Consider the following 115,343-nt stretch of genomic DNA (forward strand, 5'->3'; position numbering starts at 1 on the left):
GACGCAAGCGCCTCGGATCCCGTTCGACTTGCATGTGTTAAGCACGCCGCCAGCATTCATCCTGAGCCAGAATCAAACCCTCCACAAAAAAACATGAAGAATCGAAAACGACTCCTAAAATAATTCATATTGACGGATTCGTCTAAAAGACGAACCACACAAAAAAATGACGATCATTAAGTCCTCCCGGACACCCAGGCACAAACCCAGGCTCACGCCAAACTGGCAATTAATTGACTATAAAAAGTAGTACAAATACACTCTTGAGTTCTCAAACCACCACCACACCAACAAGCTTTGTTCTCTCACTTGGAGAAATCCGCCGTGTTGAGCAGCGAAGTACAAGCCTACACTCTTTTGGGCTGTTTCGCATCTTTGCGGGTGTGATTAAACCGAGAGACGTTGAAAATAAACGCTTCTCTCGGTGTGTCGGATTTATGTGAAACACCAGCCGCGCATCAGAGCGCTCCGATTCACATTGCTTTCAGACAGTCATATTTTTCCCTCACCTGCGTGTCGTCCTTCCTATTATGACCTAGATGTCATTTCCATGTGATTTCGATGAATCGAACTCTCCGTCACAGGCGCATCTGCCAAGACAATGTCTCGATAAAATGCGCTTCTTTCGTGGTAAGACTTGAGTATGGCTAAAAAGATCGCAGTACTGACAGGCGCCGGAATTTCAACTTCAGCGGGCATTCCGGATTTCCGCGGACCCGAAGGCGTCTGGACGAAACATCCCGAGCAGATGAATGTATATGACCTCGACTCATTCCTTTCCGACAAGAAGGCACGTGAATACTCATGGCGGTGGCAAAAGGAGTCGCCGGTATGGGGCGCGCAACCCGGAGTCGCTCACAAGGCCCTGGCAAAGCTTGAGCATGCGGGGCTGCTGACTCTGCTGGCGACGCAGAACTTTGATGCACTTCATGAGAAGGCAGGCAACAGCGATGACGTCATCGTCAACCTCCACGGGACCATCGGCACCTCGCACTGCATGAAATGCGGCGCCGAATATGACACCGCCGAGATCATGGACAATCTTGACGCCGAGCCCGATCCATGCTGCCATCGCAAGCTCCCATTCAGTGGAAACATGCCTTGCAACGGAATCATCAAGACCGACGTGGTGTACTTTGGACAGGCCTTGCCGGACGGCTCCATGGAGAAGAGCATGCGTCTGGCATCTTCGGCCGATGAATTCTGGGTGATCGGTTCAACGCTTGAGGTGTATCCGGCAGCGTCGTTGGTTCCGGTTGCGGCACAGGCGGGGGTGCCTGTGACCATCATGAACATGGGACGCACTCAATATGATTCAATTGCGACCCGGCTGATACATGACCCGATTCAGGACGCACTGCCGAAACTGGTCGATGAAACGATTGCAGCGAACGACTGATGGCACGCAGAGGGACTGATCCTTGTTCTCTCTGCTCCTAAGACAAGAAGGAACGGGCTGCGCGATGTATCCACGGCTGTCGCTCAACGATTTCGCAAATTCCCATACGGACATTGTGACTTCGCCGAATTCTCCTGGCAGAGCAGCGGGATGCCATCACGATCAGATCACATTTCGGGTTTGCCTGCACGCCAATACCCCATGAAGGCAACAGCTGAGCGGTCAACGCCGTATTGCTGCACAATCATGCGCCGAAGGGTGCGAATTACCGAAGCCTCACCAGCCATCCATGCATAGAACGGGCGTCCAATCGCCGATTCGGGAGTCTCCCATAGCAATTCCCTGTCTACATCGACGTCTTCCAGGGCGATGGACTGTCTCGAAGACGGATTCGAAGACGCATCGCCGTGGCTCAGCATCGCAAGGTTCGTGGCAGCATAGGTACGCATGCGAGATATCAGACTGGCTCCTCGTTCAATGTCCGGTTCACCAGGGCGATGTGAATCCGAACGGGCGACCCAATCAATGGTGAAGCCAAGCTCTGCCGCGTCGACGAAGCCCGCTGTCTGATTCAATGCCTCCATATCCCGAGAATCGGGAACCTCAAGCAATGCGACTCCATGCCCGCGCCATGCAGCGTTCTTCAATGACGCGAGGATCCCGCCGATTCCAGGAACGGCAGTCTCATCGCCGACCAGCAGCAGGTTCTTTGCATCCCCGGGGTGAAAATCAATGCCTTCCGCGGAGTGAATGGAGTGCTCGTCCGGCCCTATGACGAAGATTTCATCACCCGGCTGCGCCTTCCACACGAAAGCTCCGGCCGGACCGGGGTTGTCGTGGAGAATGCAATCGACGGTTAGCTGGCGTGACACGGGGTCGATCGCCCGAATCGTATAGGTGCGCATCGGATTGCGGTCTTCTGGAGGCAGCGCGGACCAGCGTTCCCACCATGAACCCTTGTGTATCGACTGAGGCGAGCACATGTCAGGATCGCCCCAACGGCCGCCCTCAAGTGGCAGCAGCAGCTTGATTCTTTGGTCGAAGCCATCGGTGCCGAAATCGACAAGATCGTCACCTTCGAATACGAGTCTCACGAAGCTTGGAGAGAGAGGGATGCGTTTTACGACATGAACGCGATATGGCCTCGCTCCTGGGCGATCATCCTTGATGTGTCGATCATTGGAAAGATTGCTGGGCCTCATAGCTTCTCCTCTTCGAACATTGCACGCTTTGGCGCGAGCGCATGGCGCGAATCTGCGATTATCATTGGCGTTGAGCTTTCTGGATCCTGGATAATGCGAACATCCATTCCGAAGACGCGGCTGATGACCTCTGGGGTGACGACCTCTTCCGCCGTGCCGATTGTGTCGCATTCACCGTCTTTCATGGCCAGAATCCAATCGGCGTACCTTGCGGCCAGATTGATGTCATGAATCACCATGATTATGGTGATTCCATCGATTGCATTCAAATCCGCAAGCAGATCAAGGACTTCAAGCTGATAGGCGACATCGAGATAAGTGGTCGGCTCATCAAGAAGAAGAATGTCAGTATCCTGCGCAAGCGTAAGGGCAATCCAGGCGCGCTGACGTTGGCCTCCGGAAAGCTGGTCCACGCTGCGATCGGCCAGTTCGGCCATGTGCGTGACTGCCAAGGCATGGTCAACGGCATCCTGATCCTGGCGTGACCATGCTGAGCCGAACTTGTGGTATGGGTATCTTCCCCGCGAGACAAGGTCAGACACGGTGATGCCATCGGGAGCGATCGGCGATTGAGGAAGGATGCCAAGCTGCGTCGCGACGCGTTTGGTCGGCAGCTTCGCAATGTCATGCCCGTTAAGTATCACCGTGCCGCCCTGCGGCTTCACCAGTCGCGCCAAGGCTCGAAGAAAGGTCGACTTGCCACAGCCATTTGCGCCGATTATCGCACCTATCTGGCCGCCGTGAACATCGAGGTCCACGCCTTTGACAGCGAGATGCCTGCCATAGGCAACGCTGACCTTCTCTGCTGAAAGGCTGGCAGAGCGGGCACTCGTGGTACCCGCTGCCTGCGTCACGGTCCGTCTCGCAGCCTGTCCTGCGTTTCGAATGACGGGACCGAGGGAATGTTCAGCAGAAGCCATGACATCGGATTCCTGCGGTTTCATAGTTGTGACTCCTTCCTCATGGAAAAGTACATGAGAATGACGAGGACCGGACCACCGACCACACTGGTAACGACTCCGACAGGGAACTGTGTCCCCGTTGCATGCTGGGCGATGATGTCAGATCCAAGGACAAGGCATGAACCGACCAGACCTGAGGTGACGATTGCCGAAGAACCTGAGCGAATCAGTCTCACGGCGATAGGCCCTGCGAGGAACGAGACGAAGGCGATGGGACCGACTGCGCTCGTCGCAATCGAAAGCATCAGGACGGCAACAACGACAATGGCCGCACGTGCCAGACCGACCCTTATACCGAGCCCCGCTGCGATGCCGTCTCCCAGTCGGAGCATATCGAGTTGGCGACTCAACGGCATCACCAAGGCACAGCCAATCGTGAGGGCAATGATCGTGATGATGGCATATGTCCAATCAGCATCCGCAAGACTGCCGGTGAGCCACCGGGAGGCGGATTGAATATCCCATTGATCGGCGCGTACGAGCATCCAGGAGCTGATGGCATTAAGCATGGCGCCGACGGCGATGCCTATCAATACGAGCCGCTGAGGGGCGAATCCATGATGAAATGTGAGCAATGCGACCACTATCGCAGTGGCGAGCCCACCAAGAATGGCGAATGCGCTGAGTTGCAGGCCGGAGATGCCAAGGACAACGATGCCAAAGACGGCAGCCGTGTTCGCTCCCTCGGTGATGCCGATGATATCCGGGCTTGCAAGCGGATTGTGCAACAACCGTTGAAAGCTTGCGCCGGCCATGCCAAAGAGCGCCCCGCAGGCGAATGCGGTCAGCGCCCGGGGAAGTCTGAGCTCTCCGATGACGAAGGTGATGCCGGACGGAGCGTGGCCTGCCATGACATTCACGACATCGGAGAAGGAATACGTCGAGTCGCCGAAAACAATGTCGGAATAGAGCAAGGCGAAGGCCAGAATAAGCAAGGCCGACATGACTGACACCGCTCTCTGCGAAGATCTTCGAGTGCCAAGCGTCTGTCCACCATAGGTGCCGTTCATGATTCCCCTTCCTCAAACCTGACGAAGCATTCGACCGCGGGCAAGGATGATGAAGAATGGCGCACCGATGATTGCGGTTACTATGCCGACCTCGATGTCCGACGGACGAGTGAGGATGCGTCCGACGATGTCTGAAGCCAACAGCAGCATCGGTCCGAGAATCACGGAGATGGCAAGTATGTGACGGTAATCCGAACCTACGATCAGCCGTGCGGCATGAGGAACCACCAGACCCACAAAACCAATCGGACCAGTGAGGGACGTTGTGCCAGCTGAGAGCAGAACAGCGGCTATCCAAGCAATTCCACGAGTCAGCTTCACCCGGCTCCCCAATCCTTCTGCAAGCTCGTCGCCCATGGCAAGAGCATTGATTCCGGGAATCGTGACAAGAGCGAGGACAAGACCTCCGACTATCAAAGGCAGCACAGGAGTCATCAATGCGAAACGCGCGCCTGACAGACCGCCGACCTGCCAGAAACGATAGGTCGAGATCACCTGAATGCGTGGAAGCAATACGGCCGATGTCAGCGAGGACAGCATTGCAGTGATGACGGCTCCGGCCAGGGTCAGCTTGAGGACGGTTGCCCCGCTTGGTCCCATTGAACCGAGAAGCCACACTGCGAGCGCAGCGATGGACGACCCGATCAAGGCCACCCAAACGTATTGCTGAGGCGCATCTAGGCCGAAGAAGGCCATGGAAAGGACAATCGCGAAGGCTGCTCCGCTATTCAAGCCCAGGATCGACGGATCGGCGAGGGGGTTCCTCGTCATTCCCTGCATGAGGGTTCCTGCGACTGCAAGCGATATTCCCGCGAGAATGCCAAGCACCGTTCGCGGCACCCGGAGTCTTACTGCCGCTGCCGAAACGCTTGAATCGGATGGGTCTGAAAACGCATGAAACACCTCGTCGAAAGGCACGGTTCGCGAGCCAATTGCCACGGAAACCAAGCAAAGTGCCACGAGCGCGGCACATCCCAGACAGAGGAATAACGTCAGCCGACCATTCCTTGATTTCGACACAGTGTTCATTCCTCATTCACTTTTCGTTCGAGGGCCTTCGAATTTCTCTGGCGACACATCTTCCATGGCCTAGATGTCTGAGCAGGAATCCATGGTTGAGGCGTGGTGCGCCAGATCGAATCGAAGTGCAATTGTTCAGATGTTATCCGCTGCCTTGGAAAGGAGACCGACGTATTGGCCTACGGTGGCTGGAATCGAAAGCGATGACGGCGCTATCGCCGATTCCAGTGCGGACGAACTGTCGATGACGACCACCGAGCCACGCTTGATGGCCGGGATCTTCCCGATGAGCGGATCTGCCTGCAAGGTCTTGAGGGTCGAACTGTCGCCATAGGTGACGATGATGTCCACATCATCGAGCTGATCGACGTTTTCGCTGGAAATATCCTTGTAGAATGAATCGGTGCTGGCAGAGATTTTCTTCACTGAGGCCGGTGTCTTCAAGCCGAGGTCGTTGAGGAATTCAGGGCGGGTATCAAGCGTCGTATAGACGCTGACCGTCGAGAGCTTCGTGGTGTCGAAATACATGACTGCGGCGGTCTTGCCCTTGATGTTCGGCTTGGCGTCAACGGCCTTCTTGATGGCAGCCTCATCATCTGCGAGGACTTGCTTGCCCTTTGCCTGCATGTTCAAGGCCTTTGCTGCGATGGTGACGACGTCCCGCCATGGTGTCGCCCAGGCCTCCTTCGGATACGCAAGCGTTGGAGCGATCTTGCTCATGGTCTGATATTGCTGCTTGGTGATGCCGGACTGAGTGGCGATTATCAGATCCGGATTGCTCGAAGCGATCGCCTCGGTGTCGATGCTGTCGGACTCGTCATGCAGCTGCGGTGCCTTGCTGCCCGTACCGCCGAGTGCCTTGACCTTTGCAGCGGTCCAGCTGTACATACCGTTCTGTGCATCGCCATCTGACATCTTCGGCATATCCACGGGAAGCACTCCAAGCGAAAGAACGGCATCATAGGTTGTCCATCCAACAGTTGAGATGCGCGTGGGCTTACTTTTCAAGGTGACCGATCCATATGCGTTCTTGATGGTGACCGGATAGCCGCTGGTTGATCCTGATTCGTCTGAAGCCGAAGACGAGCTGCCTGACCCGCATGCGGCCGTCAGTCCTAGGCTGAGAGCCATGATTCCCGCCAAGGTCAATCTCACCGCCTTTCTGGCATGAACCGCCTTTCGCGATTTGACGGTGGAATTAAAGCGGCTCAAGTCTGAAGCCTTGGATGGATTACGCATGCGATCCGCTAGGTCTGCCAACGACATCAACAGCTCCCTCTCTCTATGTTCGTCTTCTCAGTGCGCTCGAGGTCCGCAAGATTCGCGAGATTCGCGCTTGCACATTCTGTGGGATGAATTCCAGATTCCTTCTGCACCTGAAATGTAGCAAATATGTTTTGTATGCAACAGACTTGATTTTTTGGGCTAAGCGGGGTAAGAAGTCCCGATTGATTCATGTGCGGCAATCCGTCATTCATTCTCTGGCAAATGCACCGGTCTTCACTGAAAGGGCCCGTGGATGTCGAGCGTGACAATTCTGGCCGAAATTCTGAGCTCTGCGTCTCATGCCTTGAAACCGTTCGAGTGTCATGCCGCACGCATGGTTCATAATGTGAGACATGCAATCTGATGAAATTGAGGCGTTTCTTTCGCGAAACCATGTTGAAGATTTAAACCAAGCCGCTCAAAGGCTTTCTGGAACGGTTCGCCATACGGATATCATTCCTTCGCAGATCTTGAGCGAAATGACCGGCTTCTCGATCAAATTGAAGCCCGAGAACCTGCAGCGCACCGGATCATTCAAGATTCGTGGGGCCTACAACAAGATCGCATCCTTGCCGCAGGATCAGCTCGACAAGGGCATAATCACCGCCTCTGCCGGCAACCACGCCCAAGGTGTCGCATACGCCGCACGCGAACGCGGCGCGAAGGCGACGATAGTGATGCCACAGATCACACCGCCTCTGAAGGTCGATGCGACTCGTGCATATGGAGCGGATGTGGTGTTGGAAGGCAATGTCTTTGACGAAAGCTTCGCATACGCCGTTCGACAGTCAGATGAAAACGACATCACCTTCGTTCATCCCTTCGATGACTACGACGTGATATGCGGGCAGGGCACCATCGCATTGGAGATACTTCACGACGTGCCCGATGTGACCGACATCGTCGTTCCCATGGGCGGCGGCGGCCTGGCCGCGGGAATTGCCATGGCAGTGAAGAACTTCAAGCCGGACGTTCATGTGATCGGAGCCACTCCGGAAGGCTCTCCCGCTTGGCATGACTCCCTGGCCGCGGGCCATGTGGTTGAGGCGACGAATGTGAATACCTCTGCCGAGGGCGTTGCGGTGAAGCGCCCCGGCGATCTGACATTCAGCCTGCTGAATCAGTATCTTGACGATCTTGTTCTGGTGAGCGAGCGCGATATTTCGGAAATGATTCTGCTCATGCTTGAGAAGCACAAACTGGTCGTTGAAGCAGCCGGTGCCGTTTCTTTGGCAGCGCTGAACCAGCTGTCCAAAAACAGCCAGGTCTTCCAGTCCGCTCCCGGCAAGCATGTGATCGTTCCGATATTGTCTGGCGGCAACATCGACACCGTTACCATTGGTGCGGTCATCCAGCGGGGCATGATCTCACGTGGCAGAATCATGCAGTTCGGGGTGGAATTGCCCGATATCCCAGGCCAGCTGGCAGCGATAGCCAACCTTCTGGCGACTTTGCGAGCCAACGTGATTGAGCTTAACCACGACCAGTTCAAGGCATCTGGTCACTATCGCAATGGGGTGCTGCTCGAGGTGACCGTTGAGACGAATGGGCCTGACCATATCGCCCTTATATTGGACACCTTGCGCACCAAGGGCTTCCGTGTGAGGCAGGAATACTGATTGCTGGAAGTCTTTTCCATTGCTTTCTCTGAAATGCCGCGGTGCAATGGCCAAATGCGCGGCTACACGCGGTAGACGAAGGCCTCCCAGGGTGAAAGTCTGCCGGTAACGAGCGCAGTGGCGGAATGATCGACGGAATAGTTGCTGATAAGCACTCGATCCTGATCGATCATGCCTTCAGCGACAATCGTCCAGGATGGGTCGAGACCGATGATGTTGGCGGTTTGTGGCGGAATCTGCGCCGTGCGACTGGTCAGATTCGCGACGACTACAATGCGGTCCACATCTTCCGAACCATGGGCCACGCCATCCGCATGACCGGGAAGGTCAATAAGAGGAATGGACCTGGTGAATGCATACACGCGCTGGTCATCTGCATCGAGGAGGGTAAAATCGCCTGCCGCCACCACAGGGTCGCTGTGACGCAGGTGAATCAGCTCCTTGTAGAAGGTGAGGACCGAGCTCGGGTTTCGCTGCTCATTGCGCACGTTGATGTATCGCTTGTTGATGTTCACGGGAAGCCATGGATGCCCGTCCATACTGGGCTGCATGAATCCTGCATACCGAGTGCCGTCCCATTGCATGGGGGTTCGCGCATTGTCTCGACTGCGTCGCCCGAGCGCGTCGATCATCTGATCGTGGGTTGACAGATGCATCGACAGCACGCGCACTCGATAGAGGTCCAGAGACTCGATGTCACGGTATTGGTCAAGGGCCGTGAACCCGGCATTCGTCATGCCCAGCTCCTCGCCTTGATAGACATATGGCGTTCCTCGATGCATATGAAGGATCAGACCGAGCGCCTTGGCGGAATAACGGCGCAAATCGTCGGTGGAGGTGTCTCCCCAACGCGACACCACACGGGGCTGGTCATGATTGTTGAAGAACAGGCTGCTCCACCCGGCATCCTGCACGGCACTCTGCTCCTGCGTCATTATTCGCTTGAGAGGAACGATGTCCAACGGCAGAGGATTCCATTTGCTGCCCTTCTCATCGAATTCGACGTGCTTGAAGAGGAAGAGCATGTCAAGCTCGCCATTGGCTGGATCGGTGATGTGACGATCCCTGTCTGGGGTGATGCCTGGAGCCTCGCCGACGGTCAGCGTACCCTCTCGGCCATCGAAGACCTCGCGTCGCATCTCGGAAAGGAACTCATCGAGCCTAGGCCCATCCGCGGCGACCTTCTGGGAATTCGCATAGCCATCTTCGCCAGGCTCGCCATCCGGCAAGGTGCCATCCTCCAAGACAGGCTTCGAAATCAAAGTGATGACATCCATGCGGAATCCATCGATGCCTCGATCCATCCACCAATTCATCATGTCGAAAATGGCCTGTCGCACATTTGGATTTTCCCAGTTCAAGTCTGGTTGCTTGGGAGAGAACGAGTGCAGATAATATTCACCGCGATCGGCATCGAAATCCCATGCGGAACCTCCAAAATCAGAACCCCAGTTGTTGGGTTCTGCGCCTGGAGTGCCAGGAACATGGCCAGGCTTTGGAGGACGCCACCAATACCAGTCGGTATAGCCGTCGACCCGTCCACGCGAAGCCTTGAACCATGCATGTTCGTCGGACGTATGGTTCACTACAAGATCCATGATGAGCTTCATGCCACGCTCATGAACGCCGGCGATCAAGTCATCCATATCATAGAGATTGCCAAAAACAGGGTCGATCGCCTGATAATCCGATATGTCATAGCCATTGTCATCCTGCGGAGACTTATAAACGGGGCTGAGCCAAATAACGTCGATGCCCAGATCTGCAAGATAGTCCAGCCGTGACGTGATGCCGGGGATGTCACCAATGCCATCGCCGTTGGAGTCCTGAAAACTTCTGGGATATATCTGATACACGACTGCATTCGACCACCAGGGATTGGGTGTCGCACCATTCGTACGGATTGAATCCGGAAGATATATGCGCTGCTCGTCGGTCATGTCCCTCATCTCAAAAGGCTTGCAAACTTGTGGCGACACTGCTGAAAGCGAAGCAGTGAACCGCTCAGGAATGTCTTGCTGAGCGGTTCACTGCGTCCTATGTCGGAACAACGACAATAGTAGACGCTACAGACTGTATGAAGCCAAAGATTTGCGAGATTTCGCAGTGCAAGAACTGCACGTTGAAGAAACCAGCCTATCCTCCGATGCTACCGTTCATGCACGGGTCGCTTCCGACTCTGCGGCGAGGTACCCAAGCAGGCGTTGAACGGACGCAGCGTTCAAAAGACGGGACTGTGCGCGGGTGATGCCGGCACCGACCTTGATGCTCCATGAATTCTCAGGCATGACGGCGAACATCGTCTCGTCGGTCGAGTCATCTCCTGCTGCAAGCATGAAGTCATAATCACCGCTCTCAAGAATCGGAGCGACGGCCTGGCCCTTGCTCACGGCGACAGGACACACCTCGACGACCTTGGCATTCTCCATCACCATCAGGCCAAGCTTCCCCGTTATGGCACGAAGCTTCTCAAGAAGCCTCATTCTTTCCACGTTCGCCTTGCGCTGGTCACTGAGACGGTAATGCCATGCCATCGCATCGTCCTTCTGCTCGATGAAGGACTTCTCGAGGGAATCGACGGATTCCCGCATGATTGGCTCAATCCTCTTCTTCCACTCAGCGGCATCAGGAAGACCTTCGAGACGCGTCCATTTTCGGCCTGTGCCACTGTCGGCCTTCGAATCATAGCCGCTTCGCCATACGCCGTGCTCAGCGATGAGACCGACTGGCAGATCGCCGAACCAGGCGCCCATCGTTTCGTGCGAGCGCCCGGAAACGATGTACAGCGTGACCGCAGGGTCCGAAGCGACGCGGCGAATCAGCGATCGCAGTCCCTGTGTGGGTCTTGCGCGATCCGGAGTGCGCACAAGCGGCGTGAGCGTGCCATCATAGTCAAGCAGGAGCAAGCGGCTCCCTGCCTTATCCCACTGCTCCATCATCGTGTTGCGCTGATCCATGCGAAGACGCTTGTCCGCAAGGCTCGTGCTGGCAACCTGAGCCAGCGATGCAAGGAATCCAGTGCACCATGTCGCCGCTGTCCTGAACTTCAACCTTGCCTGCATGGCGATGTTACGGCGTCTGGAATCCTCATTCGAGATCTCAAGCGCATCATGCAGCGCCTCGCACACGGCAGAGGTATCGTATGGGTTGACTATGAACGCCTGGTCAAGCTCACGCGCAGCCCCGCACATATCCGAAAGGACGAGTGCGCCTGCCCGTCCATCATGGCACGCGAGGTATTCCTTGGCGACCAGGTTCATGCCGTCGCGAAGTGGCGTGACCAGCGCGACATCCCCTGCCGCATAGATTCCACACACCGGCTTGATGGGAAGCGACCGGGTGATGTAGTGAATCGGGTTCCACGAGAGCAGCGAGTACTTGCCGTTGATCTGTCCGACCAACTGGTCCACCTGCTCCTTCAGACGCTTGTATGTCGGCACATTCTCGCGTGAAGGCGTGGCGAGCAGGTAATAGGTGACATGGCCGATCCATTCAGGATATTTGCCCAGCATCAGTTCGAACGCGCGGAGACGTTCGGGAATTCCCTTGGTGTAATCGAGTCGATCGATGGAGACGATGACCTTGTTGGGCTTGGGACTGCCGGAAGCTGCGAACCTTGCAAGCGTGAGCTCTGGCAGGTCTTCGCGTGAGTAGTGACTCCACCGTGCGCCCTCCTTGGTGGAAGCCTCGGTCGCGGCATTGCTTTCCGCAGTCAGCGATGTCGCATAGCGTTGACCAGTGCGCTTGCCACAGACCGCTTCGATGCCCCTGCGCATCTCAGTTGCGAGGTTCGACCGAGACGTGCGGCGATACAGGTTGTAGTCGATGCCGATAGGGAATGCGTCAACGGTGCTTCTACGACCGTCTTCCAGCTCAACGTGGCCTTGTTCGTCAACGTCCTTGCCAAGCAGAAGCTTCACGGAAGCCTTGAAGCTATTCGCATAGTCGACGGTATGGAATCCAACCAGATCGGCCCCCAGAATGCCATTGAGTATCTCGCGGCTCCACGGCAGGGAGCGGAAGATCTCAGGGCTTGGGAATGGGACATGCAGGAACCAGCCGATCGAAGCCTTCGGGAAGCGCTCGCGCAACATCTGGGGCAGCAGCATCAAGTGGTAGTCCTGAATCCAGACGGTGTCACCCTTATGAATCAGCGGCGCGACCATGTCAGCGAATTTCTCGTTGACATCGGCATAGATATTGAAGGTTTCCTCGTTGAAATTCGCCTCATGCGGAAAATCGTGCAGCAACGGCCACAAGGTATCATTCGAAAAGCCAGCATAGTAGCCCTTGACCTCTGATTCATCAAGGAAAATCGGGACGCAGCGGCGATCGGAGAACTCCTTCTTGATGCTCTCTACCTCTGACTTCGTATGCTCGGAGGCATCGATGCCACTCCAGCCTACCCAGATGCTGTCGCGGTGAGTCTTATGATATGGTCCGATTGCGGTCGCCAGTCCGCCAACGTTCTGTCGCAGTGCGAATGATTTATCTTCGTTCTCTTCCATCGAAAAAGGCAGTCGATTGGAAACTATTATGAGTCTTGACATGACATCCTCCCCGTTCGCCGGTGGAAACAGCCCCATCCAGCTGCTCGAATGAGCCTTGCTAACTTAAGTCCCTCTCAAGTCAAGCTATAGCACATCGAAAACTTGGGTCGGTCTACATCCGGTAAAGAACACGCCAATTCATCATGGCAGATCATTGCTGCTTATGGCAAGCTCCCAACTCTATGACGGGGCTGCATCATAACGATTACGCGGCCGACAGAGCGTGGTGGAACGCGCTGCCGGACAGGACCCTCATCATCCCATAGCCGATTCTGCCGAGAGACGAGAGAAGAGGTGGGGACCGCGGGGAATGGCAGCCTCAGCTCCGATTGTCTTGAAAGACCTTATAGACAGCAATCGAAGACGCCGCAGACCATGCCTGGGGATGGCATGCAGCAGGATAGGGAACCAGATTCGGTGCGGCATCGCCAGAATAGAGCTCGGGCATCTGATAATCGAACTGCTCTGCAGCCTTGATGAGCTCTTCGCCAATGATGCGAGCCTGCTTCGCTCTACCCTCTTGATACAGTCCGAGCATTGCGATTGCCGTGTCGTGTGCCCACACAGAGCCGCAATGATAGCTCAAAGGCCAATACCCGCCTGATTGCGAGCTGAGTGTGCGGATGCCGTATCCAGAATTGAGTTCAGGAGACATCAACCGACTCGCTATGGCGTCTACGCCGTCGCCATCGATGATGCCAGTCCCCAGAAGATGCCCTATGTTACTGGTCAGTGAGTCAACCGGTCGTTTGTCTCCATCCAAGGCGATCGCCGGATACCGGCCAGATTCATCCGAGATCCAGAATTGTGCATTGAATCGTTCTTTCAGCTTCGATGCCCACGATCTCCACTGATCCCCGCCCTTCCTGCCGAACGCATCGAGCATACGAGCGCCATCCATTGCTGCCTGATACGCGTAACCCTGCACTTCGCAGAGCGCAATCGGCCCCTTGGCAATGCTCCCGTCACGCCACCGGACCGAATCGCCAGAATCCTTCCAACCCTGATTCGCAAGGCCGTGCCCGGAAGTATCGACGTATTCGAGGAAGCCATCACCATCGGCATCACCAAAATCTCTGATCCATTCGAGCGCACGTTCCATATGAGGCAGGAGCGCCTCGACTTCGGACTTCGCAATATGAGAATCCACAAGCTCTGCAAAGAGTATGACCCACAGTGCCGTGGCATCAACCGTTCCGTAATATAGCGGCGGCAGATCGAGATGATGCTCTGCGAAAGCGCCTGCATATTCCATAGCCTGCGCTCGAAGTTCATGCGGTATCTTCCCTGGTTCCGCATTGGTCGAAGAATCGGACGCTTCAGCCTGAAAATGCGCCAGCGTCCGCAAAGTTCCAAGAGCAGGAATGTTGGTGATCGGGAGCATGAACCGCGCGGCCCATAGCGAATCGCGCCCAAAGAGCGTGAAGAACCAAGGCGCGCCGGCAGCCAGGAATTCATCGTCGGGAAGCTCTGGAATCGACATCCTCAATGCTTCCAGATCTTGCAAGGAACGGGAAACCCATGCATCGAGCCTTGAATCCCACGTCGAGATGAGCGCATCATGCCAAGAGGCCTTTCCACGCGCTGGGACCACGACGCGTCTTGGACTGCGAGCATGCGCAGAGCATTGAAGCGTGGTTTGCGAAGACGGTGGAATGTCAATATCCCAGATAAACGAGCATTCAAGCCCTTCACCCCTGACCTCAGCATCGGGGCTAGCACTGATACGCAGCGCACCCGCATCGGAATTCACGTCACATGCGCTGTCGCCCACTGCAATGTGAAGTGTCTGAGAAGTCTCGGACATCCGAGCCACCCCACCTTTGATGCTTTGCATATCGGTGTTGTCGATGCATATGTGCAGCTCAAAGACGAGATGGGTCGAGCGTTGCAGACCATTGCGCAAACGATACTCAAGCGTCAGCAGTCCGTCACCGATTTCGCGGCATTCATCGATGCGAAACATGGGGTCCACCGTGCTTCCCGTTATGTTACGCGCCAAATAGACATTCGACGATGAGTTTGATTGCTGCACCGAATGTCTGACCATCTGGGGTTCCACTCCGTTAACGACCACGCTGACTGCCGAAATCATACGAGTGTCGCCCACATAGAAACCGCTCACTCCTTCGCCATCTATCAGACCGTCGCCGTTGCTCCACAACTGTGCCGGAGCAGAGACAATGACCTCCCTGTCATGCAGCCAAGGCTGTGTGGGTATGTGCTGTGCACTGTGCTGAGCGTTCTTATGCATTGTTGAGCTCGTTTCGTTATGAATCATTCCTTGACCGAACCTTCATTCGTATTCATGATTCGTTTCTGGAATATGAAGAAAAGCACCGCTACGGGGACCGTCATAATTGCCGCGGCGGCTAGCTTTATTGGATACTGGGTGCCTGCGCTGAGCTGTCCGCTTGCCAGTGAGGCCACGCCCTTGGTCAATGTCGTCAGGGATGGAGACTGCGTTGCGACGATGAAATGCGACAATTCGTTCCAAGATCCCTGGAAGGATAGAATCGTTATGGTTATCAGAGCCGGACGTGCCATGGGCAGCACAATCGACCAAAAGATTCTGAATGTCCCTGCCCGGTCTATCTTTGCCTGCTCCTCGACACTCTGCGGTATCGATTCAAAGAAATTCCTCATGATGAACACACCACTTGCATCAATCAGCAGCGGCAGAATCATACCGAAATAGCTGTCATAGATTCCCAGGCTCTTGATAATCAGGAACTTTGGAATGAGCAAAACGACCATGGGCACACTCATCACCGCAACCAGCAGTGCAAATATCGTGTCTCTGCCCCTGAAATGCAATCGGGACAAGGCATAGCCAGCCATCGAATCAAAAAATACCCGACCGGTCGTGACGAACACGGTTACAATCACCGAATTCTTGAACCACAGAGGGAAGTCCGAGTTCAGGAACAGACGCTGGTAGGCTGCCGTCGTCCAGACAGCAGGGATAAGCGATACGGGATTCGCCGCGGCATCGGCATCGGTCTTGAACGAAGTCGCGATCTGGATGATGAATGGCATGATATATATGGCGGCAAGCATTATCAGCACCACATAGATGATCCATGAGCTGGAAAATACCCTATGGAGGGCCTTGCCCATCGTCCGCGATGCACGCTTGCTGCCATCTGCTGAAGCTATGCGGGCGTGCACGGTGTTGCGATCACTCATGATTCTTCCCTTCTCGATTGGCGACGTCAGGATTGCCCTTGCCACGCAATTGCGATGCACTCACATTGCTCAATCCCCGCGTCTCGGACTTCAATGCCTCGTAATAGGCAATCTTTCGACGCGACATCTTTCGATCCTTCATGATCTGGCGCTGAATCCACGTCATGACGACGATGATGACGAAGAGAATGAATGAAATTGCAGCACCCTGGCCCCATTCCTGATTATCGAAAGCAGCGCTATAGGAGAGATACGCCGGAGTGAGCGTCGTCTTCGAAGGCCCTCCCCTGGTACCTGTGTATATCTGGTCGAAAACCTGCCATGTTCCAATGATTCCAAGCGTGACAACCGTGAAAATCGTGGGTTTCAATTGAGGTACCGTTACATGCCATAGCCTCTGCCATGCGTTCGTTCCATCCATGATCGCCGCTTCTTCGGTTCCCTCACCAATGCTTTGCAAGGCAGCGATGAACATGAGCATGAAGGTACCTGACGTCGTGAAGATGACCATGAGCATGATCGCGAACATGGCCACCGATGGGCCAGAGAGCCAATCCCACCAACTGATGCCGAGCAGCCCATGTTGGGTCAGCAACGCTGGCCCTTGGCTGACTCCCAAATGTGAGAACAGTATCTGCAGAAGTCCACGAGGGTCGTTGAACCAATTCGGTCCGTTAATGCCGAACCATGAAAGCACCGCATTTATCGATCCTGTCGAGCCAAAGAGGAAGAGCCAGAGCACCGTTATCGCGACGGAACTCGTGACAGAGGGAAAATAGAACGCCGTTCGGAAGAAGCCTTTCGCCTTGAGAATTCTGCGATTGAGCATTACTGCCAGCAACAGGCTCAGTAGCGTCTGCAATGGCACGACCAGCAAGGTATACCAGGCATTGTTGCGAATCGCCGTTCCGAAGTCACTTTGCGATAGACCCGGTGTCACCAGGACCGAGTCGTAATTGCCCAGTCCGATGAAATGCACGCCACTTGAAAATGGGCTGCCACGCCCCGACCAATCCGAGAAGCTCACCCATAGCGCCATCACGATTGGAATGACCAGGAAGACGCCAAGAATGATCAGCATGGGGGCACAGAACATCCATGCGGAAATCTGTTCTCTGGTGTGATTGATCTTGATTGAGGTATCTGAGGAATGCCCGCGTTTCTTTGATCCGGGATTGGCTGATGAAAACATCATGATCCTCTCTATCGAGCCGCATGCGAGACCTCTACCCGTGAGGCGGGTCTCGCATGGCTGGCATGGCTACTTGTAGATTGCGTCCAAATTCTTCTGCGTCTTGTCGAGGATTGTCTTCGGCTCGGTATTCTTCAGCTGTGCAAGCTGGGAATCGAAGTCCGAGACGACCGTGCTGGCCCCCTTGGCCGTCGGAACGCCGATTGCATATTGCAGACCGTCGATGAATGGGGCCTGATCGGGATATGCCTTCTTCCAATCTGCAGCAAACTTCGAATTGCCGGGCATGATGCCGAAAGCCTTCGCAAACTGCATCATTACGGACTTTGTCGTCAGATACTTCACCAGACTTATCGCTCCCTTCTGATCCGGACTGTCCTGAGCGATGCCCCAGCCGTTCGTGAACTGCATGGTTCCCTTGCCAGCCGGTCCGGAAGGCAATGCAATCACCTTGTATTTCACATTTGGATAATCAGCAGCGAGCGATCCCAGAATCCAATTGCCCTCAATGGTCATCGCCGCCTTTCCCGTGCCAAACGCCTCTCCGCCCCAGCCTGCGCCGAGGTCGGAGGAGAACGCGGTGGAACCGCTAGCGATGAGCTTCTTGACTTCGGTCAACCCTTTCAGACTCTGCGCAGAATTTGCAGTTGCCTTTGTTCCTTTCGCATTCACGAGTCCGCCTCCGGCTTCGGCCATGAAGGTTCCGACCCTCGCATACTGTGGAGAGAAAGTCAGCCCGACATGTTTGGAAGTCGTAAGCTTCTTGGCTACGGATTCGAGCTGTGACCACGTCTTCGGATAATCAGCAGATGTCAATCCGGCAGCAGACCACATATCCGTATTGATGACGAGCTGGAGCGTAGACACATCCTTGGGAATGGCATACAGCTTGCCGTCATACGTCAGGCTTTGCAGAAGGCTGGAATAGTAATCGCTACGATTCGAGATCTGGTCGCCATACGCAAGTAGCGAACCGCTCGAAGCATAGCCAGCAAGCTGATCAGGAGCGAGATAGAACACATCGGTCGGAGAGCCAGATGCAAATCCTTGCGAGAGCTGCTGATTGATGTCACTGGCAACCGAAACGGTTGCCTTCCTCTTGTTCTTCGTTGCCCATTCCTGCACGGCTTTCTTCACCGCATTGGTTTCGGGGTCGCCAGAGGAAGCGATGAGCACCGTGAGCTCCTTGCTCGTATCTGAAGTGAGCTTGTCAGAGCTCGATGCGCTATCACTGCTGAATCCGCTACCTCCACAGCCCGCAAGCAACATTGCAACAACGGAAAAAGTCGATGCTGCGACAGCCAGTTTCTTTTTCATGATCCTTATCCCCCTTAGAACGTCTTATTCTCTACGAATCTAATTTTAACGTTACAAAATTTTTGCTGGAAAATCTCTTGAACGAATTGATATAAAATCCCATTCCCCCGTTTAAGCTCGACACTGAACCGTGATTGAAACAATTTTTACGTTCCAATTACAGATCATATTACGATATACTGAGTATCGATGTCAACCCTTCAGGTGTGGATCTTGAAGATGTGGGATGCAGCTTCGAAAGGCAATCATGGTCAGTATCAAAGACGTTGCACGCGATGCAGGCGTATCGCCCCAGACCGTGTCAAACTATTTCAACAATCCTTCGATTGTCATGCAAAGGACGCGGGCAAAAGTCGAGGAGTCGGTCACCAGACTCCACTACACTCCCAATGCGTCAGCGCGCAGGCTCAGAGCTCAACGCAGCTACACACTTGCCGCCGGCATAGCTCCATCGGGATACTCACAGATATTCGACCCCCTGCTGCATGCGCTGGTCAGCGAAGCCGACAAGCATGGCCTACGAATCATGCTGTACAAAACCGATTCGAAGGCTGATGAGATTCATCAATTCGCGTCATTGGTATCTGGCGGAGATGTCGATTGCTTCATCTTGACCGATACCGTGTATGAGGATCCACGAATATCCTGGCTCGTGAAACATCATCAGGCGTTCGTTCTCTTTGGACGCCCTTGGGGGCAGGAAACGGACGATGATGCAAAGCTTGCATGGGTTGACGTCGATGGCAAACGGGGCATTTCCGAACTGACACAGAAGCTCATCGTCACCGGTCATCGGCGAATAGGCTTTATGGGCTGGCCGGACCCATCAGGAACGGGAGCCGACAGATACTCCGGTTGGGAGCAGGCACTGCTCACTGCCAAACTCTCCACGCAGCGGGAGATTGCAACTCTGCGCATCGATTCCGAAGACAACATTCGGGCAGGTCAGATTGCCTGTGGAAAACTACTCGAGCGGCAACCCGACTTGGATGCAATCGTCTGCGTGAGCGATACCCTGGCAACAGGGGCACACACATTTCTCCCACCCCATTGCCCAATTACCATCACAGGATTCGACAACACCTCGTCCGCCCAGTCACTTGGCTTTACCTCGCTGGAACAGCCAACTCTTGACATAGCCCATGAACTTGTTCGCATCGCTGTCGAAAGGATCAATGGGAGCGAGGACCCCTCACTCGTAAGGGATGTGGCTTCGCAACACGTGCTGCTCGCGCCAAAGATCATCGTGCGATAGCTTACGGCAAGGGGTGTGTGCCGCAGCAACTGCATATGCGTCACACACCCCCTGAATCATTGCACGTCAACGATCAATGCGATAGATGAAGCCTTCCCATGGAGACAACGAACCAGTGAGCAACGAGGCGGCAGTCTGCTCGGGAGAATAAGTGCTGAGCACCACCTGCTCGGAATCGATTCCACCCATGGATGAGATGCTCGATGCGCCATCATCGACTCCGAGCAGATGTGCGGTCTGACCGGGAAGCGCGGCGGATTTCGAAGACAGGTTCACTACGACCAACAGCTCTCCATGAGCATCGGAACCATCTGGCAGTGAACGGGTAAACGCATATACGGTCGGATCGTTCTCGTCAAGCATGTTCCACGCGCCAGCGGAGACAAGACTGTCGGTATGTCGAAGATCAATGAGCTTCCTATAGAAGGCGAGCACCGAGTCATCATCCTTCAGCTCAACCTGAGCGTTGACGACATCGTGGTTGGGATTGACCGAAATCCATGGTTCCTCCGGTGCATACGATGCAGTGAATCCGGCGTATTTCGTGTCATCCCATTGCATCGGAGTCCGGGCATTGTCACGGCTCATGATTGACATTGCATGGAGCATGTCGTCCGACGACTGGATCTTGGTCTCGACCACACGCTGATGATACAGATCGATCGATTCAATGTCACGGTACTGTTCGAGCTTGGTGAATCCGGCGTTGGTCATGCCCAGTTCCTCGCCCTGATAGATATAGGGAGTTCCACGATGCATGTGCAGCAGAAGCCCCAGGGCCTTCGCCGAACGAATGCGAAGCTCCTCGGTGGATGTATCGCCCCACCGGGAAACCACGCGTGGCTGATCATGGTTGTCGAAATACAGGCTTGCCCATCCGGCATCGCGAACGGCATTCTGCTGATTGGACATGACCGTGCGCAGCTTCTTGGGCTCAAATGGCCGGACGTCCCATTTGGATGCGCCATGATCGATCCCCACCTGTTCGAAGAGGAACAGCATATCGAGTTCCTTGTTCTTCGGGTCGGTGATTTCGCCGGTTCTGGCGGCAGGCAATCCGGGGGCCTCACCCACGGTGAGATATCCGTCACGGCGGCTGAACACCTCACGGCGCATCTCTGCAAGGTACTCTTCCAGACGAGGGCCGTCGCAGCAGAACACCGACGGGTCTGAGAATCCTTCGGGACCAACCGGGTTGTCCTCTAGTTGGCTTCCGGCCTCACCTGGCAGGCGACCTTGCGCATCCATGAACTTCGAAATCAGAACGATGACGTCCATGCGGAACCCATCGATGCCACGGTCCATCCACCAATTCATCATCGCATAGACGGCACGGCGAACTTCTGGGTTCTCCCAATTCAGATCGGGTTGTTTGCGAGAGAACTGGTGGAAGAAGTATTGTCCTCTTCCCTCATCGTATTCCCATGCGGAGCCACCGAAATACGAACCCCAATTGTTCGGCTCGGCGCCGGGCTCGCCAGGAGCCATGCCCGGACGCGCATCACGCCACCAGTACCAGTCGGCATGCTCGTCGTTCCTATCCCGTGATGCCTGGAACCATGCATGCTCGTCGGAAGTATGGTTCACCACCAGATCCATGACAATCTTGATGCCGCGATGATGTGCCTGGGCTATCAGCTCATCCATGTCATCCAAGGTGCCAAACATGGGGTCGATATCCTGATAATCGGAAATATCATAGCCATTGTCGTCCTGCGGGGACTTATAGACCGGACTCAGCCAGATAACGTCGACACCAAGCTCCTGCAGATAGTCAAGACGCGATGTGATGCCAGGAAGGTCTCCCAGACCATCGCCGTTCGAATCCTGAAAGCTTCTAGGATAGATCTGATACACCACCGCATTCGTCCACCACGGGTTTGGCGTTTCGCCATTTGTACGAGTCGAATCCGATATAAGAACTCGCTGCTGTGTAGTCATTCCACTCACTTTCATTGTTGTGACTTTGCTCTGTTGGACATAAAAAATGAGAACTATTCGATTTTTGTGGCCTACAGCAATAGTAATGTGACCGCATGAGCTTCGCTGTAATTGCAAACCGCGAAAGCTCTGCATATGGTCGGTCTCATGAAAACCGGCCACAAAAATCGATTGTTCTCTTTGTATTGAGCACCATGCTCGGGTACTGCGTTATGTATTTTTGCGGGTTGGGTAGCCGTTTTGCGGTTACCCTCGCCTAGGAAGACTAATCCGTAAGAAAGTATTTTCCTCGCTGATTGTTGTGCTTTGCACAATCTTCGCAGCCTTAGGGGCTGCTCACTTCGCCTGAGGGATGTCCACCGGACATCCCTTTTAACGGCTCAGCTGCTCACGGCGCCTATGAACAGCCCACCGGGCTGTTCATTTAACGGCTCCAGCAATTTTGGACCCGTCCCACAGGACGGGACTCAATGTTTCCTCACGGCCCAATGGGGGCCGCTCGGCGCGGTCAAGCAAAGAGCCTACCAGGCTCTTTGCTATTTGACCGCGCCTCTCATAACACCGGAGATGACCCAGCGCTGGGCGAAGATGTAGACGATCAGGATTGGGGCCATGGCCATCAGATAACTGGCGAAGGCCATCGGGTAGTTCGTCGCGAACTGCGAGCTGAAGACGTACTGAGCCAGAGGAATCGTCTGATTCGACTGGTCGGTCAGCACGATCAACGGCAGCAGGAAGTCGTTCCAAGCCCACAGTGCGGTCAGAATGGCGATGGTGGCGTTGATTGGTCCCATCAGCGGGAAGATGATCTTCCAGAAGATACGCCATGTGCTTGCACCGTCGATTCGCGCGGCCTCTTCCAAGGAGACAGGAATCGAACGAATGAATCCAGTCGCGATGAAGAGGTTGGTGCCAAGGCCGAGAACCGTGTAGAGCAGGATCAGACCAAGCTGATTGTCCAAGTGCCAGCTGCCAAACTGCTTGGCGATAGGAAGCATGACCACGGGGAACGGGACGAACATGGCGGCGATGAAGAAGTAATACAGGAAGCGGAAGAAACGCTTGTCCATATTTCTTGCAATCGCGTAGGCGACGAAGGTATTGGTAAACAAAGTCAGCACAACTGCGGCAACCGTGATGATCGCAGAATTCAAGGCCGCCTTCGGATAGTTGACCTTTGCAGAGGCGTCAGCGAAATTATGCCATTCCCAGGTCGTCGGCAATCCGAAGCCACCGGCCTCAGCTGGGGTCTTCAACGCCGTGATGATGGTGAAATACAACGGGATCAAAATGGTGAGCGACAGCACGGCCACCGCCGCGGTGAGCCACCAGTTAATCTGACGATGGCTATGCCACTTGGAATCGCCCTTTGTGGTTTGCTTGCCTTCGGAGGCTGAATTCGAAATAGTTACAGAAGTCATATCAGATCTTCTCCTTGTTACCGAAGAACTTCAGCTGAATGAACGCGATCACTGCAAGGACGATGAAGAAGAGCACGGCGTTAGCAGTCTCATACGCGTATTCTCCACCAGTCAGGCCGTTCGTATAGATAAGGTAGGTAACCGTCTCGGTTGACGAATCAGGTCCGCCCTGCGTCAAAGCCATGACCTGATCGAAGGTTCCGAATGCATTCTTCATGCTCAGCACGAGGTTGATGGTGAAGAACGGTCCGATGAGCGGGAAGGTGATCTGCCAGAAGCGCTGCCAGGCGTTGACGCCGTCAATCGAGGCGGCTTCATAGATCTCTCCATCGATCGTCTGCAGACCTGCGAGGTAGATCAGCGTTGAGTATGCGACGCTCTGCCATACGGCGAGGAAGACGATGGGAACCCAGGCATAGTGCTCGCTGGTGAGCAGGGACTGCGAAAGCCAACTGATATGCAATGCCTGTCCCAGTGCGGGAAGCGGAGTCATGAAGATGTACTTGAAGACGTAGCCGATGACCAGCACCGCGAGTGTGTAAGGAATGAAGAAGATTGCCCTGAAGCCGTTCTTGAACAGAATCTTGCCATTCAGCGCGACTGCGAGGAACATCGCAATCAGATTCACCAGAATCGTGATCAGAATCGAGATCAGGAAGGTGAAGAGATATGCATGCCCTACGCGGTCATCGATGAAGAGCGCGAAGTAATTCTTCAGTCCGATGAACTTCGACTCACCATAGCCCTGTGAGTTCGTGAATGAGTAGCCTACACCCTGAATGAACGGCACATAGAGAAACACCGCGAAGATTAAGGCGGCGGGAACTGCCATCCAATAATATGCGTGATCTACCTTGCGCTTCGAGAATGAACTCTTGCGCTTCTTCTGAGGCTTGCCCGAGTGGGAAGCCGAACTTGATGCCGGAACATTTGTCATTGCCGGCGATTGTGCATTTGCCATGATTCTTCCTCCCTTTTATTCGAACGTTCTTGCCTGGACTTTATCCCAGTCCGTCTGCATCTGACTCGTAAATCTGGAGACGTTGCCTGTGGTCGCCAAAGTCTGGAGATAGCCGCCGATGTTGATGGATGCCGGGATGTAATGGTCGCTGAAGTCAGCGAGCTTGCCGGACTTGAAGAACGGGAGCACTCCCTTGAGCGCCTCGTCGCCGATGCCTGTTTCCTTCAGCGGCGTGAACGCCGACTGTGCCTTCGCATATTCCTCGAGCTGCTTCTTGCTCATCAGGAATTTGATGAATTTCATGGCTTCCTTTGGATGCTTTGTATTCGCACCCATCGTGAGCATGACATCATCTCCAGCAGTAAGGATCTGGTCACTCTCGTTATCAGTCGCTGGCAGCTGCGCGAAGCCAAGGTCTGCCTTGGCATTGACCAGACGGACCTGTGGAATGGCATAGGTTCCGAGAGGAAGGATGGCGACCTTGCCAGCAGCGAGGTTCTGCGTCGCCTGCTGATAGGTCACACCCTTGTCACTCGTTGCGTACTTGTAAAGCTCCACTTCCTTCTCGGCAGTCGTTGTCCAGATCTTGGAGAATGTCGTGGTTCCCTTCTTGAGCTTCGTGTATTCGCTTGCCGGGACCAAGGTGCCCGACAGTGATGCGAACGGAGCCTGAGTCGTCCAAGAATCTGCCAAGGATGCCTGAATTGGCGTTATTCCAGCCTTTTCGAACTTCTGCAACAGAGCGATCAGCTCTGACCAGGTCTTCGGCGGATTGTTGGGATCGACACCGGCCTTGCGCCATACCGTCTTGTTATAGATGTAACCACTGGCGTTGCCGGCGAATGGGAGACCATACAGACGCTTCTTCGCAGGATTCGTGGTCTGCACCAAGTCCTTGGCGATCTGGACCATGCCAGGATTGAGAGTCTTTACTATGGGATCGTTGGTGAAATCATGGAAGACGCCTGAGGCGGCGAATTGCCCGAAGTTAATGTCTCCATTGAACGTTATGACATCAGGCACGCGGTTTTTCACCAGACGCGTGCGCAGATCCGTCTGCGCACTTGCGGAGTTATTGATGTTGATCTTGATGTCAGGATTCTGTGCCTCAAAATCCTGAACCATTTTCTTGAATTGGTCCGCGGCCTCGGACTTGAATTGGAAGAAATCCAAGGTGACAACGTTCGCGCTGGTTGAGCCACATCCTGCCATGGAAATTCCGATGGCAGCCGCAACGATAGCTGTGGCAACGCGTCTGAACACCTTCATAAACTTCACTCTGCTTCCAATCACATTCGAATCGCCGCCGAGCTGATTGTTAAAATCATGTCTCATTTCTCGACTCCTTCGTCTTGCGTTTCGGATCCTCGACATCCGAATATCGCGCTCTTCATAATAAATATCCCCCCGCTTTCTTTACCACTGTTGGCGAGTCCATGGACATGGGAAAATAATTAGGAAGTATTTTTGTAATTAAAGCAAGAAATTACTAGGATAGGGAGAGAAACGGCCCCATGGCGGCAGATCTGTGTCACGTGGCAGGGGGAAACGCCTACGATCGACGGATGCAAGCATGAGGGCAACGCAGGCGATCATCCAAGCTCATGTTCTGGGAGGCAGAGTCCATGCACATCACAAGCAATGTTCCCAGAAACGACGCAGCCACCTCGCCGCAAGATGAAGAAACCGCCAGGCAACCGCTCCCTTCCTGGTTTTCTGGATCGGAATACACGCATCGGGTCGCTGCGGACATCCTGCAATACGGTCCGATTGCACGAACCACGCTCGCTCAGCTGCTGGGGCTTTCGCAAGGAGCCTTGTCCAGGATCACCAGCGACCTTCTTCATTACGGCGTCATCGAGGAATTGAACCCGGACGATCCCGACCTATCGGTAAAGAAGCCATTGCCTCTTGGATTCGTGCCTAAGGAAAGTGGAGGCGAGCGGCGGGGCCGTCCACAGACAGCGTTGCAGATTCGCAAGAATGAGCGCACTTTCATCGGTATCAACGTCAGAGGGAACAGCGCACTGGCCACGGCCTTGAACGTCTCCTGCGAGAAGATAGGCGAAAGCCATTCGATTGATTTTGAGGATCAGAATCCGCACCAACTGTGCAAGGCGTTGGCGGAGTTGGTCCATGCATGCGTGGAAGACACCGACCGGGCAAGGCTCAGCAAGCCTGTCGCCGTCGGCGTAAGCATCGGTGGCCACATCATCAATGACTCCACCGTGACCTTTGCCCCATTCCTGCATTGGGACGGCTCCGTCGACCTGGCCAGCATGATGACGCGGGAATGTGGCATACCTACTGGAATCTTCAATGACTTGGATTCCCTGCTGCACTATGAATGCTGGTTCGAGGCGGGCATCGGCATCCCGCGCTTCGCGGTCGTCACTATGGGTGCCGGGCTGGGCTATTCGCTGGCGCAAAACGGTCAGGCAATTGACTATGGTGACAAAAGCTACGGCCTCATTGCACATACGCTGGTTGACCCTGAAGGCCCACGCTGCTATCAGGGCCATAAGGGATGCGCCGAGTGCCTGACCAACGATTCCATTGCCGAGCAATATTCACTGAACCTCGGAAAGACCGCCTCCTTCGAGGATTTTGCACACGATGCCAGGCATGGCGTGCCCCAGGCCACTCAATTGCTGAACCGGACATGCTTCAGGCTGGGTGTTTTCATAGCAACTGTCGCAAATATCGCCATGCCGCAGAAAGTGATCGTGGCAGGAGAATCATCCTTTGTAGCACGCATGAACACAGAATCCATCCGCAAAGGCATCGAATCATACCGTCATAGCCAGGCTGGTCCAGTGTCACTGGAAATACTCGACGACATATGGGACAGATGGGCATGCGCGGCAGCTTCGCGAGCAATCAGCCGTTACATGCTCGGCTGATCGCATTCACGACGCAACCTTCGATCAGACTCGCACAAGTTCAAACAGCACGGCCTGTGCTGGGTTGAGCGATGGCGGGCGGACACCGCATTCTGCAAGGAATTCGCCTGGCAGAACGCTTCCCTGCTCATTCCACCACCCCAACTCTGACTGGCCATTGCCGATGCCATCCAAATCAAGCGATACGGACAGAGGTCGTACCGTGTACGCACCTTCTGCATCGAGACCAGGAATGCGAATGGGAGCGACGGGATAATGCTGGGAGGTGGTCAGCTGGGTGAATCTGAACACTGCATGGCTCTTATCCTCCGAGACGATGCCATCCACACGAATCGCCGGATCCGAACTATCGGCATGAACTACCGTTCCATGCTCGAACATCGTCCTGTTTCTCTTATATGCCTCGACCCATTGCGCAAGATGCTGCAAGGCCTCGTCATCCTGCTTCTGCAAATCCCATTCGATGCCCAGATGGCCAAAGAATGCCATTGCCATGCGCATCTGCTGACTGGTCGCACGCATCGTGGAATGCGCCGGTGAAGCACCCACATGCTCGCCGATCATCTCCGGAGGCACAAGCAAGGAAGTGTAGCGCTGAATGTCGGCGCGCTCGACGGGATCAACGCAGTCAGATGCCCAGATTCGGTCTGCGAACTCAAGGATTCCGAGATCGACACGTCCACCGCCCGAGCTGCAGGTCTCGATCTCAAGACCTGGATGCCTCTGCTTCAAGGTCTTGAAGATGCGGTAAACGGCCTCTGTCTGCGCATGGACGCAGGGCAATCCCGAATATGGCGAGACGGGTTCGGTGACAAGCTTGTTGTGGTCCCATTTTATGTAATCGATGCCCAGGGAATCGACAAGGGTGTCCATGGCATCGAAAACGTATGCGTAGGCTTCCGGATTAGTCAGGTCCATCACCTGCTGGGAACGGCCCTGCATGGGCAGTCTGTCGCGATTGGCATGCATGATCCAGTCAGGATGGGCACGAGCCGTGTCGGAATCAGGGTTGACCATTTCAGGTTCGAACCATAGACCGAATTCCATGCCCAGCGCATGTACGTACTTGGCAAGGGCGCCGAGACTCTTCTCGCCTTCTGGCCAGACAGCGGGGTCGATCTGCCAATCCCCAAGACCTGCGGTGTCATCCCTGCGGTGCATGAACCAGCCGTCATCGACGACGAACCGCTCGACTCCCGAGTCCCTTGCCTTGTCCGCAAGCGCCTTCAGAGTGTCGAATGAATGATCGAAATACACTGCCTCCCAGGTGTTCAGAATCACCGGACGCGGCTTCTTCGCGAAGAGCGGGTGCATGCTGCGTACAAAGCCGTGGAAACGCGAAGCAACCTCGTTCAGTCCTTCGCCATAGGATCCATACACCCAGGGGGTCGTGTAGCTTTCACCTTGTCCGAGCTGCATTTCACCGCCGACCAGCTGTTCCGCGCCACCAATCAGTCCCTGCGTATAGGTTGTCCTTTCAGCCGACAGCACGGAGTTGCCGCTCCAACCGACATGTGCGGAATACGCCTCACCATGTGAGAATCCGAATCCGGGAACTCCTGCCGTCATCAGCAGCGATGCATCGAAATCAGGGCGGCCGACCATGCTGAGACGCTCGACTCTGCCGATGTTGAAGGGTTGGCGCTGAGGAGAGCGTTCACGCAGATGATGGCCCGTCGTCGACAGAATCTCGCTGGCTTCCTCTGGGACCGGATATGCAAGTTCGATCTTGTCGACGCTCAACGTCCCGAGCTCGTTCTCGGCACGAGACCCATCGCTCTCTGAGCCATCTGTCGAACGGCCATTCGAGAGCCTTGCCCTCTGGCGCAGCAGACCCGATTGCGTTATTTCGCATTCCCACAGCAGCGTAAGCCCTTGCACTTCATCGATTGTAGTTATTGCGACCCTTCTGCCATCTATTGCAATTGGGTCATCGGTCGTGCTGAACCTGCAGAACAGCTCGACTCCATCTCTGCGAAGGACCAGACGGTCGGAACCGGTCCACGCTTCTGCCTGAGTTGGGATTATGCTCGGCCAATCGGTGTCGTCCAAGCCGCCGGAAACGCGCTGAGGCCTTACCGCGTCATTGCAGTTCACCAGATATTCGGGGTGCGCCATCGGTCTGCCCCATTGCACGATCCTCGGAAGATCACTGCCCTGCATCAGCAGCGTCACAGCGATGTCCGCATCCCTGTCTTCGCCATAGAGCGTCGTGGACTCCGTTCCATCATTTGCTTTCCCCTTGAAGATGCGCCAAGTTCCCCCTTCATTGGCCGCAGTCGTCCTGTCAGTGCCATTAACCACGTTGTTCATCACACAATTCCTTCGACTTTGAATTCAGCTTCCTCATAAATGTCGGCGTATGCTCCATGCCCATTCCAACATATTGTGGATGGCCGAAAAACATGGCTCTCCACTCATGTTTTTCAGAGTAATCTGGTTTTTCCTTAGTTGTCACCCTCGCGCATGTTATGACCGAAAGTAAAAAAATGAATTCGGCGCCTGACCTAGGTCAGGCGCCGAATTCAGTCAGAAACCCGTACAGGATCTGCCAATCTCCAAGGGACGAACCGTCTGCGTGCGGCTTCCATCACGCGTCAATCTGCATTGCCGCGCCTAGCCGTCTCAGTCCTCTAATCCTCTGAGTCTGCACTCCTGCTCTGTGCCGTCTTGACGAGGTTCTCGGCATCCTGCACAGCCGTCGCATTCGCCGAATTATTTGCATTGTGCGCTGCCTGAGCAATGTCTGGATTGTGGATTCTGAATGCAAGCTCGGCGAGGTGCACGCCATGCGTGAGGAATTCATGCGTCCTGCATACATAATCGTTTTCACGTCCGATCTTCGCGATGCATCCGTTGATGAAGTCGACCTCGGTTTTGCGTCCACGGGACATATCCTGATACATCGAAGGATAATGCAGCGGATTGGCGACACGGCTCACATAATCGATGGACTTGAGCTCTTCCTGACGAGTCTCGATAAGCCTGATTCCTGCACGGTCGCATGCATCATACGCCTCGTCGATCAATTGCTTCGCCATGTCCATCGATCCTGGATATTCAATGAACTCACCCATCGTGATCTGATACATCGTGCACAGCGTGTTGACGACCGAGTTGAAGATGACCTTCGCCATGCACGTGCCAATGAAGTTGGTCGTGATGATCGGATTCATGTTCGAAGCCTTGAAATCCTCGAACATCTCACGCTCGATGTCGGTCGTCTTCTCGTTGAAAGCGCACATATGCATCTCACCGGCACCTGACTTGCCAATGAAGTCGACGTCTCCAGGACCGTTCAGCACTGTTGCGACCATGGCGGTGCCGCCATAGATGCGATCGTCGCTGAAGTACTTCCTGATTTTCTCGAAATGACCCCATCCATTCATCGCCGAGAACACGACCTGGTGATCCTTGAACAAGGGCGCGCAGCGTCTCAGGATATCGTCGAGCTGCATCTGCTTCACGAAGATGATCCAGACATCGGGATCGCCCTTGTAGCTTTCCGGCGTATAGATGTCAATTGGAACCAGATGACGGTTCTTGCGGTCCCGCGATACATAGACTCCGCCCTGCTGGCGAACTGCCGCGATGTTCGGCTCCCATGCATCGATAAAGTCCACCTTGCGCCCGGCATGCTCCTGAATGAGCACACCATAGCGATATCCCATTGCACCTGCGCCAATAACTGCGTATTTCATATTTGTCTTTCCACCATGAGTGCAGCCCGTCGCCATCGCGAGGCATGGCATAGGTGGTCAATCCATGGAATCCGGATCGATTCCGTGCAGAACCCTGCCCATGCTCGCCGTTGCGAGCCCCTTCTTCACCGCGCACTACGAAAGCATGCCACGTCCCATGCACGCATCGCGATCTCATCACATCGTCAATGAAGATGAGGTTGTTAACCTCTGGCAAGACCCCCACTGGCAGTGTCCCAATCCCAGTCTCTTGAACCAAAACCAAGGAACACTATGTTTCGAGTATGTGACGCATCTCAGCTATGGGCGAGTTTTGTCCACATAGTGAACGCGTTTGGCCTGAAAGAATTCAGTGAGCAGAGCAGAGCATTCCCGCTCCCTGACCCCTCCGACGATCTCTGGGCTATGGCCCATATGCGGATCCCGCGGTATGTCCCAGACCGACCCACACGCTCCAAGCTTCGGATCCCAACTCCCGAAGACGATGCGGTCAACGTGCGAGAGAACCGCCGCACCAGCGCACATCGGGCATGGCTCCATGGTCACGACCAGGGTCAGCCCGCTGAGATTCCAACCTGCCGGTCGCACGGATGGAGCTCTCGATTCTTCAGGAGTCGCGGATGAGGGCGGATCAAGCCTTCTCTCATGAACCTGACGGAGCGCGACAATCTCAGCATGGGCAAGCGGATCGCCCGCCACTTCACGACGGTTGCATCCTTCACCGACCACAGCTCCCTGACTGTCGAGAATCACCGCGCCGATGGGAACGTCGCCACCAACCTGCGCCATATGGGCAAGTGCGAGCGCCCTATTCATCGCATCGTTCCAAGGCAGTGTCGTCAATGAATTCATTCATCAAGTCTAGAACACGGCATTCAGCAGAGCCCAGACATGCGAACAGCATCCGAACAGCGTGAGCCATCTAAGGCTGCTGCGAAGTCCGCTGCTTCGATCCAACACCGGCAGCTTCTCGTCCTCGCTGGAGAGAACCGAAGCGTTCCCTGGACCTCACGGACGAATCATGCCAGCTATCTTTCGCCTTGCCTGGTGGACCGCAGCGTACATTCCGGTTCTTGCGCCATATCCACGCGACGCAAGGAGAGAGCGAATGAACTTATCACCCTCGGAGAGAACCAAGACGCTCAGACCGATGAGCATGCACAGTCCCCACTGCCACAGCGCCAGTGGAGCCATTCCCAAGACCGAGGCCACGCCCGGTATGTACATCGCACTGGCATGAATCAGCAGGGCGACGATGGACGCTATGAGCAGGAACTTGTTGCGCAATGGATTGAGCTTGAAAATCATGACCGTTTCGGAACGCGCGGACATCGACATGAAGAAGTTGAAGAGCACGAGCAGAGTCAATGCCATCGTTCTTGCGGAGACAACATCGACGCCTTGATCGATCTCAAGCCTGAACATCACGAGGATGCACATCGCCATCCAGAGTCCGCACAGAGCCGTCCGTGCCCATAGCGCAGACGAAAGAAGGCCTTCGGTGTTCTTCCTCGGCTTGTAGTCAAGCTCATCGCCACTGCCCGGCTCGAATCCGAGCGCGACATCCTGCACGCCGTTGGTGACGAAGTTAATCCACAGCATCTGCAAAGGCAGGAACAGCAGCGGCATTTCCGCAATCACATTCACACCGACGGCAATCATCGCCGCGACCGCAGTCGAAAGCAGGAAGAACGCGGATCCGCGAATTGCCTTGAAAGTCACTCGCCCCTGACGCACAGCATGGGTGAGCGTCACGAAGTTATCGTCGGTGAGCACCACGTCGCTCGCCTCACGGGCCACGTCGGTTCCTGATTTGCCCATCGCGATTCCGACCGAGGCCGATTTCAAGGCAGGGGCATCGTTCACTCCATCGCCGGTGACGGCAACTACTTCACCCTGATCCTGCAGAACCTCGACGATACGGAGCTTGTCCTGCGGCGATACTCGTGCCGCAATTGAGGTTTCCTTCAGCCGGGCCTTCAGCACCTCGTCCCTCATGTCAGCCATCTCACGACCGGTCAGGACGTTGTCGGTCTGTTGAAGTCCCAGACGTTCGCCTATCGCAGCGGCCGTCGTCGGATGGTCTCCGGTTATCATCTTGACCTCGATGCCAGCTCCGATGCACTGCTCGATGGCCTCCCTGACCCCGGAACGAGGAGGGTCGAGCATGCCTTCAAGCCCCAGGAAGTGGAGATCGCGAGGCTTTCGGTATGTGGTCAGGTCCTTGTCCGCATCGATATGCCTGCTTGCGACGCCTATCACGCGCAATCCATCCCTGCCCATCGTCTCATAGACACCATGGATGGCCTCGGCATCAATGGAAATCTCGTTGCCATGTCCGTCATCCATCGTCTGACTCATCATCGCCAGCTTGTCGGGTGCGCCCTTCACATATTGGGTAAAGCCGCCATCCGCATTCTGCCTGATGGTCATGGAATAGGCCAGCTCAGGCTCATATGCGGTTTCAAGCTTGCTTTCGGCCTTGCGATCCTCGTCGCCTAGCGCATGGAAATCATCCGCGACACGCATCATGGCGACATCCACTGCATCGCCGGAATAGTTGTAGGTGCCTTCATCGGTCTTGCTCCGATACGCCTCGTTGGTGAGCGCCGCAGCCTTCAGCATTGCATGAAGACCGTCATTCGTACCATCTTCGAGTGAGCCGGCATGCACCTCGTCAGTGCTGAAGGATTCACCGGAACCAAGGCTCAGGCGTTCGACCGTCATCCGGTTCTGGGTAAGCGTCCCCGTTTTATCTGACCCGATGACCGTCGTTGAGCCGAGCGTCTCAACCGCAGGCAGGGTTCGCACGATCGCATTGCGCTTCGCCATTCGCGATATGCCCAGCGCCATCGCCACGGTGAGGACGATTGGCAGGGCCTCAGGCATGGATGCTACCACGAGCGATACGGCCGAGAGGAAGGAATTCGTCATGTCGTTATTGATGATCGTCCCCGCAATGAAGACGAAAACTGCAACGATGATGACACCTATGGATATGCCTCTTTCCGTGCGCTGCATGATCTGCTGCAAAGGCGTTTTCCCGCTGGCATTGTTGACCAGGCTGCTGATCTCACCGAGCTCCGTGTCAGCTCCTGTGGCGACGACGACCCCGCGGCCACGGCCACTGGTAACCATCGTTCCGGAAAACGTGACGCACTTTCGGTCTCCTAAAGACGCATCGTCCTCCACAGGCTCGGTATGCTTCTGCACATCGTTGCTTTCGCCAGTAAGCATCGACTCATCGACGCGAAGACGGCTGGTATCGAGCAGGCGGATGTCCGCAGGCACCCGGTCGCCGCTCTCGAGCAGGACGATGTCGCCTGGAACCAGATCCGCCGCCTCTATTTCCAGGCGTCTTCCGCCTCGAATCACACGACATGTCGGGCTTGAAAGCGAGGCAAGCGCATCCACCGCCCGATCCGCCTTGGATTCCTGGTAATAGCCAATGATCGCATTGAGCAGCAGAACGAGGAATATGGCCGCTGCATCGATGAGGTGGTCGAGCGCGATGGTGATAATTCCACACACGACAAGCACTGCGATGAGCGGACTTTTGAACTGGACAAGAAAGAGCTTCCACTTTGGCATCTTGGCCACGGAAGAAAGAGCATTCGGCCCGAACACCGAAAGTCTGCGCCCGGCTTCACTTTCAGATATGCCTTTCCGACTGGTTTCGAGGACTTCCAGAGCCTTGTTCGCATCGATGCCATGCCAGACAGTGTCATTTCTTGCATCTGATGTATTTGCCGGGGAAATGCCGTGATTTCTGTCATCCCTGTCCGCGGCATGCTCTGCCGACTCACGGCCAGCGCTGCCGCCGCGGATGTCGTCCGGCACCTTCTTCGATGCACCGTTTGTCTGGTTCCGGGTATTGTTCTCCATTGTCTTCATTGTCGTAGGGCCTTTCTGAGTCGAATCATCGTAAAGGTCGCTGCGGTCCATACAAATCGAAACATGATGCCAACATTTCATGTATCAAACTGACGGTTACACAAACCTTATTCCAAGCTAACATACCGATGCTTCAAGCTCTCGCAGGCTTCGCGCATAGGGCAGAATCCGCATTCGCCACGCGTCGTCTCGCTCTACGCTCAACTTTCGCTGTACACGATGCGTATAGTTGAACTGGATACGTGTTATCGGGAGGAGAGTGGTCTGTGGAATCGTTCACCCTGATACTGTGCATCATTGGCGCAGTGCTCGTGTCTTCCTTCATCAGCCGCTTCATTCCACGCATCTCGACCCCCCTGGTTCAGATTCTGCTGGGAACCGTCATGACGCTGCTGCCGATTGTGCCAAATACGGATTTGGACCCAGAGCTCTTCATGGTGCTCTTCATAGCGCCGCTGCTGTATTACGAGGCGCACAGCATCAACAAGCAGGCGCTGCTGAAGAATCTTCGGCTGTCGCTGTCGCTCGCCATCGGATTGGCCGCGGTCACGATGCTTGCGGTGGGATACAGCCTGCATACGGCATGGCTTTCGATACCGCTCGCCGCAGCCCTGTCTCTAGGTGCCGCACTGGGACCAACGGATGCGGTTGCCGTCTCGTCAATCGGCCGTGTCGCGAATCTCAGCGAACGTCAGCGTTCAATATTGAACGGTGAGTCACTGTTCAACGATGCGACGGGTGTCATCGGCTTCCAGTTTGCCATCTATGCTGCGGTGACCGGCTCATTCTCCGTAGTGGGGGCGGTGACGCAATTCCTTTTCTCGTTCATAGGCGGCATAGCAGTCGGTGCGATGGCAGGGCTGATGCTCAACTGGATGTTTGAGGCAAGCAGGCATCTGGGATGGGAAACGACGACGACGCGAATCCTGCTAGAAATTTTCTTCCCATTCCTGCTCTATCTGATCGCAGAGCATCTACTGCATATCTCCGGAGTGCTTGCCGTAGTGACGGGCGGACTGCTCGCACGATTCGACACCAGCGGCATCGGACCGAACGTGTCACGGACGAACATCGTCTCTTCAAGCGTCTGGACGGTGCTCTCATTCAGCCTCAACGGGGCTGTCTTTGTTCTGCTCGGCATGCTTCTGCCCAATGCGATGATGTCAAGCTGGTCAGATGAGAGCATAAGCCATGGCATGCTCATCGGCGTCATATTCCTTGTGTCCGCAGTGGTCATCGTCATTCGTTTCATATGGGTTTCGGCGATGCTGGCCGCCACCAAGGACACGGTCACGCACGAACGCCGACCGATGACTCTCGAGCGCTGGCGTTCTGCCGCTGTCATGACCTTTGGAGGGCCAAAGGGGACCATCACGCTTTCGCTTGCGCTCACCATCCCCTACACGGTCAGCTCCGGAGCATGGTTCCCGATGCGTGACGAACTCATCTTCATCGCGGCCGGCGTGATAATCGTCACGCTCCTGCTCGCCAACTTCGCACTTCAAGTTCTGGCTCCTGCAAATGCCCAGGGCGTTTCGACGAAGTTCGTGGAAGCCGTGCTCGAAGTGCTCCGACGAACCATCGAGCAGCTCTCCGAACATGACACCAGAGACAACCATCATGCAATGCGCATGGTGCTTTCCTCCTACAATCAGCGAATAGCGCGTCTTAAATCCCAGATCGGGCAGCATGACTCCAAGGAACTGGAACGTCTGCAGATCACCGTGCTGAATTGGGAACGAGACTATATAGAGAACAGAATCACCATCATCGAGAATGAGATCGCCGAATTCAATGATTCCGATGGGGCCGATGGCAAGGAACTCGATGAATTCAGCAATGATGGCACCGGGGACCTCCCAGTCACCTCTCCTGGCGATGCTGCGGGGAGCGGGATGGATGAAAGCGTCGAACTCCTCGGAGAGCAACAGTCATGGCAACGTTCATGGATCGTGTCACAACTCACGCCCTTGCAGCGCTTTGAGTCGGAACGACAGGCGGCAGAACGCATACTGATCCATATTTCACGTTCGCTCAGCCACATATCCGAATCGAGCGAACTGCGGTGGAGACTTCGCTCCCTGCGCCGTCGCACCCAAAGCCTGGCGAAGGGTCTTGAAAGCCGCGTGCGCCACTCCACCCCTCTTGTGAGCGATGACACGATCTTCGTGGTTTCCCGACAGCTCCATCTCGATCTGAACCGGTACGTCATCGAGAAGCTCTATGCAGAGCTGGCAAAATCCGACTTCAACACCGAAGATGTGCTTTCCGTGATCATCGAGCATCAGCGTGCAGAGACGGCCTTGCGTGCGCGACCTTCGGTCAATGAGTCCGCACACGTGATGAATGGCATTCAGGAAATCAAGCGCGAAGGGTATGCGATTGAGCTGGCGGTGATTCAGAACATGTTCGAATCCGGCGACATCACCCGAACCGAGGCGCGCCAGCTGCGCAGGAACGTCTATGTGATGCAGGTCGATGCAGATTCCAGCATCTAGTCTGTCCGCAATCGTGAGTTTTGCGGCAATCGTCGAATATAAGAGTGCAATATCGTTGAAAAATCCATCGAATTTGGCTGTGTACTAGTGAAGCTACTGGCCAATTGCCGCAAAACTCGATATTTCAATAATCGAACCCGATACGTGCAATGTTCTACATGACTCCGGAAGCTATGTTATTGTCGCTCAGCCACTGGCGGATGTCATTGAATTCGTCAAGGCTCACGGCATGATCCAAGCCGGGATACCCGCAGGATTTCAACCATGTGTGTTCTTCAAGCCATGCGGCCATGCCGTAGATCTCATATTTTGGAATGATGTTGTCCGCCTTTCCGTATCCATAGAACACGGGAACTTCCAGAGCGGCAAGGCGCTCGTCAGCCGGAGCGGCGTCGGCAACGACCTTTGGCGCCAGAAATCCAGATAGGCTTATCGCCGCACGATATCGTTCCGGATGCACGCGAAGCAAATGCACAGCCAGAACCCCGCCTTGCGAAAAACCGAGGGGAACAATCTCGCGATTCGAATCGATGTTCTCGTCGATCCAGCTGTCAATCGCCAGAGATGCTGCATACGCATCACGGTCGAGGCTGGCTCCCGTCGGGACGCAGTCATGAAACCACGTATACCCGCCTTGCCCGAACTGCGAGGGCATGTCGAGCGGTGCACGCAATCCAATGTAGTCGTTGAAGGGGGCGATGTATTGCATCAGATCGGCCAGGTCACGCTCATTCGAACCCCAGCCATGCAGCAGCAGAAACAAAGGTTTCGCCGGATTTGCCTGTGCATTCCGATTCGAACGCAAGGCATGCGAGATTCGCACTGGATCGCCGAAATGACCGGGAATCACCGTCGATGCCTCTCCTATGAGAGAAACCGCATCGGGGGATGATTCGCCCGCGCCATGGATATCGCCATGAATATCGTCATTGTATGTATTTTCGCTCATATTGCAAACCTTAGCGCCTTTGATCAACGGATGGTCTCAGATCCTTCGACCCCGATTGGAACGCATGGGCATTCCACGCAACCGCAGTCATCGATCCGTGAGAATCCTCATTCACTCGACGGTTTCTATCGTGCCACCCCAGGATTTCTGGAGTTTCTCGATGTTGGTCTTTTCACCGAATACAAGCCATGTCTTGCCATTCAACGTGCGCCAATCGCCCTGGGCCTTGCTGCTATCCGAGTATTCTTCCAGCAAGTCAGCGATCTTGGAATTGACTGCCCCACGTTCCAGACTTGCCATCGTCTGATTCTCAAAGGTGACATATGCCATGCGCGGATTGCTGCACAGTTCGGCAAGAGTCAGGCCCGGATATGAGCTCGTGGCCAGGGACCGCCAGCCTCCAGTACACGTTCCGACCGAAGTCTCGATGCCCTTGCGCATGGTCTTGCTGCTGGCTGCAGGTGCACTTTCAGCAACGGAGGGCTGAACCACGCCTTCTGGAAAAAGATTGCCAATGAGCAAGCCACAGATCGTGATCAGCAAGGCGAGAATGATGCCGATGATCCCCCATGTGCCCTTTCTCCCCTTTGCCGACGCCCGCCTTTGCCCAACCTTGGCCACGATAACGAATATCAGTGCCAACGCGCAGAAGACACATGCAGCCCATTCGAATGCCGTGAGAGCAATGCCATGGCTGAATCCGAGAGCTGCCGGAGCAATTGTCCGAGTGATGAATATGACTGAGCATATGACAGCAACGAGGCCAGACACCGCTCCCAGTGCAGCTGACACCGACGCCGCCTTGGAACGCGGCGATTTCATCGCATACCGTGGCCGATTCCCTGATTCATGCGAGCGCGGACCATTGTTATGGTACGAAGCATAATCGTTGACCGGATGTCCGGCATTTGAGGAGTCGGGATACCCGGTCTCATCGAACTGTTCGAACTCGTTGAACTCTGCAGATCCGGCATTTGGTCGATTCGAGGCCTTTCTGCCCTCGGCCGCCGCCTCGGACCGCCGCCTGTTCAAGGAATCAGGCTGATATTCTGGCAAATCATTTTCTTTTTCCCCATCAGATGCCATTGCTTCTCCCACCGTATTCTTGAATCTCGCCAAGCAACAACCGCCTTTGGCAGTTGAATCTGTCCTGAGACAATCCTAATGCGAAAAACGAAAACCCGGCGGTGCACCCGCCGGGTGAAGATAAGGAGAGAGAAGAAGATTCAGTTATCAGGAGAGGGGATCTCTTGCCGATGGAGAGGAATCCTTTCCATCGATAGAAGTAACTTAACCATCGAGTCCTTGGCGAAAGCCCAGCGATGGCTGAAAGTTTTCTGAGACTACGGGATTCAGACTACGGAATTCAGACCATAGAATTCAGACCATGGAACCCATCTTCCCGGTTTGGGGCGATTTTCTTCGAAATGGCGATATCCTGTGTCCCAAGCTGCGGGAACCTTGAAACAATCTCGGGAAATTCGGTGGAACTGCGTCACTTCAATGCAGCGGGTCCCCTTTTCGCTGCGGCTGGCAAGGAAGGTTCAGTATCCGGTTTATTCTAGTTACGGAATAGTTGAAGATCTCGCTTGGCTTCGCATTGTCAGGACGTTGCCATAATAGAGAAGGACAGATATGGCAGACAGCATGCACACGGTGAACTCGATCATTCTTGTTCGCCACGGACGCACGGATTTCAATGCGCAGCACAGACTCCAAGGCCAGATAGAGCAGCCACTTGACAAGGATGGTCTCTGGCAGGTCGCACAGACTGCACGCGCCTTGAGCACTCTGTATGTCGAACACGCACAGGAAGTCCCGAAGCAATTGGTCGTCAGCTCCAACCTCAGTCGAGCGATGGACACCGCACACCAGTTTGCCGACCCACTCAATCTCGAGGTCCATGCCGATCCCGCTTTCCGTGAGCGCAGCTATGGCGACTGGGAAGGCATGTCCCGTGACGAGATTCAGGCCCAGTGGCCTGAGGATTTCAAACTCTGGCAGAGCTTGGATGGCGGCGAACTCAGACACAATGCAGAAGCCTTGGAGGATGTCGGCGCAAGAGGCGCCGCCGCCTTGCAGAGGTGGGCGACATCGGCGGGATCGGATACGAATCTCTTCATATTCGCGCACGGCACTTTGATCGAAACCGTATTGCACACGGTTCTGGGGATTCACAGCGTTCCCCCATGCACGTCGTTGGTGGGAATGAGAAACGCGCATTGGGCCCGTCTGGTTCCCCTGCATTATGGCAGCGACGATGAGCGGCATCTAAAGTGGCGTCTTTCGGAATACAATCGTGGGCCTGCCATTGCCTCGACTGGTGATTGGCATGACATTCCACCGCTGAAAGCCACAATCTGACTTCGATGGACTGTTCCATGAACTCGGAAGCAGCCGGGACCACTTACGATTCATCTGCCCGCACGCGCAAGGTCGCAGGCTCCGAAACGGTCTCTTCAGGCACGCCCCCGATATCATCACGAAGGCGCGCACTGATTCTGATCGTCTCGACTGTCGTTCTTGGCATCGTGGCAGGCATCTCATCTGGACTTCTGTCACTGCTGCTCTCGTCCGTCGAGCATGCGTTCCTTGGGTTCGTGGAGAGCTCGTCGATGCCTGGCGCGTTCGAAGTCAATCACTGGCGTCGCCTTGCTTCCTTGATTGTCGGAGGCACCGTCGCCGCTGTCATATGGTGGCTTCTACGCAACAGAGCCAGGCACGTCCCTTCTGTGAAGAAGGCTGTCGACGGCGCTGACATGCCAGTCTGGCAAACCATCGTGCATGTGATGACACAGATTTTCCTCGTAGGCACGGGCGGATCGGTCGGTCGTGAGGTCGCTCCACGCGAGGCAGGGGCAATGCTTGGCGGTCTTTGGTTTCGTTTCATGCATCGCTGGGGACTGCAGCAGGAGGATCGGGAGCTGCTGGTCGCCGCCGCAGCCGGCGCCGGTTTTGCTGGCGTATACATCTCGCCCCTCACCGGCGCTCTTTTCTGCGTCGAGATTCTGCTCAGGCGCGTGAATGCCGAAACGGTGGCCGTGAGTCTGGCAATGTCTTCTCTCGCATCGTTCATAGGCGGCTCGATTCATGGCACGGAACCCTACTATGCCGTTCCGGATACGCCCTTCTCGTGGCAAATTCTCGCATTCGCGGCAGTCGCATCGCCTCTGATCGGCATTGCCGGTGGCTTCTTCTCTCGTGCATCGCAATGGGCTGAGACTCGCAAGACAACCGGTGTCCATATGCTCTGGCTGCTTCCGCTCATCGCTGCGCTGACCGGCATTGTGGCAATATGGGCGCCGGAAGTCATGGGCAATGGACGCGCGCTCGCGCAGACCGCCCTTAACTACTCTGCTGGGACTGCCACCAACGTCACCGTGCTCGTCACGCTTGCCGCGTTGGCCTGCGCGAAGGCTTTATTGACGACGCTCACGCTCAAGGCCGGGGCATCTGGAGGTACCCTCACCCCTTCCATAGCAATCGGCGCAGCCCTTGGCGCGTTGCTTGGCATCCTCTGGAACAATCTGGTTCCCGGCACGCCAATATGGCAATGTGCGATCGTCGGTGCAGTCGCCCTCCTCTCGTCATCACAGCACGCACCGCTCATGGCGATGACGATGCTGGCAGAAGTGAGCCATGTGTCCATCACTGCCCTGGGACCATTGGGACTTGCCACCAGCCTTGGCGTGGCGGCTTCGAATCTTACGAAATTCACCCCGCATCTTGACAATCCAAGACGATCGCTCTGATCACGATGCCCTTGCCACACCTGCTGTCTGCCTTTGAGCGGCGACGGCAAAGGCCTGCTCCAAATCACCCAGCAGATCCCGTACATCTTCTATGCCGATGGCCAGTCGAATGAGTTCGTCGCTTATCCCCAGCTTGAGTCGCTCTTCGCGAGGAATTTCGAAATGAGTCATCCTGCACGGCAGCTCGGCCAGGCTCTCAACCGCTCCAAGACTCACCGCCAGACGAAACACATGTAGATTGTCGACCACGACGCTCGGATCAATGCCCTGTTCCACCTCAAATGACAGAACGCCTCCGGCACCGCTCAAGCCCTTTGACTTGAGATTGGCCAGACCCTGTCCTGTAGATCCCGGATAGTGCACGGCGCTCACGAGCGGATGGGCGAGAAGATATTGAGCAATCGTCTGAGCATTTGCCTGCTGACGATCCATACGCAATGCAAGGGTTTGCATTCCACGGCGCACGGCATCGCATTCGTTTGGGGCAAGAACCCCACCCAGGCGATTCTGGGCAAAGAAGAGACGGTGTGCCAGCGATTCGTTCCTCGCAACTGCAAGGCCTGCAATCACATCGGAATGCCCTGCCAGGTACTTGGTTGCGGAATGGAGCACGATATCGGCTCCCAGATCAAGCGGCTGCTGAAGATATGGGGTGACGAACGTGTTGTCAACGATAAGAATCGCACCATAGCGGTGCGCCAGGCCTGCGAGCGCGGCTATGTCATTCACCTGCAGCAAAGGGTTGGTCAGCGTCTCGACATAGACCGCCTTCGTCCCTGAAAGCTGCAGGGTGCGCGCGACAGCGCTCAGATCCTGGGTGTCTACCGGATTGACGATCAATCCCCACCTGTCAAAATACTCGTGCAGCTGTGAATAGGTTCCGCCATAGATGTTCGCGCCCACCGCGATGCGATCGCCTGGAGAGAATATGGACAGCGCGGCATGAATCGCCGCCAACCCAGAGGAGAATGCAAACCCCTGAAAGCCATGTTCCAGTTGCGCAATCTGACGTTCGAGAAATTCTCGGGTCGGATTGCCGGAACGCGCATAGTCCCATCGCGGAGCCTCGTCGACGGAGCGAAAGGCGTAGGTCGATGAATTATAGATCGGAGGGTTCACTGCGCCCGTCCCATTGTCCTGAACACCCACTCCATGCACCAGTTGCGTTGTGAATTGAACCATCGTCGCCATCCCTCGATTCTCTTCCTGTCCGATTGCCGGGCGACCATGTCACGCCCTTGCCGATGCACTTGAACCTATCAGGGTTGCAGGGCGGAAACCAAGCCCCGCAATATACGAAAAATCTATGCGCCGTTACTCGTCACCGACTTATCAAGGCTTATCGACCATGACTGCTGCCGAGGTTCTCACATCGCTCGCATCGCGACACTCCACAGTGCCATGCAACAGCCGCCCCCCCCCCAACTTGTGCCGGCACAATCCTGGTTCCTCGAATTCGGCATATGGCGTCGATTCATCCAGGTCATACTATGAATGCCGCCGACACCTCCTGACGAGGCCGTAAGTCGACATTGGTGATCTGCACGTCTTCGCCGGCCCGTGCAATCCAGAGCACCGCATCGGCAACGGTCTGCGGGTCGATATAAGCCTGCGGAACGAATTCAATTCCCAGACGATCATTGATGGCATGCAGCATCTTCGTGTTGATCTGGCCAGGATAGATGGTGCTGACTCGAACACCGTTCGATGCCTCCTCAAGACGAAGCGTATCCGCGTATCCGCGAAGCGCATGCTTTGAGGCAGCATATATGGAATGATTCTCCACGGCTCTCTCACCAGCTCCGGAGTTGATGAACACAACCGTTCCCTTCACCGATCTGATGGCTGGCAGCAGACCTGTCGTGAGCAGCGACGGAGCGACCACATTCGTTTTCAGAACGGTCCCCCAATCCTCCGCCGTCGCATGGTCGGCTCTCCCGACAACCGCGACCGCCGCCGCATGAACGACCAGATCGATTCCAGCGTGCTCCCTGTCATTCAGCTCTCGAGACCAGGCAAGAAGGTCCTCGCTGCTCGAAAGATCGAGAGTGAACGCTTCCACATCGTGAATGGAGTTCAATTCCTTGGCGTCCGTATAGGACCTCACGATGGCAAGCACCCGCCAACCCTGTCGAATCAAACCGCGCACCACGCTGCCACCCACTGCGCCACCCGCCCCCGTGACAAGCGCCGTTCCCTGACGAGACGCCTTCCCGGAAGGTGTTCTCCTCTCTTGGGATTTCTGCCCATATGTCACCATGTCATGCACCTTCCCTGGCTCCACCGAGATATGCTTCCTGAACCTGCGGATTGTCCAACAACGATGATGCTGGGCCCTGCAGCCTGATGCTGCCGTTCTGCAGCACATAGCCATAGTCGGCGATGGAAAGGGCCAGTTCGGCCTGCTGCTCGACCATCAGCACGGATATGCCCAGATCATCACGCAACTTGACGATCTGTTCGAGCACGTCTTCGACAAGCTTGGGAGACAACCCCATCGTGGGCTCATCCATGCAAATCAGCCGAGGATGGCTCATCAGAGCCCTGGCAAACGCCAGCATCTGCTGCTCTCCGCCCGAAAGCGTTCCGGCCTGCTGATTCCTGCGTTCCTTCAGACGCGGAAATCGCATATACATGTCGTCCAGATCATCGCGAATCTCGCCTTTGCCTTTTCTGGTGTATGCGCCGGCAAGCAGATTCTCCTGCACACTCATCTGGGGAAATACACGTCTCGCTTCGGGAACTGCACCAATGCCAGACATGACCCTGCGACGCGTGCTTGCCGAGGTGATGTCGACGCCGTCATAGAGAATCTGCCCACGCCTCGTTCTTTCAAGTCCCAGTATGGATTTCATCGTGGTGGACTTTCCTGAGGCATTGCCCCCAAGCAGCGAGACTATGGCACGATGCGGGACGTCCACTGAGATGCTCTGCAAGGCATGAACCTGACCATAGAAGACGTCTATCGCACGAATGCTGAGCAGAGCTTCCTCAGCATTCCCGGCATGGGAAGGAGCCTCGGCTCCATCAATGACCGGATTGCCATTCTGCCGATCCGCCTCACCGCCCGGCATGCCCGCTGCCGCATTCAGGGCATCTTCGGGCTGCCGCTCCAGAGCGTTCTGCATGCTCAGGACCGCGCGAGAATCATCGATCTTCCTCTTTGCGCTCGGCCTTCGCTTTCCAAGATAGGCCTCGACTACCTGAGGATTGCTTCTCACCTCGTCAGGATCGCCCTGAGCGATGATTCTGCCGCCGTCCATCGCAAGCACCCGGTCGGAAAGCGCAGTGACCAGTTCGATCTTGTGCTCGACCAGCAGAATGGTGTGGCCCTGGTCCTTCAGAAATTGCAGCTGACGCAAGACCTCTGCCGTCTCAGACTGGTTCATGCCAGCAGTCGGCTCGTCCAGAAGCAGCAACGTGGGCTCGCTGATATGCGCCCGGGCGATTTCCGTCCTCCGCCTGTTCGCATATGACAGGGTGTAGGCATAATCGCTGCGTCGTGATTCCAACCGCTCACGGAAACGGTCGATCTCACGACCTATGCGCTGTTCCACTTCGCGCCGTTCTCTGCGAACATGTGGGCCAGGAATGAGGGCCACTCCCGTTTCTGCCAATAAAGGCAGCCATTTCAAGATGGGAAAGCGCTGCAACCCTGAGAAGGGGCGCTGTGCCCGAAGCTTCTTGTGATACCCCAGCCCTATGTTTTCGTCAACTGTCAGACCGGCGAATACCCGCCCATTCTGAAAGGTTCGCGCCAAGCCTCGATCGGAAACCTCAGCTGCGCTCAGACCCGCAACCGGATTGTTTTCTATGTCGATCAGCCCGGCATCAGGCGCGATGAACCCGGAAATCAGATTGATGGTGGTGGATTTACCCGAACCATTCGGCCCTATGATCGAAATGACCTCTCCCTTGTGCAGGTCGAACGATAGCTTATCGACCGCCCGCAATCCCTGGAAGGATTTTTCGATGTCTCGCACCCTCAGCACGATGGGATTCTCGAGCACCGCCCTGCGGTGTTCGGCATTCGACGACATCGAGTTCAATGGCACCGACGGATCGCTGCCTTCATGAAGATGATCAGCCATTGGAATCAGACCTTTCTTGCAAAAAGACCTTGCGGCCTGAACAGAATTATGAGGATCAGGAGCAGACCATAGATGATGATTCGCGCATCGGGAACTATGCGCAGCAGCTCTGGCCCTCCGATCAGGATGACTGAGCCAAGAACCGCGCCAAGAGGCGAGTTCATGCCCCCGAGCACGATGATGGTGAGGATCAGGACCGACACGTTCGAGGTGAAGACGGTTGGATCGATGTATGTGTATTGATGCGCAAGCAAAGCCCCTGCAAGACCGGTGAAGAATGTTGCAATCGCATAGGCCAGGGATTTGTATGCACCAGTCCTGATGCTCAATGCCTGTGACGCCTCCTGATCGGAACCGATCGCTTCGAATACCCTGCCCAGGTGAGAGGAACGAATGCGTGTGACCACCACAAGCGCGAAGAGCATGACCACGATGTCCAACAGATATTGCATCTGCTGAGTGAACAGCACCTGCCCGAAAACCGTTGGAAATGGTATGCCCTGTATTCCCAGCGAACCTTTCGTCAGCGGCTCCCACAGACGAATGATGGCAACCATCACGGCACCCACACCGATTGTCGCGATTGCAACGTAATGGCCGGAAAGCTTCCACACGGGGAAGGTGAGCAGGCTCGATGCGATCGCCGCAATGATGCCTGCCGCGAGCAACGACAGCAGAAAAGGCCAGTGCAGCTGGGTCGTCAACAATGCCGAGGCATAGGCCCCCACGGCCAGGGGACCGGCCATTCCCAGAATCGTCTGACCTGCGGAACCCGAGATCAAGGTAAGCCCCACTGCGGCTATTGCATAGATCGCTATCTGCGTGCCGACTCCGGCAAGATAGTCGGAGAGGAAGAAGGGCGAAGCCAGCAAAATTCCTGCAAGCGCCAGATTCCCCCACCAAGGCAGGGCTATCGGTCTGCCGCCGCCAAGGAACGTGCCTGTCAGTGGCTCTGACTTCACATCGTTCTTCGGTCCCAACAGACCCTGCGGTCTCAGAATCAGAATGATGAGCAGGGCTCCGAATGTGATGAGGTCATGCGCTCCGTCGCCAAGCCACGAGATGCCGACAGCTTCGACAACGCCCAGCACAAGGCCTCCAACCACGGCACCAGGTATGGACCCCAGACCCCCGATCGTTGCGGCCACGAAGGCAGTCATGCCTATGGTGCCCCCATTCATGGGATTGATGTTCGAGTTGAAAAGTCCGACGAAGATCCCCGATACGCCCGCCAGAACCGAACCGATGACGAATGAGACGTTGCGAATCGACTTGACCGGAATGCCCATCTGACGTGCAGCCTGAGAGTCCTGCGATGTGGCTCGAATCGCCTGACCCGTCTTGCCGTATTTCAGGAACGCCCACAGTGAAATCATGATCAGCACGGTAAGCAGCACCATCACCACATCGGACGTTCCAAAACGAACGTCGAACAATTGCAGGTTGTAGGTGGGCAGCAGCTTCGGGAAGGGTCTCGTCTGCGGGCCGAAGACGACCTGGAGACCGTTGTCCAGTATCTGACCGACGCCAATCGTCGCGAGCAATGCTGCAATGGGCTTGCGACCCTCCAGCGGAGCGATCACCGCGGTGTTCATCAGCAATCCCAAAAGACCGGTGACGACGATCACGGCGACAGCGATTGGGACGATTCCCCAGCCAAGGGATGCACCCAACCACCAGGCGACCATGATTCCAACCGCGACGACCGACCCTTGCGCAAAGTTGGCGACGTTGGTGACGCCAAAAATCAAGGACATGCCGACGGCCACGAGGGCATATGCGCTGCCGTGAATAAGGCCGGAAAAAAGTGTATCAATCATATGATGTGCTTCCTAGCTGCATGGTGCGGCAGGCGCTAGATCGCCTGCCGCGGTGGGTGAATGCCCCGACTACGCCTCGTATTGCACGAATTTGCCATCCTTGACAATCAGCAGGATGGGTTTGATGCTGTCTGCACGGCGCGTCTTCTGATTGAAGGTGAAGGTGCCTCCGTTACCCTGATACAGCGGGAAGTCAGTCACGGTCTGCAAGGCTTTCTGAATGCCGTCGCGGGTGGGCTCGGTCTTGTTGGCGGCGTGCGCCAGATCGATGATCGCCTGATATGCCGTCACCTCGAAGTTACCAGGATTATTGCCGTACTTCGCCTTGAAATCCTTGACGAACTGCTGTGCCTTGGCATCCTTGGTACCCGTAGCCGAGAAGCTTCCGGTTATGATGGTCCCATCCGCATTGTCGCCGGCCAGATCAAGGAACTCCTTGGTCTCCTGCCCACCGAAGAACGATCCCGTATATCCCAGTTTGTCCCGCAGGGTGTTGAGTACCAAGGCGCCGTCCGGACCGTAGCCGATATCGACTACCGCATCGGGCTTCGCGTCTCGCGCGGGAATCAGAATGGGGGAGAGATCCGTCGAATCTGCGAGGTATGAGGATTCATATACGATTTGGGTGCCGTTCTTCTTGGCTTCCTCCTTGAAATACTCATATGCCTGCTTGCCCCAGTCGTTCTCGAGATATACCACTGAGATTTTCTTGGCCTTTGTCGCAACGACATCGGCGTTCGCCTTCTGATAGGCATCCTGGCCAATCTGAGGCGTCCATACATGATCGCCTGTGTCAGTGAATGTCGGGGCGGAATTGTTGAAACCATAGTGCACCAGGCCAGCCTGCTGGAAGATCGGCGAAGCAGCAGAGGAAGCCGGGGATGCATAATCACCGACCACCGCGATTATTGACTTATCGGCAACCAGCTTTGGCGCCACCGCCGCATCCTGCTTGGGGTCGGACTGAGTGTCGAAGTACTTGAGACCAAGCTTCTTGCCACCCACTCCTCCGTCTGCATTCACCTTTTCGATTGCAAGGTTGAACCCTTCTTCGAAGAGCTTGCCGTACTCTGCATATTGCCCTGTCTTGGGATAGATGACGCCGATGTTCACCGTATCCGATGTGCCGCTGCCCGACGATGCCGATGAACTGTCTCCGCCTAGACCGCACGCCGATGCTGCAAACGCTGTGCCCAGGGCAATCGTCGATGCCACGCCTATTCGTATGTATCTGTTGAAAATGCTCATTGCCGTTCTCTCTCTTCTGTCTTCGCTCTGATTGTTGGTAAAGATGGTTGGTGTAGCTTATGTGGGTGTTCCCGGCCGCACAATCCGCGATTCCGGACTGGGTGCTAGACGCGAAGGTCTCTCAGCGTCTCAAGAGCGCGATCGCTTGCAGGGGTCGGCACGGTGCAGCTTGGCGCCAGCAGAAATGGCGTGCCTTTCAAGGCAGCTATGCTCTCGGCAGCGTTCGCAGCGATGCGGTCTATGCCTCCCTCATCTGCAAAGTCCTGCGAACGTGCGCCAACGACGGGAACCGAAGTCAACGAATCCGCGACCTTCGGGTTTCCCTGAAGGAACGGATCCCATTGCAGAAACTCGAAAGCACCATCATCGAACCAAGCGGCGTGAGAGTCCGCCTGACATGTATGGAACAGCACGACGGCATCAGGGTTAGCCTCACGGATCGCATCGATAACGATTCGGTCATATGGTTCTGAAAACTCCAGATACTGCTCACGATTGAAATAGCCGCCGCTCACTGTGCCGGTTATGGCATAGAAGATGCCGTCCAGGCCGGCTCCGCCATCCTCGATCGATCTGACCAGGGATGCGCCATAGCCTGCCAGGGTTCGCGCGATATGTTCCAATGCGGACTTTGCCGCCTGAGGCTGATTGAAGATGAAATCCTCCACAGTGGTATTCGAATTCGCATAGCCATCGTCTGGATACAGCGGCAGATCGGCGATCTGCAGCAACACCGACAAGGGCGAGAACACCGTCTGCAGCACGGCGCGGTCTTCCAGCCTCTGCCTGATCAGTCGCGCCGCTTCCAGAGCTTCGGCGAACTCCGGGGTTTTCAAGGGATCGAGCTCCCGTATGCCTTCAATATCCACAGGCGTGGTAATGGGAGAGCTGATCTTCTTGGGAATCACGTATCCCTGATAGTCATCAGGGTCATACACTCCACCCCAGGCCTCTGCATAATAGACTGCCCTTGGATTGATTTTGACCCAGTCCCAATCCCACCGCTTAACAAAATCGACGTATGTGTCAGCGAATTCGCGAGCACCGTATTCGTGCCCGACGAGATGCTGCCACGCGCTGACCAGATAGGGCGTGCTGCCATCGGAGCTGTGATGGGCAATGTCGTGGAATGACTGACGGCGGTCTGCTGTCATGATCATCCTTTCTTTTCAGACACATTGATGCGTCTGACGTCTTAGAATTGAGGTTTTTGTTTTGAACCACAGTCACGAGGAAAATCGCTGCATCACCGGGTAATGAATAGAAAACCGCATGACCGTGCCCTTCGTCAACCTCGAAACACTGTTTTAGTTACAGACGTTCGTTATAACGGCTAATCAATCCCTGAAAGCCCCGCAATCTTGTACGCATTATCCAAAATTTCTATGACCAGGCGCTGTGTCGTTCCTTGAGATTGCTGAATAATGGGAAATCGATGGATAATCGTGAACAATCGAAACCGTGTCCCCGTGCGCCAAATCCGCTGCGGGAGACGCTGACTGATCCTCACATAAGCACCAGCCGAAGGAGCAACCCAGGTGAATCGCAAGAACAGCTTTGACACAGTGCGGATTCAAGGTGGATACACCCCCGAGGAGCACAATCACGCTTCAAACGTTCCGATTTATCTGAGCGCGGCTTTCACCATGGGCAGCGCCCAAAGAGGAAGGGACATGGCAGAGGGCCGTGAGCCCGGATTCACCTATTCTCGGGTGGGAAATCCGACCGTCGACATTCTGGAGCGCAGGATCGCCGCCCTTGATGGCGGGGTTTCAGCAGTTGCCGTGTCATCAGGAATGGCCGCGATCTCCAACACGATTCTCGCCGTCGCCGAAGGCGGCGGTCGAATCGTGGCCCATCACGACATCTATGGAGCCAGCCTGGATGAATTCGTGAGCCTTGCTCCAAAATTAGGCATTGAATTTGATTTTGTCGATGATATCAATAATCCCGATGAAGTCAGCAAGGCCATTGGCCCGAATACGAAAGCCATCTATGCGGAAAGCGTGACCAACCCCATCACCAGGGTCACCGACGTCGATCGACTCGCGTCGGTCGCGCACCAGGCGGGCATCCCTCTGATAGTCGACAACACCTTCCCCACTCCATACCTATTCCGTCCGATAGAGCACGGTGCGGATATCGTTGTCTATTCGTCGACGAAGGGAATCAATGGCCACGGAAATGTGGTGAGCGGTCTTATAGTCGACGCGGGACGCTTCGATTGGTCAAGCGATCGATTCCCACAGTTTTCCGAACCGGAATTCACCCTGTATACCGAATCCAATGGGCGTTCACGAAGCTTTGTCGAGGCATTTGGCAATGAGGCATTCCATCAGCGTCTTCGATGTAAGTTCGTGCGTCTTCTCGGTGCCGTCCTGGGCCCGCAGGAGGCCTATCTTGAGCTCCTCGGATTGGAGACCATCAGCGAGCGCATCAGCAAGGAAGTGTCTTCGGCGCTTCGCATCGCAAACTTCCTCAATCACCATGAGCATGTCACCAAGGTAAACTATGCCGGACTTCCCGACAGCAAGCAGTCGCAGCTGGTCAGTTCCTTGTTCCCAAAGGGCATCGGCGCAATTCTCTCCTTCGAACTTGAAGGGTCGGAGGATCGGATCGACAGATTCATAGATGCCACCGAGGTGTTCCACTATGTCCCCAACGTCGGCGACGTGCGTTCACTCATCGTCAATCCGGCACGCATCACTCACCGCGAAGTTCCCTTTGAATTTTGGGAGAGGAACGGCCTGAATGTCAATTTGATCAGACTCTCCATCGGATTGGAGGATGCCGACGATCTCATTGCCGATTTGGAACAGGCGTTCGAGACCGCCTATCGCGATTGATCCCTATCCCGATTAATCATCGATGGGATCAGGCAGGCCGGGCTCGAGATCGTAAGTCCTCAGATCACCAATTCATCGCCTGTCCAAACGAATCTCATCAAAAACAACCGGCAAAGACATTGTTGACCGCCATTGCGTCATATGCGAAAGCCTCCCCTGCCTCCATTGTGTGACGGTACTATGAGCTCAGCTAACAAGGGGGCGGTTGTGGTCGATACGAATGGCAGCAGACAGGGCACTGATTCGCAGGATGCCGAGCAGCAAAAGGAAAGTACGGCGACGGTGACATGGAGCCGAATGCTCGCTGGCAACAGACGCTTTTCGCAAGGAGAGGCCGAACATCCTTGGCAGGACAGGGAAACGCGAGAGGGACTTATCGACGGTCAGAGCCCAGACGCGGCGGTGCTCTCATGCTCGGATTCCCGCGTGCCTCCAGAGATCATATTCGACGAAGGCCTGGGCGACCTGTTCACCATCCGCACCGCGGGGGAGATCGTCGACGATGCGGTAAAGGCATCGCTTGAATTCGCGATTGAATCGTTGCATGTAAGCCTTTTGGTCGTCATGGGACATGAACACTGCGGTGCAGTCCAGTCTGCCCTATCTGCATTGAATGCCGACGAATCATTGCGCGAGAGATTCTCGGACGCTGATGAAAGTGCCGAAATCGAATCCGACTCAATCGTCGTACGGCAGGTCGGCGCTTCGATCCTTACAGCACAGAGCTCGGAATTGAACACGACTGACGATTATGAACGCGTTCATGTCGCCAGGACCATCGAGCATCTGGTTGCCGACTCGAGCATCATCCAGAGTGCCATCGCTGACGGCAGGGTCACCATTGTCGGAGCCCGCTACCTACTCACGACCGGGAAGGTGGAGGTGCTTTCGTTCTGAACGATTCGTACCCTCCTGGGGTCTGTGGAAAAACAGCACGAGGCGACGGCTGCTCGGCGCAGGCCACGAAGGATTGCCGCTGACACTTCGCTCATAGATGTGCGTGCTGGGCAATGACCGCTGCTCACAGTAAATTGGAAATATGTCGTTGTGGCTTAATATCGTACTGATTTTTGTATTTCTTCTTATCGGCTCCGTGTTCTCAGGCACGGAGCTTGCATTGGTGTCGCTTCGTGGGTCGCAGATCGAACAAATGGAGCAGGAGGACGCCAACGGGGCACGCGTGGGCAAAATTGCCAGAGACCCGAACACCTTCCTTTCAACCGTGCAGATTGGAGTCACGCTTTCAGGATTCCTGTCAGCATCGTTCGGAGCCTCGTCTCTTGCACCGGAGATAGTGCCGGTGATCGCTTCGTGGGGTGTGCCAGACAACGTGGCATCACCGCTTACGACCGTCGTATTGACGTTGATCATCTCTTATTTCTCGATCGTCATATCCGAGATGGTTCCGAAGCGAATCGCCATGCAACGCACGGAGCAGATCGCACGTGCGACCGTTCCGGCAATCCATGTCTTCTCCGCTGTCTGCAGACCCCTGATATGGCTCATCGGGAAGAATACGAACGGGCTCGTGCGTCTGCTCGGATTCGACCCTCAGCAGACCAACACGCAGGCGAGCGACGACGAGCTGAGAGTCCTGGTGTCAAGCAACACGCATCTGAGCAAGGACGAGCGCACGATACTGGACGATGTATTCGACGCTTCCGAGACGATCGTCGCCGAAGTCATGCGCCCCCGAGCCGATGTCACCTTCCTGGACGGCGACATGCCCCTGCACGATGCGGCTGTGTTCGTCCGGAATGAGCCATATTCGCGTTACCCCGTCAAAGGCAAGGATTTTGACGATGTGCTCGGCTTCGTGCATGTGCGAGACCTGCTTGACGTGCGCGACCCAGAAGCGAAGACCGTCGCAGATGTGACGCGCGACGGGATCTCCCTGCCCGGCACGTCAAAGCTTCTTCCAAGCCTTGAGCTGCTGCGCAAGCGTGGCATCCATCTTGCGGTGGTCATCGACGAATACGGTGGAACGGACGGCATCGTAACCCTTGAGGACATGACCGAGGAACTCGTTGGCGACATACGCGACGAATATGACCTGCCGGAAACTCCCGGCGGCCCCCGTCAGAAGCAGACCGCATTCGTGAACGGCGTCGCCACGATCGATGGCGGCATGACCATCGAAGACTTTGCCGATGTGACCGGCATAGAACTTGAAGACGGACCATATGAAACTGTGGCGGGCTACTTCCTCGCCCATACGGGGAAGATGGGTCAGGTCGGCGAGATTCTGCATTCCGACGACGGATACGACATGGTCGTCACACAGGTCGAGGGCAGACGAATAGAGACCGTGCAGGTACGCCGCAGGCAGAACATCGACGCCTCAGATCCGGCGACTGATGCCGAAAGAAATGTGCAGCCCGCCAGATAAGGGGTTTGAGCAGGTACGGTCTTCAAAGGCCCATGGACCTTCACATTTCACTGATTTGACTTCTTGCACCTGACCTTTACCCTAGTGATTAGGGTGCAATGATTAACGATTCCATCTGTTGAGCCGCACCAACGAAATCACAGTGGAATGCGTAAAGAAGAATACGAAGGAGTTCTTATGGCATTGACTTTCACAGTTCCCGGACTCGATGAAGCAGCTTCCGAGAAGATCATCTCCATTTTGCAGAACAGGCTGAGCCAGGAGCAGGAAGCGTCGCTCGTGCTCAAGCACGCTCATTGGAACGTTACTGGGCCGAACTTCATAGCAGTCCATGAAATGCTTGATCCGCAGGTCGACGAAGTCAGGGACATGGCCGACGAAACCGCCGAGCGCATTGCAACGCTTGGAGGATCGCCAGATGGCCGTCCTGAGGCCATTATCCGCAACCGCACCTGGAATGGGATCGATCTGAGCGGACGCAAGTCAACGTTGGATTATCTGAAGGCACTGTGCGGATTCTACGACTCATTCATCGCCGACGACCGCGAGGCCATCAAGGAACTCGATGAGCTCGATGTCGTCAGTTCGAACATCCTTCAGGACCACGTGCAGAAGCTCGAGGCCTTCCAGTGGTTCATGAGGAGCCACCTCATCTGAGCCCGGCAGCCTGGCAGCGCTTCGGCGCTGCCGCTCATGGATAGCTCACGTTTTCGCATAATGTGCCTTCACAGCCATCATTCCGTCGAACTACTTGAATTCAATGGAAGGCGACTGTGGAGGCACATTGCTGTCTCGCCGTCTATATGTTGATCGCAGACTCTGTGAGTTTCCGGACACCTGCATGGCTGCATGGCTGCATCGGCACCGACTTTGGAAATCCGACCTAGGCACAGGCCTTCAACCGATGATGTGATGGTTGAGTGTGTTGCGACGGCGCTTCCAATCAGGCATGAATGCAGTCATGTACCGTTGGAATTCCGCACCGTGCCCCGATGCCAGAAGGTGAGTGAGTTCATGGACCAGCACATATTCGAGCAATTCGGGTTTCAGCCAGGCCAGTTCAAGATTCAGGCGTATACGTCTCGTTGCCGGCGTGCATGATCCCCAGCGGCTTGTCATGAGTCTGAATGAGATGTTGCTTGGCTCACGGCCAACGATCGGCACCCAGGTATGCAGGAGGCCAGGGAGAGCGGCATTGAGCCGCTGCTGGGCCTGACGCCTTCGTTCGGCTGTCCATGTTTGCGCGACTCCAGACTCCGGACTCGCCTGCCGTGCCTGAATGAGCTCCTTCTCCGCACGCTCGATCCAGTCCCAACGGGCGATGATAAATTCCTCAATGGTCTGATCGGTTATGCGCCACGGTGCCGTCACGCCGATCCCGCCATCCTTGGTTCGAATTCGCAGATACATGTTCTTCACTGATTTACGAGTAATCGTGATTGATTTTCCGCGTATATCCAGCGTTCGGACGCTGCTTTTCCGTACCGTGCCCTTCGTCGCACCTCTATGGACCACACCCACTCGATTCTTCTACCATCCTTGCACTTGTCTGTCTATTGTCACGCACACCATCCGGCATGAAAAACGACACGGTGGAATTGACTTAATTTGGCTAAGAATGTATTGTATCTCTTTGTGTGTTTTAGACACACAAAGAGCGGGCCCGTAGCTCAGGTGGTTAGAGCGCATCCCTGATAAGGATGAGGTCGGAGGTTCAAGTCCTCCCGGGCCCACGCTAAATTCGATTGTTTGGCACATATGGGGCTATGGCGCAGCTGGTAGCGCATCTGCTTTGCAAGCAGAGGGTCGGGAGTTCGAATCTCCCTAGCTCCACGGACAGGGTTTTCGGGGTTATCTCGGAAGCCCTTTTTTATGAGGTTTTCCAGTGTTTTCAACGGATTCACGACTGTTTTTCTCAATTATTCTGCGTTGCATAATGACTCTTATTAGGCCGGGATACCGTAGACTTAGGTTACATTTTAGGTTATGTATCCGGCCGGAGAGGTCGGCTACCATGCCAAGGAGGAAAACCTTGCGCAGCGCTTTCGGATCAATCATTCAGAGGAAGAATCGGCAGGGATATGTCATATCCCTCGAAGCTCGTTACCCAAATCCGCTTGACCCGAGCAAGCGAGTCATCAAATCCTTCCCTCTGGGTGCTAAAGCAGTGGCGCAACACTGGCTCGACGAAGAGAAGAAACTCGTCGATGCACACATGGCAGGCACGGAAACATGGACACCGCCAAAAGTTCGTGAAGCGAAAAAGACAAAGGCAAAGATACTGTTCCGTGACTACTCAGAACAGTTTCTCGACACTTACCGTACCTCTGACGGTTCTAAGCTCACCGAGGCGTCGGCACGAAAAAAGCGTGAGGCAATTGACCATCTCAACGATTACTTCGGTGACATGATGGTTTCCGAAATCAAGCAGAAGAATGTGGAAGACTGGCTGGACGGCGATTACGTCGACGGGGTTCATGCACTCCGACGTGCCTATCAAGTGCTCAAAGCCATTGCCCAGAAAGCCCTGGCTTCTAACGAAGAAGAACCAGCTTTGCTCGACTCCGATCCATGCCAACGGCCGAACCCGAAACTGCCCAAATCCAGACAATCAATAATTCCGCCAGCCACACAGGAAGAACTGGGACTGATCTACAACGCTATGCCCGATTATTCAAGAATCGCTATCTACCTGGGAGCCGTCTTCGGCCTGCGGATCAGCGAGGTATGCGCATTGCAAGTATGCGATATCGACTTCGCCCATAAACTATTGCACGTACGTCACGCACTGACCAGAGGGGATGGGGACACTGGAACACTCTCCTTTAAAGGCACCAAGACAGAGAGCAGTAACGAGGACCTACCGATTCCCGACAGTTTCACGCCCCTCATCAAGGAGCACATCAAAGCTCATTGCGAATCATCGAAGACTGCGATGCTCATTCCCGCGAAACACTCCAATATCATGAGTCCGAACACGCTGCGCGCACAGTTCGATGAAGCGAAATTAGCAGCAAACCGTCCCGATTTGCACTTCCACACTCTGAGAGCAACCGCGATCACCACCGCCGCACAGGCAGGAGGCACCCCGAAGGAAGTCCAAGAATACGGACGCCATGCATCCGCGAAAATTTCACTGGCTCTCTACCAACGCGCCACTCGACAAGGTGAACGCCAACTTGCCAACAAGGTCTTCGCCACACTGGTCAAACCAGAACGCACCCGAGATCTCATCGAAGCAGAATACAAGGAGACACTTAAACAGATTCAAGAATTACAGGATAAGGTCAAGAACCTTGAAACCGAACTAAAAGCAATGGAATGACACTCATGGGCAAGCTGCAATAACATCACGCAATTCATACCCGTTATTTCACGCGCTGAAGAATTCCAACGCCATTATTCAATTGGGCGTCGTCCTGTAACGGCTCAAAAGGATAGTAGAACGTGCCATCTCCATCTCTGCCACTATTACCGACCAGAACCGTTAACTTCATTTCATTCTTTGTTGCGGTTACACGATAGTGGTCGGAGCTGTTGTCGGATAAGAGGGACAGGAATAAGTCACCTGACGCGTCGTAAATCCACTTCCCGCTATACTGATCAACATCCACTGGGAAATAGTCAGTTATTGCATACCACATGCCGCTGCCATTATTCCCGTCCATTGGCGCACCGTTCTGATACAGCGCATACACTGTCGTTTTGTGTTCTCCCTCTATCACTTTCGGAAAACCGGATGTGAATTGTGCATCTTTGCCATCGTTGATCATTGGACTTGGCTTGGTAGTAAATTCATATTCCGTGCCATCCTTGGCTTTCCACTTCGTTCCGACGATCTCATTAACCTTAAGCTGCTGCGGAGCAGAATCAGACGTCCGCTGCTTGCTCTGCGTCGAATTATTGTTCTCGCGATTATCAGCCGCCCGGTCTGTGGATATGCCACAGCTCGACAGTGGGACCAGCAAAGCAAATACCGCCATCGTTGCCGCAAGTTTGGATTTCATCATCTTCCCACACCCTCTTCCAGTTAGCCTTACCGATAAAGCCTTACCAGTAAGGCTAACATTACTTACGACTTTGAACATGCTGGTTGCATGCCTCACACATCATTACCCACTGATTGGCCAGCTTTCGCAAAACGGCTCGGCATCAATATCCAACGACGTCGTGTGGAACGAGAACTTAGTCAGGAAAGCGTCGCCTTTGGCGCAAATCTTTCGCGTTTCACGTATCAGCAGTTGGAAAAGGGCGAGTCGAGACCAGGGACACCAGCAAATCCAAGTCTTTCAAATATCATGGCCATATCGGAAGTGCTGAATGTGGATCTCGGTGAACTCCTACCTCAGCCTTGGCCTGATCTTCGAGCCAAATAGCGACGCGTCCGGATCCAACAAAAGAAAATCACACTACGCCACGATTGAAGGGCTTAGCAAAGAAATTCTCTACGTCTTCTGCGCTGACGAGGATGTGATGAGAACTTGACTTCCAACACCTGAACCTACCCTGAGCCAGCATACGCTTGACGGTCGCCGGGGAACAATGAAAGATGTCAACCATCTGCTCCACCGTATAAGTACGAGGAACGCGCTCTCGCGTGCTGTTAATCATGCTTCACCATCTTCGACATGAGGATTACGGTCCGCTCGAATCCTAATAGATCGGATATACCTTTCCGCGAATTGCATGTTTCGAAGGTGGATGAACGCAAAACTGGCGAGTTTCCCATCATTTGAATTGAGTAGTTCATAGGTCGAATGTCCTTCCCTCAGAAGTGCCCTAGCTCTTATCCATAAGGGCTGTTCTCGTTCTGACTCCTTGTAGTCAATTTCACCCCATTCCCAAGGACCATCGAGCACCTTCTCATCTACGATCTCACCGGTTTTGACATCTTTCTTAGAAGTCTTCCTCGAATAGTCCATGAGCTGACGAACAGACCCCCAACGTTCCTTCACTCGCACTTGGTCGTAGCCGGCTTTCTTGAATGCCCTGTGGATGGCCGAGAAGCTTTTCGCGTTCGCCAGTTGAAACGAAATGTGACAGTGCCCATCACCATCGTCAGGATGGCTTGGGAAAGCCTCACACTGTGTGATGCCTCCCACGGCGAATGTGCTGAGAAACTGTTTGAGCGTTTCTGTGATACTGGTGACATGTTGTATCACCACGTGGTATTCCATCTTCCTTGCGGACTGGTCCACGGTCTCCACGTCGCTCTCGAATTGCTCATCCGTAGAGACAACTACTTCGTTGTCACTGTCCTCCGCTATCTTATGCCGGCTTTCAGCCGTATCGTTGACCATGTCGATCCTCCATCGGATTGATGGGACTCCGGCACTGATTTTGCGGTCTTGCCGGAGTCCGTTTTACATTTACATTGCCGCTGCATAGTAATAGAAGATATGCAGCGACCTTCCTTACTGGCGGCTTCCGCTGACGCTCACGCCGCCTCGGATTGCTCCGATTATCTGTTCATCGTTGATGTTCGCGACTTGGAACAGTCGAGCGATGACTGCCTGACCAGCGATGATCATTCTGCCCGGCTTACCCGGTGGAACCACATGCTTATCGTCGGGATGAGGCTCATCGTCTCGCAGATTGCCGAGAGCCATCCGAGTCATCTCCGGAGTCGTCGTGTATCCCGATATCTTCGATGGGATCACATCGCGCAACGCGGTTGGGATGGCCTGTGAATCAACCTTCTGCGTGGCTAGAATCGTGAACATACCGGCGCTGCGCTGCAACTTGATTAACCGTGTCAACAAGGCGGTGATCTCCTCAACGACGGGACGCTCGTCACGCGTTACCGCACTCAGATACTCCTGAAACTCATCGACGATCAGCACTTCCAAAGGAGGCTGACTATCGACTGGTTGATCTTGATAGTCTCCGGGGAGGCTACGCATTCGTTCCTGCCGTAATCGTTCACGCTCACGAAGCTGCTCAAGGAAGATTGGTTTATCATCACCGATCACCGAAATTCCGGCATTCTTGAAGACATCGAACTTTGAGTCGTTCTTCCCATTTGCAATGCTCACAGCAACATCAGAAAGTGCCAGCTCAGCCGCGATTCTCTTCACGAGAACCGTCTTCCCGGCATTCGGCGCGCCACTGATCAACGCCCCGCTATAACCCAAAGTATTCAAATATACATCCGAACCTTTGATGTCCCATCCGAGATAGACTTGGCCACCGGCTGTGTCGTAAGGGCGCAACTCGAGCGAATTCTCGTCAGGGGAATTCTCCAACGGATCGCGAAGGTACACGTTGACTATGGCCGTCAATGCACCTTGCTTCTCAATCACGATGTCGTATGCACTGAATTCGAGGATGAGATTCTCGCGTTGCTCCAGTAGCCTATCGACTGTGGCAACCTTCGGTAGGCCATGAAAACGAAAACGGTATCCATATGACATGCGATGCTTAAGACCAGCATGAGGGAAGCACGTCTTGTATCGTATTGAACCATCTGGCTTCTGAACCCGTTTGTCTACGGTTAACCCGCAACCTCCTGATATTCCGCGGAAACGTATGCCTAGCATCATCGAGGGAGCCAATCCCATTACAAACAACAGAACAACAGCAACCCACAGCTGGGGATAGAAGCATTGCCAGGCGATGAGAGTGGCCACCACCATCAAACTGATGATGGTGACCAGATACCAGTGAGACCGAAGGATGTTCCTCATCGGTTTTTCTTATCCTCGCCCATGTCCTGTGCCGACTGCTCAGCAAGCGCAGTCTTGACATCAGTTTTCTCCACGTCGTTCAGCTTCAACCGCGTGCCTACCGCAAGACTGCCCAACATCAATTGCGCGATCTCATAGGTGGAACCGTCCCGACCGGAACGCTGGATGATACCTATTCTTAGCGCAGAGGGATTGGCAGCGATATGCCTCAACTCTCGATCCTTTATGAAGGCTCTATCCAAACGTTCTTTATCTAACATGACATCAATTCCATGCCACGAAGTGCCGTTCTGACGAAGCCCTTGTACCTGTTTGAACTCAATCCTGGCCATTTGATCTCCTTTATTGTTGCCCGTCGCCAGACTTTCCAGTGACACGCCAAACGATATTGAGAACTGAGGCCCTTTGTCCGAATGCTATCTTTTAGGTAATTTCCTCGAAAACAGTTGGAATGAAAGGGATACAAGATGGTTCATACGTTCGACAAGAGGGTTGCCGAGAGAATTAACGTAATTCTGTCAGACAGAAATATGCCCACGAAACAGGAACGATGTGGATACCTGAAAGCAAAAATCACCGACACATACCATTCCGACATGGGCATTAGTACCGCCTCTCTTCACAACATCCTTTCTGGCAGAACACCACTGACATTAGAACGTGCCATAGTAATTGCTAATTCGCTCAACATACCGATCGGCAATCTTTTAGCCGATCCGGAGCGTCCGAACTCCTCATCGATAAAAAGCACGCAGGTTCCGGAAATGCGATATGAGAAAAATTACATGATCCTTCAGCAATGTCGATTTACCGCTGTCGAGTACGAGAATCTGGATGTCGTAGATATCAAGAGGAAAATTCGCACTAACCTCAAGCATCTGTTGCTCAACAACCATGAGGTTTGGGCCAATAACGATTATTCAACCGCGAAATCATCGACATCTGCTGCGGGCACTATGCACGCAGGTTTTAAAGTACAGAAACCAATTAAAAGGAAAACAAAATGTCTAATTACCAGTGAACGTTTCTTCTCATATATCACGACCAGCTACTATCACGATTCAATGAGCTTCCGCCCACAAACTCTGTACAACATTGCCGAAGGAACCCGTTCATTGCAACTACGTGAGGCACTTGTCGTTATACATGTTTTTGACTGCAACATTGATTTCAAACGAGGTGCGATATTCAATAGTCGGACACGATATACAAAACGTGAAATCCAAAGCATCTTGCGAGTACTTTCTGTAGCCTGCGACGAAATCGAAATCATCAATCAAAAAATCAAAGACTTCCAGATAAGTCAAACATTAAAGCGTCGAGAAAAACGCATCAATCTGGACTTTACTTACACCGATGTAATTCACCAAAAATATCCACAATTACGACGCTTCTCATCCAATGAAGCCGCGTCTCTCGCTCTCATTATGCTAGATAAAAAACTTGATGCTCCTGAATGGTCGCCGAACTTATTCGCTGAGATGGACCGATTAATAGATTTACAGAACGATAGAGCCAATGATCATCAACTCCTTTCGCCATTATTCGGATACCATGAGAACTTCCCCGAATGCACCAACTACTCGAGACGAGGAAAGGGTGGATTCTCTCAACAAATGCGATGTCCTCTTTGCACTTTGGTAAATGGGGCAATTCACGAAATAGAACAACTGAGCAAAGACGACGTGCACGCAATCACCAAAATGATCCGAGGACAATTCCAAATCATATACAGCAAACTCTTCTGGGACAATACTCCGGAATATTTGACCCGCAACGACAGCATCGACCACGAAGCGATTCGACAAACCCTTATACAGGATCAAAAGCTATTTTGTAAACTTGCTGACTGTTTTAAAGACACGAAATGTATATTAGGCGAAGCCCTCTCAACCGAATTCCCTCAACTTAATAAACTGTTATACGGTCGTCTTAGTAGATAAACGTCCGCTCATCATATTGGTGGTTGTTGCTTCATCCGTAGAGCGAGTAAGCTTAAAAATCGACTGCCCATGGGTCCGCATCATCGGATACATCGGACGTAGATTCAACAGGTAGTAAACTCTCAAGACCACGGCTCTTGGCTACTTCTTTGGCGAGATCTCGGTTTGTTTCAAACCCAGGTTGTTTGAGTGCGAGCTTAAATGCGAGTTCCTTGTATTCTCCATTTTCTCCTCCGACACCGCCGCTTGCATTGTATACCTGATCATTATCTCTGATTGCAGCAAGTATTGATGCCACTTCATGAGAATCAAGCCCAGTCGCCGAATAAAGCTGTTTCCAAACAAGATCAGTCCGATGATAGTTCTGCGAGAGCTTTAGTGCCTCGACCATTGACGCATAAAAACCGTTTGTTAACTCGGGTTTTGTACTTAGCCACCTGATGATTTCGTCGCCAATTTTCTCGGCAGTCATGTCAGCTCGTACGGGGAAAGCCTGCTTTTTCCCAAATGGACCATAAGGATCTTCATCATGAAACTTGAGCGCATAACAAGGAACCTCGCGGCCCAGCAGCCACCCCACTTCTTGATCACACCACTTACTTTCATTGAAATGTGGAGACAAAAAAGCCACACCAGCATCGCAATCATGGAGAGCTTTCTCAATTTCCTTAAGCCATTCGTGGTCAGGCACAATCGACTCATGCGCAACGAATAACATTATGCCCCAGCTTTTTAAGTAAGAACTTACTTGGCCAACCAATGCCTTCTGCGAAGTGAGATGCGATGCGAACAAAAAAAGCGGTCGAACACCCTGTTGCCGATTCATTTGAATAGTAGTTTCAAACAACTGACTTACTGCCGGAACCAATTCTTCGACAATATCGCGTGGAAGGTCACGAATTATGTTGAGAACTGCGCTGAATCGCTCCTCATTTGACCTCTCATATCCGTCTTCGTCCTCCCATTGCCCCTGCATAACTTCATCTGTATGCAGCTCATGGAAAAGTAGGTTCACCTCATCGAAGTCGCATTCAGCCAATGTCCGTGCGACACTTCGCATTTTCGACAACTTCTCGATATCAATAGACATATCATCCTTTACTGTGGCCAAACCATGAAAATCAAATTTCCTCAATGGGACAATATCTTACATTTCTGTAATCGCTATGTTGGAATTACTCTCTCTTCAACCTATCAAATGAACGACTTTTGTTTTTCTCACTGAATAGCTATTCGATTTACAATTTCATCATTCGTTCAATTCATACGGCTAAAGGTTCTCGAATTTAGGGGTGTACTCCATCTCCAGATGGAGTACACCCCTAAGTCTCAGCACAGTTATTATTCGCAAATAACAAAAGTCAAGCGATAGGCCACTTAGTGACGAACACGTAGAGCAATGAATCCGCACTTTTTACCCTCAAAGAAGGCCGGACTTTCAAGTAGCGGATAACGGAGTACAGACAATTCGCCCAAATAGATGAAAGATGCTTTTCTGCCGATACCGGAAGGACGATTCCTGAATAAAGGAAACCTTCATCATGAATAGTCACATTCTCGGTGCCTTTACAGTCTTTGTACTAAATCATTAACAATATGCCGTGCCAGGGTAGAATAAATGTCGCTCGCTGTTAGTTCTTGACGTAGTTTCGTCGGCGATTTATCAACTAACTTTTTTGCTTCCCCCCCAGGACATCCGAAAACATATACTGGAGCATCTGGCTGTAGCGTGTGAAACAGGTTGTATTCATCGGATATACCGCTCATACCGCCGATAAAAACTGCTGCAACAGGTCTTGATTCTGTTAGCATCTGATGACGCATGTGTTCAAGACTCTTGGGCGCCAATGCTGGGTTTGCAGGTTCGTTTTCAATTCGATCTGTCCAGATAATCGTACCTATCCCATCATCCTCATATCTCTTTGTTGCAACCGGTAAAATTGATTTGAAAGTGGCCGATTGATAAACAACAACCCGTTTGTCATTTTCTTTCAATTGCTCTGCAGCAACGTAAAGAAGAAGAGGCGCAATAGTAGGATGTGTTGCGGTAACTAATTTGCCACCATTCCGCAAAACAGCTCGCGCTATGGCAACTACAGCATCGGTTATTCCGAAAGGATCGAAGCTTCCCTCCCATCGGTGTGGATCGGGAATGCTAGCGGAAATGAAAATGGTCGAACCTAGCATTTGATGATTTTGAATGTCTGCAACTCTGTTCACCATTTGCCTCCAATCGCGTTTTCCGAAACGACTTCAAGTCGACGCTCTCCGGCGACCCATTCAAGATGCTTTCTTTTCAACTCACTTAAATGCCTTGCAGTATGAATGAGTTGAGCTGATGCAGAAGCGTCGATCTGTTCCCGGGTCTCATCTAAATGTTGCAGATCTCCACAAGTCGGCAATCGTGGTGTCACGCAAACAATTGAATGTTTTCCGTTGCTTCCAGTGATGTCAAGCGCCCAATCCTTAAGAGGTACACAACTAGCTCCCTGATCTTTGGCCGAATCTTGGACTCCTCGTAAAAGAATGTTTCGTCGCCGTACAATCGCACGTGCGTGAGCAGCCTCTACCTCATAGGTGATTTTCTCAATTGCAGATCGAGTGAAGACATCGTATCCATGACTGTCCCTTATGATGTCAGTGGGTTCTAATACGAGCCGGGGAAGACCAGCACTTCCAGGAACTTGCTCAGGCTTTCCCGGCCACTGGACAATTAGTATCCCCATTACATGAGCGAGAGCGTAATCAACTTCGTCATAGACCCATTCCGATGCGTGCGCATCAGGCGTCTCAAGCAATAGCAGAAATGCAAAATCTTCAAGCACGTCTGCAATTTTCTCTTGAACCTCTTCTCCGGGTTCTATCGAGAAACGATCAATGAAGGGCTTGAACTTACGATGTGTAAGCTGATCGTGCAGTTGCTCAGCAGCAGCAAGACCATCAGTCCTCCTGTGACTAATAAATACACGCCGATCACGCTCCTCAATATTGAGCTGCTCGAGCACCATACGGGCAAGTTGCCTAGCTGGATTGCTACCAGACCACTCAAACCCATTGAATTCAGAAACCTCCTCGGGAATTTGATTCGTGAACAAAGCAACATTATCAACAACAGGTACAACCAATAATCCGTTGGCCAATGCACTTTGAAGTTCTGCCTTCATCGAAGGATCGTTTTTTGTCGTCGTCCCGCCAAAAACCAATACAAGAGATGGCGCTCCGGTAGTTACGAGACCCTCCCCAACGCTAACAGTTACTGATTTGTGAATACCGAGTTCTGTGAGTTCATCAGCAATTGCCTTTTGAAACTGATCGAGCCAATTCCGACGATCCACCTGTAGGACCTGCACTTGATACACGATAGACACAATAAAACTCCCGTTATTCATACGAATGCATACATCAAGGTCACGAACAGCTAAGATTCCTCTGTTGTAATGCACGACTGTTATCAACAAAACGGGCCCTTGCCGTTCGATCATTGAATGCAGTTTCGATATCAGATCGCACAGCTGAAAGGGAAGAAGGATAGTTGAAGAAGTGAGCATACGAACGAACGTGGTCATTCGTATCCCAATTGTCTTTAATTCGGGCAGGAAGATGTGCCGAGTTATGCAAATATGGAAGAGGATAGACAAGCAGCCCGCTTCTTTTATTGTTAATGTCGTTCCTCAAAGAGGATGATATTTCCCAGTCGACAAACTTCCGAGTCCATGTGCAGCTACCTAAGAGAACGATGGTCACGGTTGAGTCTGTGAGATATTTTTCACGAATTCGACGTTTAATGTAGTCGTCGTCAGTACTGTCGACAAAATCGTCTTCAACCGTCACACCAACTGAACGGGCGATGAATTCCGACCCGAATGACTCAATGAATTGTCCAACTTCGGACATATCACCAACATGATATGAAATGAAACATTTGTGCCGTGTTGGGTCACTGTTTCTGGATGCCGCCCGTTCCGCAATCCGTTGTAACTGGAACATCTCTCCTGTAGCTGACATTTCTCTCCCCTGTTAGATACCTCTGGACAAGAATTCTAGCAGTGGTTACCCTCAGAATGTTTGCTATTACGAGTATTTACTCATATTCAAGTCGGCATAATCACAAAGCAGTGAAGCCTGCTGATACTCCCAATCGTATTGAAACTATCGTCTCTTTCTGTGAACAAACCTGTCGCCGCATATCCCATGAGGGAAAGGCCAAGAAGCGCGCAATTTCATCTTGCTACTATCGTTTGCGTTCTGTGGGTTCACAAGATCACGTACATATATGATTTATTCAAGTACAGAAGTCGACAGACTAATGCTATCATAGGTTATGAAATAGGTTACACAGCAGTCCTTACATAACTCAGACAACTGAAATAAAAGCAAAGCTGAACCACCTACAGGAACCCGGCTAGCTCCACAGTTATTTAAGGGCCGGTTATGAAAGACCGGCCATTCTTATTGCAATTTCAGTGAGGTATCCTAATCTTTGGGTGCTCCTCTTCACTCTATCTGCCGATTATCTGCAGTGCCTGAGAGCCATTCGTAATAGCAACACCTGCACTCGGCTCCGATAACACCTGAGTAATATGTTCATGATTCACCATGACCAATCGGTTGTTCCTTCCCTTTCCACGATAGTTGCATGTTGCAACAAACATAACAAGACAACGATCCGTTCGCTGCATTCTCTCGGCACTTCGCACCTGTTGTGCGTAGGATGCTTTATCTGACACTATATTCTCAACTAGAAGCTCCTATATTTCAGAATTGACGGCAGCCGGCATCCTATTGCATCTGTAACTTTTCACTTAGAGACCAAATTGGCACATGGTATCCTCCATGATTAAACAGCCTTTTCCTACTGAAATGATCGGCTGACATCATGCCACTCAATCCTTAATATATTGCGTAAAGATTCAAAGACCTTTCACGCGCCTGGGCATGGATGTCTGGTCACAGGGCTGAGCTGCCCCGGGATTCGCCCGTCTGCAGGAGCTGGGCATCTCGAGAGGATACATCAGCGGAGTCGGAACCGCACTGCGGAGATTCCCCAGGGACACCTGCTTTATCGTCGCAGCGGCATTCCTTGTAGAGTTCGAACAGATCGGCATCACGGCCCTTGAGCTGATCCTCATACATTGAGATCTTATGTCTGACCAGATCAAGATTGGTCTGATAATGCGCCAGTTTCTCGGTAAGGTGACGCTCATGCTTGCGCATGATCTCAAGCAGTTCACCTTCCGCCCCCTCGACCCCGCGACGTCTGAGGCTCACATATCGCGACAGATCGGCGACCGGCATATCGGTGCTGCGCATATGGTGAATGAATTGCAGCCACAGGAGATCATCGTCACTGTAGTACCGTCTGCCGCTGGGATGCCGCCTTGCCGTCAGCAGCCCCTCATTCTCGTAATATCGCAGTGTCGGCGCGGTCATTCCCGTAGCCTCCGCAGCCTGCCCGATCGAATATTCCACCAGCAAACCTCTCCATCCACTTGACTTAAAGTTCACTTTAAGTTTTAGACTATGTTAGGTCAACGACACGACACATCAGAGAGACTGTGTTCACGGTGCAGATCATGGATTATGAGCCACTGCAAGCAACATTTCCATACTTCGCCGTCCGCACAAACAGTAAGACGCGACGGCGCATGCCAGACAGCTGCACTTGACTCACGGCCACGCACACGGTGAATGCACCGATCCATTCGAAAGGGAAGCATCATGCAGTACGTTTCATTAGGAGTATCAGGAATACAGGTTTCACCCATCTTCCTCGGAGGAATGTCCTTCGGTGAACCTGACCCCAATCAGCATCAGTGGACGGTGGATCCGGACACCACGCGCAGCATCATCGCCAAGGCCATCGATCTGGGTATCAATGCCATAGATACCGCGAACTGCTACGCCAATGGAAGCAGCGAGACGTATATTGGCGAGGCACTCAAGGCACTTGGGGTGAACCGTGAGAACGTGGTGTTGGCAAGCAAAGTCTACTTCAATGAGGGGCACTCCTCGGCGGAGGCGATCAAGCGCGAGATCGAAGGCAGCCTGCGGCGTCTCGGCACCGAGTACCTTGACCTCTACATCCTGCATCGCTTCGACTACGGCACTCCCATCGAGGAAAGCATGCAGGCTCTCGACGATCTGGTGAAGGAGGGCAAGGTCCGTGCGTTGGGAGCGAGCGAAATGTATGGATATCAGTATCACAACCTTCAGAAAGCCGCGCATGCCAACGGATGGACACCGCTGTCAAGCCTGCAGTGCCACTACAACCTGCTCTACCGCGAGGACGAACGTGAGCTTCTGCCCGTAGCCCGGCAGTATGGGGCCTTGCCGACGCCTTACAGCCCGTTGGCCTCCGGTCATCTTGCCCGCAGCACCTGGGATTCAGATTCACTGCGAGGAACGACCGATGCTGTTGTACGCGACAAATACGATGCCGCAAGAAATCAGGATCAACCGATCATCGAACGCGTCGCACATCTCGCTCAGAAGCATGGCGTCAGCATGGCCCAAATTGCGCTGTCGTGGCAGTGGTCACATGGAGCTTCCTCACCCATTGTCGGATGCTCTTCCCCCGAGCGCGTCGAAGAAGCGGTCAAAGCGCTGGACGTGCATCTCGAAGAAGGCGACATCCAGTATCTTGAGTCACCCTATGTAGCGCATGAACTGGTCGGCCCACTGGCGAGGCCCGGCGAGAAACACTTGGCAGGGACCACCAAGCCGGAGCACCGCTAGACCAGAAATCCGTGCAGGCAGGAGCTCCTACCGACACAGGCAGGAATCCACAACCAGGAAGCAAGATGACAAACTATCACGATGCCTTTTTCGAGGGAGAACGCTCGCTGTTCGCCGAACATGATGCGACGATCACCAGTGTCACCTTCGGCGAAGGCGAGTCCCCCCTCAAGGAAAGCCGGAACATCGCTCTGGACTCGACGGTCTTCCAATGGAAGTATCCGTTGTGGTACAGCCGTCACATCACCGTGAGACGCTCGATCTTCGAAAGCATGTCACGTTCCGGAATCTGGTACACCGACGACATCTCATTGGCCGACACCACCTGCCAGGCACCCAAACTCTTCAGACGATGCAACAGGGTGGATCTTGAACGCGTGCACTTCTCCGATGCGGAGGAAACCCTCTGGCACTGCCGGGACATCCACATCCACGACGTGCAGGCTAATGGCGACTATCTGGGAATGGACTGCGATGGCGTATATGCCGAACACCTCGACGTCGTCGGCAACTATGTCTTCGATGGCGCGCGCAATCTGGAAATCCACGATTCGACATTCGTCTCGAAAGATGCCTTCTGGAACTGCGAGAACGTTGCCATCTACGACTCCGTAATCAATGGGGAATACCTTGGCTGGAACACCAAAAACCTCACCTTGGTCAACTGCACCATCCGAAGCAACCAGGGTCTGTGCTACATCGATCATCTCACGATGAGGAATTGCAGGCTGTTGCACACCGATCTCGCATTCGAGTACTGCACAGATATCGATGCAGACATCCGATCTTCAATCATGAGCGTGAAGAACCCAATCAGCGGCATCATCCGAGCCGAGCGCATCGACTCACTGATCATGGATCGTCATGTGGTCGATCCCACCAAGACGAAAATCGAGATCACGCAGATACCCGCCACCGTCGACTCATCGAATATCTGAGCGCGTCAGTTCGGTCCAGCACCGCCATCTGCGACTGCGACGAAGCGATCACATACGATCGGCTATGAACTGCCCTGCCTTGGTGAAGCATCGCGTATAGATCAGCGTCATAATCAGTGCATCCCCCATCATGGTGATGGCGCTCAACGCGGCGAGGACGACGAACTGATATTTTGCAGCCTCCAAGGGATTGCCTCCTGCCATGATCTGACCTGCCATCATTCCCGGGATGAGAACTACGCCACTTGAAGCCAGCTGCGCGATTGTCGGAATGAGCCCGAGTCTGACAGCCGCGACAATGGAGGGCTTGGCCGCCTCGAAAGGACTCGCACCAAGACTGAGATATACTTCGATCTCATATCGTCGTGATGTCATATCCGAAAAGAACCGGCTCATGGCCACTGCAACCGCAGCCACAAGATTTCCCAACATCATTCCGGTAACCGGAATGAGAATCTGCGGCGCGAACCATGGTGCGGGCCTGATAATCAACTCACTGACCACACCATCGACGATGAGCACGCTGGCGATCAAGGTCAGAAGCACCGGAAACACCAGTCCGTGAGGTATGTCATCAGCCCGGCTCAGCGTAATCTGCACCGCGGCGAGCACCATTACCAACAGCAAAGCGGCGACGATCCACGGATTATTCATCCTGATCACGTACTCGATGATGTATCCCATGGCGAGCAACTGGAACAGGGAGCGCAAGGTGGACCAGAGCATCGATTTGGCGATTCCAAGTTTCATGACCACGGTCAGAGCCGCAGCCAAAACAACCAAAATCAGAGTGATCAACAGGCCCCAGATATCAATGTCGTAGACGCCGGTCGCAACATTCGATGCGAGTTTCACAGTGCGCCTCCTTCAGACAAGCTGCCTTGTTCCAATCGAAGCGTTCGCGACGCCAATCCATCTGCATCCCTGTGCCGCACGCGCAGGACGGCCATGCCTGTGCTCTTGGATGTTCTCTCCAAAAGGCAGGCAACCATCGTTGCACTGTCCGAATCAAGACCGGCATCAACCTCGTCGCTGAGCAGGACTTTGGGTTTCAGCAGCAAGCTGCGAAGCAGACAAACCCGCGCCTGCTGCCCCACCGAAAGCGATAAGGGATTTCGGTCAAGCTCTACATCCTGCAATCCGAGGACATCCAGGCCTTTCCTGAGCTCCAACGGGGAGGGACGTTCCCGCGAATTGACGCTACTCCTGCTGAAACGGCCTCTTCCAAAAGAGAAGCCGAGCAGAAGTGACCCAATCACCGTTCGAGAAGTCAGGGTAGGTCGTTGAGGAAGATAGACGACCTGTCTCCTCCACTCCTGCGGATTGAAATCACGGCAGCTGCATCCTTCGAGATCCATCATTGCGCAAGCATCGGGATCCAGCATGGCAAGAGCCGTGAGCAGATGCGACTTTCCGGAACCTGACGGACCGATGAGATCGACGATCTCCCCTCGCCCGAGCTGCAGCGAAAGCCCTGAAAACAGAATTTTTGGTTGTGTATTCGGGCCATCCTGCCCGAATACACACGACAAATCCTCGGCTTTGAAGTATTCCACGCGTCTATTGCCTCGATTTCTTGGACACCGTTGGCAGTGTAATCATGATTGCCGTCCCATCTCCATCAAACTGGACGACGGATATTCTCCCCTTATAACGTGACAGTACGTCACGGGTCAGTGCCAGCCCCAGACCATACCCGCGCTGTCCACTGTCTGTATCCGCCCTTGCGAACCGAGCGAAATAACGCTCAGGATCGCCCGTCATGCCCACACCATGATCACGAATCGTCACGTTGACCATTCCCTTGTCCTCTTTCGCCGTAACCTCGATAACCGAGTGCTCCGGTGAATGAGCCAGCGCATTGTCGAGAATCGCCACAAGGCAGCGTACGATGCCCGTCTCTCCGGCCATCACCGTGATTGCGGATTCTGGCACATCAAGAACAATGGCAATGGCACGTTGATTCGCCAACACCTCCAACGCCCTGACGGCCTCCTGGATGCTCCTGCGCATATCCACCGGACGTGGGCTGTTGGCATCTTGCGCCGCCACTAACAGATCGTTGATAACCCCATCCATTCTGGCAATGTCGTTCCCGAGCTCATCCAATGCCTGACCAACGTCTTTGCCATGCTCGACGCGATGCTTGATCAGCTCACCACGAGCACCGATAATCGCCAAAGGGGTTTTCAATTCATGACTGGCATCAGCAACAAAATTTCGTTGCAATCTCATGGCTTCATCCAGCGGACGGATTTCTTGACGCGCCAAAAACCAAGCGATAATCCCCGTGGTGGCGATAATGCCGACGACAAACAGCACGACGAGAATCAAGGCTTTTTCGGAATCAATGACCAGAGTACCGTTGAACAATATTCCAGAGGTCACATCATCAGGGCTGATGCCCCGTTCGCTGAACTCGTGCCGGGATCCAAGAATGATGCCAACGGTCATCACCAGCGCTCCTATGATCGTCGTCACACTCATAGCGAGCATCATGCGTAGGGTGATGGATCTGATCGCCTTCACTCCCGGCAGTCGCCCTTCGCGTTTCGAATCACCATGAGAAATCATGTCAGCTCACCTTCCCTGGGAGCACCCAGACAATATCCTTTGCTCCTGACCGTTATGATGAGTTTTCTGGTCGTTTTTGCCCTGATGTATGAGACGTAGGCGTCAACCGTGCCTTCCACCGCATCTTGCCTGAACGCGGCACGAAGGAGCTCACTTCTGGTAAAGATTCGATCCGGATCGATGCACATTGTCCTGAGTAGGGATACCTCCGCAGGCGTGAGTTGGATGCTGAGACCTTCAGGTGACTTGACCACACCTTTTTCCGCCTGAAAGTTCCAATCTCCGATGTCATATGACTGCATCTCGGCATGATAGCCGCGAAGCATCGTCCTGAGGCGGGCATTCAACTCCTCGAAACGAAAGGGCTTGGTCAGATAGTCGTTGGCACCTCCGTCCAAGCCAGAAACGATGTCCTCAGTAGAGGCAAGAGCTGTAAGCATCAACATTGGCACGGTGATTCCCCTTCTGCGCGCAGAGCGCACAAAATCCAAGCCATCCATATCCGGCAGACGTCGATCGACTATGGCTGCATCGTATCTGTCCATATCCAGATGCTCGCGCGCCTGCACCGCAGTCGTGACCCAATCGACGCGGTAATCGTCCTCCAGGAGTTCGCTGAGGATGCCCCCCATGCGCAAATCATCCTCAATCAGCAGCACAAGGGGTTGAAACAGCTTCGAAGGATCAGACATGGCATAAGATTGGTGCCGATTATCCTTGTTACTCATTGTTCCTTCCTATGCCAATCTGTTGAATCACTCGTGCAATCATCGCTGGTCAGCGATAAGACAGCCTTGCCGCAACGGCTTTGATGAGCAGCGGGATGATTGAGACGAGCACGATCAACAGACATACCATCTCCACATGATCCGCTATCAATGGTATGCGCCCAAGGAGATACCCCATGACCGGCACGGTGATGCCCCAGATGAGGGCTCCTACGAAGTTTGCAATCGCAAAGCGACGATGGTCATATCCAGCCATGCCAATGGCGAAGGGAACAAAAGTGCGCAGAATGGGTACAAATCGAGCGAAGACTATGGCCTTTCCTCCGTGCTTATCGAAAAATCGCTTCGCCCTGTCAAGCCGGTCGGCATTCCCGCCTTGCATCCATGACTTGATTTTCTGAATATCTCCGCTTCGTTTGCCGATTTCGTAACCAAGCTGGTCACCGACGAATGCGCAGATGACGACGACCATGCAGATCAGCCACAAAGCCGTGCCCGCCATCGAGGAATCGCTCATCGCAGTGGAGGAGGCGATCATACCAAGAAGAAAGACCAGCGAATCTCCCGGAAGGAAGAAACCGATCAACAGCCCGGATTCCGCGAAGATGATTATGCACGACACCAGCAAAGCCCACGGCCCTGCGGCATTGACGATGAATTCGGGACTGAGAAATGACTGCATGCTCTGATCCTTCCAGCGAGGTCTGTTCCTTATGAATCGTGACCATGCTCTCAGGCGCGCACTAAGAGAACACTAAGAATCCCTTGGCCCTGTCCGCGATTGCTCACCGCGCCATCTCACCAGAGTCTTGAGGAATTCTTAGCATTGTCTTGGTTTGCCGCTGCAATACTTACTCGCATGCGCTTTCCACTCTTCAAGCCAATGCGGCAACTGTCACGAGGCCAATGGCTGCTGCTCACCACGACATCCCTGACACTGATTTTGGTCATACCCACCGGTCGAATACTCGCTGACAGCGCATCGATCACCCGTGACGAGTCGAGAATCGTTGCGGTCTGCACATCTGCACCATCGCTGTTCAAATCGCTCTCGATGTTGATCGGGGCAGTGTTCTCGACGAACGTGACCGTCATGCTGCTGACCTTTACCCTGCTGTATCTAGCATGGCGTTACCGAAGCGGATTACAGACCATACGCGCTGCAGTCATATCGCTCACACCTCTTGCCACAGTGCTGGTGGTGAAGATCGCCGTCGGCAGGAATCGGCCAGACACGCCCCTAGGCAGTCTTGCCTCTGACCCCAGCTTCCCCAGCGGACACGTGGCATCATCAATCGCCATCGTCACGTTGCTGCTATTCATCATGCGCATGCACGACAGGCAACGGCCGGACGTCGCCAATATCCGAATTGTCCGCGCACGTTTGGCCTTCAAGATCCTGCTGCTGACACTGCCGGCATTGACTGCGGCGTCCAGGCTGGTGCTTGGCATGCACTATCCCAGTGACGTACTGACATCACTTGTGCTCTGCAGTTTGCTGACGTCGAGTCTCTACGCAATCACACTTCCTGAATGAGCTCAATGCACTACTGATGCCATGCCCATATCCTGCTGATTGGCAAGAAAATTAGGAAGCAAGTTTTCATCATCGAATCCAGCCAAGATTATTCCATATGTGAAATTCGCGAAGTAGTTGGAGACCGTGCTGAGCCCAGGCTCAAACTGATCCAAAGCACAGCAGAAATTCCTGTTTGGAGCGCACCTTCATCGCGTCACATCCAGTTTCTTATTATGCAAGTGAAACACATCAGGCAAGCGCAAGTGGCATTCAAACTATTCCCAAGGACTTGACTTAAAGCTCACTTTAACATTTATAGTGGCGACCGTTGGAAAGCAATAGCTAACACAAGGAGGAGCATCATGCGTGGTGTCATTATGAAATCTGCGAGAGATGTGCGTGTGGAGGATGTCGAAGAGCCTCGTATTATCGAGTCGACCGATGCGGTCATCTCGTTGACTGCAACATGTATATGTGGTTCTGATCTCTGGCCGTACCGAGGCATCGAGCCCGTTGACAATCAACCCATGGGGCATGAATACGTCGGCATTGTCAAAGAGATCGGTGATGCTGTCACAACCGTGGCTCCAGGGGACTTCGTTGTGGGTTCGTTCTGTCTGTCCGATGGCACCTGTGAAATCTGTACGGCGGGATATCCTTCTCGTTGCGCAAATGGTGGTTTCATGTCCGGGTCTCAGGCCCAGAAGGTCCGTGTTCCCCTTGCCGATGGCACCCTCGTGAAAACACCTGGCATGCCGGATCCGGACCTGATTCCTTCACTGCTGGCCGCTTCGGACGTGCTCGGGACAGGATGGTTCGGGGCAGTTGCCGCAGAGTCCGGGCCGGGCAAGACCGTCGCGGTCGTCGGTGATGGCGCGGTTGGTCTGATGGCGATCCTGGCTGCGAAGCAGCTAGGCGCGGAACGCATCATCGCCATGTCGCGGCACGAATCCCGTCAAAAGCTAGCGCGGGAATTCGGTGCAACCGACATCGTTGAGGAACGAGGGGATGCCGGCGTTGCGAAGATCAAGGAACTGACCAACGGATACGGTGCGCACAGCGTCGTTGAGGCCGTAGGAACCCAGGAGTCCATGCTTCAGGCCATTCATTCGACCCGACCTGGCGGCCATGTCGGCTTTGTCGGTGTGTCCCACGATGTCGAGATTCCAGGAGGGGATCTGTTCTTCTCCGAGGTCCATCTTTTCGGTGGCCCGGCTCCTGTGCGTCGTTTCCTGCCTGAGCTGATCAAGCTCATCTGGGAACGCAAGATCAACCCCGGGAAGGTCTTTGACCTGACGCTTCCGCTTGAGGATGCGGCGGAGGGGTACAAGGCAATGGATGAGCGCCGCGCCATCAAGGTGCTGCTGAAACCCTGACCTTGCCTCACCCACAGCATTGAGTCTACTCAATCTTATTCTCATCCATCATTCCAAGCTTGGATGCATTGGACAACATGACCGCTAAGGATACGTAAGGATACATATGAACGACAATTTTCAAGATAACGTGCACCATGGCATATTTCCCTTTGGGACTGAAAACGATTCATTTTCCCAATATTTCATAGGCAAAAGCTTTTTGGCCAGCCTCGTGGACGATCCCAAGATTACTGTCAGCGTCAGTAACGTGTCATTTGAACCAGGATGCCGCAATAACTGGCACACACATAATCAAGGGTTTCAAATACTGCTGGTGACTGGTGGCGAAGGACTCTATCAGGAAGTCGGTAAACCTGCACGACATCTTCGGCCAGGAGATGTCGTCGTCGTGCACGATGGGATTAGACACTGGCACGGTGCGACCTCAGATAGTTGGTTCTCCCACATAGCCATCACGGCAGGGACAGTGCGCTGGTTCGAACCAGTAACCACTCAAGAGTACGAAGATGCCAACAACGAACGGTAAACAGTGGGCAGTGACAATATGCATTCTCAGATTGTCCAAGATTCCAAGCAATGAGCACGCTGCCTGGCCACCTTTCTTCGTTGCTGCGATGCAAGTTCCGATACCCTCGTTGTTGCAAGGTCCAATAATGTTTGCCGGGCAGATACAGCCCTTTGCCTGCATTCCAAATAGCTGCTCTTGTGTGACGGCTCATCGTTTTGAGTGATTGAGCAACCTCGAAAAACAAAACCGTGGTTTGAGATGCAACGCTGCCGCCCAAGTTAATTTTCCGACTCACTAAGGAAAGAAGCATGCATATGAATATCGCAGTTCTCGGAACAGGTATGGTGGGACGAGCGCTAGCCAATAGATTAGCCGAACTTGGCCATCACGTCGCTATCGGTACGCGCAATGTCGATGCAACGTTGTCGCACACCGCAAAAGGCTCCATGGGACTTGAACCGTTCAAAGATTGGATAGAAGCTCAGGACAATGTTCGGCTGGCGACCTACAAGAAAGCGGCGGTTTCCTCCGATCTCATTGTCAATGCCGTGGCTGGAATGCACTCCATATCAGCACTTGAATCCATTGGTGCGAGAGATCTGGCAGGTAAGGTCCTTCTCGATCTAGCGATTCCTCTGGATCTGTCCAATGGGATACCGCCCACATTGGTCATATCGAACGACGACAGCCTGGGCGAACAAATCCAGCGCGCTTTCCCGAAGACACGTGTGGTGAAGGCTCTCCACACTGTCTATTATCAAGTGATGATTCACCCAGAACTGGTCCCCGGTAATCATACGATCTTCATGGGCGGTAACGATGCAGAAGCCAAGCAAGTCGTTCGGTCCGTTATCGCGTCATTTGGATGGCCCGACGAGTCGATAATCGATTTGGGAGACATTACCACCGCCCGAGCAACAGAAATGTACTCACGTCTCTTCTTCGCCTTATACGGCAAATTTGGAACATTTAATTTCAATATCAATGTGACGCGGGCAACAAAGTAAACTAAGGATCATTCAATGCAGTACGCACATCTTGGACGAAGCGGCTTGAAGGTCAGCCGTATCGGCTTGGGCACAATGAACTTTGACATGGTCATAGATGAAAGCCAGAGTGCGACTCTCCTTGACACCGCGGTGGACGCAGGAATCAACTTCATCGATACAGCCGATGTCTATGGCGGCCCGCAGTCCCCAGAAATGGAAAAAGGTTATGGCATCTCAGAGGAATTCATAGGCCGCTGGCTGAAGAATCATGGAAATCGCGAAAAAGTCGTGCTCGCCACGAAAGTCTATCAACCAATGGGTATGGGCCCCAACGACCGCCATCTTTCTGCCTATCACATCAAGCGAGCTTGCGAAGAAAGCTTGCGAAGAAAGCTTGCGAAGAAAGCTTGCGAAGACTGCACACTGATCACATAGACGTGTATCAGATGCATCATGTCGACCGTTTGACTCCCTGGGACGAAATCTGGCAAGCCATGGAGCAACTGGTCCAAGAGGGGAAAATAATCTATGTCGGTTCAAGCAACTTCGCAGGATGGGATATTGCAACCGCACAGGCGAAGGCCGACAATCGGCATTTGTTGGGCCTGATTTCTGAGCAGGCCCACTACAATCTCAGCTCACGTGGAGTTGAGCTCGAGCTGATTTCAGCTCTGGAGTATTACGGTCTCGGTTTGATTCCCTGGAGTCCACTTGGAGGCGGACTGCTCGCTGGAAGCTTACAAAAAAATAAAGGCTCTTCACGCCGTGATGGGGCAGGCATTGGCGGACTTCCACAGGAAGCTGAACAACTGCAATCCTCTTTGACACGTTATGAGAAACTCTGCGCAGACATTGGCGAGAGCGCCGCTAACGTTGCGATTGCTTGGTTACTCAGCAGATCTGTGGTTTCTTCCGTATTGGTCGGTTCCAGAACCAGCAGTCAACTTGTTTCAAGCCTACACGCTCTAGACATAAAGCTGACTGAAGAGACTCTTCAAGAATTGAACTTCATTTGGCCTGGTCCGGGTTCAGCACCTGAAGCATACGCGTGGTAGACGCAAATTCCCCTGTGTGCATTTCGTATCCAAAATGCACAGAATCAAATACGAGAATCGAGGAAACATGAAAGATTGGCGACAGCAGGCTATCGAAAAAATAACAACGACTGATGATTTTCACATCGCACCTTTCCACCCTGATAAAAAGACCACAGGAACCCTTACGTGGATCTGGTCGGTCGTGGTCGAAGGGCGCATATTCGTTCGCGCCTGGAATGGCATAAACGGCAGATGGTATCAAGCCGCAATTGCCCAGCATTCCGGAATTATTACCGCAGCGGGCAAGCGATATCAGGTTGAGTTTAATCCCGTGCATAGCGCTAAGCTGAACAATGATATTGACTCCGCCTATGAGAACAAATATAGGAATAGCGCGTATCTCAAACCAATGATTTCCGATGGTCCAAAGTCATCAACGGTTGAGGTCATTCTTCGCGCGAATATTCCCAATGCGGATTGATCGATCAAGAGACATTGCAATCTCCTTTGAAATGCAACTATTCATCAGACTCTGAAAATATTGGTAAGACCATTCCCTCAGACTGACAGGCATTTCACGCATGTCACGAACATAGAAGCGATGTGTCACCTACCAAGGGATAAGACAACAAGTAAAAAGGAACGTAAAATGAGCAGCAATACACAAAACGATAAGACCGGTTGGACAGGCGGACAAAATGCATTCGGCGATTTCGCACCAGGAATCGCAGACTATACCGATCGTGTGCTCTTTGACGAAGTATGGGAGCGAAAGGGTCTCAGTAAGAGAGACCGCAGCCTGATCACCGTCGCGGCCTTAACCGCCATGGGCAAGATGGATCAATTGCAATTCCACCTTTCCTTTGCAAGACAGAATGGTGTGTCAGATGAAGAGTTGAAGGAAGTCCTTCTTCATTTGGCCTTCTATTCCGGCTGGCCGAACGGCATGGGGGCCACCACAGTGCTAAAAAATATCATTGACGGCAACAAATAGGCTTCCGAACCATCAACATGCATCAGTGCTCTTGCTCGGCATGTCATATTTCATGCAGACCGGGATTCCAAACGAAACCAGCACCTCCAAACGACAGAAGACGAGGGCGGGTGCATATGCCTGCATACCGGCACATGCACCCGCCCATGATCGCGTCCTGTCCGAGACTTCAATCGACACTCGTGAAGTTCACGGCATCGCTTCTATGACTTCTTCGTCCAGAGCCTCATCGCTCCATTGCGCTCAGATAAGGTCGACTCCTGCGGAGGCGCCGATCCTGTTCGCACCGGCCTTGACCATCGCCTGGAAGTCTTCACGGGTGTGAATCCCGCCGGATGCCTTGACTCCAAGGTCTGGGCCGACCGTCTCACGCATCAACGCGACATCGTGCACAGTCGCACCACCGCTTGAGAATCCGGTTGATGTCTTGACAAAGTCTGCACCGGCCGAAACCGCGGCCTTGCACGCATGCACGATCTGATCGTCATCGAGCAGGCATGTCTCCAAGATGACCTTCACCACAATCGGATTGTTCGCTGAATCACTGTGAGCGTGCGCCGCCTCGGCTACCGCCTGGATGTCTTTGGCGACATAGTCCCAGTTCCCATCAAGCGCCTGCCCGATGTTCAGCACCATGTCAACCTCCGTGGCTCCATCCTGGATTGCCTGCTCGGTTTCAAAGGCCTTGACACGCGAAGGAGATGCCCCGAAAGGGAAGCTGATGACGGTGCATACCTTCACATCCGAGTCCGCAAGGCTGGAAGACGCGGCAGACACCCAGCATGGGTTGACGCACACTGAATGGAAATGGTACTGGTCGGCTTCCTTGCACAGTTTCTGAATCTCGCCAAGACGCGCGTCCGGCTTCAACAGTGTGTGATCGATCAACGACGCTGAACTGTTATTAGTCATAGTTTCCTCATCATTCAAAAAATATTGCCATGCGCATGGAACTGACGTAGGTCCGTGGAAAGGCATTGAGATGCGGCCCATTCCGCAAATCGAATGCAATGCATGGCTTTCACATGTCTGGAATAACCAATGTGGCGCCGCGCTTCAAGGAATGATCCCATCTGAAGCGCGACACCACATGAGTGTTTGTCAATCAGACAGCAGCAGAGTCTAGCTGTGTCTTCTGGCTGAGCTCCAATTCAAGCTTCTGCTTTGGAGTGAGCTTGTCGTGCTTCATCTCAGAGATGAAGTACACCGCAACGAGTGCGAATTCAACTGCTGGGAGCAAGAAGGAGAACTGCATCGTTGAGTTGTCCGATACGATGCCCTGAATTGCTGGCAGAACCGCACCGCCCACAATCGCCATGACCACGAATGCTCCTGCGGTCTCTGTGTAACGGCGGTCTTCGACGGTTTCCAAGGTTCTGGAATAGATCGTCGGCCAGGCCGGACCCATGAGCAGGCTCACAACGACAGCAAGCCATATGGCAACGATGCTGTGTATGAACGTCGTTCCGAGAAGGAAGACACAGCCAATCGTCGCATAGATCGCGAGCACCCTCGTCTCTCTGAACTTGGAAAGAAGATAGCTTGCAAGGAATCTTCCAATAAAGAAGCAGATGTAGCTATACAGCATGAAGTTGGCGGCGTAGCGATCGCTGAAGCTTGGGAACATCTCGAGAGCCAGACGGATGGTGAATGACCACACGCCGGTCTGCACGCCCATGTAGACGAACTGGGCCCCAACACCCATCCAGAATCTCTTGTTCTTGAAGAGATAGGCCATCGTCTCCTTGAGCGTGGCCGAGGCAATCTCACCGGTCTTGGTCTTTGGACGTCCGCTAGGGAACTTCGTGAATGCGAACAATACGATCAGGACAATGAGAACGACCAAGACGTACTTGTATGGTTCAAGGGTTCTGGCAAGCTGCTGCTGGCCGAACTGCGCAGCCATCGACTTCGACATCTTCTCCATCTCGGCCTTCAGGTTGGAGTCCTGGAACACCAGGTACTTGCCCAAGAGAATGCCGATGATGTCGCCGAGAGCGTTCATGGTCTGGGAAATGTTGATACGGACGGTACCCAGTCTCTTAGGTCCGAGAAGGGTCGTATACGTATCGGCAGAGGTCTCAAGGAAGCTCAGGCCGATTGCCTCGACGAAAATCGCGAACAGGAAGATCTCATATGTTGCGACTCGCGATGCCGGGAAGAATACGAAGCATCCCAGTGCGAAGAATGCAAGACCTGCGATGATGCCCATCTTGTAGCTTGTCTTCTTGATGAAAAGCGACGCCGGGATTGCGACGATGAAATAGCCGCCGTAGAACGCGCTCTGCACGAATGCCGTGGCAAAATCGCTTAAATCGAAAACTGCCTTGAACTGTGTGATAAGAATATCGTTAAGACTTGCCGCGATCGCCCACATTGCGAAAAGGATTGTAACAAGCACGAATTGCAGGATAGGTGTTTTGTTCAGATATCCATCCGAACTTTCTATCCACTTTACTTTGTTTTTCAAAACTCCTCCATCATAAATGACGTTTTAGATTGTACCAACGGATTTGCCTTCCACAAACACATCATTGATGACGAGGTTCTGGGGAACATCCGCATTCCCGCTAGATTCGTTGATCATCTGAAGAGTCATCTGCGCAGTCAGCTTTCCGATCATTTCAAGATTCTGCCGATAACAGGTGAGTATGGGGGTAATCAGTCTTTGGTTATCAATGGAGCCAAACGAAACAAGTGAGTACTGCTGTGGAATACTGATCTTGCGGTCAAAGGCAGCCTCCAGGAAGCCTTCGCTCATCAGATTGTTCGAGCTTACGACAGCCGTGGCTCGATCGCTTCTGTTATCGAAGAAATCCACTGAGAGGCGGTATGTCTCGTCACGCATGAAATTTCCATGGAGCACGAGGGAATCATCATACTCAATCCGGTTCTTGAGCAATGCCTTCCTATAGCCTTGCAGTCGTTCCTTGCCTGTGGTCGAGTCCAAGGAGCCTGCGAGAAACAGAATTGACCTATGCCCCTTGTCAATGAGGTATTGGGTCAGAATGCAGCACTCGCGCACGTTATCCGACCCAATGAAAGGCATGTGCAATTCCTCGATGTTTCTATCGAGCAACATCACAGGGAATCCCTCTTTATGCAACAGCTCAAGCAAAGAGATATTCTGACCGCTAGAACTAATGACAATGGCATCCACATCCTGGTCGCGAAGACGATTCAGAATTCCCTTTTCCCTGTCAGGTGACTCATCGGTACTGCTGATGATCAGTCCGTATCCTTCATGGAAAAGAAATTCATCCATCGCCCTCGCGATTCCAGCAAAGTATGGATTCGCAATGTCCGCAACGACCAAGGCAATCAGTTTCGATTTATTGGTCCTCAGGTTTCGAGCAACCTGGCTCGGCGAGAAATTCAGCTCCCTGACCGCCCTGCGCACCCTATCCCGTTTCTCTGCAGTAACGGGATAGTCGGAGTTGTTCACAACTCTCGAAACCGTTGAGACAGACACCCCTGCCAATGCCGCAACATCTTGAATTTTAGTTCTTTGCATTCTTTAATTTTGCCACAGACACTTACTTGTCTCGATTAGCCTCATTCGAATGAATAATTGCTTATGCTCTATTCTTCGTAATGAACTCTTCCACCTCGCTTTGGAGAGGAAGGGAAGGCTGTGCTCCGAGCTTGGTCACCGAAAGCGCGGATGCCGCAGAGGCGAATCCAAGCGATTCCTCGATGTCACGGTCGTTGCTCAGACCATAGGCGAATGCTCCAATGAACTCATCGCCTGCGGCAGTGCTGTCAACCGGTTCAACGTGATATGCCTTGACGACACCCTCGTTCTCACGAGTCTTGTAATAGGAACCACGCTCTCCAAGGGTTATGATCACCCGCTGGTAGCCCTCTTCGAGGAGTCTTTCCGCGGCTGCCCTGGCAGAATCCACGGAATCTACCTTCACACCTGTGAGAATCTCGGACTCATGCTCGTTGGGAACGATCCAAGAGACCATAGGTGCATACTTGTAATCCAACTTCTGCGCCGGCGCAGGATTGAGAATCACTGTCTTTTGCAACTCATGGCACAGCTCGATGACTCTGTATACCGCAGGAAGAGGAATCTCCAGCTGCAGGATAATGATGTCGTTCTCCTCGATCACGCTCTTGAGCTCGTCGATCTCATCCGTGGTAATCAACGCATTCGCTCCTGGAACCACCACAATGCGGTTGCGTCCCTTGCCATCTAGCTGTGGATTGCCGACGCCCGAACTTGCCTTGTCAGTGAAGAGCACATGCGAGTAGTCAATGCCGTTCTCCTTCATCGACGCAATCTGATCCTTGCCGAATCCGTCTTCGCCAAGTTTGCCGATCATCGTCACATCGCCACCCAGACGAGCGCATGCAACCGCCTGATTGGCTCCCTTTCCACCAGTGAACTGGTTGAAGGACTCGCCAATGATGGTTTCGCCCTCATCGACGAAGCGCTCGGCCTTGACGACCAGATCAGTCATGAAGCTGCCAATTACCAATACCTTTTTCATTTTTAGAGCTCCTTAAGTATCCCTTGTGCGACAAGTTTCTTTCCCAATGCCCCACCGGGATGGTTCAATCCAAATCCCTCTTCGGTAAAGCCGATGAGACGCGAAAGCGTCAGACCGATCGCGTCACCTGCGACGAGCACGCCCGTCGAACTGCAGGAAGGTGCAAGATTGAACTTGTCTGCCTCACTATCGACATGAATCACCAGTGAAACATCCGCCGCTCGAGCCAAAGACGAGTCATTGTTGCCGGTCATCGAAACGATCTTGACCTTTTTCGCCTTCAATGAAGGAAGAACCCTGAGCACTTCCTGCGTCTCACCGCTGTTGGAAATCGCTATGACGACATCCGATTCCGAGACCATGCCCAGATCGCCATGAACCGCTTCGGTTGAATGCATGAAGAACGAGGGTATGCCTACGCTCGCAAAAGTCGCCGCCAGTTTTTCCCCAATGTGTCCTGACTTGCCGACTCCGGTGAAAACGACCTTCCCCTTGCACGCAAGCAACAGATCGATGGCGTCTTGGTAGGAGGAATTCACATCATGCTGGATGCTTCTGAGCGCATCAATCTCTTTGTCGAAAACATCGTTCACCAACTCAGTGACGTTGGGTTCATTACGATTATCTTCCATAACAGCCTTCTTTGGTCTTAGGTGGATATTTCACAAGGTGATCTATGAAATTAGTGCTCAACCACTCCGACGGTGAGAAGAATGTTCGAGAAAACCCTGGTCTCGCCGGTGTTGATGGCCAACTTGACGTTGTCAGCCTCTTTCGCCGCCTGATAGAACCCAAAGCGGTCGAGAACCGGAAGCTTGTCGACGTGGAGAATGGAGCGGAACTCCTCAAAGATCTCAGGCTCTGGAACGCCCTCGCCTGGGGTCATGACCTCTGCCTTTTCGAAGTTCATTTCCTTGACCAAGGTTTCCAGCACCTGCGTGACCGTGGGAAGATCTGGGCGAAGAGCCAGATACACCTTTTCAGTATTTGGGTTGGTATCTGAATCGACAGGATAGTTACCGTCGACGATGAGAATCTTGTCACCGTGCCCACAATTTGCGATTGCGCGGAAGATGGCTGGGTGAAGCAACTCTGTCTTTAACATTGCATATCTCCTTCGATATAATCCATAGATAACGTTTTCTATGAATACAACGGAATACTATTTCCAGTTTTTTCCTTTGTCAACTCAACGACTCATCAAGATACAGAAAACCTTTTCTGTTTGGCTGTATTAGAGGGGACACGCCCGGAAAAGAATCTACCGGGCGCAGCATCCAGTCACAAGATATCTTACGATTTCCGATGCATGACCATGCGGGTCAAAGCCTCACCTGAGGTCCGCTGACGAGTCAGAGGGGAAGGAAATGCCGGCCGAGCGCCGCATGTCCCACAGCACGGAATTGACATCCTCACTTAGCCGAAGCCAATGCTGATATCTGCTCTCGGCATCAGGCGACCCCAAGTCATCAAGCACCGAAGAGAACTCTCCCACCTCTCCAAGCATGGGATTATCGCTGACCGTTTCCCCCATGGGTTCTTCCTTGCCATCGCGATTCACATAGCAGACGTTTCGAAGTTCGCCACCATCGTCTGCGCTGATGTAGTCCTTCGTTCCATAGATCTCTGACCGCATTGAAGACGAGACGGTTTTTGACGTGATGACGGTCACGAGAAAGTCGTCGTAGCGAAGCACGCCAGTCCCCATTCCATCCACCCCGGTCGAGAGCATGCATGGAATGTATGTCGCCTCTTTCGGCTTCCCGAAAAGTGCTACCGCATCGTATACAAGATACACGCCCAGGTCCTGCAGAGCCCCTCCAGAGAAATCAGGCGAGAATACGTTGGGAACCCCCTGCGCGGGATCGTTGAGCATGGGCATCTTGGAGGAATACTTCATGTAGGAGAGGGTCGCTCCGTTGACTGAATCCATTTCAGACAGCTTTTTGGCAATCGCATGAAAGTTCTTGGTATGAATATTTCGAGCTGCTTCGAACATGCGCACGGAAGGATGCTTCTTCAAGAGCTCCAGTATCTTCCTGAACTCGACAGGGTTTGAAAATGCAGGCTTTTCAACGATTATGTGCTTGTCATGGCGAATGGCCTCTGAGGCTTGAGAGAAATGCGCGGAGTTCGGAGATGCGATGTAGATGACATCGACCTGATCGCTGTCGCACAGCTCGGCAAATGAGGTACGGACCGTCACATGCTCCCCAGGATTGAGGAACTGCTCGCCCTTGCTCGACTTCCTTGAGAACAGTTCCGTCCAGGCGAACGCCCCTGTGGCCTCGACTGCATCGGCGAACTGTCGAGAAATCCAACCGGTGCCGACTATTGCGATATTCAGCATGTTTCCCCCACTCCTTGATTCATGCACAGCGATTGTGCACATAAGAGTTCCTGATCATCTATGAAAAGCTATCAATGGAATTGTAATTGCCGATATCTACTATAAGACTCCCGACCATCGGGCATGCCTGCACTGCAGGGTACGCCAAAGACGGCGGTCTGCACGACTGCAATGACGAGCGTTGCCGGATAGCACCAAATAAGGGCTATCCGGCAACCGGAGCCTTCTCAAGTCTTCAGGCTCCTCATATGCCGACGAACGTGTCAGCTGAGGCTTTCCTCGGTTATGATTGCCTTGAGCACGTCCAAGGCCTCGTTCAGCTCGTCATCGTCGATCACCAGTGGCGGCAGCAGCCTGATGACGTTCCCGTAGATCCCGCAGGTCAATATGATCAGTCCAGCCTGCATTGCCTTGCTGACAATTCGGCTCACCAAGGGTTTATTGGGCTCCATGCTTCCTGGCTTGACGAATTCGATGGCCTGCATGGCTCCCAGGCCACGAACCTCGGCCACCGTGTCCAACTCTTCGATGAGCGGCTTCAGGGAAGTCTCAACAAGGGACGAGATATGACGCGAGCGCGCGTTGAGATCCTTGCTCTCCATCATTGAGATGGCGGCAAGCGCAGCTGCACACGAAACGGGATTCCCGCCATATGTGCCGCCGATGCCACCGGGCTGCACGCTGTCCATGATCTCAGCGCGGCCGGTCACGGCCGATATTGGCATGCCGCCACCCAACGCCTTGGCCGTGGTGATGAGATCGGGAATCACGCCGAAATGATCGGATGCAAACCACTCACCCGTGCGGCAGAAGCCTGACTGAATCTCGTCGGAGACATAGAGCACGCCATGCTCATGCGCCCATTCGGACAGTGTTTTGAGGAATCCTTCGGCAGGCACGATGAAGCCACCCTCACCCTGCAACGGTTCAGCTATGATCGCTGCGACGTTGTCGTGACCCACAAGCAGCTCGATCTTTTCTATGCTCGCCTTGGCAGCGGCCACGCCATCCGTGCCGAAGGCGTCGCGCAGAGGATAGGAGTATGGAACCGGATAGATATCGGGAGCGAATGCGCCGAATCCCTGCTTGTATGGCGAAGATTTGGTGGTCATTGCCATCGTCAGATTCGTTCTGCCGTGGAAGGCGTTCTCCATCACGATCACCGCCGAACGACCGGTGTATTTGCGCGCGATCTTCACGGCGTTCTCGACCGCTTCCGCACCGGAGTTCAGCAGCACGCTTTTCTTGGGAAAATCACCTGGGGTATGTTCCGCAAGCTTCTCGCAAACCTCGATGTAGCTTTCATAGGGAGTGGTTGCAAAGTTGGTGTGCGTCAGCTTTGCGACGGCGCCCTGCACCGCCTTGACCACCTCAGGCGCCGCATTGCCGACACCGGTGACCGCGATGCCTGCTGCAAGATCGATGAACCTGTTCCCATCGACGTCGGTTATGGTCGATCCCGACGCACTCTCTGCGAAGATGGGCATATGCGCACCGACGCCGGCACTTACGAATTGATGATGCCTGGCAGTCAGCGCCTGGGATTTCGGACCTGGAATGGGCGTAAGGAGTTCGCGGGCTTTCTGTGGAACATCTGACACTCTGGACATGACTGTTGTTCTTTCTCTACTTGGTGGTTGCATGATTGGTGACTGGTTATTGGTGACTGGTTATTGAGAATTGCGTGATTGAGAATTGTGGATATCGCTTACCTGGCCGTCGGCGAGGCGCATCGAGAGGTGCGGAATTCTGCCGCGATCATTCGAATGACGTGGCGACTGCACTGATATCGTCATGGGCATGGCCTGTGCCATCGGATTGGGCATACAGATCCATGACCAATGACAGCAGGTCGCTGCGGAATCCGACCGAATCCATGACGGATTTCATCAGACCGAGATCCTTCTCCAAGGCCGATACCTCGAATTGCGGGCTGTAGTCGGCGGCAATGGCCTTGCCACCCTTGATATGCGCGTAGGGAGAATCCGAGGTCCCTCCGGCAATGACATCCAGGAAGAGCTGCGGGTTCACCCCCTGGCGCTCGAGCACCTTCACGGACTGGCACGCTGCTGCGGTGATGCATCCCAGCCACAGGTTGCAGGCGAGCTTGACCGCCGTGCCATCTCCCACTTCAGGCCCGCAATGCACCAGCTTCTTCGAGATGGCGTCCAGGAATGGCGCTGCTCTGTCGAATAACGCCGCATCCCCACCGCCTATCAGAATGAGCTGCGACGAATTCGCCTGGTCCTTGCTTCCCATCATCATCGTCTCGATAAGATGCAGATGGCGTTCAGCCGCGAATTCACGTACCTGGTGCGAAGCCTCGGTGCCTATCGTCGACATCTGCACCCAGACCGCGTCGGAAGGCGCTTGCCGGTACGAGCTTTCCAGCACGTCGAGAACGCTCGCACCATCGAATACCACGATGGCAATGACGTCTGCCTGCGACACGGCCTTGGAAAGATCGGCTTCGGCACGAATCGAATCGCTCTCAAGTGCTTGAGCACGTGCGATGGTGCGATTCCATGCCGTGACACGAAAGCCCTTGGATCCGGCCACCTTCGCGATGCCACTGCCCATGATGCCCGTGCCTAAAACGGTGATGTTCATACTCGTTCCTTTCGAAGAATCATTGATTGTGAAGATCTTTGCTGCGGCCGACACGCACGTTCTCAACGCCGCAGCCGCTCAGTCCTCGCTGTATTCAGGCGGATTGTGTCTGAATCCCTTGGTGAGGAAAGCGAGGATGACGATGCCGATTGCAAGCCATGCCAGTCCAAGAATCAGAGCCTGTCTGTCAAGGTGAATGAGCAGATAGGCGCAGAACGCGGCTCCAAGAACGGGGAATGCTATGTTGCGCAGCCATCCGCCGCTCATCAGGCTCTTTCTGGTGTCCGGCTTGGCCTTGACGTACGAGGTGATGACGCTGACATTGACCAGGGTGAACGCGGTGAATGCGCCGAAGTTGACGAAGGACGTCGAAGTCGCGACATCGAGGAACATCGCGATCAGCCCGACTGCGCCGACCAGCAGAATGCTCAGCAGCGGGGTGTTGAACCTGACGCTGACGCGGCCGAATATCTTCTTGGGAAGGACCCCGTCGCGCCCCATGACATACAGGAGTCGGGAAGCACTCGCCTGGGTGGCGATGCCTGAGGTGAACTGACCGAAGCACAGCCCGGCGATGAAGATGGCCGTGAAGAGATTCCCGCCTATCTGCCCTGCGATTTCGAAGGCGGCCGACGACGTGTTGTCGAAGACGCCACCGGGATGCACAAGCTGCGTCGTGTAGGCGACGATGATGAAGATCAGTCCGCCGATGGCCGCGACAAGCATGATTGCCTTCGGCATCGTCTTGCGAGGCTCCTTGGTTTCCTCGGAGAGAGTCGTGACGGCATCGAACCCAAGGAATGAGTAAGCCGCAATCGCCGCTCCTGCGACCACGCCGGAAACACTAGAGCCTGAACCGATGAATGGCTGGGTGCTTAAGGCCGATGCCGCACCACCACCCATGATCACGGTTCGCAGGGAGAGTATGACGAAGATGGCAATGACGAGCGCCTGGAAGCTCATCAGTGCGAAGTTCACCTTGTCGGCGACATTGAGACCGAAGATGTTCAGCGCCGTCGTGATGATCACGAATCCCAGGATCCACACCCAGGTCGGCACTCCTGGGAATTCGGCATTGAGATATGAAGCCCCTATCAGCCAGACGACCATCGGCAGGAAGAGATAGTCAAGCAGCACGGCCCACCCGACGAGGAATCCAAGCTTGGGATTGATGGATTTGCCGATGTATGTGTATGCGGAACCGGACTGGGGATACAGCACGGACATGCGGCCATAGCTTCCTGCAGTGAACAGCATGGCCACAAGCGCCACGGTGTAGGACATGGCTGTGGCGCCCTTGGAGAGTTCGGCGATGACGCCGAAGGTGCCAAGGACGATGATTGGCGTCATGTATGCCAATCCGAACATGATTACGGAACGAAGACCCATGGTGCGTTTCAGCCTGGGTTCTGAGACTCGCTCTGACGCGAAGGCCTGTGCATCGTTGGTTGCGACTTTTTCAGCGGTCATCCCGATGCCCCTTTCTGTTGCGGTTAGCTTCATATGAAATGGTTGTTTGTTGAGGCTGCCAACGCACGGGCTTGATGTGCCCTTCGTACAGAGGCAGAGGTATTTCGGGATCATCGGGCAGGAACTGTTCCCACAACCTGTTGCTCCCAGCGGTTCCGACCTGTCGGACGCGATCCACTGAGGCCAGATCGATGGTTTCCAGCAGAAGATCTTCGCCGCTGCCTTCGCTTGCCGTCAGGATCTCTCCTTCGGGATCGACGAGCAGGGATTGTCCCACGCCCTCCGGGGCGGCTGCGTTGACACTTGCCACGAACACCTGGTTCGTGATTGCCGTGGCGCGTGCGAGAACGAGTTCCTGGCGACGGTCAGGAGTTGTGGTGCGAACCAGATTGACGATGATGTCGGCGCCCAGCCATGCGACCTGGCGAGAGATTTCAGGGAACCATGCGTCATAGCAGATGGTCAGACCGAGGCGTCCCTTGCCTGGGATATCGATGACGGTGAATGATTTGCCCGGTGCGTAATGCTCATAGGGACGCCAAGGGCATATCTTCCGATAGCTGCCGGCAATCCTCCCTTCAGGCGAGAAGACGACTGCGGTGTTATAGATGTCACCTGCCGAATTGTTCTCGCAGAAGGTGCCTGGAATCAGCCAGACATTGAGTTCCCTGGCAAGATCGGAGCACTTCGCCAGCATCGAATCATCCGCTGGATTCATCGGATCCGCCCGATCCAGTGGAATGTCGACCGCCACATTCCCCTGAAGCTCCCTGGCCTGAAATTCATCGAGCGTTCCGGTTCCAAAGAGATGCATCTCCGGGAAGGCCACAAGTTCCGGCCTGTTCCCTTGCGCATCATGGGCCTTGCAGATTTCCCGGACTGTTGTGGCAAAACGATCGAAAGCATTCGAATCGGAGACCTGCAGTTGGGCATATTGGGCCAACGCAATGGTCAAAGTACGCGTTTCCGTCATATCCAGTCCTTAACAGGTAGGTGTTGCTTATTGATTGCAAGCTTCAATCCGAGGCGTTGCACCAAACATAGAATTGGCGTGATGTCTTTTATATGGCCAAATTGGATAAAATATGGCTAATATATAGCCAGAAAGTACATAAATGCATGCATTCTGCATGCAAGCTCTCATGATTCGGGGTCGGTGCATCTCAATGACAATTTCACTCAGAGGCTTATTGAGCCGTTCAAACCTTCACCTTGAGGTCGTAGTCGCTGGGGACTCCGAATCAGTTGATGCCCCGATCTCCTGGGTGCATTCGACCGAATTGGCCGACCCCACGCCCTATCTTGTCGGAGGGGAGCTGATATTGCTCACAGGGTTGGACATGGCAGACGACAAGGCCAACGAGAAACAGCGCCAATACGCCAGAAGACTAGTGAAGGCCGACGTCAGAGGCATTGGCTTTGGCATTGGCGTCAAGCACCCCAGCATACCGGAATGGCTCGTTGAGCAATGCGGGCACTATGGCCTTCCTCTTTTCAGCGTTCCTGCACCCACACCTTTTATCGCGATAACCAAAGAGGTTTCGAGAGGTCTCACCGACGAGAGGCAGCGTGGCTTCGCACATCTGTATAACGATCAGCGGCAGCTCATGCGTTCCGTGCACAGCCTCTATCCGGTGAGCTCCATCGTTTCCAAACTCGCTGAGATCGTCGGCGGCTGGGCGACTCTGATCAACCCTGCAGGAACCGTGATCGCCTCATCCCATCGCTTTCTTCCGGTGCAGATAGGCTCACTCGGAGATGCGCTGACCTTCAGCGTGCTTGGCGAGGCAAAATTCGTCAATGTCAGAGGCTACGACGTTGCGGTATTCCATGTCGCATCTCCTGGAGGGGACACTCTTGGGTATCTGATCGTGGGGAGGAAGGGGCTGACGGGTTCATTGGACCACACCCCGGTGGCTGCGGCGGCTGCGCTGCTGTCACTCGCCATCAGCCGTTCAAGCGATGCGAACAGGGTTCTGTCGCGCCTGAGGGCACTGATGGTTCGCCGATGCCTGGAAGGACGCGAAAAATCAGTGCGTCCCTATGCGCATGACCTTTGGGACGGGATGCCGGCGGAACCACTGTGCGCGATGAGACTTGTTGGGGACATGAGTGCCTTGGAAGCGGCGCAGCATCTCGTCGAGCCTTTTCGCAAATCAATGGTCAAGAATCTCAATCCAGTGGTCTTCGGCATGGTAGAGGACGATCTGTGGGTGATCGTCTCACAGTCGAACGCCTCGGAATGGATCAATCAGCTCAGCAGGGACGGCAGCGTTGTGCTTGGCATTTCATCAGGCTCCACCTGGCTGGATATGGCCAGGGCAAGGCACGAGGCGTATCAGGCCGCAGCCGAGGCAAAGACCACAGGAGCGGCAACATTGCAGTATGGCCAGGGCAGTGGTGCGGGAGCCCTGGAGAATCTGGTCGAGCCATCTCTTTTGCGGGCCTTCGCGGATCTCAAGCTCGCCCCGCTTCGAAACGTGACTTTCAATCTGTCGACCGGCCCTCATACGGGCCAAGAACGAAACGACGATGCCGGTACCCTGAGCATAGGGGCGATTGACGTGCTGCGAACATGGATAGAAGCGCGCGGAAAGTTGGAGGAAGCCGCGTTCAAGCTCGAAATCCATAGGCATACGATGAGCAAGTACATGGCCCAGATTGCAAAGCTGCTTTCCGTGGACCTGAAGGACCCCGGAACGGTCGCCGAACTCTGGTTCGCATGCAGGTACTCCAGAACAAGGTAGCCTCCCAGACCGCATCATCGATCATGTGCAACGGCCCGCCCGCGCGGATTTGATCGCAACTCTCATTTGACGGCTCCCGCGGTGAGCCCTGCAACTATATGCTTTGAAGCGAAGGCGAATATGATCCTTGGCTGATTCACCGTCGAACCCATCGCTTTGGCAACCGCAGCCGACAGTCGGCTTAGACAGTCACACGATTTTCTTTCTGACAGTATTATCGAGTTCACATAACGTATATCGTTGTGATATATAGTTCGTTTAACTATATTCGTTACGATAATGCTCACTTGCCCAGTGCTAAGGAAAACATCATGGTCAAAACGCAACAACCCTACGCAGTCACGAATCCTGCGACAGGAGAAGTCGAGAGAACGTACCCGAATGCGACCGACGAGCAGATCCATGCCTCGCTTGAGGCAGCCCAGAAGGCATTCCAGACGTGGGGAAAGGTCAGCGCAAGCGAGGAACGCGCCGGGCTGCTATCGCGTTTGGCGGATCTGTATCTTAAGCACGCAGAGAGCCTCGCGGCCATCATCACTCATGAGATGGGCAAAAGTCACGATGAGGCCTTGGGCGAGGTAGAGTTCAGCGCCGACATCTATCGCTACTACGCCGAACATGGCATTGAACTGCTGAAGGACGAGCCAGTCGCCCGAGTCTCCGGCGGCAGCGCGACCATGAGAAAATCACCGATCGGCGTGCTTCTTGGCATCCAGCCATGGAACTATCCGTACTATCAGGTCGCACGATTCGCCGCACCGAATCTCATGCTCGGCAATACGATTATCCTGAAGCATGCCGAGCTCTGTCCGCAATCCGCAGCAATGATGGAGCAGCTATTCCTGGAGGCCGGCTTCCCAGAGGGGGCCTATACCAACGTGTATGCAAGCTTCGAACAGGTCAGTGACATCATCGCCGACAACCGCGTGAGAGGGGTGTCTCTCACGGGTTCGGAACGCGCAGGAAAACGCATAGCCGAACAGGCGGGCGAGAACCTCAAGAAGGTGGTGTGCGAACTCGGCGGCAACGACCCCTTCATCCTGCTCAGCACCGACGATCTGGATGCAGCCGTCGAGGCGGCCGTGGGGGCACGCTTTGAGAACTCCGGCCAGATTTGCAACGGAGCAAAACGGTTCATCGTCATCGATGGTCTGTATGAGGAGTTTCTCGATGCATTCAAGTCATCCGCATCTCGACTCGAGCTCGCTCCCCTGTGCTCGCTGCAGGCGGCGCAACGTCTCAGCCGACAGGTCCATGCCGCATTGGAAGCAGGCGCGACACTTGAGATGGGCTCCCCGGACAACGATGGAGCATACTTCCAAGCCACCGTCCTGACCGACATTCCCGAAGGCGCATCGGCTCGCTACGAGGAGTTCTTCGGTCCGGTCGCGCAGTTCTACCGAGTCTCGTCCGAAGAGGAGGCCGTGGCATTGGCGAACGATACGCCATATGGCCTCGGCTCATATCTGTTCACCACCGACAAGGAGCAGGCGGATCGCGTCGCCGACCGCATCGATGCAGGAATGGTATACATCAACGAGTCAGGTGCAGACTCAGCCGAAATACCGTTCGGAGGGGTAAAGAATTCAGGATTCGGACGCGAAATGGGAGCACCTGGAATTCGCGAGTTCGTGAATCTCAAGCTTGTGACCACCCATCAGGAGTGATGCACGCTGCTTTCCGACCCATCGACTTGCCTCAGGCGAGTTTACTGTCTCGCGTGACGATTCATCGTCACCGCGAGCAGCACGGCAAGGAAAATGAAGACGAAGCCGATGACCGCCATGCCGCTTGGACGTTCTCCAAACCAGATCATTGAAATGGCCAAGGCGAATAAGGTATCCGTCGAAAGCAAGATGGACGCTTCCATGGCAGAGGTGCTCGCAAGACCGATGTTCTGGAGAATCTGAGCTCCTACGGCAGCGATCACCAGATACAGCACTGCGACCCACGCGTTCTGATGTCGCACGATCTGCATGGGAAATGGCTCCGTGCAGATTGCGCCGACGAGGAACAGCAACCCCGAGACCAGAAAAATGACAAAGGTGAGCACCACCGCATCAGTGGCGATGCTCAGGGTGCCGAGCGCATAGAAATAAGCGGCAAAGGCAAAGGCGCAGACAATCGTAAGGCCATCGCCAAGAATCGAAGCCCCGGCTCCCGCCGTCATGGCGTCGCCTGCGACGCATCCAACGCCGACAAGGCAGAGCACGGCCGCGACGATGTGATGCAACCCAGGCGAGCGACGACGCATGACCCACTGAATAATCGGAATGATCACACAATACAGTGCACTGAGAAAGGCGCTCCGACCTGGGCTTATCAGTGTCAGGCCTTTCATCTGCGCGAGGAACGCGACGTAATACAGCACAGCCACGCCGACGGTGGCCAGCAGAACCTTAGGATTTCGCAATGATTGCAGTCTATTACGGCATATAGCCCACAGAATCAACGCCCCGACCAAGGTTCGGATCGCAAGGAGCCATTGAGGCGATATGACCTCCATGGCAGATTTCGAAATGGTGTAGGTACTGCCCCAGATCGCAGCCGCAGCGAGCAGCATGATGCGAGGAATCACACGTCCGAGATGGCCACGGGACCAGGAAGCACGAGACGCGCAATGGCGCGCCTCATCTGAAATCCGCTCCGGATCTTGGCGTGACATGGACCATGGAGATGGGCGCCTGAATTGCATGCAACAATCATGCACTTCATATGTTTCGAATATCGAAGCTAAAATTAATATTTAGAAAATATATCGTTGCATTCTAATTATAGGACGCCGAAATTATAATGTTCAGATGCCAATTGAAGGTAGGTGAAGATTTCAGTCCGATTGACGCCCGAAAGCTTTCGGATGCTGTTCACCAGGTCAAGCAGTTCAGTGTCGGAAACGCAGAACACCTCAAGTAGAAGGTCATATCTGCCAGCCGTGACGACAATGTAATCGATGTTGTTGATCGCCTTGAGCTTCGCCACGACGGGTTCCAATGCGCCGCTCAGCGTCACCCCAATCATTGCCTGCCGATGATAGCCAAGCTGCATTGGATTCGTAACGGCGACGATCTGAATGATGCCGCTATCGGTAAGGCGCTGAACCCTGCTGCGCACGGCGGCCTCGGACAGTCCAACGAGCTTGCCGATCGCGACATAGGACCGTCGGCCATCCTTCTGAAGCTCCTTGATTATTGTCTTGTTGATATCATCGAGCAACGGCTTGGCCGCATCTCGACTCGTCGTGCTGGTTTTGACTGTCATTGCTCCACATTTCGTTATTGAAAATCCTGAATGCTCCCAATGTTATGTTACGAGCACGTTGAGAGGTAATCGGCTCTTTACCTCGATGAAATCAGCAGCGTTTGTAATACAGTCATGATTTACATATCAAATTGAATAATTTGCATTGTTTTTCGTAGCGAATTCAGTAATTGAATTAGTTTTTCGTTGCACTAACAGCTCAGCCGTGTTCCATCCGTTACTCCCATACTTCAATGCCGTGGCGAGTGACATCGATGGCATGCAGCGGCGAAGGAGGTAGTTTGCATTGACGACAGAACATACCGCAACAGCCAGTCAGCAATCACAAAGCCGCCAGGAGATGGGCCTTACCATCAACATGGCGACGAAAATATTCCAATCCGCAGAAGGCAGCGAAGTCCGAGCCATCGACCAGGCAAGCCTGGAAATACGTCCGGGAGAATTCTTCGTCATGCTCGGCCCGTCCGGCTGCGGAAAAACAACCCTCCTTCGAGCCATAGCAGGCTTGGAAACGCTTGATGCCGGCGAAATCTATCTTGGCAGCACTCGCATCGATGGCATACCTCCGTATTCACGGCCGGTGAATACCGTCTTTCAGAGCTATGCCCTTTTCCCACACCTCACCGTCGCCGAGAATGTCGCGTTCGGTCTTGAAATGGAAGGGCAGTCGCGCTCTGACATACGAAAGCGCGTTCAGGAGATGCTCGACCTCGTGCATCTAGGCAACCGAGGAACCCGCAAGCCCGATCAGCTCTCAGGAGGTCAGCAGCAGCGCGTCGCCCTCGCCCGCGCCCTCGCGAAAAGCCCGAAGGTGCTGCTGTTGGACGAATCGCTCTCCGCGCTGGACTTCAAGCTCCGACGTCAGATGCAGGTGGAGCTGAAACGCATACAGAGGGAGACGGGCATCACCTTCGTCTTCGTGACGCACGACCAGGAAGAGGCACTTTCGATGGGAGACCACATAGCGGTGTTCTCAAAGGGAAGACCTGAGCAGATTGGCACGCCGGAAGAAATCTACAACAAGCCCGTCAATCGTTTTGTCGCGGATTTCATTGGAGACATCAATTTCATCGAAGCGAGCAAGGCAGCGAACAACGCAGTCACCATCTCAACGACCGAACTGCCCGTCGAGCAGGACCTGTCCAAGATACCTGTCGGGTCATCCCTGACCTTGGCCGTTCGCCCCGAGAACATCAGCCTGGGACCTGCAGTCGAATCGGCATTGTGCGGCACAATAGCATCGCAGACCTTCATGGGAGCCAATATGCGCTGCGAGATCCAGCTCGACGGGGGCGCGACCATCCTGGTACGTGTGCCACCGCCATTTGATTTCGACATCCTGCACGAGCACGGGCAAGTATCCCTCTCGATTCTCCCCCAGCACCTAAGGGCGGTCGACCAATGAGGCGCGCGACCGAAGCAAGCTCCCGAAGCAAGAAGACGAATACCTTACGCAGCCTGTTCGGAACCCCGCAGCGGCAACGACCAGGGCTTCTCAGCCATTGGTATGCCTGGCCTGCAGTGATCGTCGGATTGATATTCACTCTCGGTCCCATAGGTGTGATCATCGCCTTCTCATTCATGAGCAGACCCGAATCCGGCGGTGGCGTCGTATTCAAATTCTCGACAGACGCATACGAGTCGCTGCTCTTCAGCCGCGATTTCAGCAATGTGGTCTCCTTTGACTGGCGATACGTTCAAGTTCTGGGAACATCGTTATGGCAGGCGTTGCTCACTACTGCCGTATGCATCGCGCTATCATTCCCCATCGCCCTATGGATGTCGCTCAAGAAGCCACGCGTTCAGCAAATGCTCGTACTTGCCGTCACGATACCGTTCTGGACCAATGAACTGGTAAGGACCTATGCGTGGATGCTGATTCTCAATCAGAATGGTCCAATCAATGGTCTTCTCAGACTTCTTGGATTTGGCAGCCAGCAGCTGCTCTATACGCAATCAGCCTCGGTCATCGGCCTTATATACACATTCCTGCCCTTTGCAATACTTCCCATGTATTCCACGATGTCAGGATTCGACTTCCGTTTGGTTGAGGCGGCCTACGATCTCGGAGCCCACAAGCTCACCGTGATGAGACGGATCATTCTGCGCGCCGCCCGTCCAGGCATCATGTCGGGGATTTCACTATGCTTCATCCCCGCTTTCGGAGCCTATCTCCAGCCGGTGCTGCTTGGTGGGGGCAGGGTCCTGATGGTTGGCAACCTTATCGCCTCGGAATTCTCAGAGGCTCGAAATTGGCCGCTCGGCGCCTCATTGTCGACAGCGATTCTGGCCATCACGCTTATAGGCATGGCAATCGCCACATACATGGGAGGGCGAGCCTCAAGAAGGGCTGGGATCACAATATGAAAGAAACCTCAGATACGAGCAGCCACAGCGATGTTGAATTCGCAGACCTCATCGCGCGCACCAGAGCACAGCGACTTGCGAATGGAGACGCTCCGGATTCCATCTCAAACCCTGAATGGCTGTCTGGCAAACAGCCTGGCCGGCCTCTGAGCACAAAGCGCTCAGGACATAGGCAGGATCCCCTGAAGCGGTTCCCGATGGTGGCGCTTACCAGCGTGCTTTCGTTGGCGTTCCTGTATGTGCCGATGCTGTTCATCGTCGTCTTTTCATTCAACAAAGGTCAGCAAGCATTGCTGTGGCATGGCTTTTCTTTTGAATGGTATGGAAAGGTGTTCTCCGACAACAACATTCTCAGCGCGACGGTCACATCGCTCGAGGTCGCCTTCATAGCGACGGCATGCTCCAGCATCATAGGCGTCCTGTTCGTGCTGGCCGTCGATCACATGTCGTCGGCCGGATCGGCACTGGCAACGTCGCTCATCAACGTTTCGCTGATCATTCCAGAGGTCGTTCTGGGCGTCTCGACCATGTCCCTGATTCGACTGATGGGACTCACACCTGGATTCCTTCCGCTGGTTCTCGCGCACACGACATTCTGCATACCGTTCGTCGTCATGCCAATTCGTTCACGCCTGACAACGCTCGACCGCTCTTGCTTCGAGGCTGCAGAGGACCTTGGTGCATCGACGTTTCAGACAGTGCGGAGAATCACGCTCCCGCTGCTCACACCGGCAATCATTTCGGGAGCCCTGATGGCATTTGTCGTGTCAATGGACGACTTCATGATTTCCAATTTCCTTACATCGGCAGGAACAACCACACTGCCAATCTATATCTTCTCTCTGATTCGCAAGGGAGTGAATCCGAGCGTCAACGTGGTCGCCACGCTGCTGCTGCTGCTCGCGATCATCGTCACGATCGCGTCGACGCTGCTCACCCGTTCGCAGAACCGCAAATGACATTGCTACGAGACAAGGGGTAGGTCATGAAATCTCACACTCGGCAACAAACCTTCGCTCGATTGGCGAAGCACGCAGCGAATTTCGCCGCGGCACTCATATCTGCGACCATGGTGATTTCGCTTGGGGCGTGCAGTGGAGGAATCAGCGACAGCATCGCACCTTCCGGCGGTGCCGCAGACAAGGCAGTCACATGGTCGCAGGCCGCCCGCGGAGGCACCCTGCACATATACACCTGGGCGGACTATGTGACTCCAGAAGTTCAGAAGGCCTATGAGAAGGCGACCGGCACCAAGCTCACCATCGACACCTTTGACAGCAACGAAGCCCTTGAAGCCAAGCTTCAATCAAGTGGCGGAGCCGGGTACGACATCGTCATGCCAAGCGACTACATGGTGAAGCAGCTGATAACCGACGGACTGCTCCAGAAAGTCGACATTGCAAGTCTGCCCAATGCAAAGAACATCAAGACCTCGCTGAGAAAGCCATATTACGATCCCAAGGATCAGTATTCGATTCCATACATCATTGGATATACCGGCTTCGTGTATGACTCGACGGTTCTGTCAAGCGCCCAGGCGCCAAAGACATGGAAGCAATTCTTCAATCCACCAGCGGCCGCGGGCAAGGTACAGATCCTGAACGATCAGGTGGAGATAGTCAACGCGGCATTGAGAGCCGTGGGAGCCGAGCAGTGCTCAACAAGGAATACCGATTACCAAAAGGCCGATACGCTCCTCGCCTCCTTCAAAAGCAAGGTCGGAGTCATGAGCTCGGATGGCGTTGCGGACCGGCTGGCATCCGGAGAGGAAAAGCTGGGAATGTCTTGGAGCTTCGATGCGTATCAGGCCATGGAAAGCAATGCGAATCTACGGTTCGTCTATCCAACGGACGGAACGAGCATGTATGTCGACACCGCCGCCATCGTGCGCGGCTCCCAGCATGTGGGGCAGGCACTTACCTTCCTCAATTACATGTTGAACGTCAAGAACAAGCAGGCGGTCGAGGAAAGCGGGGGTTCAGGGAGCGTCCTGACTGGCGGCGATGCCCTTCTTCCTGAGGCGATGCGCAAGATCAATGCGGTCGTACCCACGGATGCCGAATCGAAAACGCTGGTTCTGGAGCAGCAGTGTTCGAATACCGTCAATGACTATTACACGAAACTATATGAGAACTTCACACAACAATGATTCGGAAATAAATGTAAAAAATTAATATTAGTGCGAATATAGTAGTTTTAATATGAAATATCTTGGAAATATATAGCTGCTTAGCTAATATTGCTTATAGAACCGCAGGCCGGGTTTTGAAGGGCAAGTTTCCAACAACAGCAATCATGCTTACGCAGGCCGGTGGCAGTGAGGAAAACGTCATGTCAACAGTTATTGACAGAACTACCGTTATCAATCCAACAAGGGTTAAGGAACTCACGGCTAAGGAGAGCGAGCTGCTCAACGGCAAACTCGTGAAGTCGCGAGAGATGTATGACAAGGCTCGCGTTCATCTGAGCAATGGGGTCGCATCTTCGTACCAGCTCCGCGATCCCTGGCCCATCTATGTTGACCGGGGAGAGGGCTCAAGAATCTTCGACGTTGATGGCAATGAATACTATGATTTCCATAACGGCTTCGGCGCAATGATACAGGGACATGGCAACCCGGTCATCGGCAAGGCCATCAGCGAAAGATTCCCGAAGGGAACGCACTTCGCCGTGCCGGACGAGGACGACTACATTGTCGCCGGAGAGCTGTCGCAGCGCTTCAACCTGCCAAAATGGCGCTATACCAATTCCGGCTCGGAAGCGACGATGGATGCGATTCGCATTGCACGCGCCTATACGCACCGCGACTATTTCATGAAGATATTCGGTTCATACCACGGTCATCATGATGCTGTGATGATCTCCATCAGCGAGGATTACGACAAGATCGGAGATCCGAATCATCTCAAGTCGCTCCCCTACGGTGCCGGAATCCCCAAGGCGACGGTCCCTCTCACAGTGCCCGTTCCATTCAACGATGCCGCAGCTCTGGAACACAGAATCATAGAGATGGAGCAAGAGGGAAACCCACCTGCCTGCCTGATCATGGAGCCCTGTCTCATGAACATGGGCATCGTGCCACCTGAGCCCGGATATCTCGAGGCGGTGCGAGACATCACCGCGAAACATGGCATCGTCCTTATCTTTGACGAGGTGAAGACCGGTCTGACCATTGGACCAGGCGGAGCAACGCAGCTGTTTGGCGTCACACCCGACATGGTCACCGTTTCGAAGGCCCTGGGCGGAGGTCTTCCCATGGGAGCCATCGGCGGGACCGAAGAGGTCATGAGCGTCGTCGAGGATGGCGAGGTCTATCAGGTCGGCACATACAGCGGGAACCCTCTGTGCGTCGCTGCGGCCCGCGCCAACCTCGAAAAGGTTCTCACGCCTGAGGCCTACGCTCATTTTGACGACTTGAACGGTCGGCTCATGGAAGGCTGCACGGATGTCGTCAAGCGCTTCGGCTTCCCCGGATACGCGGTCGGATTCGGCGCGAAGGGCTGCGTGACATTCTCGCCAAAGAAGGTCGTTGACTACGTCACCTTCCGTGAAGGCCAGCGCAGCGAGCTGAATGAGCTCTGCTGGCTATATGCGATGAACCGAGGGGTGTTCATGACACCCGGTCGCGAGGAGGAATGGACGCTTTCCGTATTCCACGACAATGACGCAGTCGATGCATATGTCTCGGCATTCGACGAAATGGCCCATGATCTCATGAAGGAATGATGAGATTCCCTTCTTTAGGAATTCTCGGTGCCTGATTGCCAAGCGTGCAGTCAGGCACGTCTCGGCTGTCAGTGGCATCATCACATGCGAACTGACAGCCGATTTCCATACCATCATGCGGTGGGCATCGGCACCTTGCCAGACTGCACGGCCGCTATCGCACCGCCATCGACGAGCAGATCGATTCCGGTGATGAAGCTTGCCTGTGGGCCGACGAGGTAGGTGACCGCATCTGCGATATCGCTCGAAGTCCCCAGGCGACCGGTTCCCGAATTATCCACCATGGCCTGCATGAATGCGCCGGATGGACTGTCTAGCTCCTGCTGACCCATGCCGGTCGAAATGACACCGGGGCTGACGGCATTGATCCTCGCACCGCGGGCACCCCATGCGATGCTCGCCGTCTGCACCTGAATCCTGTTTGCCAGCTTGGCAACTCCATATCCGATACCGGAGTTGCCCAATGCGGCTTCTGAAAGAAAGTCCAGCTTCAGCAGCTCCTCTCCTCTTGAAACGCGTATTGCATGTTCCTGTTCACGGGTGAATGGACGGGAAAGATAGCTTGACATGCTGGACACCACCACACCAGCGGTTCCTGGCCTGACTATCTCGCCAAACTCTTCCAGCGTGTAGGCAACGCCCGCAAGATCGATTGCAAGCACCCGTTCAAGAGACGCCATGGTCGGCGACACCCCCGCTGTATGCACGAAGGTCGACATGGCCCCGGTTTGCTCGACCATTTCCACCAGCCCATGCACCGATTCCCTGGATGAGACATCGACCTGCTGCGCAACGACATCAAAGCCATCGGCGCGCATCGAATCGCATGTCCCACGAAGCAGCTCTTCATTGTAATCGGCAAGAACCGTCGTTCTGCCCGGTGCGAGACGACGCGCAATCGTTGCGCCCATGCCACCGACACCGACAATCACTACCACGTCACTCATGAGAAAACCCCCTTGTTTAGATCCTGAAGTAACACGCTCATGCTATCAGCATCTTCTGAAAGGAAGCCCCTCCTTGGCACCGGCTTCGCGGTCGTTGCAAGGAGGGTTTCCCATCACTGAGGATCCTCGGCCTTGCACATCACATGATCAGCGATGCATATTCGATGACCATCGACCGCAGATCGGGATTGGTGATGGTCTGGGCGTATGTCACCAGGTTCACCGGAGTGGTCAGGTCATCGTCGACCTTCTTGAGGACCTCGCGCTTCTCCTCGTAAGGCAGCTCAGCCCCCTGTAACAGTCCAAGCAGCTGTCCGCGCGCCCTTTCGGCCTGTCGTCCGTCTTCGTTGGGCTTGCCCTCGAACTTCTGACCGTCGCCAAGGGTGAACTCATTCCTGTCACCGATCGTGAATCCGTGCAGCTTGAAGTGCAGCCTTCGCTCTTCGGGTACGATGCCGTCCTCATCTTCAAGGGCTGCGCTGACAGCACCGTCGCGGACACGTATCGTGGTCTTGGCGATGCTTCGATTCATATGCTCATACATCACATATTCGTTGTCCTCGTTGCCATACACCTGAATGTCGAGCTCGGTGGGAAGCTCGTCGGCTCGCTGCATCGGGTCGGTCGCCAGCGGAACGATGGCACCGAGCTTGGCGAAGACCGGCATGTTCTCCAAGCTTCTTCCAAGACGGATCTGCGTCTCGCCGGTCTTGAACTGCCCATCCAGGTTCGTGCTGGATGCCATCGGCCGGGTGACGCCCTCATGGTCACCCTGATATACCAGATCGGTGAAGATATCCATCCATTTGCCCTCTGGTAGCCATGCATCCACGAAGCCGACGTTCAGCTGAGGAACCTGTGGTGTGGTGATGGGGGCGACCATCAGCTCGCTGCCGAAGAAATACTGGTTCCTGAAGAGATAGCTTTCCTCATTGTCCTGATACCGGTAGTACATCGGTTCGATGAGCGCCCTGTCCTTGTCGTGGGTCTCGACGTTGGCGCTGTCGAGATAGGGGACAAGACGGTTGCGCAGACGAAGATACGCATTCATGCATTCATGGACGTCGAGGCGATATTTCCATGGTTCCTTGCCAGAGAAGGGATTGTCAGAGCTGTGCAGACGGTTGATCGGACTGAACACGCCAAGCTGCAGCCAGCGAAGCGACAGGGCGGGATCGAAGCTTCCCCAGATATGACCTCCTATGTCATGGCTCCACCAGGTGTAGCCGATGTTGGTCGCGGTCACTGTGAAATAAGGCTGGAAGTTCAGCGATGCCCATGTGATGACCGTGTCTCCCGAGAAGCCGACTGGGTAACGATGGGAGCCTGGCCCTGCGAAGCGCGAGAGGATGATGCCCTCGCCGTCATGCTCCTTCTGGTTGTCGAGGAAATGATAGTGGTTCAGATTCCACAGCGGTTCCACCTTGTCCTTGCTGCGGCTTGAACCCTGCTGCCAGTCAAGCCACCAGAAGTCGACGCCCTCCTTCTCCATCGGATGATGCACATCGTCGAAATATGCCTTGCGGAAGCTGGGATCGTCCATGTCGAAGATGGCTGGCTCCTCCTTCTCGACATCGAGGCCCAGATCCCTGGCAACCGCTGGATATGAATCCTCGAAGGCTCGGATTCCGCCAGCCGGATGGGTGTTCAGCGAAACATGCCTGTGCTGCCTCTTGAGTTCCTTGAGGAAATCGCGATGGTCCGGGAACAGCTTGGAGTTCCATGAATATCCGGTCCAGGTGCTTCCGAAGCGGGCCGGCACGTCGTCGGTGCGATGCCAGTCCATATCGATCATCGTGACGCTTATCGGCACGTTCTCCTTGTCGAATCTGCCCATCAGGTCAAGGTATTCCTGCTGCGTGTACCTGTAGTACCGGCTCCACCAGTTTCCCAGTGCATAGCGCGGAATGATCGGGGTCTTGCCGCTCAGGCGGTAGTAGTCCGATAGTTCCCTGCGATAGTTGCGACCATAGGCAAAGAAGTACCCGTCCGCCTCTTCTGGATTACGGTGCACGAAATGATTGTCTTCGATGGCGAAGGAATCGCTGTCGTCGAGGAATGCGTAGCCGTCGCGACTCATGATGCCATCCTCGATGGGTGTCGAACCATCGACAAGGTCCAGCGTCGCGTTGGTCCCTCCCAGATTCCCGCTCACATGCTCGCCGAAATACCATATGCTGTCATGCAATGTGTATTGGTATTTCGCATCGATGTGGAGGTTGCTTGACGCGAACCGACCGCCGTCATAGTAGAGATGGAAGAATTTCGTCTCGATCTCTATCTCATGACCGTTGCGGTTGCGCTCGACCTCGTAATCGACAGGCTCGAAGCTCCGGTTGGCGACGAGCTGGGTGCTGCGATCCTCGAACACCCCTGAGGATGCGTATTCCAATCGGATCAATCGATCGGTGATCAGTGTGAATCTGTAGTTGCTTCCTTGCACTACGTTTCCATCGGCATCGTTGTTGCTGGCAGTCCTGCTCATAACGATGACTCCTTTCATTCAATGTGGCTTCTGACTGATTTCCCTGGGGTCCTCAGAAGCGAACCTTTGTTTTTCTGACGATTACGGCGCTGACGACCGCAAACACTGCAAGGACGATCGCGAAGAAGACAATCGGTGCAGTCGCCGTGTCTCCCATGATCTTCTGTGAAAGGGCGATGCCGTACGTCGACAGGAACGAACCGATGTTGCATCCCACGAGAAGCATCGTATTCGCGCCTGCCTGCGCCTTGGCAGGAACGAGTTGGACGATCATGTTGAAGCCGCAGATCGTCGTCGCCGCACAGAATCCGGCAACGAAGCTGGCAATGATGAGCATCGCCGGATTGGATGCGAAGTACAGCATCATCAGTCCGACAACATAGAGCATGAGGAACGCAGGCAGCGTGTAGCCGTGCAGCCTGCGGTAGATTCGTCCGAACGCGACTCCGCCCAGGAAGCCTCCCAATGTGGCGATGGAGACGGCGACGCTGGAACTCTGCGCGCTCATGATGTGCTGGGCAATCGCAATCCGGGGAATCTGCAGCAGAACGAGGATGTTCACCATGACGATCACGCACACCAGCAGGAACAGAGCTATCGTTCCGGGGGTGAAATAGGTTCTTGCGCTGAGCTTCCCACGCGCTTCGTTCATTGGCTCCTCGGGCTCGGGCAGTTCAGGTATCACCTTCCAGAACAGAATCGCGATCGGAATCGCAAGAAAATAGATCAGGAAGGCAACATGCCATCCGAAGGTGAGCAGGAAGCCGACCAACAGCGTCGCAACCGTGGCGCCCACCTGTTCGCAGGCCCCACGATATCCAAGCATCGTGGATTCCTCACCATCGTCATAGAAGCGGTTGATGATGGTTATGGCCAATGAATTGAACATGCCCATACCCGCTCCAAGCAGCATCCTGGATATCAGGATCAGCCAGTAGAGGTTGGATACAAGTGGCCCGATCCCCGATATCGCTATGCAGCATAGACCAAGGATGATTGCCTTCTTGATTCCGATCGCGTGCGAGATGGAGGGCGACAGCAGCAGGAATATCAGTACGAACACCTGTGGCACGGTCGCCAGCAGATTGATCGATGACTCCGAGGTGACGCCTAGCGTTTTGGCCATGTATGGCAAGGCCGGTGAGATTGAGGTGCCGGTCACCAGAATGAGCGAGATGCTCAGAATGGTGAACTTGAACAGTATTGACTTTGACTTGGTCTTCAGCGAAGTTGCAGGGGACATGTCGCCCTTCCTGGGCTGATTGCTCAAAACATCGTTGGATGCTTTCATGGAATGCTCTTTTTTGCTCTGTGTTGCATGAATCGACAGCTGTGCCGATGTCATGACAAGCCTGTTGTAAGGATCAAACGATCAGAACGAGTCGACGCCGTTGCCGGCGAGTGCTCTGACAATCCATTCCTGGCAGCCGATATGAGGCGCATCGAGCTAGCGGTACCTGATTGCCTGCGTAATGAGTCGACGCATGACGAGGGTCGTGCGTGACGTGCCAAGACTGGATGAGGAAGAATCTGGAAATTGCCTGAGAAAGCTCACGCAAGGCTCCGCATGAAGCCAAGTCCGAACCAGGGGCGGGCATGTCAGTCTGAATCAAGGGGTCCGTGCATCTGCATGCGAGTCTAAGGTCTGCGAAGGTTCCCAGCAGTGAATGCGGCGTGCTACATGGAAGGGAAACGGCCAACAAGGCGTTCTGTCTGATGGCGCAGCTGAACCGCGCAAAGAGCACAGTCGTTCATGAAGCCCATCACAGTCATCGTAGCCATCACCACCTTGTCACCTAGTCATTGACGCGATGCTGAGCCGAAGTCTGATTCAAATGAATCGGCTGCGTATCGTCTGCCATCCATCACAGTCATCGCTTCCGTGCGCCTGCGATGCTCAAACTGTATGACGGCATCATGACAAAGATCACCGCGACAGATATGAGCCTGGATACGCGGCCACAGGCAGGCGTCAGTCGTCCAGATTCATGCAATAGCTCCAGTTTCCAACAGTGACACCGTTGCGTTCGACCATCTGAGAAAGAAATTCAGTGAAGCCGTTGCCGACATAGAATCGTCGATTTGGCTCGGTGTTGGTTATCAGCGTGATCGTCTTCCCGCCATGGCTTCTGACGTATGGGACCATGCAGTCCTGAATCATTCGGCTTCCAAGTCGCTGACCGCGATGTCTGCTTTGCACCGCCAGCAATTCCACATACCAGGCCTTGGGATACCTGATGAAGCAGTCCTTGTCGGTATCGTCACTGATCCTTCTGAAATCCAGTATGCGTCCCAAACCCACATGCCAAGGAAGCCGCCAGCCTCCGGAAACGATGTAGTTCAGGAGTCCAGGGCGTCTGTTCTTTGGATTCTGCATCAAGGCGACAGATACGATGCTGCCGTCAAGCACACCGACCAGGCAGTCATTGCGTCGAGCAATCGCCCGAATGTACATGAGAAGCAGCGATCTGATGAACTTCAGATACTCGGCTTCGCCGCTGAACGCATCTCGAAACACAAAGCTGAAGAATGGATAGTCCACGAAGGAAGCGGCGGCAAGATCTGCGATGTCGCCCAGCTCGCTGTGCTTGGCAAGCCTGTATTTAACGGTTGATTGCTGCGGAGTCTCAGACATGCCACCCATCATAGGTCTTCTGCACTACCGGACGAAGGGATTCCAGTGCCACGAAGACTTATCTGAATTCATGGCGATATGGACTCGTAAAAAAAGCAACCGCATGGTAACTTATGAACTACACAATGAAGTGCAGAAGGAGATTCCTATGTCGACATCACATAAATCCTCTGAATTGAAGCCAGCGGAGGCTATCCAGACATTGCCCTCGGAGGCACCCGGAGCAGGGGAAAGTCCGATCGAAGTCGCAGCAAGCAATTTCTCGGCCGACGATTCACCATTCAACGAATTCGGAGAGCGCCGATTCGTCACCAGACTCAGCTGGTTTGGCCCGCTGAATCTAGTGGCGGTGCTTGCCTTCACCATCCCTACCGCAGCGACGGCCGCCCTGTTCTCGTTCATGTATACCGTCGTGCTGCCCGAATCCCAGGCAAACACCGCAATAGGCATCACCAACGTGTTCGGTGCCTTTGTGGGTGCCATATTTGCCGTGCTGATCGGATTTCTGTCGGATAGAACGCACACTCGCATGGGCAGAAGAAACCCGTGGATTCTCAGCGGAGCCGCAATCTGCACACTTGGACTTGTCGGACTTGCGTTCGCCGACTACACGGCTATCTGGTCGGTCGTACTCTTCTTCTGCATATTCCAGGCCGGACTCAACACCTTCTATGCCGCCTACACCGCCCTGCTGCCAGACCGCGTGCATTCCTCCCTGCTTGGTCGGGCATCCGCATATTCCGGATTCGGCAGTCTAGCAGGCACCGCCCTCGGTTCGATTCTGACTCAGGTCCTGGTCAGCGTCTTCGGATCGGCGAATCTCAAGGAAGGCTTCCTTACCCTCCCTTGGCTGATGATCGTCATCGCAATCGTGATCGTGATCGTGCTGCCAGGCGCTGACCTGCGCGCGAAGCAGAACGATCGGGATGGAGCCCTTGCTTCTGGTGCCAAGTCCCAGTTCCGGATTCCCAAGGATCGTGATTTCTGGCTGGCCTATTTCGGTCGCTTCGCAATTGTGCTTGGCGTGATGCTCATTCTGCAGACCGCCACACAGATTCTGCGGTATCATCTAGGCCTCAGCGTCGCTGGCGCAGCATCGGTAGGCGCTGTCGCAGGTCTGCTGATGGCTGGCGCAGGTGCCGTGTCCTCGCTGTTCGCTGGGTTCATCTCTGACAAGATAGGCAAACGCAAGCCCCTGATAGCCTTCACCGTCGCCTTCTTCATCCTTGGTGCCGCGCTGCTTGCATTCAGCAACAGCGTGACGGTCTACTATCTCTACACCATCTGTGCAGCGCTTTCCTATGGCAGCTTCCAGGCAATCGATCAGGCGCTGATGGTCGAAGTGCTTCCCGACAAGGAACATGTCGCACAGGACATGGGTATGCTAGGAACCACGAACACACTAACCGGCGTCATCGCAGGAGGCCTGGGGGCCCTGCTGATAGGCGTGCTGGGCTACGAGATGCTGTTCGTCATATCTGGCGTGCTTGCATTTATCGGAATCCTCATATTCATTCCAATCAAACGAGTCAAATAGAGGCAATGCACAATGTCTGTCAGTACACATTGGTCAGGTCACGCAGCAGCAACCAAGGCTGGTGGCGACGGAATCGCGCAGGCGTTCATCGGGAAACTGCCACCAGCCAATCCCCTCACCTCCGATCTGAGCGATGGCACGATGCAGACCGTATCGATGCAATGCAGCTGGGGCGGTGAACTGACGGCATCGGTGTCGGCGGACTACGACACCGCAGCGCATGTTTCCCTGTTCATTCCTGGCTTCACCGGATCGAAGGAGGATTTTCTCGGCTTCCTGCCGCATCTGATCGCACAAACGAAGCCGTCCGAATCAAGGGCGTTCGTGGCATACAGTCAGCGCGGGCAGGCAGACTCTGCACGACCTCAGGGCGACTACGACTATGCCCTTGAAGACTTCGTCAATGATGCACAGGAAGTACTCATGCGCCTCGGTGCAGAACGGCGTCCGATCGACGTGCTGGGGCACAGCTTCGGTGGAGTCGTCGCCCGGCGGCTGTCGATTGCCTGCCCCTCACTCGTCCGTTCACTTACGCTGCTGTCGAGCGGAGCGAAGCCGATTGCCGAAACACCTCAATCGCGTGCAGGGATGCAGGCAATTCGCGACCACGGTTCCTCGATCATCTTCACATCCAAAAACCCCGGCGCCACCGATGAGCCGCAGGACGACCCGTATCTTGAAATGTTCAGGCAACGAGCCCATCGAACATCAGTGGAAAATCTTCTATCGATAGCATCGATTCTGACCGACTACGACGATGTGACCGACTCCCTCAAGGCAACCGGGATCCCAATATCAATCATGTTCGGCGAGAACGATCCGGTCTGGCCTCACGCCGTGTATCGAGAAGAGGCGCGACGTCTGGCCGTTACGCCGATCGTCTTTCCAGGGGCGGGTCACAGCGCGCAGCTCGACGTACCCGATGCCCTGGCCAAGGCACTGTCCAGCTTCTGGTTCAAGAACCGCGGGCAATGATTCGCAACCGCACCCGGAACGAGGAGCGATAACCAATATAGGGAAAGAAGGAGCTCATATGCATGAACGACAGACGACAGACCACATGATCCGTCCCGGCACTGCAATGGATGGCACAAGCATTGCGATGCCTGAAGGCTTTCTTTTCGGCGCCGCCACATCACCCCACCAGGTCGAGGGAAGCAATGTGAACAGCGACTGGTGGGCATACGAGCATGCCCCATCAGGCCCGATAAGCGAACTGTCCGGTCCCGCCTGCGATTCCTATCATCACTGGCGCGAAGACATGCGTCTGCTTGCCGACGCTGGCTTCAATGCCTATCGTTTTGGAATCGAGTGGGCTCGCATAGAGCCTAAGCCCGGTGTCTTTGACGAGGCGGAAATCGCGCATTACGGAGAGATGATTGACGGGGCACGCGGCATGGGCCTGTCAGCGCTTGTCACCCTGCATCACTTCACCCTTCCTCTCTGGTTCGCCAGGCAGGGTGGCTGGACGAGCAGTCATGCCACTGAGCACTTTCTGCAATACATCTCTGCGGTCATGCCGATTCTGAAGCACGGCGTCACTGGAATCGTCACCATCAACGAACCAAACATGGTCGCCATCTTGGGACGCGTCACAAGCGGCGAGGTTTCCTTCTCCGACATGGAACCGGGAGTCCTGCCCGATCCCGACCCGTCGGTGGCGCTTGCACTGAAGAAGGCCCATCATGCCGCGGCGGATATGCTGCACCGAGAATTGCCTGGGGTCGCCGTCGGCTGGAGCGTCGCAAATCAATGCGTCCAGGCTCTCCACGGTGGCGAGGAGCGGGCGCGCGCATATTCCCAATCCATCGAAGACCAGTTCATTCTTGCAGCGGAACATGATGATTTCATCGGCATTCAGTCATATACCCGCACGGTTTTCGGAGCCGATGGGAAAAGGGTCCAGCCCAGATCGGAAGATCTCACGTCGAATGGGTGGGAATACTATCCACAGGCAGTCGGCGGCGCGATAGAACATACGCATGCGCTGATCCCTCAGGTTCCACTGCTGGTCACCGAAAACGGAATATCAACGCATGATGACGAACAGAGGATTTCGTATACTCAGGGAGCCTTGCAATCCATAAGCTCATTGCTGGTGCAAGGCTTGCCCATCCGCGGCTATTTCCACTGGTCCCTGCTTGATAACTATGAGTGGGGCAGTTGGGAACCCACATTCGGCCTCGCGTCGGTCGACAGGAGTTCCCCCGACTTCACACGCATCGCCAAGCCCTCGTTGGCCTGGCTGGGCAATTGGGCGAAACTGCAGCGAATGCCGTGCAGGTGACCCACTGACCCAACGGTTGGCCCTCGACCGCGGCCATGCCCATGAAACTCATACGCAATGCAATCACGTCAGTCGACATCGCAAGAACGATGCCCATCATCCCAGGGAGTTCACCATATGCAATCACTTTCCATCGAACAGAAGTCATCTCTCACATCGGGAGCCACAACATGGACCAGCCAGGGTGTCGGAGACATCGAATCCATGCATATGAGCGATGGCCCCCATGGATTGCGATACCAAGGATCAGACGGTGACTCACTGGGTCTGGGAGCAAGTGTGGCATCGACGTGCTTCCCGACCGCCGCAGGGCTTGCGTCAACATGGGACCGTGACATGGTGCGAAGGGTCGGAGTTGCCTTGGGCGAGGAAGCATCCGAGCTGCATGTAAGCATGCTGCTCGGTCCGGGACTCAACATCAAGCGTTCGCCCCTCGGTGGCCGTAACTTCGAATACGCTTCCGAAGATCCCTTCCTCGCCGGCTCGTATGGGATCGCCTTTGTGGAAGGCGTGCAATCGCAGGGCGTAAGCGCCGTGCCCAAGCACTTTGCCGTGAACAATCAGGAAACGGACCGCTTTCGCGTCAGTGCCGAACTGGATGAGCGCACGCTGCGTGAAATATACCTTCCCGCTTTTGAAATGACGGTCAGACAGGCTCGTCCCTGGGCTCTCATGTGCTCATATAACAAGGTGAACGGCGTATACGCCAGTCAGAACGAACGGCTCCTGACGACGATCCTGCGGCATGAGTGGGGGTTCGATGGCGTTGTCGTGTCGGATTGGGGCGCTGTCTCAGATCGCGTTGCAGCGGTCAAGGCAGGTCTGGATATCGAGATGCCCCCTTCGAATACGGATGGCAAAATCGTCGACGCAGTCAAGTCCGGTGAATGCGACGAATCCGTTCTCGACACCGTTGCCGACCGTATCTCACTGCTCGCACGCCGCACCCGACAGGCACGCTCCGGCAGTCCTCGTGCCGCACGACAATCCATCAGCGAGCATGACGATCTTGCGCGCAAGGCAGCGCAGGAATCGGTCGTCATGCTCAAGAACACCGGAATCCTGCCACTCTCGACCAGTGACAGCTCTTCGATTGCCGTGATTGGTGAATTTGCACGCACACCTCGGTATCAAGGAGGCGGATCATCTCATGTCACGGCCCTGCATGTCCGCAATCTGCTTGACGAGCTCAGGCAGGCACTCCCCAACCGTGAGATCACGTTTGCACCGGGCTACGCCGTTCCCAGACAAGGCGGCAGCGAAGTGCCGGATGCGCAGCGGCTCGTTGACGAGGCCGTCCGTCAGGCAAAAGACGCGTCAGTTGCCTTGGTCAGCCTTGGATATTTCGAATCCGATGAATCGGAGGGCTCCGATAGGAGCGGCATATCTCTCAGCGACCCTCAGACGAAACTGCTCGAGGCCGTCATCGCAACCGGAACCCCCACAGTCGTGATACTCTCCGGCGGTGGAGTCATTCAGCTCGGCGATTGGGCCGATCAGGTCGATTCCATACTCGAGGGATGGCTGCTCGGCCAGGCTGGAGGCGCTGCGCTAGCGGACATACTGACTGGAGTCGTCTCACCATCTGGACACTTAAATGAGACGATACCTCGGCGATTGGAAGACAATCCCAGCTACCTTCATTTCCCTGGATCGCATGGTGAAGTGGTATATGGTGAAGGTCTCTATGTCGGCTATCGCTATTACGACACAATGAACCTGCCAGTTGCATTTCCATTCGGATTCGGGCTGAGCTATTCGACATTCTCCTATGGCGACATCGAGGTCGAAAGCGTCGATGCGACAAGCGCAAGGGTCTCGCTGACGGTCACCAACACTGGAAGTCATCATGCCGCCGCCGTTCCCCAGATCTATGTCCGCAGCAACCAGGATGACCGCCCGGTCCATGAGCTCAAGGGCTTCGAACGGGTCGAACTGGATCCAGGCGAAGGTACGAGCGTTGCCCTGAAACTCGATGAGCGGGCCTTCGCGACATGGGA

At 54.3% G+C, this 115,343-nt stretch carries 93 protein-coding genes, 2 tRNA genes, 1 rRNA gene and 2 pseudogenes (2 of these 98 running past the window's edge); 37 read left to right on the forward strand and 61 right to left on the reverse strand.

Translation table 11 applies throughout. The features are described from left to right. Positions 1 to 88: ribosomal RNA gene (locus QN062_RS05820) — 16S ribosomal RNA — on the reverse strand; it reaches 1,434 nt to the left of the window's first position. 555 nt (positions 89 to 643) lie between these two features. On the opposite strand from QN062_RS05820, the gene QN062_RS05825 reads away from it, so the two are divergent. Further along, positions 644 to 1,399: a Sir2 family NAD-dependent protein deacetylase gene (locus QN062_RS05825; protein WP_369340902.1), complete on the forward strand. Its 756-nt coding sequence runs from the start codon at positions 644 to 646 to the stop codon at positions 1,397 to 1,399. Positions 1,400 to 1,566: 167 nt separating this feature from the next. On the opposite strand, the gene QN062_RS05830 is transcribed toward QN062_RS05825, so the two are convergent. The 5 genes from QN062_RS05830 to QN062_RS05850 all read right to left on the reverse strand — a co-directional run bounded on the left by QN062_RS05830 (position 1,567) and on the right by QN062_RS05850 (position 6,859). After that, on the reverse strand, positions 1,567 to 2,601 hold the full coding sequence (locus QN062_RS05830; RefSeq protein ID WP_369340903.1) for a siderophore-interacting protein: 1,035 nt from the start codon (positions 2,599 to 2,601) through the stop codon (positions 1,567 to 1,569). Then, entirely contained in the window at positions 2,598 to 3,545 is a 948-nt protein-coding gene (locus QN062_RS05835) for an ABC transporter ATP-binding protein (protein ID WP_369340904.1), read from the reverse strand. Before QN062_RS05835 ends, QN062_RS05830 begins: the two co-directional genes overlap by 4 nt. Continuing rightward, the gene (locus QN062_RS05840) at positions 3,542 to 4,573 is read right to left on the reverse strand and encodes a FecCD family ABC transporter permease (RefSeq protein WP_369340905.1); all 1,032 of its coding nucleotides are present in this window, start codon (positions 4,571 to 4,573) and stop codon (positions 3,542 to 3,544) included. Before QN062_RS05840 ends, QN062_RS05835 begins: the two co-directional genes overlap by 4 nt. Before the next feature lie 12 nt (positions 4,574 to 4,585). Continuing rightward, positions 4,586 to 5,602 carry a FecCD family ABC transporter permease gene (locus QN062_RS05845; RefSeq protein WP_369340906.1) on the reverse strand — a complete coding sequence of 339 codons (1,017 nt, stop codon included), beginning with the start codon at positions 5,600 to 5,602 and terminating at the stop codon, positions 4,586 to 4,588. A 126-nt stretch (positions 5,603 to 5,728) separates the two neighbouring features. Continuing rightward, positions 5,729 to 6,859, reverse strand: coding sequence for an iron-siderophore ABC transporter substrate-binding protein (locus QN062_RS05850; RefSeq protein WP_369340907.1), 1,131 nt, complete (start codon positions 6,857 to 6,859; stop codon positions 5,729 to 5,731). A gap of 353 nt (positions 6,860 to 7,212) precedes the next feature. Here QN062_RS05850 and ilvA point away from each other — a divergent pair, with 353 nt between their 5' ends. Further along, positions 7,213 to 8,478 (forward strand): threonine ammonia-lyase, encoded by a 1,266-nt coding sequence (gene ilvA / locus QN062_RS05855; RefSeq protein ID WP_369340908.1) that lies wholly within the window; start codon positions 7,213 to 7,215, stop codon positions 8,476 to 8,478. Positions 8,479 to 8,540: 62 nt separating this feature from the next. On the opposite strand, the gene QN062_RS05860 is transcribed toward ilvA, so the two are convergent. The 6 genes from QN062_RS05860 to QN062_RS05885 all read right to left on the reverse strand — a co-directional run bounded on the left by QN062_RS05860 (position 8,541) and on the right by QN062_RS05885 (position 18,726). Then, positions 8,541 to 10,418, reverse strand: coding sequence for an alpha-glucosidase (locus tag QN062_RS05860; protein ID WP_369340909.1), 1,878 nt, complete (start codon positions 10,416 to 10,418; stop codon positions 8,541 to 8,543). A gap of 216 nt (positions 10,419 to 10,634) precedes the next feature. Then, positions 10,635 to 13,028 (reverse strand): trehalose-phosphatase, encoded by a 2,394-nt coding sequence (gene otsB, locus QN062_RS05865; protein WP_369340910.1) that lies wholly within the window; start codon positions 13,026 to 13,028, stop codon positions 10,635 to 10,637. 319 nt (positions 13,029 to 13,347) lie between these two features. Further along, complete coding sequence (locus QN062_RS05870) at positions 13,348 to 15,282, reverse strand: glycogen debranching N-terminal domain-containing protein (protein ID WP_369340911.1); 1,935 nt, start codon at positions 15,280 to 15,282, stop codon at positions 13,348 to 13,350. A 23-nt stretch (positions 15,283 to 15,305) separates the two neighbouring features. Continuing rightward, entirely contained in the window at positions 15,306 to 16,217 is a 912-nt protein-coding gene (locus QN062_RS05875; protein ID WP_369340912.1) for a carbohydrate ABC transporter permease, read from the reverse strand. Beyond that, entirely contained in the window at positions 16,210 to 17,412 is a 1,203-nt protein-coding gene (locus QN062_RS05880) for a carbohydrate ABC transporter permease (RefSeq protein WP_369340913.1), read from the reverse strand. Before QN062_RS05880 ends, QN062_RS05875 begins: the two co-directional genes overlap by 8 nt. Positions 17,413 to 17,478: 66 nt before the next feature. After that, complete coding sequence (locus QN062_RS05885) at positions 17,479 to 18,726, reverse strand: extracellular solute-binding protein (RefSeq protein ID WP_369340914.1); 1,248 nt, start codon at positions 18,724 to 18,726, stop codon at positions 17,479 to 17,481. A 247-nt stretch (positions 18,727 to 18,973) separates the two neighbouring features. Between QN062_RS05885 and QN062_RS05890 the strand changes: the two genes are divergently transcribed. Further along, positions 18,974 to 19,981, forward strand: coding sequence for a LacI family DNA-binding transcriptional regulator (locus QN062_RS05890; protein ID WP_369340915.1), 1,008 nt, complete (start codon positions 18,974 to 18,976; stop codon positions 19,979 to 19,981). A gap of 66 nt (positions 19,982 to 20,047) precedes the next feature. On the opposite strand, the gene QN062_RS05895 is transcribed toward QN062_RS05890, so the two are convergent. The 4 genes from QN062_RS05895 to QN062_RS05910 all read right to left on the reverse strand — a co-directional run bounded on the left by QN062_RS05895 (position 20,048) and on the right by QN062_RS05910 (position 25,639). Further along, positions 20,048 to 21,922: an alpha-glucosidase gene (locus tag QN062_RS05895; RefSeq protein WP_369340916.1), complete on the reverse strand. Its 1,875-nt coding sequence runs from the start codon at positions 21,920 to 21,922 to the stop codon at positions 20,048 to 20,050. Between the two features lie 536 nt (positions 21,923 to 22,458). Then, on the reverse strand, positions 22,459 to 23,343 hold the full coding sequence (locus QN062_RS05900) for a carbohydrate ABC transporter permease (RefSeq protein WP_369340917.1): 885 nt from the start codon (positions 23,341 to 23,343) through the stop codon (positions 22,459 to 22,461). Position 23,344: 1 nt separating this feature from the next. Then, positions 23,345 to 24,280 (reverse strand): carbohydrate ABC transporter permease, encoded by a 936-nt coding sequence (locus QN062_RS05905; protein ID WP_369342556.1) that lies wholly within the window; start codon positions 24,278 to 24,280, stop codon positions 23,345 to 23,347. Positions 24,281 to 24,319: 39 nt separating this feature from the next. Further along, positions 24,320 to 25,639: an ABC transporter substrate-binding protein gene (locus QN062_RS05910; protein ID WP_394854695.1), complete on the reverse strand. Its 1,320-nt coding sequence runs from the start codon at positions 25,637 to 25,639 to the stop codon at positions 24,320 to 24,322. Positions 25,640 to 25,929: 290 nt separating this feature from the next. Between QN062_RS05910 and QN062_RS05915 the strand changes: the two genes are divergently transcribed. Then, entirely contained in the window at positions 25,930 to 27,207 is a 1,278-nt protein-coding gene (locus QN062_RS05915) for an ROK family protein (RefSeq protein ID WP_369340918.1), read from the forward strand. A 24-nt stretch (positions 27,208 to 27,231) separates the two neighbouring features. On the opposite strand, the gene QN062_RS05920 is transcribed toward QN062_RS05915, so the two are convergent. The 4 genes and pseudogenes from QN062_RS05920 to QN062_RS05935 form a co-directional block, all read right to left on the reverse strand. Then, complete coding sequence (locus tag QN062_RS05920; RefSeq protein WP_369340919.1) at positions 27,232 to 29,520, reverse strand: alpha-galactosidase; 2,289 nt, start codon at positions 29,518 to 29,520, stop codon at positions 27,232 to 27,234. 437 nt (positions 29,521 to 29,957) lie between these two features. After that, positions 29,958 to 30,908, reverse strand: a pseudogene (locus tag QN062_RS05925) (ketopantoate reductase family protein); the annotation flags it as partial. Between the two features lie 300 nt (positions 30,909 to 31,208). Then, complete coding sequence (locus tag QN062_RS05930) at positions 31,209 to 31,724, reverse strand: nucleoside deaminase (protein ID WP_394854709.1); 516 nt, start codon at positions 31,722 to 31,724, stop codon at positions 31,209 to 31,211. 192 nt (positions 31,725 to 31,916) lie between these two features. Beyond that, positions 31,917 to 34,793 (reverse strand): cation-translocating P-type ATPase, encoded by a 2,877-nt coding sequence (locus QN062_RS05935; protein WP_369340921.1) that lies wholly within the window; start codon positions 34,791 to 34,793, stop codon positions 31,917 to 31,919. A 275-nt stretch (positions 34,794 to 35,068) separates the two neighbouring features. On the opposite strand from QN062_RS05935, the gene QN062_RS05940 reads away from it, so the two are divergent. Further along, positions 35,069 to 37,300, forward strand: a complete 2,232-nt coding sequence (locus tag QN062_RS05940) for a cation:proton antiporter (RefSeq protein ID WP_369340922.1) — start codon at positions 35,069 to 35,071, stop codon at positions 37,298 to 37,300. 154 nt (positions 37,301 to 37,454) lie between these two features. Here the strand turns inward: QN062_RS05940 and QN062_RS05945 are convergent, their stop codons facing one another. Both QN062_RS05945 and QN062_RS05950 read right to left on the reverse strand, forming a co-directional pair. Then, positions 37,455 to 38,249 (reverse strand): alpha/beta hydrolase, encoded by a 795-nt coding sequence (locus tag QN062_RS05945; RefSeq protein WP_369340923.1) that lies wholly within the window; start codon positions 38,247 to 38,249, stop codon positions 37,455 to 37,457. 111 nt (positions 38,250 to 38,360) lie between these two features. Then, positions 38,361 to 39,305 carry a hypothetical protein gene (locus QN062_RS05950; RefSeq protein ID WP_369340924.1) on the reverse strand — a complete coding sequence of 315 codons (945 nt, stop codon included), beginning with the start codon at positions 39,303 to 39,305 and terminating at the stop codon, positions 38,361 to 38,363. A 579-nt stretch (positions 39,306 to 39,884) separates the two neighbouring features. On the opposite strand from QN062_RS05950, the gene QN062_RS05955 reads away from it, so the two are divergent. Further along, positions 39,885 to 40,613, forward strand: a complete 729-nt coding sequence (locus tag QN062_RS05955; RefSeq protein ID WP_369340925.1) for a histidine phosphatase family protein — start codon at positions 39,885 to 39,887, stop codon at positions 40,611 to 40,613. Between the two features lie 17 nt (positions 40,614 to 40,630). After that, positions 40,631 to 42,001: a chloride channel protein gene (locus tag QN062_RS05960; protein WP_369340926.1), complete on the forward strand. Its 1,371-nt coding sequence runs from the start codon at positions 40,631 to 40,633 to the stop codon at positions 41,999 to 42,001. Here QN062_RS05960 and QN062_RS05965 read toward each other — a convergent pair whose 3' ends face one another. The 6 genes from QN062_RS05965 to QN062_RS05990 all read right to left on the reverse strand — a co-directional run bounded on the left by QN062_RS05965 (position 42,002) and on the right by QN062_RS05990 (position 50,314). Beyond that, the gene (locus QN062_RS05965) at positions 42,002 to 43,183 is read right to left on the reverse strand and encodes a PLP-dependent aspartate aminotransferase family protein (protein WP_369340927.1); all 1,182 of its coding nucleotides are present in this window, start codon (positions 43,181 to 43,183) and stop codon (positions 42,002 to 42,004) included. 301 nt (positions 43,184 to 43,484) lie between these two features. Further along, positions 43,485 to 44,261: an SDR family oxidoreductase gene (locus QN062_RS05970; RefSeq protein ID WP_369340928.1), complete on the reverse strand. Its 777-nt coding sequence runs from the start codon at positions 44,259 to 44,261 to the stop codon at positions 43,485 to 43,487. 1 nt (position 44,262) lies between these two features. Next, a complete protein-coding gene (locus QN062_RS05975; protein WP_394854710.1) occupies positions 44,263 to 46,041 on the reverse strand; it encodes an ATP-binding cassette domain-containing protein in 1,779 nt (592 codons plus the stop codon). A 56-nt stretch (positions 46,042 to 46,097) separates the two neighbouring features. After that, positions 46,098 to 47,912 carry an ABC transporter permease gene (locus QN062_RS05980; protein WP_369340930.1) on the reverse strand — a complete coding sequence of 605 codons (1,815 nt, stop codon included), beginning with the start codon at positions 47,910 to 47,912 and terminating at the stop codon, positions 46,098 to 46,100. A 69-nt stretch (positions 47,913 to 47,981) separates the two neighbouring features. Then, positions 47,982 to 49,160 carry an ABC transporter substrate-binding protein gene (locus QN062_RS05985; RefSeq protein ID WP_369340931.1) on the reverse strand — a complete coding sequence of 393 codons (1,179 nt, stop codon included), beginning with the start codon at positions 49,158 to 49,160 and terminating at the stop codon, positions 47,982 to 47,984. A gap of 104 nt (positions 49,161 to 49,264) precedes the next feature. After that, positions 49,265 to 50,314: a uroporphyrinogen decarboxylase family protein gene (locus QN062_RS05990; protein ID WP_369340932.1), complete on the reverse strand. Its 1,050-nt coding sequence runs from the start codon at positions 50,312 to 50,314 to the stop codon at positions 49,265 to 49,267. A gap of 384 nt (positions 50,315 to 50,698) precedes the next feature. On the opposite strand from QN062_RS05990, the gene QN062_RS05995 reads away from it, so the two are divergent. The 4 genes from QN062_RS05995 (at position 50,699) to QN062_RS06010 (ending at position 55,052) form a co-directional block, all read left to right on the forward strand. Next, a complete protein-coding gene (locus QN062_RS05995; RefSeq protein ID WP_369340933.1) occupies positions 50,699 to 52,006 on the forward strand; it encodes an O-acetylhomoserine aminocarboxypropyltransferase/cysteine synthase family protein in 1,308 nt (435 codons plus the stop codon). Between the two features lie 297 nt (positions 52,007 to 52,303). Continuing rightward, on the forward strand, positions 52,304 to 52,903 hold the full coding sequence (locus tag QN062_RS06000) for a carbonic anhydrase (protein WP_369342558.1): 600 nt from the start codon (positions 52,304 to 52,306) through the stop codon (positions 52,901 to 52,903). A gap of 142 nt (positions 52,904 to 53,045) precedes the next feature. Further along, positions 53,046 to 54,395: a hemolysin family protein gene (locus tag QN062_RS06005; RefSeq protein ID WP_369340934.1), complete on the forward strand. Its 1,350-nt coding sequence runs from the start codon at positions 53,046 to 53,048 to the stop codon at positions 54,393 to 54,395. A gap of 177 nt (positions 54,396 to 54,572) precedes the next feature. Beyond that, on the forward strand, positions 54,573 to 55,052 hold the full coding sequence (locus QN062_RS06010; RefSeq protein ID WP_369340935.1) for a Dps family protein: 480 nt from the start codon (positions 54,573 to 54,575) through the stop codon (positions 55,050 to 55,052). Positions 55,053 to 55,292: 240 nt separating this feature from the next. Here QN062_RS06010 and QN062_RS06015 read toward each other — a convergent pair whose 3' ends face one another. Then, a complete protein-coding gene (locus QN062_RS06015) occupies positions 55,293 to 55,805 on the reverse strand; it encodes a SprT-like domain-containing protein (protein ID WP_369340936.1) in 513 nt (170 codons plus the stop codon). A gap of 249 nt (positions 55,806 to 56,054) precedes the next feature. On the opposite strand from QN062_RS06015, the gene QN062_RS06020 reads away from it, so the two are divergent. From QN062_RS06020 to QN062_RS06030, 3 genes are all read left to right on the forward strand, one after another. After that, positions 56,055 to 56,128: transfer RNA gene (locus QN062_RS06020), tRNA-Ile, on the forward strand. A gap of 27 nt (positions 56,129 to 56,155) precedes the next feature. Beyond that, positions 56,156 to 56,228, forward strand: a tRNA-Ala gene (locus QN062_RS06025). A gap of 199 nt (positions 56,229 to 56,427) precedes the next feature. Next, the gene (locus tag QN062_RS06030) at positions 56,428 to 57,720 is read left to right on the forward strand and encodes a tyrosine-type recombinase/integrase (protein ID WP_369340937.1); all 1,293 of its coding nucleotides are present in this window, start codon (positions 56,428 to 56,430) and stop codon (positions 57,718 to 57,720) included. Between the two features lie 43 nt (positions 57,721 to 57,763). On the opposite strand, the gene QN062_RS06035 is transcribed toward QN062_RS06030, so the two are convergent. Further along, on the reverse strand, positions 57,764 to 58,405 hold the full coding sequence (locus tag QN062_RS06035; RefSeq protein WP_369340938.1) for a hypothetical protein: 642 nt from the start codon (positions 58,403 to 58,405) through the stop codon (positions 57,764 to 57,766). An 87-nt stretch (positions 58,406 to 58,492) separates the two neighbouring features. Here QN062_RS06035 and QN062_RS06040 point away from each other — a divergent pair, with 87 nt between their 5' ends. Next, complete coding sequence (locus tag QN062_RS06040) at positions 58,493 to 58,771, forward strand: helix-turn-helix domain-containing protein (RefSeq protein ID WP_369340939.1); 279 nt, start codon at positions 58,493 to 58,495, stop codon at positions 58,769 to 58,771. A gap of 28 nt (positions 58,772 to 58,799) precedes the next feature. On the opposite strand, the gene QN062_RS06045 is transcribed toward QN062_RS06040, so the two are convergent. From QN062_RS06045 to QN062_RS06060, 4 genes are all read right to left on the reverse strand, one after another. Beyond that, positions 58,800 to 59,006: a helix-turn-helix domain-containing protein gene (locus QN062_RS06045; protein ID WP_369340940.1), complete on the reverse strand. Its 207-nt coding sequence runs from the start codon at positions 59,004 to 59,006 to the stop codon at positions 58,800 to 58,802. Further along, positions 59,003 to 59,695, reverse strand: a complete 693-nt coding sequence (locus QN062_RS06050) for a hypothetical protein (RefSeq protein WP_369340941.1) — start codon at positions 59,693 to 59,695, stop codon at positions 59,003 to 59,005. The genes QN062_RS06045 and QN062_RS06050 overlap by 4 nt, the downstream gene beginning before the upstream one ends. 114 nt (positions 59,696 to 59,809) lie before the next feature. After that, positions 59,810 to 60,697 (reverse strand): AAA family ATPase, encoded by an 888-nt coding sequence (locus QN062_RS06055; protein WP_369340942.1) that lies wholly within the window; start codon positions 60,695 to 60,697, stop codon positions 59,810 to 59,812. 380 nt (positions 60,698 to 61,077) lie between these two features. Continuing rightward, positions 61,078 to 61,413, reverse strand: a complete 336-nt coding sequence (locus QN062_RS06060) for a hypothetical protein (RefSeq protein WP_369340943.1) — start codon at positions 61,411 to 61,413, stop codon at positions 61,078 to 61,080. A 135-nt stretch (positions 61,414 to 61,548) separates the two neighbouring features. Here QN062_RS06060 and QN062_RS06065 point away from each other — a divergent pair, with 135 nt between their 5' ends. Then, entirely contained in the window at positions 61,549 to 63,024 is a 1,476-nt protein-coding gene (locus tag QN062_RS06065; RefSeq protein ID WP_369340944.1) for a helix-turn-helix domain-containing protein, read from the forward strand. Positions 63,025 to 63,076: 52 nt separating this feature from the next. Here QN062_RS06065 and QN062_RS06070 read toward each other — a convergent pair whose 3' ends face one another. The 5 genes and pseudogenes from QN062_RS06070 to QN062_RS06090 all read right to left on the reverse strand — a co-directional run bounded on the left by QN062_RS06070 (position 63,077) and on the right by QN062_RS06090 (position 68,493). Continuing rightward, positions 63,077 to 64,114, reverse strand: coding sequence for a toll/interleukin-1 receptor domain-containing protein (locus QN062_RS06070; protein ID WP_369340945.1), 1,038 nt, complete (start codon positions 64,112 to 64,114; stop codon positions 63,077 to 63,079). A gap of 476 nt (positions 64,115 to 64,590) precedes the next feature. Beyond that, positions 64,591 to 65,247 (reverse strand): hypothetical protein, encoded by a 657-nt coding sequence (locus tag QN062_RS06075; protein ID WP_369340946.1) that lies wholly within the window; start codon positions 65,245 to 65,247, stop codon positions 64,591 to 64,593. Continuing rightward, positions 65,241 to 66,590 (reverse strand): toll/interleukin-1 receptor domain-containing protein, encoded by a 1,350-nt coding sequence (locus tag QN062_RS06080; protein ID WP_369340947.1) that lies wholly within the window; start codon positions 66,588 to 66,590, stop codon positions 65,241 to 65,243. The genes QN062_RS06075 and QN062_RS06080 overlap by 7 nt, the downstream gene beginning before the upstream one ends. 127 nt (positions 66,591 to 66,717) lie before the next feature. Beyond that, a pseudogene (locus QN062_RS06085) lies at positions 66,718 to 67,029 on the reverse strand (TIR domain-containing protein); the annotation flags it as partial. 942 nt (positions 67,030 to 67,971) lie between these two features. Beyond that, positions 67,972 to 68,493 (reverse strand): MerR family transcriptional regulator, encoded by a 522-nt coding sequence (locus QN062_RS06090; RefSeq protein ID WP_369340948.1) that lies wholly within the window; start codon positions 68,491 to 68,493, stop codon positions 67,972 to 67,974. A gap of 249 nt (positions 68,494 to 68,742) precedes the next feature. Between QN062_RS06090 and QN062_RS06095 the strand changes: the two genes are divergently transcribed. Together QN062_RS06095 and QN062_RS06100 are read left to right on the forward strand one after the other, a co-directional pair. Continuing rightward, positions 68,743 to 69,759: an aldo/keto reductase gene (locus QN062_RS06095; protein WP_369340949.1), complete on the forward strand. Its 1,017-nt coding sequence runs from the start codon at positions 68,743 to 68,745 to the stop codon at positions 69,757 to 69,759. Between the two features lie 65 nt (positions 69,760 to 69,824). Continuing rightward, a complete protein-coding gene (locus QN062_RS06100) occupies positions 69,825 to 70,697 on the forward strand; it encodes a DUF3737 family protein (protein WP_369340950.1) in 873 nt (290 codons plus the stop codon). A 48-nt stretch (positions 70,698 to 70,745) separates the two neighbouring features. On the opposite strand, the gene QN062_RS06105 is transcribed toward QN062_RS06100, so the two are convergent. The 5 genes from QN062_RS06105 to QN062_RS06125 are packed head-to-tail and all read right to left on the reverse strand — an operon-like array spanning position 70,746 to position 74,681. After that, positions 70,746 to 71,552 (reverse strand): ABC transporter permease, encoded by an 807-nt coding sequence (locus QN062_RS06105; RefSeq protein ID WP_369340951.1) that lies wholly within the window; start codon positions 71,550 to 71,552, stop codon positions 70,746 to 70,748. Then, on the reverse strand, positions 71,549 to 72,253 hold the full coding sequence (locus QN062_RS06110; protein ID WP_369340952.1) for an ATP-binding cassette domain-containing protein: 705 nt from the start codon (positions 72,251 to 72,253) through the stop codon (positions 71,549 to 71,551). Before QN062_RS06110 ends, QN062_RS06105 begins: the two co-directional genes overlap by 4 nt. Before the next feature lie 4 nt (positions 72,254 to 72,257). Next, positions 72,258 to 73,271 (reverse strand): sensor histidine kinase, encoded by a 1,014-nt coding sequence (locus QN062_RS06115; RefSeq protein ID WP_369340953.1) that lies wholly within the window; start codon positions 73,269 to 73,271, stop codon positions 72,258 to 72,260. Continuing rightward, positions 73,268 to 73,999 carry a response regulator transcription factor gene (locus QN062_RS06120; RefSeq protein WP_369340954.1) on the reverse strand — a complete coding sequence of 244 codons (732 nt, stop codon included), beginning with the start codon at positions 73,997 to 73,999 and terminating at the stop codon, positions 73,268 to 73,270. The genes QN062_RS06115 and QN062_RS06120 overlap by 4 nt, the downstream gene beginning before the upstream one ends. Positions 74,000 to 74,048: 49 nt before the next feature. Then, on the reverse strand, positions 74,049 to 74,681 hold the full coding sequence (locus QN062_RS06125; protein ID WP_369340955.1) for a DedA family protein: 633 nt from the start codon (positions 74,679 to 74,681) through the stop codon (positions 74,049 to 74,051). A gap of 144 nt (positions 74,682 to 74,825) precedes the next feature. Here QN062_RS06125 and QN062_RS06130 point away from each other — a divergent pair, with 144 nt between their 5' ends. From QN062_RS06130 to QN062_RS06165, 8 genes are all read left to right on the forward strand, one after another. Beyond that, complete coding sequence (locus QN062_RS06130) at positions 74,826 to 75,536, forward strand: phosphatase PAP2 family protein (protein ID WP_369340956.1); 711 nt, start codon at positions 74,826 to 74,828, stop codon at positions 75,534 to 75,536. A 344-nt stretch (positions 75,537 to 75,880) separates the two neighbouring features. Further along, the gene (locus tag QN062_RS06135; RefSeq protein WP_369340957.1) at positions 75,881 to 76,894 is read left to right on the forward strand and encodes a zinc-dependent alcohol dehydrogenase family protein; all 1,014 of its coding nucleotides are present in this window, start codon (positions 75,881 to 75,883) and stop codon (positions 76,892 to 76,894) included. 106 nt (positions 76,895 to 77,000) lie between these two features. Beyond that, positions 77,001 to 77,423, forward strand: a complete 423-nt coding sequence (locus QN062_RS06140) for a cupin domain-containing protein (protein ID WP_369340958.1) — start codon at positions 77,001 to 77,003, stop codon at positions 77,421 to 77,423. A 290-nt stretch (positions 77,424 to 77,713) separates the two neighbouring features. Then, positions 77,714 to 78,412 (forward strand): NADPH-dependent F420 reductase, encoded by a 699-nt coding sequence (locus tag QN062_RS06145; protein ID WP_369340959.1) that lies wholly within the window; start codon positions 77,714 to 77,716, stop codon positions 78,410 to 78,412. 87 nt (positions 78,413 to 78,499) lie between these two features. Beyond that, positions 78,500 to 78,829, forward strand: coding sequence for an aldo/keto reductase (locus QN062_RS06150; RefSeq protein WP_369340960.1), 330 nt, complete (start codon positions 78,500 to 78,502; stop codon positions 78,827 to 78,829). Next, a complete protein-coding gene (locus tag QN062_RS06155; protein ID WP_369340961.1) occupies positions 78,802 to 79,449 on the forward strand; it encodes an aldo/keto reductase in 648 nt (215 codons plus the stop codon). The genes QN062_RS06150 and QN062_RS06155 overlap by 28 nt, the downstream gene beginning before the upstream one ends. 67 nt (positions 79,450 to 79,516) lie before the next feature. After that, a complete protein-coding gene (locus QN062_RS06160) occupies positions 79,517 to 79,912 on the forward strand; it encodes a DUF2255 family protein (RefSeq protein ID WP_369340962.1) in 396 nt (131 codons plus the stop codon). Positions 79,913 to 80,080: 168 nt separating this feature from the next. Beyond that, positions 80,081 to 80,425, forward strand: a complete 345-nt coding sequence (locus QN062_RS06165; protein ID WP_369340963.1) for a carboxymuconolactone decarboxylase family protein — start codon at positions 80,081 to 80,083, stop codon at positions 80,423 to 80,425. 243 nt (positions 80,426 to 80,668) lie between these two features. On the opposite strand, the gene deoC is transcribed toward QN062_RS06165, so the two are convergent. From deoC to QN062_RS06220, 11 genes are all read right to left on the reverse strand, one after another. Next, a complete protein-coding gene (gene deoC, locus QN062_RS06170) occupies positions 80,669 to 81,337 on the reverse strand; it encodes a deoxyribose-phosphate aldolase (RefSeq protein ID WP_369340964.1) in 669 nt (222 codons plus the stop codon). 193 nt (positions 81,338 to 81,530) lie between these two features. After that, entirely contained in the window at positions 81,531 to 82,895 is a 1,365-nt protein-coding gene (gene fucP / locus QN062_RS06175; protein WP_369340965.1) for an L-fucose:H+ symporter permease, read from the reverse strand. Between the two features lie 24 nt (positions 82,896 to 82,919). Beyond that, positions 82,920 to 83,939: a LacI family DNA-binding transcriptional regulator gene (locus QN062_RS06180; RefSeq protein ID WP_369340966.1), complete on the reverse strand. Its 1,020-nt coding sequence runs from the start codon at positions 83,937 to 83,939 to the stop codon at positions 82,920 to 82,922. A gap of 61 nt (positions 83,940 to 84,000) precedes the next feature. After that, a complete protein-coding gene (gene rbsK / locus QN062_RS06185) occupies positions 84,001 to 84,924 on the reverse strand; it encodes a ribokinase (RefSeq protein WP_369340967.1) in 924 nt (307 codons plus the stop codon). 2 nt (positions 84,925 to 84,926) lie between these two features. After that, positions 84,927 to 85,556: an SIS domain-containing protein gene (locus QN062_RS06190; RefSeq protein WP_369340968.1), complete on the reverse strand. Its 630-nt coding sequence runs from the start codon at positions 85,554 to 85,556 to the stop codon at positions 84,927 to 84,929. Positions 85,557 to 85,606: 50 nt separating this feature from the next. Continuing rightward, positions 85,607 to 86,029, reverse strand: a complete 423-nt coding sequence (locus tag QN062_RS06195) for an RbsD/FucU family protein (RefSeq protein WP_369340969.1) — start codon at positions 86,027 to 86,029, stop codon at positions 85,607 to 85,609. Positions 86,030 to 86,254: 225 nt separating this feature from the next. Continuing rightward, positions 86,255 to 87,274 (reverse strand): Gfo/Idh/MocA family protein, encoded by a 1,020-nt coding sequence (locus tag QN062_RS06200; RefSeq protein ID WP_369340970.1) that lies wholly within the window; start codon positions 87,272 to 87,274, stop codon positions 86,255 to 86,257. A 263-nt stretch (positions 87,275 to 87,537) separates the two neighbouring features. Beyond that, positions 87,538 to 88,884 carry a 4-aminobutyrate--2-oxoglutarate transaminase gene (gene gabT / locus QN062_RS06205; protein ID WP_369340971.1) on the reverse strand — a complete coding sequence of 449 codons (1,347 nt, stop codon included), beginning with the start codon at positions 88,882 to 88,884 and terminating at the stop codon, positions 87,538 to 87,540. A 148-nt stretch (positions 88,885 to 89,032) separates the two neighbouring features. Further along, positions 89,033 to 89,884, reverse strand: coding sequence for an NAD(P)-dependent oxidoreductase (locus tag QN062_RS06210; protein WP_369340972.1), 852 nt, complete (start codon positions 89,882 to 89,884; stop codon positions 89,033 to 89,035). Between the two features lie 78 nt (positions 89,885 to 89,962). Beyond that, complete coding sequence (locus QN062_RS06215; RefSeq protein ID WP_369340973.1) at positions 89,963 to 91,354, reverse strand: APC family permease; 1,392 nt, start codon at positions 91,352 to 91,354, stop codon at positions 89,963 to 89,965. After that, positions 91,344 to 92,327, reverse strand: coding sequence for a carbon-nitrogen hydrolase family protein (locus QN062_RS06220; RefSeq protein WP_369340974.1), 984 nt, complete (start codon positions 92,325 to 92,327; stop codon positions 91,344 to 91,346). Before QN062_RS06220 ends, QN062_RS06215 begins: the two co-directional genes overlap by 11 nt. 217 nt (positions 92,328 to 92,544) lie before the next feature. Here QN062_RS06220 and QN062_RS06225 point away from each other — a divergent pair, with 217 nt between their 5' ends. Next, a complete protein-coding gene (locus QN062_RS06225; RefSeq protein ID WP_369340975.1) occupies positions 92,545 to 94,101 on the forward strand; it encodes a PucR family transcriptional regulator in 1,557 nt (518 codons plus the stop codon). 311 nt (positions 94,102 to 94,412) lie between these two features. Beyond that, on the forward strand, positions 94,413 to 95,768 hold the full coding sequence (locus tag QN062_RS06230) for an NAD-dependent succinate-semialdehyde dehydrogenase (protein ID WP_369340976.1): 1,356 nt from the start codon (positions 94,413 to 94,415) through the stop codon (positions 95,766 to 95,768). A gap of 41 nt (positions 95,769 to 95,809) precedes the next feature. On the opposite strand, the gene QN062_RS06235 is transcribed toward QN062_RS06230, so the two are convergent. Continuing rightward, complete coding sequence (locus QN062_RS06235) at positions 95,810 to 96,766, reverse strand: DMT family transporter (RefSeq protein WP_369340977.1); 957 nt, start codon at positions 96,764 to 96,766, stop codon at positions 95,810 to 95,812. Between the two features lie 107 nt (positions 96,767 to 96,873). Continuing rightward, positions 96,874 to 97,359 carry an Lrp/AsnC family transcriptional regulator gene (locus QN062_RS06240; protein ID WP_369340978.1) on the reverse strand — a complete coding sequence of 162 codons (486 nt, stop codon included), beginning with the start codon at positions 97,357 to 97,359 and terminating at the stop codon, positions 96,874 to 96,876. Positions 97,360 to 97,645: 286 nt separating this feature from the next. On the opposite strand from QN062_RS06240, the gene QN062_RS06245 reads away from it, so the two are divergent. The 5 genes from QN062_RS06245 (at position 97,646) to QN062_RS06265 (ending at position 103,452) form a co-directional block, all read left to right on the forward strand. After that, positions 97,646 to 98,764 (forward strand): ABC transporter ATP-binding protein, encoded by a 1,119-nt coding sequence (locus QN062_RS06245; RefSeq protein WP_369340979.1) that lies wholly within the window; start codon positions 97,646 to 97,648, stop codon positions 98,762 to 98,764. Then, positions 98,761 to 99,726: an ABC transporter permease gene (locus tag QN062_RS06250; protein ID WP_369340980.1), complete on the forward strand. Its 966-nt coding sequence runs from the start codon at positions 98,761 to 98,763 to the stop codon at positions 99,724 to 99,726. The genes QN062_RS06245 and QN062_RS06250 overlap by 4 nt, the downstream gene beginning before the upstream one ends. Further along, on the forward strand, positions 99,723 to 100,685 hold the full coding sequence (locus QN062_RS06255) for an ABC transporter permease (RefSeq protein ID WP_369340981.1): 963 nt from the start codon (positions 99,723 to 99,725) through the stop codon (positions 100,683 to 100,685). Before QN062_RS06250 ends, QN062_RS06255 begins: the two co-directional genes overlap by 4 nt. 26 nt (positions 100,686 to 100,711) lie before the next feature. Continuing rightward, positions 100,712 to 101,875: a PotD/PotF family extracellular solute-binding protein gene (locus QN062_RS06260; protein ID WP_369340982.1), complete on the forward strand. Its 1,164-nt coding sequence runs from the start codon at positions 100,712 to 100,714 to the stop codon at positions 101,873 to 101,875. Between the two features lie 182 nt (positions 101,876 to 102,057). Continuing rightward, a complete protein-coding gene (locus tag QN062_RS06265; protein WP_369340983.1) occupies positions 102,058 to 103,452 on the forward strand; it encodes an aspartate aminotransferase family protein in 1,395 nt (464 codons plus the stop codon). 113 nt (positions 103,453 to 103,565) lie between these two features. On the opposite strand, the gene QN062_RS06270 is transcribed toward QN062_RS06265, so the two are convergent. The 4 genes from QN062_RS06270 to QN062_RS06285 form a co-directional block, all read right to left on the reverse strand. After that, on the reverse strand, positions 103,566 to 104,399 hold the full coding sequence (locus QN062_RS06270; RefSeq protein WP_369340984.1) for an SDR family oxidoreductase: 834 nt from the start codon (positions 104,397 to 104,399) through the stop codon (positions 103,566 to 103,568). Positions 104,400 to 104,538: 139 nt separating this feature from the next. Beyond that, positions 104,539 to 106,884 carry a TIM-barrel domain-containing protein gene (locus QN062_RS06275; protein ID WP_369340985.1) on the reverse strand — a complete coding sequence of 782 codons (2,346 nt, stop codon included), beginning with the start codon at positions 106,882 to 106,884 and terminating at the stop codon, positions 104,539 to 104,541. A gap of 52 nt (positions 106,885 to 106,936) precedes the next feature. Next, on the reverse strand, positions 106,937 to 108,175 hold the full coding sequence (locus QN062_RS06280; protein ID WP_369340986.1) for an MFS transporter: 1,239 nt from the start codon (positions 108,173 to 108,175) through the stop codon (positions 106,937 to 106,939). A 681-nt stretch (positions 108,176 to 108,856) separates the two neighbouring features. Next, positions 108,857 to 109,531 (reverse strand): GNAT family N-acetyltransferase, encoded by a 675-nt coding sequence (locus QN062_RS06285; protein WP_369340987.1) that lies wholly within the window; start codon positions 109,529 to 109,531, stop codon positions 108,857 to 108,859. Positions 109,532 to 109,667: 136 nt separating this feature from the next. On the opposite strand from QN062_RS06285, the gene QN062_RS06290 reads away from it, so the two are divergent. The 4 genes from QN062_RS06290 to QN062_RS06305 all read left to right on the forward strand — a co-directional run. After that, complete coding sequence (locus QN062_RS06290) at positions 109,668 to 111,056, forward strand: MFS transporter (protein WP_369340988.1); 1,389 nt, start codon at positions 109,668 to 109,670, stop codon at positions 111,054 to 111,056. A gap of 12 nt (positions 111,057 to 111,068) precedes the next feature. Further along, positions 111,069 to 112,031 (forward strand): alpha/beta fold hydrolase, encoded by a 963-nt coding sequence (locus tag QN062_RS06295; RefSeq protein ID WP_369340989.1) that lies wholly within the window; start codon positions 111,069 to 111,071, stop codon positions 112,029 to 112,031. Positions 112,032 to 112,089: 58 nt separating this feature from the next. After that, complete coding sequence (locus QN062_RS06300; protein WP_369340990.1) at positions 112,090 to 113,343, forward strand: family 1 glycosylhydrolase; 1,254 nt, start codon at positions 112,090 to 112,092, stop codon at positions 113,341 to 113,343. A gap of 117 nt (positions 113,344 to 113,460) precedes the next feature. Beyond that, positions 113,461 to 115,343: the 5' portion of a glycoside hydrolase family 3 C-terminal domain-containing protein gene (locus QN062_RS06305; RefSeq protein WP_369340991.1), read on the forward strand. 361 nt of this gene lie beyond the right edge of the window; 1,883 of the gene's 2,244 nt are visible here — the first part of the coding sequence; the start codon lies at positions 113,461 to 113,463; the stop codon falls past the right edge of the window.

The sequence above is a fragment of the Bifidobacterium sp. WK012_4_13 genome (assembly GCF_041080835.1).
Classification (GTDB): Bacteria; Actinomycetota; Actinomycetes; order Actinomycetales; family Bifidobacteriaceae; genus Bombiscardovia; species Bombiscardovia fermentum.

What these genes read in the sequence shown, in the direction of transcription:
- QN062_RS05895 (WP_369340916.1), bottom strand. Translation starts at nt 21,922, where the DNA reads ATGACTACACAGCAGCGAGTTCTTATATCGGATTCGACTCGTACAAAT.
- QN062_RS06115 (WP_369340953.1), bottom strand. Translation starts at nt 73,271, where the DNA reads ATGATTTCTCATGGTGATTCGAAACGCGAAGGGCGACTGCCGGGAGTG.
- QN062_RS06235 (WP_369340977.1), bottom strand. Translation starts at nt 96,766, where the DNA reads ATGTCACGCCAAGATCCGGAGCGGATTTCAGATGAGGCGCGCCATTGC.
- QN062_RS05990 (WP_369340932.1), bottom strand. Translation starts at nt 50,314, where the DNA reads ATGACAGCAGACCGCCGTCAGTCATTCCACGACATTGCCCATCACAGC.
- QN062_RS06295 (WP_369340989.1), top strand. Translation starts at nt 111,069, where the DNA reads ATGTCTGTCAGTACACATTGGTCAGGTCACGCAGCAGCAACCAAGGCT.
- QN062_RS05930 (WP_394854709.1), bottom strand. Translation starts at nt 31,724, where the DNA reads ATGAATAGGGCGCTCGCACTTGCCCATATGGCGCAGGTTGGTGGCGAC.
- QN062_RS06140 (WP_369340958.1), top strand. Translation starts at nt 77,001, where the DNA reads ATGAACGACAATTTTCAAGATAACGTGCACCATGGCATATTTCCCTTT.
- QN062_RS06100 (WP_369340950.1), top strand. Translation starts at nt 69,825, where the DNA reads ATGACAAACTATCACGATGCCTTTTTCGAGGGAGAACGCTCGCTGTTC.
- ilvA (WP_369340908.1), top strand. Translation starts at nt 7,213, where the DNA reads ATGCAATCTGATGAAATTGAGGCGTTTCTTTCGCGAAACCATGTTGAA.
- QN062_RS05910 (WP_394854695.1), bottom strand. Translation starts at nt 25,639, where the DNA reads ATGAGACATGATTTTAACAATCAGCTCGGCGGCGATTCGAATGTGATT.
- QN062_RS05890 (WP_369340915.1), top strand. Translation starts at nt 18,974, where the DNA reads ATGGTCAGTATCAAAGACGTTGCACGCGATGCAGGCGTATCGCCCCAG.
- QN062_RS06230 (WP_369340976.1), top strand. Translation starts at nt 94,413, where the DNA reads ATGGTCAAAACGCAACAACCCTACGCAGTCACGAATCCTGCGACAGGA.
- QN062_RS05970 (WP_369340928.1), bottom strand. Translation starts at nt 44,261, where the DNA reads ATGGTGACATATGGGCAGAAATCCCAAGAGAGGAGAACACCTTCCGGG.
- deoC (WP_369340964.1), bottom strand. Translation starts at nt 81,337, where the DNA reads ATGACTAATAACAGTTCAGCGTCGTTGATCGATCACACACTGTTGAAG.
- QN062_RS06280 (WP_369340986.1), bottom strand. Translation starts at nt 108,175, where the DNA reads ATGAAAGCATCCAACGATGTTTTGAGCAATCAGCCCAGGAAGGGCGAC.
- QN062_RS06015 (WP_369340936.1), bottom strand. Translation starts at nt 55,805, where the DNA reads ATGTATCTGCGAATTCGAACCAAGGATGGCGGGATCGGCGTGACGGCA.
- QN062_RS06240 (WP_369340978.1), bottom strand. Translation starts at nt 97,359, where the DNA reads ATGACAGTCAAAACCAGCACGACGAGTCGAGATGCGGCCAAGCCGTTG.
- QN062_RS06275 (WP_369340985.1), bottom strand. Translation starts at nt 106,884, where the DNA reads ATGAGCAGGACTGCCAGCAACAACGATGCCGATGGAAACGTAGTGCAA.
- QN062_RS06270 (WP_369340984.1), bottom strand. Translation starts at nt 104,399, where the DNA reads ATGAGTGACGTGGTAGTGATTGTCGGTGTCGGTGGCATGGGCGCAACG.
- QN062_RS06050 (WP_369340941.1), bottom strand. Translation starts at nt 59,695, where the DNA reads ATGGTCAACGATACGGCTGAAAGCCGGCATAAGATAGCGGAGGACAGT.
- QN062_RS06195 (WP_369340969.1), bottom strand. Translation starts at nt 86,029, where the DNA reads ATGTTAAAGACAGAGTTGCTTCACCCAGCCATCTTCCGCGCAATCGCA.
- QN062_RS06005 (WP_369340934.1), top strand. Translation starts at nt 53,046, where the DNA reads ATGTCGTTGTGGCTTAATATCGTACTGATTTTTGTATTTCTTCTTATC.
- QN062_RS06265 (WP_369340983.1), top strand. Translation starts at nt 102,058, where the DNA reads ATGTCAACAGTTATTGACAGAACTACCGTTATCAATCCAACAAGGGTT.
- QN062_RS06190 (WP_369340968.1), bottom strand. Translation starts at nt 85,556, where the DNA reads ATGGAAGATAATCGTAATGAACCCAACGTCACTGAGTTGGTGAACGAT.
- QN062_RS05980 (WP_369340930.1), bottom strand. Translation starts at nt 47,912, where the DNA reads ATGATTGATACACTTTTTTCCGGCCTTATTCACGGCAGCGCATATGCC.
- QN062_RS05965 (WP_369340927.1), bottom strand. Translation starts at nt 43,183, where the DNA reads ATGGTTCAATTCACAACGCAACTGGTGCATGGAGTGGGTGTTCAGGAC.
- QN062_RS05835 (WP_369340904.1), bottom strand. Translation starts at nt 3,545, where the DNA reads ATGAAACCGCAGGAATCCGATGTCATGGCTTCTGCTGAACATTCCCTC.
- QN062_RS05840 (WP_369340905.1), bottom strand. Translation starts at nt 4,573, where the DNA reads ATGAACGGCACCTATGGTGGACAGACGCTTGGCACTCGAAGATCTTCG.
- QN062_RS06120 (WP_369340954.1), bottom strand. Translation starts at nt 73,999, where the DNA reads ATGAGTAACAAGGATAATCGGCACCAATCTTATGCCATGTCTGATCCT.
- QN062_RS06135 (WP_369340957.1), top strand. Translation starts at nt 75,881, where the DNA reads ATGCGTGGTGTCATTATGAAATCTGCGAGAGATGTGCGTGTGGAGGAT.
- QN062_RS06080 (WP_369340947.1), bottom strand. Translation starts at nt 66,590, where the DNA reads ATGACCACGTTCGTTCGTATGCTCACTTCTTCAACTATCCTTCTTCCC.
- QN062_RS06070 (WP_369340945.1), bottom strand. Translation starts at nt 64,114, where the DNA reads ATGTCTATTGATATCGAGAAGTTGTCGAAAATGCGAAGTGTCGCACGG.
- QN062_RS05905 (WP_369342556.1), bottom strand. Translation starts at nt 24,280, where the DNA reads ATGACAAATGTTCCGGCATCAAGTTCGGCTTCCCACTCGGGCAAGCCT.
- QN062_RS06200 (WP_369340970.1), bottom strand. Translation starts at nt 87,274, where the DNA reads ATGCTGAATATCGCAATAGTCGGCACCGGTTGGATTTCTCGACAGTTC.
- QN062_RS06220 (WP_369340974.1), bottom strand. Translation starts at nt 92,327, where the DNA reads ATGACGGAAACGCGTACTTTGACCATTGCGTTGGCCCAATATGCCCAA.
- QN062_RS06095 (WP_369340949.1), top strand. Translation starts at nt 68,743, where the DNA reads ATGCAGTACGTTTCATTAGGAGTATCAGGAATACAGGTTTCACCCATC.
- QN062_RS05885 (WP_369340914.1), bottom strand. Translation starts at nt 18,726, where the DNA reads ATGAAAAAGAAACTGGCTGTCGCAGCATCGACTTTTTCCGTTGTTGCA.
- QN062_RS05850 (WP_369340907.1), bottom strand. Translation starts at nt 6,859, where the DNA reads ATGTCGTTGGCAGACCTAGCGGATCGCATGCGTAATCCATCCAAGGCT.
- QN062_RS06060 (WP_369340943.1), bottom strand. Translation starts at nt 61,413, where the DNA reads ATGGCCAGGATTGAGTTCAAACAGGTACAAGGGCTTCGTCAGAACGGC.
- QN062_RS05975 (WP_394854710.1), bottom strand. Translation starts at nt 46,041, where the DNA reads ATGTCGTCGAATGCCGAACACCGCAGGGCGGTGCTCGAGAATCCCATC.
- QN062_RS05985 (WP_369340931.1), bottom strand. Translation starts at nt 49,160, where the DNA reads ATGAGCATTTTCAACAGATACATACGAATAGGCGTGGCATCGACGATT.
- QN062_RS06045 (WP_369340940.1), bottom strand. Translation starts at nt 59,006, where the DNA reads ATGATTAACAGCACGCGAGAGCGCGTTCCTCGTACTTATACGGTGGAG.
- QN062_RS05845 (WP_369340906.1), bottom strand. Translation starts at nt 5,602, where the DNA reads ATGAACACTGTGTCGAAATCAAGGAATGGTCGGCTGACGTTATTCCTC.
- QN062_RS06300 (WP_369340990.1), top strand. Translation starts at nt 112,090, where the DNA reads ATGCATGAACGACAGACGACAGACCACATGATCCGTCCCGGCACTGCA.
- QN062_RS05870 (WP_369340911.1), bottom strand. Translation starts at nt 15,282, where the DNA reads ATGCATAAGAACGCTCAGCACAGTGCACAGCACATACCCACACAGCCT.
- QN062_RS06010 (WP_369340935.1), top strand. Translation starts at nt 54,573, where the DNA reads ATGGCATTGACTTTCACAGTTCCCGGACTCGATGAAGCAGCTTCCGAG.
- QN062_RS05825 (WP_369340902.1), top strand. Translation starts at nt 644, where the DNA reads ATGGCTAAAAAGATCGCAGTACTGACAGGCGCCGGAATTTCAACTTCA.
- QN062_RS06260 (WP_369340982.1), top strand. Translation starts at nt 100,712, where the DNA reads ATGAAATCTCACACTCGGCAACAAACCTTCGCTCGATTGGCGAAGCAC.
- QN062_RS05860 (WP_369340909.1), bottom strand. Translation starts at nt 10,418, where the DNA reads ATGACCGACGAGCAGCGCATATATCTTCCGGATTCAATCCGTACGAAT.
- QN062_RS06125 (WP_369340955.1), bottom strand. Translation starts at nt 74,681, where the DNA reads ATGCAGTCATTTCTCAGTCCCGAATTCATCGTCAATGCCGCAGGGCCG.
- QN062_RS06040 (WP_369340939.1), top strand. Translation starts at nt 58,493, where the DNA reads ATGCCTCACACATCATTACCCACTGATTGGCCAGCTTTCGCAAAACGG.
- rbsK (WP_369340967.1), bottom strand. Translation starts at nt 84,924, where the DNA reads ATGAAAAAGGTATTGGTAATTGGCAGCTTCATGACTGATCTGGTCGTC.
- QN062_RS06165 (WP_369340963.1), top strand. Translation starts at nt 80,081, where the DNA reads ATGAGCAGCAATACACAAAACGATAAGACCGGTTGGACAGGCGGACAA.
- QN062_RS05915 (WP_369340918.1), top strand. Translation starts at nt 25,930, where the DNA reads ATGCACATCACAAGCAATGTTCCCAGAAACGACGCAGCCACCTCGCCG.
- QN062_RS05945 (WP_369340923.1), bottom strand. Translation starts at nt 38,249, where the DNA reads ATGAGCGAAAATACATACAATGACGATATTCATGGCGATATCCATGGC.
- gabT (WP_369340971.1), bottom strand. Translation starts at nt 88,884, where the DNA reads ATGTCCAGAGTGTCAGATGTTCCACAGAAAGCCCGCGAACTCCTTACG.
- QN062_RS06250 (WP_369340980.1), top strand. Translation starts at nt 98,761, where the DNA reads ATGAGGCGCGCGACCGAAGCAAGCTCCCGAAGCAAGAAGACGAATACC.
- QN062_RS05875 (WP_369340912.1), bottom strand. Translation starts at nt 16,217, where the DNA reads ATGAGTGATCGCAACACCGTGCACGCCCGCATAGCTTCAGCAGATGGC.
- QN062_RS06215 (WP_369340973.1), bottom strand. Translation starts at nt 91,354, where the DNA reads ATGACCGCTGAAAAAGTCGCAACCAACGATGCACAGGCCTTCGCGTCA.
- QN062_RS06150 (WP_369340960.1), top strand. Translation starts at nt 78,500, where the DNA reads ATGGTCATAGATGAAAGCCAGAGTGCGACTCTCCTTGACACCGCGGTG.
- QN062_RS06145 (WP_369340959.1), top strand. Translation starts at nt 77,714, where the DNA reads ATGCATATGAATATCGCAGTTCTCGGAACAGGTATGGTGGGACGAGCG.
- QN062_RS05935 (WP_369340921.1), bottom strand. Translation starts at nt 34,793, where the DNA reads ATGGAGAACAATACCCGGAACCAGACAAACGGTGCATCGAAGAAGGTG.
- QN062_RS05960 (WP_369340926.1), top strand. Translation starts at nt 40,631, where the DNA reads ATGAACTCGGAAGCAGCCGGGACCACTTACGATTCATCTGCCCGCACG.
- QN062_RS06000 (WP_369342558.1), top strand. Translation starts at nt 52,304, where the DNA reads ATGCTCGCTGGCAACAGACGCTTTTCGCAAGGAGAGGCCGAACATCCT.
- QN062_RS06255 (WP_369340981.1), top strand. Translation starts at nt 99,723, where the DNA reads ATGAAAGAAACCTCAGATACGAGCAGCCACAGCGATGTTGAATTCGCA.
- QN062_RS05880 (WP_369340913.1), bottom strand. Translation starts at nt 17,412, where the DNA reads ATGATGTTTTCATCAGCCAATCCCGGATCAAAGAAACGCGGGCATTCC.
- QN062_RS06035 (WP_369340938.1), bottom strand. Translation starts at nt 58,405, where the DNA reads ATGATGAAATCCAAACTTGCGGCAACGATGGCGGTATTTGCTTTGCTG.
- otsB (WP_369340910.1), bottom strand. Translation starts at nt 13,028, where the DNA reads ATGTCAAGACTCATAATAGTTTCCAATCGACTGCCTTTTTCGATGGAA.
- QN062_RS06210 (WP_369340972.1), bottom strand. Translation starts at nt 89,884, where the DNA reads ATGAACATCACCGTTTTAGGCACGGGCATCATGGGCAGTGGCATCGCG.
- QN062_RS05920 (WP_369340919.1), bottom strand. Translation starts at nt 29,520, where the DNA reads ATGAACAACGTGGTTAATGGCACTGACAGGACGACTGCGGCCAATGAA.
- QN062_RS06065 (WP_369340944.1), top strand. Translation starts at nt 61,549, where the DNA reads ATGGTTCATACGTTCGACAAGAGGGTTGCCGAGAGAATTAACGTAATT.
- QN062_RS06290 (WP_369340988.1), top strand. Translation starts at nt 109,668, where the DNA reads ATGTCGACATCACATAAATCCTCTGAATTGAAGCCAGCGGAGGCTATC.
- QN062_RS05830 (WP_369340903.1), bottom strand. Translation starts at nt 2,601, where the DNA reads ATGAGGCCCAGCAATCTTTCCAATGATCGACACATCAAGGATGATCGC.
- QN062_RS05900 (WP_369340917.1), bottom strand. Translation starts at nt 23,343, where the DNA reads ATGACTTCTGTAACTATTTCGAATTCAGCCTCCGAAGGCAAGCAAACC.
- QN062_RS06160 (WP_369340962.1), top strand. Translation starts at nt 79,517, where the DNA reads ATGAAAGATTGGCGACAGCAGGCTATCGAAAAAATAACAACGACTGAT.
- QN062_RS05955 (WP_369340925.1), top strand. Translation starts at nt 39,885, where the DNA reads ATGGCAGACAGCATGCACACGGTGAACTCGATCATTCTTGTTCGCCAC.
- QN062_RS06285 (WP_369340987.1), bottom strand. Translation starts at nt 109,531, where the DNA reads ATGATGGGTGGCATGTCTGAGACTCCGCAGCAATCAACCGTTAAATAC.
- QN062_RS06180 (WP_369340966.1), bottom strand. Translation starts at nt 83,939, where the DNA reads ATGCAAAGAACTAAAATTCAAGATGTTGCGGCATTGGCAGGGGTGTCT.
- QN062_RS06075 (WP_369340946.1), bottom strand. Translation starts at nt 65,247, where the DNA reads ATGGTGAACAGAGTTGCAGACATTCAAAATCATCAAATGCTAGGTTCG.